Here is a 92,941-nt window from a genome sequence, read left to right as displayed (position 1 = left end):
TCGGTTTGAAGCAGGATCAGCAACGTGCCGTTTTCGATATCTTTTGCGAAAACGAAAAAGGAGAAGTCTTCATTTGCGAGATGCAGAAAAGCCGTCAGAAGTATTTTTCCGACAGGGTGTTGTATTATGCTTCGTTCGCCATTCAGCAACAGTCTATGATTGTAAAGGAAAAGTTAGAAAAAGAACCGGACGAAAATATCCGCAAGCGGTGGAACTATCAGATCAATAAAGTCTACGTTGTCTGTGTCTTGAATTATATCATGGATCCGTCCCGTCCGGAGAAATACCGCTGGGACATTGTACGCATGGACCGGGAGCTGAAAATTCCTTTCAGCGAAACACTGAATGAAATCTATCTTGAAATGCCAAAATTTGTATTACCTTTGCATGAGTGCGACACGCTTTATAAGAAGTGGTTATACGTTTTAAATAACATCGAGATCATGGAACGATTACCCCAAGAACTGAACAATCAGATATTCCGCAAGCTTAAAAGCATTGTGGAGGTAGAGCGCATGACCCCTGACCAACGTTTGGAATATGAACTGAGCCTTTCCGTCGAGCGCGACCTTTCTGCAGCACTCGACACGAGTTTTGAAGATGGGATGGAGAAAGGCAAAGCAGAAGGCAAAGCAGAAGGTTTAGCAGAAGGCAAAGCGGAAGGTAAAGCAGAAGGCAAAATCGAAGAACAACGTTTTATTGCTGCCAATTTTAAAAAACAGGGGATCAATATTGAAACGATTGCGCAATGTACCGGTTTGTCGGTAGAGGAAATTAACGGATTGTGATTTATCAATGCTAACCAATTGAATCAGCCGGGTTGTTGAACATACAATAATCCGGCTGATTTTGTTTCAGTTTTTCTTGGTTTTGGACCTTCTGCAAATTAAAAAATATACATTAACCCCCTGTTTCGACTGTTTTTCTATTTTGTCCGAAATCTTGATCGATTTTGGATTGACTCTTTTCACTGTTTTGACCTGCTCGGCTGACAACAGATAAAATGAGGTGCCGAGTCCATTGCGAAAAGCGTACAATTTGATTACCGAAAGATGGAAATGTCGACAAAGTGATAAAGCTTAACTCCCGGAGAATCGAATATTTGCGAACGAAGACGGACGGCGTTCCAAATATCACAAGGAAATTTTAGGGGTCTATTGCCGTGAGGTGCGCAGAAAATTCCCTTGAAGTAACGCTTCATCGCTCTGAAGGTTGACTTCGTGCTATATGAAGTCCGACTTCAGGGCAACAAAGTTCCGGGTCAGAGCGATAAAGTCCCTCTTCATGGCGATTAGGTTCCGGATCATAGGAAAAAGCTCCTTTTTGACAGCTGAAAAGTGGATTAGCATTTGTTTGGTTTAGGATGTTTTTTTACCCTGAAAAACGCGTTTTATACAATAAGCCCTCCGCCGCAAACTCTCTTTTGCCGTTTCGTTTCAACGAACGGTATTTCGGTTAATGCTCTATGTTTATCGGAGACATTACAAATGTAAGAGATTCCAATATCTTCGACAAACATAAAGCCATTTATTAATCAACTACTTAAATTATCACCGTATAAGGAACGCTTTCTTATAGCGTTTCACGACTCCGTCCGGATGGTAGATTTCGGCATAAAAGATATAGATGCCTGGTGGTAGTGCGCTGCCACTGTTGGCAATGCCGCTCCAAGTCAGTTCGCCGGACGTGCCTAACAGTTGATGGTTGGCTATCTCGGCAACACGTATGCCAGATGTGTTGAAGACAAATGCACGACAGTTATAACCCGGCCGATCGAGCAGGTAGGATATGCGGTAACTGCCGGATTCCTCTATCCAGACAGGCGGTTCTATCCCGGTTGAACCTTCGGAAGAAGGATTCCCATATTGGGAGTTCAGATAGCCGGGAGTGCCGAAGCCGGCCGTTTCGGAAGCAGAGGTCCAGTTGGACGGATTTTGTGTGGCGGCATCCGGATCGATGCGTTCCAGAGCAACGCCCTTCCGGTTCTTAACAGAAGAGGCATGCCATTTGGAGGAATAAGAAACTTCGTCTATCACTTCTCCATCTGCGGTACGAAACAATACTAAAGTAGAAGCCGTATTGGCAAGAATCGGCAATTTGGATAGCTGATGAAGTGCAGACGGTTCAGCGATCTCGTAAAAAGAGGAAACACTTTCCACATCTTTTGTCAGCAAGATATAACTTCCGGCTTCCAGCTTCCGGGCAATAGCGGCCAAAGGATAACGGGTACTAAGCGTTCCGTCCGATTTACGGACCGCAAGGGAAAGAGTTGACACAGACAGGGGCTTGCCGGAACGGTTATACAATTCCAGGTATTCGCTGCCTCCGGCATAAGGATCCGGCAGCAGTTCGTTAAAGACAATCTCACCGGGCAGGATGGGATCTGTGACTGCCGGAGTATCCGGATTCTCTGGTTCTTCCGGTTTATCCGGTTCCACAGGCGGTTCCTCTTCGTCCGAAGACGGGGAGGAATTGACAGAACCGGGCGTTCCGCCGCGAGGATCAGTAGACAGATGCCAACCGGAGGCAGAACGTTCCCAGGATTTACCGGCTGTGGCTTTGGCATAGGTTACTTCATCGATCACATTTCCTGAAGCATCCCATAATTGCAAGTCCTTACCAGCATTAGCCAATTGCGAAGGGAAATCATCCATCGGAACAGCTATGCCTTGATTATCGACTTTCATATCTCTTCCCGATCTGTATAAAACCATATAACCTGCCACTGGAATACTGGCATTTCCTATCGACTTTGGTTTTTCCTTACCATATATAAGTTGCCAACCTTTAAGCGACAGCTCTTTCCCTGACATATTATACAACTCTATATATTCCGTTTTTGCTAAATCTTTCAGTCCGTTCGGATCTGCCATGATTTCATTAATCAAGATTGTTCCGGGTTTACCCGGTTCCGGCTTTTCCTCTCCATAAGCAGAGATGAACGTTGTATCGCCCTTACACTCATTACCGGACTTATCAAATATTCCGGAATAATATAAAGTATAAGTTTGACCTTTCAACAAAGCTTCCTTCCATACGGCTTTCAGTATTTTACTATCCTCTGAGATATAAACTTCATCTGCATCGCCTACTTCCGATAAAGTAATTTGATATTGGACAGGATCTACAGGATCATGGAATATCAGCAGAAGTTCAGTCGCATTTTCTTGCTCCAAATCCGATAAAGAAGGAGTCTTTATATCTTCATCCGGTTGATCCGGTTCTTCCGGTCCTTCTTCCGGCTCGAGAGGAGTCGGAGTTATTTGGTCGGAAACATAAACATTATCAATGCTAAACAAATTACTTCGTGTCTTTGTATAATGGAATGTAAAAACTAAATTTCCCTGCTCCTGTGGCTCTACAATAGGATAACTACCGCTACCTTCCAATTTGTACCCGGCCATTTCATCTGTCCGGCTATATAAAGTCCATTGCTTATTATCCTCAAGCGTCACTTTCACATGCAGCAACGCAGGTACTTTCTTAAAATCATTTGTTTGGCGGTCAAACAGATCTTTTTCTCCAAACCGCATCAAACCAAACTTCTTCGAACCGGAATATCCGAGCCGGACATAATAATAGCGATCGGGACTTTCTTGATACAAATAGACGCACAGTTTATTATCCTCGCTCGGGGCATACAGCATATACACATCAAATTCCCATTGCATATCGGAAGAATAGGTGATTTCTTTCCCAATAGAAGCACTGCCCGGCGTTGTCGGTTTAATATTGAGTTGAAGCCTGCCATCCGCATTGATATGAAATAGTCCTCGATCTCTACCGATCCAGTCTACGCCGATCTCCGGCCCGTCAAACATCTCATTTACCTGTGAACTTACACAAAAAGGAAGTAATACGAAGAGAAAAAGAATAAATTGTTTCATAGTCTTACAGTTTTGTTTATAATTTGTATATCTTTGCACCCCAAAGCGTTGTAGCATTGGAAGCACTGTGCTTTCATACACGCTGTAAAGTTATACTATTTTTTCGATAAACAAATTAATTAGTGCTCAAAATGAAAGTAGCAATTGTAGGAGTAAGTGGAGCCGTAGGACAAGAATTCCTGCGTGTACTCGACGAGAGAAACTTCCCGATGGATGAGCTGGTGCTTTTTGGCTCATCTCGCAGTGCCGGACGTGTTTATACCTTCCGTGGTAAACAGATTACCGTCAAGGAGCTTAAGCATAACGACGACTTTAAGGGAATCGATGTTGCTTTTGTTTCGGCCGGTGGCGGTACTTCTGTCGAGTTCGCAGAAACCATTACAAAACATGGAACTGTGATGATCGATAATTCCAGCGCATTCCGTATGGAAAACGACGTACCTTTGGTAGTTCCCGAAGTAAACCCGGAAGATGCACTGAATCGTCCGCGCGGTATCATTGCCAATCCGAACTGTACTACCATCCAGATGGTCGTTGCATTGAAGGCAATCGAGGGCCTGTCGCACATTAAGCGTGTACACGTATCGACCTATCAGGCAGCCAGCGGTGCCGGCGCGACAGCTATGGCTGAACTGGTAAAACAATATGAGCAGCTGTTGAAAGGCGAAGAACCGACAGTGGAAAAGTTCGCTTACCAACTGGCATACAACGTGATTCCTCACGTAGACGTATTCACGGATAACGGCTACACCAAGGAAGAAATGAAGATGTACAACGAAACACGCAAGATCATGCACTCCGACATCGAAGTGAGCGCTACTTGTGTCCGCGTCCCGGTTATGCGTGCCCACAGCGAAGCAACCTGGGTAGAAACAGAACGTCCCGTAAGCGTGGAAGAAGCCCGCAAGGCTTTTGCCGAAGCCGAAGGCGTCATCCTGCAGGACGAACCGGCAAAGAAAGACTATCCGATGCCGTTGTTCATCGCCGGAAAAGACCCTGTTTACGTTGGCCGCATCCGCAAAGACATTACGAATCCGAACGGTCTGACATTCTGGACGGTAAGCGACCAGATCAAGAAAGGCGCCGCTTTGAACGCCGTACAGATCGCTGAATATCTGTTGAAGGTGAAGAATATCGGATAAGATAATCCGCTTTATAATAAAAAAGGTGTGACGGAAGAAATCCTGTCACACCTTTTTTATTGCACGCCGGTTGATGCGGACCTTATGCCTTCCGGGTCATGTTCTTCCTATATTCAGCAGGCGTAATTCCGTATCGATCACGGAAAACACGATGGAAAGTCCGGACATTACTAAAACCGGAATCATCGGAAACAGCCTGGATTGTATAATTCGCCTCATCCCGCAACAAGAGAACGGAATAATCGATCCGCTTATTATTGATATACCCGTTGAAGTTTGTACCGGCATACGTTTGTATAAATTGCGCAAACGAGTTCTTGAGAATGCCGAAACGCTTAATCAGCGCATCCCGGTTAACATCCGGATCCAAGAACATTTTCTCACTATCGATCGTCATATCCATCAACTCGAAAAGTTTCCGCTCGGATTCAGACGTGCCGGCGGGCAGCTCCTCAGAATCAGAAGTGCCGGCGGGCAACTCTTCGGATGTTAGCGTGGCTGCCGAATCCAGCATAGCCTTCTTTGCCCGGTGCAATTCTTCCTGGTAATCCAGCATTTCGTCAATTTGCTGCACCAATATCCGGTTCTTCCTTCGCGTAGCACGCAGACTATGGACAATAAAAGAGATGACGGCCAGCGACAGGAAAAGTACGACCAAGGAAGCAATCAGGAAGATGCGTTCCCGGTACAGCTTATCAGCCTGTATCCGTATCTGCTCATTCTTTTCATTTGTTTCATAGAGGGTTGACAGCTCCAGAGCCGCATTGGCTTTGTCTCTGCTGTTCAGGCTATCAGTCACGACAAGCATCTGCTTACGGGTTTCGGCCAGCGCCTTATAGTCTCCCAGTCCGGCCAGTGCCCTGTCCTCATAATCAAGGGCATAACGCAAATATTCGAAGCTGATCGTTTCATCATTGTCGACATAGCGTTGCTTCTCCTTTCCGATATACTGAAGCGCCTCCTTATACTGTCCGCTATTAAGCAAATATTCAATCCGGATAGGTTCTCCTTCGATTGAAGAAGCATAATTTGTTTCGAGATATTTCAAATAATACTTCCGGGCTGTTTCCGGTTCCCCATTCTGTGCATAAATACAGGCAAACGCGGCATACTCACTGGCATAGCGCAGATCGCAAAGCCCATCCGGCAAGTCCGGCATTTTCTTCAGCTTATCCATCAGCCGTTCATATTCCGGAAGCAGACCGATTGCGGCCTCATACTTCCCATCTTCCTGGTAAGCCGAAATCAACGTCCCGTATGAATAAAGAAGATCGTCTATATCGTGCCAGTCGCGGGTGGAAGCAACGACTTTCTTCTGTATCCCGATCGCCTGCAGATAATAGGTTTCGGCCTCCGCCTTCAATCCCATTTTCCTTTTAGCCTCTCCATGCATAAGCATCATATTGGCCTCTCCGTTTTTGTCACCGATCTCCCGTGCCGACTTTGTTCCCTCTACAACATACCGGATGCAAGCCTCATAATCACTAAGCTGCAAGCAGGCATTAGACATCATATCGAGCAGGCTATATTTCCACATAGGGTTATTCTGGATGAAATCGCTGTGGTATGCTTTATTGGCATAATCGAGCGCAATCCGGTATTGCTCCATACCGTTGTGATAGACCAGGCAACGCAGATAGTCAATCCGGTAAGGCGGCATCTTTTTCAGCTGCTCGGCCTCATCCAGCAAAGCGAGCGCCCGCTTGGGTTCATTGAGACAGATACTCTCGATATATTCATCCGTAAACAGACTATCCGGGCTGTTCGAAGCACCAAGGCTGCTCATTTGAATAAGAGAAAAGAATACAAATAAAATACATTGTTTCATCTTCATCTTAGGTTAGTGTTATGTATAGGATTTATTTAAGTTCTCCCAATCCTTCCTCCAGCGTATGCGGAGCATATGCCAGTTCGCGTATGGCTTTTTCGATACTTAATCCGCTATTGCGCGGACGCGGTGTCGCCTCGTTCATCTCTTCCGTCGTAACCGGACGGATCAGAGTGCGGTCCAATCCGAAGTAATCGGCTACCCGATAAGCCATTTCAGCAATCGAGAGCCGTTCTCCGCCACAGATATGATAGATGCCGTTATTGCCGGTATGCATCAGCCGTTCCACGCCGTCTGCGATGTCCGCCACCCAAGTCGGCGTACGGTATTGGTCGGAAACGACCCGTATCTCCTGCCCTGCCTCCAAGCGGTTCTTGACCAGTTGCAGGATATTCCCATGCTGTCCGGGCAACGCCTTTCCATAGACGACAACCACACGGACGACTGCATAATTACTGCTAATCCCGGCAACCGCCTGTTCTCCCTGATACTTGGTCAGGCCATAATAGTTGACCGGAGCAGGAATATCTTCCTCCGTATAAAGCCGGTCGCTTTTCCCGTCGAACACGAAATCGGTCGACAGGTGAATCAGGCGGCTTCCCAGATGTTCACAACAATGCGCCAGGTTCCCGACCGCCGAAACATTGGTCGCATAAGCCTCTTCGCGATGTTGCTCGCAGTAATCGGGGACGGAAAGGGCTGAACAGTTGACCACCACATCCGGACAGACATGGTCGAGCAAAGCCTCGACGGCGGGATAGTCGTTTATATCCACCCGGACAAACGTATGCTTTCCTTCGGGCCGGATATCCGGATGAAAGGAACAGCCAACCACCTCATAGGCTTCATTCCCGGAAAAGCAATCCAGGATTCTCCGCCCGGTAAAGCCGTTTGCTCCGACAACCAATATCTTTTTCATCAGAATGTATAAATCATGACACCCAAGACGCGGTGGTTCGTCACCGAATGGGTATTCTCTATTTTACCGTTCTTCGCATTCATATCGCCATACCAGGCAAGCGACGGGCTGTATTCCAGCCCTAACTTCCAGTGAGGCAGATTGTATGAGAGTTGCAGATTGGTTGTAAACACCTGGTCTACATCCAGTCCCACACCGTAAGTCGGCCCGGCGATCGTCTTCCCCGTTCCCAAGTTCTTCAGATAGCCGACAAAAAGTCCCGGCTTCCACTTCTTGCCGTACACCACATTCAGCCAGGTCATGGAATGGCGGTAAGGCGTATATTCCTGCTCGCCCGTCCGCGGGTCTATCGAAGTCACGGCATAGCCGCCTAACATACAGGCCTGTGTCAGGTTCGACGCCAGCAGGGTCTTGCCGGAAACCAGCCAGTCCTGCGTCGTATATTTGGCATGGGCTTCAAAAGACAAGGCGGTCACCCGCTCGCTTACCTTATATATATGGTCGCCTACCGTTGTCTGCTGACGCGGTTTCAGAGACAGCACTTCCATACCGACACCGGCGATCAGTCCGTCCGCTTTATAATCGGCCGAAACATAGATTTCCGGAATACAGCTGTTCTTTATATATTCCTCACTCTTCCCGTTCGGCCCGGCAGAGAGATATTGCAACTGCCATATCGCTGCCCCGGTCAGCTGTAACCCTTTACCGGACGTGTACCGGTAACGAATCATCGGGCTACGGTTAAACGGTTGGAAAGGCGCCCCGGTCGACAGGTTCAGCATCTGCGGAAAGACATCTCCGAACAGCGGATGCCAGGTCTGCCCGATCAACACAGCCGACTTCCCCCAATCCAGGTTGACGTAAGCATGCCGGATGCGCAGAACCGCCCAGTTACTACCCGAACCGCGAAAATCCGCCTCCAACTTGGCCGTAGCCACAGCCTTCCCGATATTCGGTCCTTTCAAGTCCACACCCAAACGGGAATACAGCAAATAGAAACTGCCGTTTGCCGTAGCATTCAAATCCTTCCCATCCGCATCCGGATTCTTGTCCTTCGGATACAGATGGAACAATCCGTCCACGATTTCACTGTTAGCACGCGAATTATAAAACAAATCTCCGCGCACTTGCCCGTAAAACTTATAAGAGAAATCCTTCTTCTGAGCATATCCGGCCACCGTCACGCACAAGGCCGCAAAAAGTAGTAAATATCTTTTCATTTCTTTTTGTTCGAATTGCCTACAAAGGTAAGGAAGATTCGGTCTTTTCACAAAAATAAAATCACTCTATTCGAAACTAAAGTGTCGACGGTCGAAACTAAAGTTTCAAGGCAGGAAACTAAATTTTCGTCCCGTGAAACTTTTGTTCCAAAGGCATGAAACTTTAGTTTCAAGGAGAGGAATTGTTTGAAACTAAAGTTTCAGCGCATCATGACATGTGAAACTTTTATAACAGGAAAATGAGCAAGAACAGATTTGAACAGTTTTTACGCAGATAGAGCAGGGAACGGTACAGCAGATTCTCGACTGTGCGGACAGACAAGTCCAGGCGTTCCGCTATCTCAGCCGCTTTCAGCCCTTCGAGATAAGACATCCGGAAAACTTCCCGGCTTCTTTCAGGCAACTCGGCAACCTTTTTCATCAACAAGTCCAAGAGATCCTGCCGCATGAAAAGTTCGTCGGAAGCCTCAAAGAAATCGAGTTCTTCCAGTTTGAGCTGGAGGGCGCGATGGTCGATGATATCCTGCTCCATACTCACACGGCGGAGATGATCCAGGCAGGCATTCCGGACGGAGACATAAAGCACGCGCTTCAAATCGTTCTCCGGCAGACGGAATACCTGCTTGTCCCACAGTTTCAGGAACACGTCATGAACAACATCTTCTGCAAAAAAGCCGGAAACAAACTTTTCTGCAAAACGCATCAACATCGGAGCATACTCCATATAGATGTGCTGATACTGATCCATGTTCTGAGACGCGTCACCCATACTTGCAAATATAGACAAAAATCTTTAATTATTCGTTAACAGACACTTCGTGTATGCCTGGCTGATCGAATTTTACAGATTCCACCTTTCCGGTAATCGCATTCATGCATTGAATCACATCCCCTTCTGTATTCTGCACTTTTACAGTCCAGCCGTTGCCATTTCTTTCGATAGACAAGACATCGGTCGTATTGGATGCCGGCATGACAGCCAATCCTTCAGAACAGTGGATTGTCTCAATATGATAACGGCGGACGGAAACAGGGAATTTCCTGCCATTATAGACAAAGGTAGCCGGACGCTGCTCCCGGTCGCTCGACCAATCGGCATTCAGCAAATAAATAGTACGGCGGCCGGGACTGTCCCAAGCGGTAAAACCGACGGAAGGAGATGCTTCCATCCAGCCTTTGTCCGTCTCTTCGCCGGCGGTTTTTCCTGCAATCTCTTTCATGGCTGCGACATAACCGGCTTGCAGGTTCGTTTCGGCCGGATAGACTTTCTGCGGGAAATAGACAATCTTGCCCAGGCCGTAAGCGATCTCTGTTTTAGCGGTCAACTGTTGATAGTTGTCACCCAACATGTCGCGGATAACGGCATCATCGGCCGGGAAGCGGACAGGCTGGTCCGGTTGCAGTTCGGCATTCAGATGGGCGGCCGACAGCAGAAGTGTCCCGCCATTGAAGACAAAGTCCCGGATACGCAGGAAATCGCCCGCGTCATAACTGTTCCATCCTAAGAATACCAACGCCTTATACCGGTTCATCACATCCTGCGGAGCCTCGACGGGCAACAGGTCGACCGTTCCGTAAGGCGTAGAAGTGAACCAACCTTCCGGGCCGCATCCGTCCACGATATTATCCGGATAAAAGACACGGAGCAGGTCGAAGCTTTCACAGGCCTTATCGAACTTCCATTTATCGCCTTTCTGCGACCACAAACTGCCGCGCCCGAAAGATTTCCAGGCATCATTGCGCCCCTGGATCACGGCTATGTTACTTTTCAGATCGCCGCGACGGGAATGCGTTTCCACGAAGTTCAGCATCTGATGCTGGGCGAACAGATGCTCCTTGCCGGAAACCGAATAGCGGTCGTTCATGTATTCATCCGTCCACAGCGCCTCTTCGGTATTCATATGGGAAGAGCCATGCATATAGGCAACAGCCAGCGACATGTACAAACGCAGGGAATGTTTCGGATCGGTAAACGGTCCCGAGCCCCATTGCATGGCGTGAAGCGTGCCGTAAAGCGGACGGCTGTATGCACGCGACGCTCCGCGCAACGAAGAGAGGATGACTTCTTCCGGCCCGTACATCTGCTCGGCTCCCAACCAGTTATAGCCGGCCTGATACAGATAGCGGAACAAGGTGGACGGCCCTGTATGGCGGGTGCTTTCTCCTTTCGAATAGCGGAAATTGGAAACGAGTTTGCGGGCGCCGTCGGCCATATCCGTCACGCCTTCCGGATCATAATGGATAAAGATTCCATGGTCGGTATAAATCGGGCGATGCTTGGCAAAGATCCCGCCGTAAGGGCGGTTGCGGGCTGCCATGTCGGAGAACACTCCCTGATAGAGGAAATGTTGCCAGTAATAATATCCGCCGTCATTCTCATGCGCCTGTTTGCCGCGGAACATCGGAGAGGCGAGGGTTTCCAACGACGGGTTGATCCGGCTGCCTGCGAGTGTACGACCTTCCACTTGCCAGGCATATGGTATTTTCAGTTGATCCAGCAGCTTGGTATAATGTCCGATCACAACAGGGTCCGCAATCCGGAAGCCGCTCCATTGGTAGGACGGGCGGAACTGATACCAGTTGCCGATCCGGTTGGAGATATACCATTTAAAGAAATAATCGTACGGCGTATATTGCTTGTCGATATAGATTTCATCGCCGGACGAGAGATAAATCTGCTCCGCCTCCTTATCGATCACCTGGCGCACTTCCGCCTGCTCCGTCCGGCTACCGTCGTCAAACACTAACGGGACGGCATGGCCGGCTTCACCGGCACGCAATTCGACGACATGCAAGCCGGGCTCTTCAAACATACATTCCTGTTCGGCCGGCGTAACCGCACCGGCGGCTTTCACTTTCAGGCAGACATTCGGCTTGTTGGTTTCCACCAAAATACCAAAAGAGGCATTCTTCGTCACATATTCGGGCACGGAAATCACTTCGTAGTCGCGGGCAGTCTCTTCTATAAGCTCCAACCCGCGCAATTCATACGCATAGGCGGCACGGTGAGGTTCTTTCAGGAGCGTCAGCCTGATCTCGCCATTCCCTTGCACAGAGGCGGGCAGCGGAATATAGAAGTCTGCGACATCGGAGGCGCGGTCAAAGATATTCCCTTGAAAAACAGTCTTGCCATCAAATTCAAGCTTCCACATCGGCCAGCTTCGGGTTGCCAGGTTGCAACCGATCCAGTAATTATAATTGTCCGTCTTCCGGGCGAACTTGGTAAAAGGAATCGAACAAACCGCCTTCTTGTTTTGCGTCAGACGGGGAGCTTCCACCCAGCATTCGCCGCTGAAACGGGTGCCGCCAACACGGAGGAAAGCACAGGCTACATTCTCCGGCAAGGAGAAGGTCTGCGACACCGCCTGATATTTTCCCGTACCGGCCGGAACCGGCATATAAAGCAAAGAGTCCGGCTTGTCGTAAATATCGTCGGCAGCCCGTCCCGGCTTCCGGTAGAACAACTCGATCGCGACGCCGAAATCACCGTCCGGAGAGAGGGACAGGTCTTGTTTCTTTACAACCGGAAGTGTAACTGTCAGCTCGCACGGTTGCAACAATTCGCCGGAAATACGGTAATAGGCATGACGCTCGAAAGGATCGTTTTCACCTTTGAAGTAAAGTGAATAGCGGTCTTTCTTCCGGATAATGGAATCGAGATTGTCATCGATATAGAACTCGGACCTGCGGAACATCTCTTCCCCTCTGCTTTGAAAGGGTGCAGGCATCCGAACACCGCCAATCACGCGCAGGAACTTCCGCACAGGGATTCCGGATTGACCGAAAGATACAGGCTCGGAGAGGCTTTGCCCGGGTTGAAGAAGGTATGCTTTTTCTCCTCCGGAAGGAGTGAAAATGACTGTTCTTGTCTCTTTCCAGGAAGAAACAGCATACACCTGAAGCGCGGAAAGGGCCATCAGGCATAAAAGGATACATGTTTTTTTCATACTGACTTAATGGTGATGTTTTTCGTTTAAACTACTTCCCAAAAGTACGATTTATTTCCGTATTATTATAACTCATAGTTTTTATGTACTTTTGTGCATCCTAATTAGAAGTATTAAGGCTGCAGAGATGATAGTTGTTAGAGACACGGAGATATTGAAAGGTAAAAGACTGGTAGCGACTATCGGTTTTTTTGACGGGGTTCATTTGGGACACCGTTTTCTGATTCATGAACTGAAGCAGGTGGCTGAAGCCGCCGGATTGCCTTCCGCCGTCATCACGTTCCCCGAACATCCGCGTGCAGTCTTGCATTCGGACTATCAGCCGAAGCTGCTCAATTCGTTCGAAGAGAAGCTGAAACACCTTGATTCCACGGGGATCGACTACTGCATCGTACTGGATTTCACCCCCGAGCTGTCGCGCCTGAGTGCCAAAGAGTTTATAATGTCCGTGCTGGCAAACCAATTGCAGGTCGGCACGTTGCTGATCGGCTACGACCACCGCTTCGGACATAACCGGGAAGATGGCTTCGAGCAATATGTCGCTTACGGGGAAGCTTGCGGCATCCGGGTCATAAAAGCCTCACAATACAGCGAAGGGGAAGCGGCTGTCAGTTCTTCCGAAATACGCCGGCTTCTTACGGAATGCAAGGTGGAAGAGGCTGCCCGCCTGCTGGGTTACCCGTACCAGTTGAAGGGGCGTATCGTCAGCGGTTACAAAGTAGGTCGCAAATTAGGCTTTCCGACTGCCAACATACAAGTGGACGAACCGTTCAAGATCATTCCGGGGATCGGTGTCTATGCGGTCTGGGTCTACCTGAACGGACTGCGTTACAAAGGCATGCTCTACATCGGCAACCGCCCGACATTGGACAACGGAGACAATATCACGTTAGAAGTAAACATCCTGAACTTCTCCGGCGACATCTACAATAACGAAATAACCGTCCAGTTCATCAACCACGTACGAGGCGACATCAAATTCAACTCCCTCGACGAACTGATCGCTCAGTTAAGAAGGGACCGGGAGACGGTGGATAAAATATTAATTGAATAAAGAAGATTATGTACTACGATGCAATTGACATATTGAAAGGGATGATTGCCCGGCCTTCTTTCAGCAGGGAAGAGACGGATGTTGCCGATTTCTTGCAACAGACCTGGGAAAAGGCAGGGCATAAGGTGAACCGCAAAGGGAATAACCTGTGGCTGACTGCTCCCGGATTCGATCTGGACAAACCGACTTTGCTGCTTAATTCCCATATCGATACCGTCAAACCGGCTTCCGGATGGACGAAAGACCCGTTCACGCCAGAAGAAACGGAGGACGACCGCCTGTACGGACTTGGCAGTAACGATGCCGGAGCAAGCGTCGTATCACTGTATGAAGCGTTCAGGGCATTGTCGGAAAAGGAACAGCCTTACAACCTGATCTTCTTAGCTTCCTGCGAAGAAGAGGTTTCGGGAAAGAACGGACTGGAGAGTGCGCTTGCTAACCTGCCTCCTATCTCTTTTGCCGTTGTCGGCGAACCGACAGGGATGCAACCGGCTGTGGCGGAAAAAGGGCTGATGGTGCTGGACTGTGTCAGTACCGGCAAGTCCGGACATGCCGCCCGCAACGAAGGTATCAACGCCATCACACTCGCCATGAAAGACATCGAATGGTTCAACACATACCAATTCCCGGAAAAGAGCGACTTCCTCGGCCCGGTAAAGATGAGTGTGACGATTATCCATGCCGGCACGCAGCACAACGTCGTTCCCGACCGCTGCGAATTTACCGTCGACATCCGCACGAACGAGTTCTATCCTAACGAAAAACTGTTCGAGCTAATCAAGCCGCAAGTCGGCTGTGAGATAAAAGCCCGCAGTTTCCGTCTCAACTCTACACGTACGGACTTGCAACACCCTTTTGTGCAACGCGCCATTGTGATGGGAAAAGAACCTTTCGGCTCTCCGACACTAAGCGACCAGGCGTTGATGCCTTTCCCTTCCGTCAAGATAGGGCCGGGAAACTCCGCCCGTTCACACGCCGCCGACGAATATATCGGCCTGATGGAAATCAGGGAAGCCATAGACACGTATATCAAATTACTTAATCAATTAAAAATTTAAAGTTGAAAATGAATAAGCCCCCTTGCAGCTTATTCCTCTTTCTCTTCAAACTTTCAACTTTTAATTTTCAACTTTCAACTAATATGAAGGATCTCTTTGGAACCATCGGAACCCGTTACCTGATTGCCATCCTGAATCTGGCTTTGATCTTCGTCAATGCCAAGGTACTGGGAGTGGAAGGTGTCGGACTGGTCGGACTGATCCTGGCGGCGGTAAGCATCTCGACGATGTTTTGCGGGATACTGGCAGGCAACACGATTGTCTATTTCATGAACCGCTATTCCCTGCAAGCCGTCTTCCTGCCTTCCTATTGCTGGACACCGATCGGGGCAGGAATCGCCTGTTGCGGCATGGCTGTTGCAGGACTACTGCCCGAAGGGTATGCCGCTGATATTTATATTCTTTCCATCCTTACCTCGCTGGTTGCCGCTAATTCCCGTTTTCTGCTCGGGAAGAATCATATAAAAGGATTCAATCTCACTTTCATCCTGCAGGGAGGACTTCTTTTCTTTGTCCTGCTACTCCTCTACTACGGATTAAAGATACAGAATGTTTCCGCTTATCTCTGGGGAATGTATCTCACGAACGGGATTGCCTTCCTTGTCAGCCTTCTGTTGCTGCTTCCTTTCCTCAAACAGAAAAAGGAAGATCCCAGAAAAGGGCGTTCGCTTACGGCACTGCTGAAAGAGATGTTTGCTTATGGCCTATGGGGAAGCGCTGACAATATCGCTGAAATCCTGACAACACGCCTTAACTACTTCCTGATCAAACGCTTTGCCGGACTGGGTAGCGTCGGATTGCTGGATGCCGGAACCAAGGTTTCGGAAAGCGTCTGGCACATCAACCGCAGCATCGGTTACATTGAATACAGCCGTGTCGCCCAAGCAAACGATCTTACCAAACAGAAACAGATTACATTGCGCTTCTTCAAGCTCACATTCTGTGTCGTAACATTTGCCACAGGCTGCATCCTCCTGATACCGGAATGGGTGTACACGGATTACCTTTTCAGTGCGGAATTTGCCGGAATACGGAAAGTCATAACCGGGCTTGCAGCCGGAATCATCGCCCTGGCCTGCAACAGTATCCTGAGCCAATACTTCATCGGAAGCGGGAAGATACGTTACAGCGCCGGAAGCTCGTTTGTCGGTTTACTCGGCCTGCTCGTTTCGGGCTACCTGCTTATCCCGGTTTACGGAGTAGTCGGTTCCGCCATCAGTTCGAGCATTGCCTTCTGCGCCATGTTGACATTCTCTGTCGCTATCTTCTGTCGCAAAACGGATACGCGGTTGAAGGAGTTTCTTATTAACAAGGAAGATATAAGATTTGTGCTACAGAAACTTAAGCTAAAGTAGTCCCTATGTCATTGCGGGCTTGCCCCGCAACCTCATACTAAACTAATACAACAATCAGGATGAGATGGCGGGTGCAGTCATCCCGGACTTGATCCGGGACCGCCAAGACACAGACACTATCAAGATGTATTTGAAGACTACATATCAATCCAGCCAAGGCGCCGGATTGAGTTTCGTTTTTTCCTTCCAAAGCTGGAAATGGAGGATCGTTGCGTTGCCGTCTTCGGTATCGGTAAAGATCTTGCCGATGGCCTGCCGGGTGCTGACCTTATCGCCTGCCTTTACATACACCTGGCTCAGGTTGCTATAAACAGTCAGGTAGTTACCATGCCGGATAATGACCGAATTATTGTAGCCCGGCACCACGAATACACGCGTCACTTCACCATTGAACACCGCACGGGCATCTGCGCCCGGAGAGGTCTGGATGTCGATACCGCTGTTATTCGTACGGACATATTTCAATTCCTGGTGCTGCTGTTCACCAAAGGTAGCCACAATCGTATGGCGACCGGAGACGGGATAAGGCAGGCGCCCTTTATTGCCGGCAAAGTTGTCGGACAGTTGTTTCTCGGCTTTCGTCATGGCATATCCGCCCTTCGTATCGGCAACACGCTCTTCACGCACCGGCTCTGTTTCGGGTTTTGTATCCGGAACTTTCTTACCTGAAGCGGCTGCTTTTTCACGCGCCAGCCGATCCCGTTCGGCACGGGCCGCACGTTCACGGGCAGCTTTGGCTTCAGCCTCGGCACGGGCTATTTCGGCGGCAATCTGCTTTTCGATCTGGCGGTTCAGGGCATCGGCCTGTTGTTTCTTCTTCTTCAGGTCGGCTTGCAATTGCTTTTGTTTCTTGTTGAGTTGCTGTACTTCGGCCTTCTGGCTGGATTCTTCCGTCTGCAACTTGCGGCTTTCGTCTTCACGTGCGCTCAACAAAGCATTCTTTTCGGAACGGGTCTTTTCCAGTTCCTTCTGCTTATAGGCGATCTCCTTCTGTTTGTCGATTATCTCGGAAGCCTGCCTCTTCTGCCAGTCGGCATACTCACGCAGGTAACGCATACGGCGGAGGGATTGCGCAAAATTGTCGGCCGAAAGGATAAACAGCAGCTTATCTTGCGAACTGCGCCGTTTATACATGCTTTGCACCGATTTCCCGTAATTCTGCCGTTTACCACCCAACTCCTTTTCCAACTGCGAGATCTCGCGGCGTGAGGCGGCAATCTGTTTGTCTATCTCGCCGATCTCCTGGTTCAGCAGGCTGATCACCTGTTTGCGGGAAAGGATTTGTTTGGAGAGCAAGTTCAGGCGGTTCAACGAGTTGCGCGCCGTCTGCCGCGCCTCGTCCAAAAGCTGGTTGGTCATCTCGATCTCGGCAAGCGCAGCCTTACGTTGCTTTTCAAGTTCACGAATCCTTGCGGAGTTCTGTGCACAAGCAGCGCTTACCGACAAGACGAATATGACGAACCAGAGAAATCTCATTTACATTTTAGTATTACTCAATGACTTGATAATCTGCGCCAACGTAATCCGGTTATATTTGGCCGGTATGGAGAAGTCCATCTTTACCGGGACATTTGTCTGCACACGCGAGAAATGCATGGTAATGCCGCCTTGTGAAGCGCCTTCCTTCAACACCTGCACATCCATCTTCATTGGGAACGGTTGGCCGTCCGCCATACGGAAATCGGTATAATTCCATTGCAGGGCGTAACGGTCGGAAGGATCGGAAATACCGGTGGAAAGTATTTTCTCTTCCCCGTCTGCCATAAAGGTGTACAGCAATCCCATGACATCCTTGACCTGTATCTCGGCTGCCGGACCGTCCTGCTTCAATTTGAAGCGGCTATACTGTTTCGGACTGATCGTCTGTTGTCCGGGCAGGAACAACTGGTTGGTGAAAAGAGCCTGGAGATTATAGAAGTTGAAATCGATCGGCATCTGCCCTTTCAGGTTGGCATAGTTGTCGGCTACATAACGCTTATTCATCCGGTCGATCACCTTCACACTGTCCACACTGATCTCCGCACGAAAGACTTCGATCCCTAAAAACGGCTGTACGGAGAGTTGGAAAGCACTGTCTTTCACCATCTTCAGGTCGACACGCGAACTCATGCTGTTTCCAGGCAAGTTTAAGTCCACATTCAAGCGGGCAGTCAACGTCTCATAGCGGAACGCCTGTTCCTGCACCAGCTCGAAAAATTCGTTGTGCGCTTTCGCCCCGCCGGCTTCGACGGTCCCTACTTTTTTAGTCGTCTTACAACCCGTCAGAAGCAGAGCTGTAAAAAGGACGAATGCAAGGGCAAGGTAAGTCTTATTCATTCGGAACCTCCTCTTCTATATAAGTTTCTTCCGCAATCTTGCGGTCCAGCACGTCGCTTACTTTTCCCATCTCTTTGGCTTTCTTCCACTGCTCGAGGGCTTTTTCCTTATCGCCGCTCATAAAGAGGATGTCGCCATAATGATCTATCAGTTCCGTACTTTTAGTCGTATCGTTAGCCAGCGCATTCTCGATATAGATTTTCGCCAGCGTATAATTGCCCTGTACAAAGAATATCCAGGCATAAGTATCGAGATAAGTCGAGTTGTTCGGTTCCAGTTTCACCGCCAACGCACTCATCCGTTCCGCCTTTTTCAGGTCTTTCTTTTCCAAAGAGAGGAAATAGGCGTAGTTGTTGAGGACGACTACATTCTTATCATTGTATTTCAGAGCGTCATCATAGGCTTTATAAGCTTCCGGCATATTCTTAATCTGATAGTAGATATCGCCGATCTGCCCGTAGAAATCAGACTTCAAGCCCACGTTTGTTTCCGGGATAATATCCAGTCCTGCCCTGTAAGTGTCGAGCGCATCCTGGTATTTCTCCTGTTGGAAATAAGCGATTCCGAGGTAGAAATAATATTCCGGAGCATCCGGGAAGAGTTCCTGGCAGCGGGTGCAGATACGGATCACTTCAGGAATATCCTCCGATTTCAACGCCAGATTCAAGAGCTGCTGCCAAGCTGTGGCATCCGACGGCTCCATCTCGGTAATCAGCTGGAACTGGAAACGGGCTTCGTCGTTCTTCCCCTGTGCGATAAGCAAGCTGCCGTACATCTGTTTCAGGTCAATATCTTCGGGATGCTGTTCTAACAAGGTCTGGAACAGGGCGTTTGCACTTTCCGTCCCTTTCTTGGTCTGTTGCAGTTTGAGGATATAGCGGGAAAGGATGCCGACTTTCGTTTCGACGTCTAACTTATCGTTCACCAGCGCATTGCGTATCTGTGTCTCGGCAGCGTCCTTATCGCCCACCACCTCGTAGTAGTTTGCCATCGAGACGATGTAATAGGGACTTTCCGGATCGATAGCATGTGCCTTTTTGTAATATTCCAGCGCCTTAATGGTGTCGTTCTTTTCCAGATGCAAATCCCCCAAAATGATCTGGTAACGGGATTCCATCGGGAACTTGGCGGCCAGCTTTTCCACCTCTTTGAAGGCGTTGCCGGTTTGCTCCAAAGCATTATAGAGCTTGTATTTCTGCATCGAAAGCGCTTCACTCATACCGATCGACGACTCGAGCGCATCATAGGCCTCGATCGCCTCGCCCAACTCGCCTTCCTGCGTGAGTGCATCCGCTAAGTAGTAGTTCAGTTCCGGCTTCCCGGGATAATCCTTTACCAGCTTCTTATACTCTTCGGCTGCTTCGCCGAACATGCCGAGATTACGGCTCATTGTTGCCAACGCCAAGCGGTAAGTGAAGTTATCGGAACTGTAGGCGACCGCCTTCCGCAGCATATCCAACGACTTCTCCGGACGGTTCAGCTGGGCATAAAAGGAAGATAGTTCGTATAACACGGCCGAAGCGGTCGAGTCGATTGCCAGACAATGGTTAAAAGCATCGTAGGCGGCATCGAACTTTCCTGCCGTCTTCAAGTTTAGTCCTTCATAAAAGAAGTAGTCGAATTTCCGCTGGTCAGCCGCACTGATCCGGGCTGCCTTTTGCGGTGCCTCCGTCACGGAGTCCTGCGCCATCAGCGGCCGGATGCCTACTGCCAGCAAGATAAAAAGAGATATCGTAATCAGCCGTCTTAGCATCGCATCTTTAATTTTTAATTCTCAATTCTCAATTATTTCCCCGTGTGTCCGAATCCACCCGCTCCCCGTTCGGTGTCGTCCAGCGCTTCGACCGGCTGCCAAGCCACCTGGCTATGGGTTGTGATAACCATCTGGCAGATACGTTCGCCGTCATTGATGGTGAATGGGTCGGAGGAGAGATTAATCAGGATAATACCGATTTCGCCGCGATAGTCGGCATCGATTGTGCCTGGCGTGTTCAGCAGTGTAATACCATGCTTCAATGCCAAGCCGCTGCGGGGGCGCATCTGGGCTTCATATCCTTCCGGCAGGGCGATATACAATCCGGTCGAGATCAATTTACGTTCAAGCGGTTTCAACACAACCGGTTCTGTCAGGTTTGCACGGATATCCATTCCGGCCGAGAGCGGAGTTGCATACTGTGGCAACGGATGGTGTGACTTATTTATAATTTTTACTTCCATAAACTCTTTTATTTCCGGGCAAATTTACACAAATATCCCTGATTACCATTCCTAACGGCTTTCATTATTCTTTAAATAATGCTTATCGTTCGTTACCGGGTTAGTCAAGATCGCCTGTAAAATGGTTTTGCAGTACTTCATGGGAGTATAGTGCCGTACAAGAAGGAACAACCCGGCAGATAGAATGAATCATGCGGCACGTGTGGTTCCTCAACACCTGCCCGCTATTCATGTCACAACTGTGAAACAAAAGAAATCCAGCTGTAACACAGAAGGAGGACAGTTGTAACATGAAAAGAATACGGTTGTGACATGCAATAGAAGACCGGAGAAAAGATTGAAAGATTCGGGAGGCAAATTAATTTACCCAATCCCCATTCTCCTTAATCAACTGGATCAGGCGTTCCACCGCTTCCTCTTCCGGGATATTTTTCAGGACACATTCTTTGCCTTTGTAGAGGCTGATGCGGTTCTTGCCGGCACCGACATAGCCGTAATCGGCATCCGCCATCTCGCCGGGACCGTTCACGATGCAGCCCATAATACCGATCTTCAGGCCTTTCAGATGGGAAGTGGCCTCTTTGATGCGGGCGATTGTCGTTTGCAAGTCGTACAGCGTACGGCCGCAACTCGGGCAGGAGATATACTCCGTCTTGCTGATACGGGTACGTGTTGCTTGCAGGATGCCGAACATACAGCTGTCCGTCGTCATGGCTTCGCAGCCTTCGTTGTGCAACATGATACCGTCGCCGAAACCATCCAGAAGCAGCGTTCCGAAATCGGCCGCCGACTTCAGTTGCAACGCTTCGACATCCGTCTCCCTGTAATCGCGATGAAGGATGACGGGCACGTCGCAGCCGGCTGCCAACAAACGGTGTATGGCGGCACGCTGCGCACCGACACCGTTCCGGTGGTATGTGCTCAAAACTACAATTACGGATTTATCCTGTTTCAGGACTTCGATCACCCGGTCGGTCAGATCACTATATGTCAAACGGATAAACTTCAGCGGAGTGGAATAGTTCTTCAACTCTTCGACTTCCGAAGCGATGAAGAAAGGATATGCATTCGAACGTTCTTTCCAGAAATGGGCATCCACCAGAAGGCGGAAGCTGTCGGGCAGGTTGTCCGGGTCTTCCTTACCGATATATATATAGTCAGGCAGAGACGCATAGTCAAATTCAAAATCACCGTTACTGCGATCGGAGATGACAACAGGCGGGAAGTTCCCTCCGATCCCTTCCGTCGCACGGCTGCTGCGGCGATCGGCATAGACCGGGTCATAGCCGGAAGCAGGGGAAGCTTCAATCGGCTCATGCCCCTCGCGTTCAAGGATATAATCGACTAACTTGCGGGCTACCGGAATCTCAGCTTCTGGGTCTTCACTCAGGGAAACGCGGATCGTATCGCCTATCCCGTCGGAAAGCAAGGTTCCGATACCGACAGCGCTCTTGATACGTCCGTCTTCGCCGTCACCGGCTTCCGTCACGCCGAGGTGCAAGGGATAATGCATATCTTCGGCTTCCATTGTCCGGACCAGCAGGCGGACGGTTTTCACCATGACAACCGTGTTGGAGGCTTTAATGGAAATCACCACGTCGGGAAAGCTCTCATCCCGGCAGATACGCAAGAATTCCATACAGGAGGCAACCATGCCTTCGGGAGTATCGCCGTACCGGCTCATAATGCGGTCGGACAGCGAACCATGATTCACGCCAATGCGGATGGCGGTTCCGTGTGCTTTACAGATGTTAAGGAATGGCACGAAACGGTCGCGTATCTTCTGCAACTCTGCTGCATATTCCTCATCGGTATATTCCAGCAGGTCGAATGTTTTGACCCTGTCGACATAGTTTCCGGGATTGATGCGGACTTTCTCCACTTCTTCGGCTGCGGCATCGGCTGCACGCGGATTGAAATGGATGTCGGCTACCAGTGGGGTGGTGTATCCGGCTTCATTCAGTTGCTTGCGTATCACGCCCAAGTTGCGGGCTTCGCGTTCTCCCTGGGCGGTAAAACGCACATACTCTGATCCGGCCTCGATCATGCGGATGGCTTGGCGTACGGCGGCATCGGTATCCATCGTGGAAACGTTTGCCATAGACTGGATACGAATCGGACTGTCGCCCCCGAGCGGGGTGTTACCGATATGAACGACTGAGGATTTACGACGACTGTAATTAAAAAAATGTTCCATCTTTTCAGTTGAAAGATGAAAGATGAAAGTTGAAAGTTGAAAATCAACAATGGCGGCAAGCGATATAAATGCTTTGCGCTTTTGTTAACTTTCAACTTTCAACTCTCATCTTTCAACTAATTAGTTTTATACTTAAAAGAAACCTTCGCCAGCTCTTCGTTGGCTTTTACGATTTTCTTCTTCAGGTTTTCCTTGTAAGCGGCCAGCTTACCTTCGAGCTGTTCGTCTCCTACGGCAAGCATCTGGACTGCCAGGATACCGGCATTCAGGGCACCGTTGATACCGACAGTGGCAACCGGGATTCCCGGAGGCATCTGTACGATAGCCAACAAAGCATCCATTCCGTCCAACGTCGAATTGATAGGTACACCAATTACGGGCACAGTCGTCATAGATGCAATCACTCCACACAAGTGGGCAGCCATTCCGGCAGCCGCAATAATCACTTTGATACCGCGTCCTTTGGCTCCTTTGGCAAAAGCCTCTACTTCAGCAGGTGTGCGGTGGGCAGACAAGGCGTGCATCTCGAACGGGATTTCCATCTCGTCGAGCAGCTTGGCTGCTTTTTCCATTACGGGCAGATCCGAAGTACTGCCCATGATAATGCTTACTACAGGTGTCATTTTGCGATCAGTTGTTCATATTCGGCAGCAGACATCAGCTCGTCCAGTTCGGAAGGATCAGAGATAGATATCTTGATCAGCCATCCGTTGCCATAAACATCTTCATTCACCAATTCGGGTTTGTCGTCCAGTTCGGCGTTTGCTTCGATCACTTCACCGCTAACCGGCATAAACAAATCGGATACAGTCTTCACAGCCTCGATAGTACCGAAAACTTCTTCTTTTTCAACTGTTTCTCCTTCTGTTGTAATATCGACGAAAACGATTTCGCCAAGTTCGCCCTGTGCATAATCAGTAATACCGACATAAGCTACATTGCCTTCTACACGGATCCATTCATGATCTTTTGTGTACTTTAAATCTGCAGGAAAATTCATAATCTTAGTGTTTTTATTAGATGAATAAATAGATATAACTTAAAAATGATGCAACAAAGGTACATATAAATCCAAGACAAAACCCGGCATATACCTGCATAGGCGTATGTCTTTTCAAAAAGATGCGCGAAGTGCCGACCAGTCCGGCAATCACGATCACGATAATAAAGGCCCAATAAGGGTTTATCAGGTGGATACGCGCCACTCCCATAATGCCGCCCAGTAAGCCTCCGATACCAATCGCATGGGCGCTGATCTTCCAGAAAAAGTTAATCAGCAATGCCAATATCAACGATACGCAGGCCCCTAAAAGTAAGGATATAAACCAGAACGGCAACATCATCTTATACATGTAGAAGGCGCAGACCATGATCGAAGTGATAAAGATCAGGTAGGGCACCACGCGTTCGTGGCGGTCGGACAGTTCCATATCGACTGCCGCCCCGTTTTTCACCATCAGAAAGATGAATGCTCCGGGTATGACCGCCGTCGACAGGAAAGCACCGCCGGCCAGCAACAGCTTCATTGTCGGTGGATAGATCGCCAGATAGGTGAAAGACAGTGCCAGCACGACACCATACGTCACCATCAGCAACGGATGAAACATCCCGGATATGATATTTGCAAATAACTTCATAACGCTTCAAATTTATATTTCTTTTCTGAGCCGTGCAACCGGAATGCCCAATTGTTCGCGGTATTTGGCTACCGTACGGCGGGCGATGATGTAGCCTTTTTCCTTCAGGATGGAGGCCAGTTCCTCGTCGGTAAGCGGCTTGCGCTTATCTTCGCCGTCGATATGCTCTTTCATAATCTTTTTCACCTCGCGGGTGGATATTTCTTCGCCGCTGTCGGTCTGCATCGATTCGGAAAAGAAGTATTTCAGCGGATATATACCGAAATTCGTCTGCACGTACTTACTGTTGCTCACACGCGAGATGGTCGAAATATCATATCCGGCCCGTTCCGCCACATCTTTGAGGATCATCGGACGCAAGGTCGCTTCGTCGCCGGTCAGGAAGAAGTCCCGTTGCAGGAGAATGATTGTCTCCATTGTACGCTGCAAGGTTTCCTGGCGTTGGCGGATGGCATCGATGAACCATTGGGCGGAGTCGAGTTTCTGCTTCACAAACTGGACGGCTTCCTTCATCTTGGATGTCTGGTTCGCCTTGTTGCCGGCATAGTCCTGGAACATCTCGGCATATTCACGGCTGATGCGCATATCGGGAATCCCCCGGTTATTCATGCTCAGGATCAACTCTCCATTGACGGCTTCCACCACGAAGTCGGGAATCACCTGGCTCAAAGCTGTCTCCATAGAACCGCCCCAACTGCCGCAAGGTTTAGGATCGAGGGTTGTTATTTCGTGAATGGCCCTTTTCAGGGCAGCTTCGTCTATATCCAATCCACGGATAATCTTATCGTAATGCTTGCGGGTAAACTCCTCAAAATAGTCGGTCAGCATACGGATTGCCAATTCCGTATCGGGCGTTTTCTCGCGACGGGCCAGTTGTAGCAAAAGGCATTCCTGCAAGTTGCGGGCGGCCACGCCTGCCGGATCAAAATCCTGTATAATGGTCAGGACTTCGCCGATCTCTTCTTCTGTCACGTCTTGTCCCGCCTGGAATACCAGATCATCTGCAATGGCAGACAGGTCACGGCGCAGATATCCGTCGTCGTCTATGTTTCCGATAATATATTCGCCGATCTTTACCTGTTTCTCCGGCAAATCGCGCAAGCCAAGCTGCTGGAGCAGATATTCATTGAGAGACTCGCTGACTGAAAAGGGTACGTCTTCTTTCCGTTCGACACGCTCGCTCAATTCGCGGAGTTTGTAATCGGGAATATCGTCTTCACTCATATAATCGCCTAAAGAGAGGTCGGTATCACTCTCCGTTCCTCCATCCATATCGTTAGATGCCAACTCATCACCCCCTTCGTCAGTACGGTCAAAGTCGTCAGTAATCTCCTTCCCTTCTTCCAACGCCGGATTATCCTCCAATTCATGCTTCACGCGTTCCTCCAGCTCGATAGCCGGAAGTTCCAGAAGCCGGATCAACTGGATCTGCTGAGGAGAGAGTTTTTGCTGTAACTTTTGCTGTAACTGTTGTTTCAACATAATCAAAATCAATAATGGCAGGTCGACCATCGGGCCGCCCAATGTTAGAACATGCAAATATAACTTTTTACCCGGAATGAGCCTGCTATTCTAATTATAATAGTTCTAAAAGGAAACCGTCATCCATTGTGAATCCGAAGCAATAGGAATCTATTCCCGACGTCCTCGAAAATATATTCGACGTCGCCGAAAACTTACACGACAGCGTCAAGAATATACACGCCGTCGCCGAAAACAGATTTCCTCCGCTTCAAATAAGAGCGCACACATAGGGAATATTAGATAATAATCGGCGAAAGCCTTTAAAAATCAAAACTATTTTCTACTTTTGCGATTAGCTAAAGATTCTGATATGACTCTCAAAACATCGCCATACGATCTGTTGACCCGGGAAGAATTAATACAATTACTGGAAGTTAGGGATAATGAACCGGATAGATCCAAGGTTCGCACACCCTTTGAAACGCCAACCATCAAACGTATTATTTCCGAAGTTTTGGTTATCCTCTTTAATGAAGAGAAAGATCCGATCGAAAAAGCTATGCGCGTATTGTTGGACTACTTCAATGCGGATTGGGGCTACGTTGCTATTTTCGAAGAAGACGGACAGACCGCCAACTTTATTTGCGAAGCGATGAGCGAATGGGTAAAAGTCCCCAAAGACGACCAGAGCAAGCTGACCTACGATACGATTCCCTGGATTATCGAAACCGTCAGAAGCGGGCATGACATCGTGTTGGGCGATATAGCCATGCTGCCATCCGAAGCTGCCACCGACAAGGCTTTGCTGACCGAACAACAATTAAAATCCATGTTGATCATACCGCTGACTTTTCATAATAAAGTACAGGGATTCATCGGTTTCGACTCCGTGCGCGCACATCGTTTCTGGACAATAGCAGAAGTCGAGGATATGCATCTTACGGCGAGTATATTCTCCATTATCATCGAACGCTGGCAGACCAACAATAACCTTGAAGAGTCGAGAAAACGCATTTCCGAACTAAGCACGAAGTTCCAGCAGTTTTTCAACAATCTGCCGATCGGCGTGGAATTATATGACTCGGAAGGTTATCTGATCGACGTAAACGACGCTGATTGCAAAACCTTCGGTACAAGCCGCGACCAATTGATAGGAGTGAATTTATTCAAGGATCCGTCTATCCCAGCCAAAGCTCTCGACCAGATATCAAAAAGGAAAGCGTTCAGTTTTTCGTTCACATACGATTTCAATGCCGTACGAGATTCCGGATATTATTTATCTTCTCTAACCGATCAGGTTAAATATCTGATGATAAAAGGGATCGGTTTGACCGACCATGAATTCGGCCATATCGGCTACTTGCTTATCATATCCGACGAAACGGAGAAACGACTGGAAGAGGAGCGTATGCAAAACAACTTGGCAACCCTTAAAGCGGTTCTCCTCTCCGGCCATTCGCTGGTTGCCGAATATGATATAGAGAAAAAAGAATTGTTCATCGACCCCTTACTCAATGAGGCGGGAGAGAGCAATAAACTCTTCAATTACCTGAGAAACAACAAGCACATGACTATCGAAAACGTACAACAGATTGTCCGGAAAACCGATAATGTCAACCAATTGTTTCAGGTAATAAACGGAGTGCAGGATCATTGCAGCTTTATATGCCGAACCAGTATCGAGAACGAAACGATCTGGATACGTATCAATGCACAAGCTTACAAGACAAAGGGGAGCAAGCGGTTGAACAAAATGGTTTGCCACGTCACCGACATAACCGAAGAGAAACTGTTGGAAGAGAAATTGTATCATGCAGAATATGAAACCCGGCAGTCGGAACTGGAAATACAAAAAGTACGCGAAGCTGATAAACTAAAATCAGCATTCCTTGCCAATATGAGCCATGAGATCCGGACGCCGCTCAACGCCATAATCGGCTTCTCCGGCATCTTGGCTGAGACAGAAAACAAGGAAGAAAAAGAAGAATTTGTCAAGATAATCAACAAAAACAGCGATTTGCTGCTTCGGCTGATAACCGATATTCTGGACTTCTCGAAAATAGAGTCGGGCATCCTGGATTACTCGCTTACCGATGCCAGCCTGAAGGAAATATGTCACGAACAGTATCAAGTCCATTCACTGAAAATGCCCGACGGGGTTGAACTGATCTGTGATTTCGACTCCTTGCCGGATATTATCGTTCATACAGATCCCAAACGTATCACGCAGGTCATTTCAAACCTGATTTCTAATGCAACCAAGTTTACGGAAAAAGGTCGCATTACGCTTTCTTACCGCATTATGGAACGACGCATCTTAGTCGAAGTAATCGATACGGGCATCGGAATCTCCCCCCAAAACCAGCGCACGATCTTCGAACGCTTTGTAAAAGTTGATTCATTCAAACAAGGTACCGGTTTAGGACTCACCATTTGCAAAACCATTGTCGAAACGCTCAACGGAACAATCGGAGTAGACTCCAAACTCGGAGAAGGATCGCGTTTCTGGTTCACACTGCCTTATAACGGATAGCCTCCCATGTTTGCAACAGAACGGAAAGGAGGATCAACCCCAGCCCTGCATAAAAAGCGAAGTTCAACTCTTTCGCTTCCCCGAAAAAGAGCATGGCAAGGATAATGCTGTAGACAGGCTCCAGATTATAACTCAGATTCACAGTAAACGCGGAAACCTGCTTCAACACCTGTATCTGCAACAGGTAAAGCCCTATCGTACAAACCAACGCAAGCAGCAGTAGATAAAGGAAATTAATCATCCCCGGCAAGATCGTCTCTACCGGAAAGAGATGCAGATAAAACGGCAACAGACAGGTCAGCCCTAAAAAACCGCCAATCATTTCGTAAAGTAACATCATACTGGAAGAATGGCGCACACCCACTTTCTTGTTCGTAATAGTAAAAAGAGCTGCCAATGCCGATGAAACCACACCAATAATAATCCCTGTCCGGTAACGTGTATCGAACTGGAAAATCAAAACAATGCCGCATACGGCCACCAGGCTGAACAATATCTCTTTAATCGAAAGACGCCTTCTGATAATCAGCGGTTCCAACAACGCAGTAAAGAAACCGACCAGCGAGAAGCAGACTACACCGATCGAGACATTCGCTGCCTTGATGCTCCCATAGAAAAACACCCAGTGAAGTCCCAACAGCAAGCCTGTCCCGGCTATTTTCAGGACTTCACGAAAAGGGACCCGTTTCAGTCTTCCACTACCCCAAAGAATCAGGAAAAGCATAACTGCAGCCAAAAGCATCCGGTACCAGACGAGCACTCCCTCGTTCAGCGTGACCAGTTTTCCGAACAGGCCGGTAAAGCCTGCCAAAAGAATGGAAATGTGCAGTTTTATAAATGCGTCCCTCATCAGAAATAATACATCACAAGCCCCAGAATGCGGTGGTTCGTTATCGAATGTGTATCCACCACTTTGCCGGAAGCCATATCCGTTTCGCCATACCAAGCTGTCGACGGCATATATTCAAGACCGATCTGCCAATGCGGCAAGTTGTACGAAAATGCGATATTGGTAGAAAGCAACTGATCGAGATCCAAGCCCATACCATATTTAACAGGAGAGACCAACGCATCAGACGTTCCCAGGTTCTTGGTATAACCGGCAAAGAAATGTCCTTTCCATTTGGTCCCATAGGTAAAATTCACCCAGGAAGTGGAATGGCGATAAGGCGTATATTCCTGCTCACCGTTATCCGGATTGATCGCGCTGATACCGTAACCGCCGATCAGCGCAGTGTGGTCCAGACTGGAAGCCATCAGGCTCTTCGCTGCAAAAGTATAATTCCGCCCGGTATATTTGACATGCGCTTCATAAGAAAGGGCTGTCATGCGCTCATTCACTTTATAAGTCTTTTCATTCCAGACAGCCGAAGTGCGTGGTTTCAGCGAAATCAAATGAATGCCGGCACCTGCCAGCCAACCATTGCCGGACGCATAATCCGCACCGACATAGAATTCGGGCACGCAGCTGTTCTTGATATATTCCTCACTCATCCCGTTCGGTCCGCTCGAAAGATACTGTAATTGCCAGATAGCGGAAGCCGTCAGCTTCACCTTGCCGACTTTATATTGATAACGCAATTGGGGACTGCGGTTGAAAGGCTGGAAAGGCGCGCCTGTCGAAAGATTCAACATATCAGGGAAAACACTTCCGAAAAGGGGATGCCAAGTGTGTCCGATCAGCACTTGGCTCCGATCCCAGTCCAAAGCAACATAGGCCTGGCGGACGCGTAGCATCGTATTACTGGACGAAAAACCGCCAAAGTCTACTTCAATCTTAGCGCTTGTTCGAGCCGTACCCACATTCGGACCGGTCATATCCAAACCCAACCGGGAAGTAAACGTGTAGAAACTGCCGTTAGGACTGGCGTTCAAGTCCTTGCCGTCAGGGTCCGGCTTTTTATCCAATGGAAACAAATAGAAGTTTCCGTCTATCGGAGCCATGTTAGCCCGAGAGTTATAGAAAAGGTCACCACGGACAAAACCGTAAAACTTATAGGTGAAATCTTTCTTCTGCGCTGTTGCCGGAAAGAACATACAGATGCCTGCCAGCAGTAATATCAGCTTTTTCATATTTGTCGTTTGTTATCAGTTTACAGAGTTGGCCGCAAAGATATATATTTTCCGGTATTTCATTTGAAGAATGGAATATTATTTGTTACTTTGCTTCCAAGTTGTAAGCCTTAATGGCTATTTTGGATTAATAATGTAAACGACATAACAATATTATGGAAAGTAAGAAATTTTTATTGCAGGAGAAAGATATTCCTACTGCTTGGTACAACATTGTAGCAGATATGAAGAATAAACCGCTTCCTCCGTTAAACCCTAAAACAAAGGAACCACTGAATCCGGAAGACCTCTATCCACTGTTTGCCAAAGAATTGGTTCATCAGGAAGTAAACCAGACAGACCCTTGGATTGAAATCCCGGAAGAAGTGCGCGAGATGTATAAAATCTGGCGTCCGACTCCGCTGGTTCGTGCTTACGGACTGGAAAAGGCATTGGATACGCCGGCCCATATCTATTTTAAAAACGAAAGTGTCAGCCCGGTCGGTTCACACAAGTTGAACTCAGCCATCCCGCAGGCCTACTTCTGTAAAAAGGAAGGTGTGACGAATATCACAACTGAAACAGGTGCCGGACAATGGGGAGCATCTATGGCTATGGCAGCCAAACATTTCGGCTTGGAATTAGCGGTTTATATGGTTAAGGTAAGCTACAATCAAAAACCTTACCGCCGCTCCATGATGCAGACATTCGGAGCCGAAGTGGTCGCATCACCGAGTATGAGTACACGCGCCGGACGCGACATCATTACCAAACATCCGAACTATCAGGGAAGTCTGGGTACAGCTATCTCCGAAGCAGTCGAACTGGCTATGCAGACACCAAACTGTAAATATGTATTGGGCAGCGTACTGAACCACGTAATGCTCCACCAGACGGTTATCGGTCTGGAAGCAGAGAAGCAGATGGAAATGGCAGGGGAATATCCGGATGTTGTCATCGCTTGCTTCGGTGGCGGTTCAAACTTCTCCGGTATTGCATTCCCGTTCCTGCGCCATAAACTGACACAGGGTAAAGATATCCGCATCGTTGCAGCAGAACCGGCATCTTGCCCGAAACTGACACGCGGACAATTCCAGTACGATTTCGGTGACGAAGCCGGCTATACTCCGCTCCTTCCGATGTTCACGTTGGGACACAATTTCGCTCCGGCCAATATCCATGCAGGAGGTCTGCGCTATCACGGTGCAGGTTCTATCGTCAGCCAACTGAAAAAAGACGGGTTAATGGATGCAGTCGATATCCAGCAATTGGAAACATTCCAGGCTGCCACCCTGTTTGCACAGAGCGAAGGCATTATCCCGGCTCCCGAATCATCACACGCTATTGCTGCAGCCATCCGCGAAGCCGAACAAGCCAAACTCGAAGGTAAACCGCGTACGATCCTGTTCAACCTCTCCGGTCACGGACTGATCGATATGGCCGCTTACGACCAATATCTGGCAGGTGACCTGACAAACTACGAGGTTACAGATGCAGATGTAGAAAAGAATCTTTCGGAGATAGAGAAGATCATCAAATAAGGACTATAAGTAGTGATCATTTTCGCGAGGTCGCGAAAATGATCACTTGTCTTGAAAATCAATAACGCCGACCATTTTCGTGACCTCACGAAAATGGTCGGCGTTATTAGTTAGAAATACATTATACCTTCGGTAGTTTAGGCGTATTTTTCTCCATTAACTTTTCATCCTTAGCAACTTTACGCTCCAGTTTCTTTATATCTTCCGCAACAGGCAACTCTTCCGGTTTAATACCTCTTGCCCCCAACATTTCCCGCACACTCAAATTATTTTGAACATGTTCCTTCGTTATAGATGGTTCGCCATATAAATCTTTACTTGCCACATTGTAATTCGTCATTTCCGTCGCCAAGTTTTTCGCAGCAATAGTAAGTGTCGGTAAGAAGTCTGCCAAAGGTCGGCTGGCCTTCACGCCAAGCTTCAATTTCATATCTTCCGTTGTAAATCCGCCAAACAAGGCAGTATCTCCTTTCGAACGAATCTGGGCAAATCCTTTATCATCGACTCCACGCTCATAAATATTCTGAGATAATTGCTTTTCAGCTGCCCGCAATTTATCCCTTGTCTCCAAACGAGACAACAAATTCAAGCGTTCTTCTATCAATTCAGCTTTACGAGTTTGGATCGCAAAATAACTTTGTGCAAAAGCTATTTCTTCTTTCTTTGGGTCTCCATTTTGGGCCACCAAGTAACAAGCATAACGGGTCAACATAAAATCTTGCACTTCACGTTTTGCTCCACTTCCCAATCGGACCATTTTCGTGACCTCACGAAAATGGTCATCCGCATTGATATCTTGAGCTTTACATGAATCAACAGCTCGAAGAATGGCTACCTCAAAATTTTCCCATCTTGCATATCCCAGAATAGATTGCAACTCGCGGGCAAACCAGATTTCAATCTGCTCGCTATTATCTTCATTATTTACAGAATGGGTAATGCCATTAAAAGAGGTCAACAATTGTTGTATTCTTACTTTGTCCATAGCTATGGTTATTTAAATGTTTCGAACAAAGATACAGATAATAAGTAGCAAACAAATATATTTCCGGCTAAATATGAAAATGGCGCTAATAACAGGGACTCACGTCTTTTGTTATTCGCGCCATTTACGATGTGTCTATGAAATATTCTAACTTAGGTATTATGAAAAAATATCATTATAACTTGTTGCCGGGGCAACAAGATTTTGGACATTTAAGCTAAAATCCTTTTTTTTCTGATTCCACATGCCATATGTGGTATTGATCTCCCCTGTTTCTACATTATATGTATAAATTGTCTGATAATAGGGGACCCATGTTTCCTTACTCTCGTTCCAGCGATATGCCGTTTTCTCTGACACCTTGCCGTTTTCGTTATAAGAAAACTCATATTTAAATTCCTTACTCAAAAGTCCATTATCATTTAAGAAAATGACTTTTGAAATAACTTTACCATTCTCTTCCTTCGTATCATACATGTACTCTCTGGGAGAGGCTGCGCTCATTGCAAGATTACACAAAAACATAACTGCAAGAACAAGAATGCTTTTACTTAAAATTGAAGCTTTCATATATTTATTACTTTAAGATTACTTTCAAATTGCGGTGCAAAGGTAGAGAGCAAACCGGAATCAAACAAGAATTTACTTACATATTGTCAGTAAATATAGCTTATTTAACAATATTCAACCTTTTATCCGCTTTCCAATCACAAATCAACTTACATATTGTAAGAAAAGAACGAATTTCCTTTCTTAAATCAGGATTCATCTTCCTTAAATTCGAGGATATCCGCCGGTTGGCAATCAAGCTCCTTACAGATTGCTTCAAGAGTAGAAAAGCGTATAGCTTTGGCTTTACCCGTCTTTAAAATCGAAAGATTTGCCGGAGTTATGCCGATACGATCAGCCAAATCGCCCAAAGCAATCTTCCGTTTTGCCATCATCACATCCAAATTCACTATTATAGCCATATCTTACTCCTTTGATTCTTCATTAGTTACGATACTATCTATTTCACCATCCGTCTTTTCCGAGATTTGCCAAGCCGGGGCCTTCAAGCTTCGGTTCAAGAAATAGATACAGACAGCAGACACTATTACACTTAGAGAGAGAAGCCCGGCAAAAGGCATTACGCCTGTCATTTCATACACAGAATGTTTATCCGGGTAATAAATTACAAGCAAAGCCAAGAGAGCAGTCACAATCATATTTGAAAGAACACATAACCCCAAACTACCGGACCGGTAATAAAGGTATCCCCAAAGCAATCCGAACAAGAAAAAAGAGATATTATGTCCCGGGTGAATAACACCGAATATCAAGGCTGAAATTAAAATCGCATATTTAGGCGCCAAGTCTTTTTTCTCGAGCAACGAGCTAAGTATGGCTCCCCTATGCAACAACTCTTCAGTGACCGGACTAACTAAGATAAGGACACAAAGTCCAAATGGATTCAGACTGATATCCCTCAAGATATTCAAATGCTTATCCAGGTCTTTATAGCCCAGGAAATTGCCCAAGCCATCCAGTCCGCTCGCAAAATAGAAAAACACGATATTCAGTATAACTGTCAGCAGGATTACTTTCATTGAACAGAATGACCAGGTCAAAGAGTCGAAATGAACATACTTCTTCGACAGTATATACCAGATAAAAAACAAACAGCCCAAAAGCAACCCCGATATAGCCATATAGGTTATAGCAAGAGATTCCTCCATAAAAAAGAAGAAAGGAATACCCAAGAGAATCCCAAGAAATACAAACCCGATCTGAGCAAGCAGTAGTTTTACAATTCTGTCCATATCACTTACTCCTTTGATTCTTCGTCAGTTGACTCTACAGAGGCTGTTTCCTCCGCCAATACAGGATCTTTCCAAAAGGGAAGTTCCCGCATTCGATTCAGATAATATGAACCTCCAATCAGCAAAAGCGCACCCACTAACAGGAACCATCCTTCCGGCGCAACACCTGACATCTCCCCAAGACTCTGAGCATCCGGATAACAGATTGTAAGTGCAGTGCTGATTCCATTCAACATCACATGGATAATCATACAAATCAGCAGGCTACCGGTTTTGTAATAAATACGGCCTAACGCCATCCCCAAGAGAAAAGCATAAAGTATCTGAGCCGGGTTCATATGGATAATGCCAAATATTAATGCAGAAGTCAAAACCGCATTTCGCCAGGATAGCTTTTTCAGCAAGAACCCCAATATCGCTCCACGAAATAACAATTCCTCTGCAACCGGCCCTAATACAACGATGCCTAAAACGCCCAAGGGATTAAAGCTCAAGTCCATAAACTGGTCTTCCATCACATTTGGCAAATCAACCTGCTCGTTCAACCAAGTAGCAAGGAAATAAGCACCCAGTCCATAGGCAACCATCCATGACAGCGCAGAAACCGACCGGATCGACCAAGTGTACTCGTTTATACGTATATAGTCCTTCTTAAACAGATACCAGATCATCATCAAAGAAGCCAAGATCAGCGCAAACGCCAGCATATAGGTTTTATCCAGGAAAAACATCACCGGTAAAGCCAGCAATCCTCCAAGAAATTGAAATCCTACATAAATCAGCACTAACTTAATAATCGTTTTCATATTTCTTCCTCCTAAACCGTTAATTCCTGTTCTTCTTTCAATTTAACTCCCAAAGCAAATATTTCGGCAAAAAGGCCGAACAAAAGTGCAATAAAGAATGTCCGGAATTTGAATGCGAAATCAGCTATCGAATAACCCGGAAAAGCAATTCCACTCTGCTTCAGCAAGAAATAATGATCGACTCCGGAAAACAAATTCTCCAAAACACCCACCAGAACCAGTGCCAGACAAATAACACGAAGCCTCCGGATGTTCGGACGTATAAATATTTGCTGCAACTGTACATCACGGATAAAATAAGCAAAAGACAACAAAGCCCAAACTCCTAAACCCAAGATAACCGGAGTCCCGATAAAACCCATAAGTGCAGAAACAAGCTGATAGGTGTCAGATGTCTTATGCGCCACGGTAACAGCACTCAACTGATAAGGATACTTATCACCGGACGATAGTTGTAATGTATCCGGAAAGATATTACCAGCCAACGGCTTCAGGTCCAGATTCACTCGATGTATCTCCTCACCATCTTTCTGCTCAATCACATCATGTGAAGCCTCCGACCATCCTTCCGCAAATTCCAGAAAACCATTGCCGATAGACAAAATATAGCAGACACCTAACAGGATGCAAAACAACCGAATACTATTTTTCATTTCACATCTCCTTTAAATTGTCAACTCCTGTTCCTCCTTCATCTTCAGGCCGATTGCGAAAATACGGCCTACCAACAAAGCGATCAATCCCATAATCAGCGTCATTGACTGGAAGTCACACCAGAAATTATGCTCATAGCCTTCCAGTTCGAAAAGGCGGGCGGCAGCCCAATAGTTCATCAACATATAAGCCTGTGTCAGCACAAAGGAGATCAGCAGGTTGCGGCCGATGCAGTTCAAGCGGCGTACATTCACCCAGTCGAATATCACTTCATGGTTAATCGCATTGATCAGTTTATAGAACTGGGTGATTGCTTTCACGATAAAGAACAGGCCGATCAAGACAAGGAAACTACCGAACTGTGTAAACCCAGTATCTTTGGTTTTTGCCCAAACCAACGTTTTGATATGCGAAGCCGGATACCACTCCTGATCCTTCTGATTAAAGACCTTATCAGAAGTGGCAGCCAAAGACTTCGGCCATAAATTAAGAGCCAGCGGACTCATTATTTCCGTCGTGATATTTGTTGCTCCTTGCTTGTGAGCCTCTTCCACTTGCGACATTCCAACCTTGAAACCATCCACAAAAGCGTTGCCCATCGAGTAGATGGTCGGCACTAAAGACAGCCCGACAAAGAAAAATATCAATACACAGATCAGATTTAATTGCTTTTTCATAACCTATAGCCTTTTTATTAGAAAAGGGTGTGCCAAAAGTCCCTCGTTCCCGCGCTTGACGCGGGATCACATCAGAACGAACCGTACGATGAAGCCTGTTCCTTTGCGGCCCCGCGTCAAGCGCGGGGACAAGGAGGACGCATCCCCTATGTTTTATTATAAACCTTTTATATCAAACGGCATACGGGCAATAACACCGGATTCCGTTTTTGCTCTCTGGATAGTGGAGTAGAGATTGAATTGTTCTTCGCCCATAACAGACTTAACCATCGAAACCTTTACTTCGTCCATCTTCTTCTCCATAAACTTAGTGAAGAAATCTTTCGGGCCGTCGGCAACCGTTACGGAATAATCAGTCAGTTCAGCTAAAGAAGCAGCTTCTTTAATAGCATCATCCATACCGCCTAACTTATCGACCAGACCTCTTTCCAAAGCCTGTTCGCCTGTCCAGACACGGCCTTGTCCGATTGAATCGATCTCTGCCTTTGTCATACCGCGGCCATCGGCGCAACGAGTCAGGAACAGATCATATGTTTGTTCAACACCACGCTGGATCAATGCTTTTTCATCTTCACGCATCGGACGGGTGAAATCGCCCAGGTCGGCATATGTATTGGTTTTCACGATATCGGTTGTAACACCCAGCTTGTCAAATGTTCCGGTAAAGTTGCGGACTACGCCGAACACGCCTATTGAACCGGTCAGTGTCGTACGTTCGGCAATGATCTTGTTTGCAGCACAAGAAATATAATATCCGCCGGAAGCAGCATAATTGCTCATCGAAACAACGATCGGCTTCTTTGCTTTCAGCTCAACAACCTCTTTCCATATCTGTTCGGAGATATACGCGCTACCGCCCGGAGAATTTACGCGAAATACAACAGCTTTCACATCATCGTCATCTTTCAGCTTACGCAATTTCTTTGCCATTTCTTCGGAAATAACCTGTTCGTTTGCACCGAAAGGAGAAGAAGAATCTTCGTCCCTGATTTCACCTTCGGCATAGAGGATTGCAATCTTATTCTTACTGTCTTTTTCTTTGACTTTGATTGAAGCGACTTTATCAACACCGGCTGTCTTCAGCTTGCCTTTCACGTCCTGTCCGGCCATTTCCTTTACTGCATTTTCCACTTCATAGCGGTAGCAAAGTTTGTCGGCCAACTTATAATCTACGGCATTCGTTGCCTGTCCCGTTGCTAAACCTTCATTCAGGTAACGGTTCAATTCGTCGGAAGAGATATTGCGGCTCTTTTCAATTGCAGATGTCATATTTCCCCAAACACTGCCCAGAAGAGAAGTAAGCTGTTCGCGGTTAGCGTCGCTGAACTTCTTTAGAAAATAAGGTTCCACTGCACTTTTATAAGTTCCAACCTTAAAGATATAATGCTCAACTCCGATCTTTTCGGCAAGGCCAGTATAGAAAATACCTTGTGAAGCAAGCCCGACAAGCGAAACACTTCCCTGCGGATTCAAGAATATAGAGTCTGCTACGCTACACAGATAGTAGGAGCCTTGTGTATAAAAGTCGCCATAAGAAACGATAAACTTACCGCTACTCTTGAAGTCTTCCAGTTCGCGGCGGATTGCCTCAACTCCGGCAAAACCGGAAGAAAGGGAACCGGCTTCCAGATAGATACCTTTGATATTATCATTCGCTTTTGCACGACGGATCGCTTTGATCACATCCGGCACAGCCAACTGGCCACTGCTCTCGCCCATCAGTTCGGAAAAAGGATTCTTAACCGACTGCTCTACCAAAATACCGTTCAAAGAAAGTTTGAACACCGTGTTCTTACTCGGTTTGTATTCAGTAGAACCACCAGAGCTGGCTGCTACTCCGATGAAAAAGAAAATGGAACCCATCGTTACGATTCCCAGCGCAATCAGCACGCCCAGCGTGGATGCAAATACTGTTTTGAAGAACTGTTTCATAATGTTTTATCTGTTTGTAGTTTGTTTCTCAAATAATATTTATCGTTATTCGATATGCAAAAGAATATATTATTTCCGAGACTACCAAACTTTTTTATCGTTTTTCGATAAAAATATTACGAAACACATAAAATATATATTGAAAAACTCACGTCAGACCCTTCCAGCGTACTCATCCACCGTATAATTGAGGAACTGGTTGAACGGGTGCAACAATTTGAAATCGGCAACCGCTTTATCCATCCAGTCGGAGGCGAAGAAGAATTCGTCCGGTTTGTAAGAGACGACACTAAAATCTTTATGCCGAAGGATTTCATCGTATTTGAAATCGGAAGGATAGCCGGCAGGCATACGCTTCAGGACTTCGCCTTCCATCACCGGATATACTTTCTTGAAAGCCGGCTTCTCCATGATCGCCACAAAATCCTCTATATTCTCATAAATATCCTTGCGAAGCGCCTTCAACAAAGCCGGCGGCGGACACCAGACACCGCCCGAAAGCAGGCAGCCACCCGGTTCGAGATGGATATAATAGCCCGCCCGTTCACTACCGCGGCCACCGCAAGAGGCAATATAGGCCGCAAAATGCGTTTTGTAAGGAGTCTTATTCGGAGAGAAGCGGATATCCCGGTAAATACGGAACAGGCAATCTTTCGCCTCCAACCCGGCAACCTCCGGATCGAACAGGGCAATCCGGTTGATCAATTGTTGGACTTCGTCGATAAAGCCTTTGCGAAGAGCATCATAACGATCCTTATTTGCCTGGAACCATTCACGGTTATTGTTCTGACGCAGTTCCGTCAGGAATTGTATTATTTCTGCATTCATACCTTTATATATTATATCGTTAAAACATAAATCCTAAATTCATATAAAACTGCAAGCTCGAGTTGCGGTTAGACATCCCGAACGTCGCACTCAGCGGTCCGGCTATGCTGTTATAGGCATATCCCAAGCTGCCTCCCCAAAGGCTTTTTCCTTGCAGTAAATGGAAAAAGTCACCGTTATGGATGCCATAGTCACCGGTCAAAGTGATATAATTATTCCCGGCAATACGTTGCCGCAACTGTAAACGAGCGACGACAACCGAATTGTCCAATATCTCCATATGGCTAATGCCTGCAAAAGGCAACTGCTGCGGCAAATAGCGTCCAAACGTCTCACCGCCTACCGCATTCAAAAACGGATAAGCCGTGTTTCCGCCGATCAGGACACGGCCGTAAAGCGCCGGCAAAAGACTCAGACGCGAACTGATGGGGCAAACCGTCATAAACTTCAACCCGATAGCCGAGAAAGGAGAACTGCCGTTATACCCCACAAAGTTATCCGTATAGAGTGAATAATCCGCCTCTAAGGACACGCCCTTGTTCGGGAAATAACGCCGGTCGAACGTCTCGAGGTGTGCCGTAGCAAAATAACTCAGGAAGCTCTCCGGGCGCACATCATACTGCTCGCTGTTTCCCGTATAAAGGAATGAGTTATAATTGAAATACTCATACCGGAGCCCGGCTTGAATCTTGAAGCTCAACCAGTTCATATCCGAATAGGCGAACTCGGCCAGATGGTGCGTATAGGTCGTGTTGAACCGCTTATCCCCCTTTTCATAAATATCCAGATTGTTATAGCTGAATTTGTAGGACAGGTTGAAGTTGCGGAGCGGGGAACGCTCAATCGAATAGTCCAGCCTGGCCGAAGAAATCTTGCTCCCCACACGCCCGGTAAAGGCAAACCGCGAATGATTCCGCTTGCCTTGATGATAAGTAGCGTTGAGCAGTACCCCGATAATCTCTTCCGTGTCGAAGCGTACTCCCAAGTTGACCGAGCTTTCCGATTTCGGCTGCAATGTCAGGACAAGATCCTGTTGGTCCTCGCCTGTCAGCTTATAATTCACATACGCATAAGCATTTGTACCGACCAATACGGACATAGCCTTCCGAAGCTCTTTCAACGTGATACGGCTGTTCTCTTTCAAAGCACAGATGCGGTGCAACCAACCGATATCCCGCGGATCAGCGCCATCAAAACGGATATGACGGATATTGAACGTATCGGCAGGGAGGACCGGGCGGTGTTTCTGCCGGGAGGCCAAAATGGGAGGCGTATAATCATCCGGAAGGCCGATCTTCTGTTTCAAGGCGATGATCTCGTCCCAACGGCGGCGGGCATCCATCTCTCCCCGCCGCATCATCGTGTCGAGGGCGGCTGTTGTAAAGCTGGCCGAGCGATACGGCTCCATATCCGGCCGGAAAAGCAAGTCCGTCCGGTCACGATTACGGGCATATTTGTCATAGCCATGCAAAGCGATGATCTGTGTCACGATATCGCCGGGCGAATGCAAACGGTCGAAGGTACGCAGATCGCTGGTTGCCAGGTCTACGCCAATAATGATATCGGCCCCCATCGCAAGCGCGACATCCACCGGATAGTTGTTATTCAATCCTCCGTCGACAAGCACCATACTATCCAGCCGTACCGGGGTAAAGACCGCCGGAATCGCCATACTGGCACGCATGGCAAGCGGAAGGCTGCCTCCGTGAAACACATAGTCTTTGCCGCTGACCATATCTACGGCCACACAGGCAAAAGGTATCTGGAAGGTATTGAAATCAACCGAGTCATGGTAACCCATCGTCAGGTCGGAAAACAGGTTTTGCAAGTTTTGTCCCTTTACCACACCATCGATCACACGGTCTTTCTTTTCACGTCCGAAAGGCAGGGAAAGGATATATCGTTCAGCTTTCTCCTTTTCGGGAAAAAACAGGTGGCTGCGCTTCACCTTATCGCTAAGCAGCATCGGCCAGTCCTGCGACTCCACCATCTCTTTAATCTCATCCGGGCTATATCCGATCGCGTATAGTCCGCCGACAATCGCTCCCATACTGGTCCCAGTCACAATATCAACCGGTATGCCCGCTTCCTCCAGAACTTTCAACACCCCGATATGCGCCACACCTTTTGCCCCGCCACCGCCCAACACGACAGCAACCTTCTTGCGCTCCCCCGCCATCGCAGGCCACACAAGCAGAAACATAAGCAAAAGAGACAGGAATTTCTTCATCATTGCAAATCTTGAAGCAATCTTATTTACTTTTTTCTATTTCTTTCAATATAACATCATATCCTACCGGCTTATGAGTTTCAGGAAACCGTCCTCGCCCTTGCAACTGTGCAATCGCCTGATTTATAAGTTCCAATTGCACTCTTGTGTCATCATTTATATCATTATAATCAGTAAATACATCTTCTATATATTCCTTCAATTCTTTCATCTCATTCTGTAGCCTTTTAATATCATTATCCGGGGACATAACCATCGTGCGACGGATGGCAACAAAAGCACGCATAATGGAGATATTCACCTCTATAGCTACATCACTGTTCAAGACACCCGATAGCATAGCTAAACCTTGTTCTGTAAACGCAAATGGGAGTTTACGGGTTCCACCTCTATTTGATGTCGCAAATTGCGACATCAAACTTTCAAACTCTCCTTTAGTCAGTTGAAACATAAAATCAGAGGGGAAACGTTTGATATTTCTTTTGACAGCTTCATTCAATCGCCTTGTTTCCACCTGATAAAGCTCTGCCAGATCTCTATCAATCATGACTTTCTGCCCCCTAATATCATATATTCTATTCTGTATAATAGCTAATTCCATAGTCATATTTATATTTTACAAACATACTCATCATTTCGTTAGTACACAAGTAGCAGGAGTACTAAAAGATGAATTTGCATAAACTATCTCTTCCCAAAGGAGAAACTAACCCAAAGCTCCCCATCCACTAATTCATGGACAGGCTTTGTAGGGGCAGTTCGCGAACTGCCCAATAGTGACGAAGGATATAGAAATGTATTAAATGCCGAGTCTGTGCCGGGTTAATAAAATTACTTATTTCAAATAGACCAACATCAATACCGGATTATCATCCTCTGTCAATTTCTTCAATTGGGGATGATCCAATACAGCGGGATTCTTTTCTGCCTCTTTCATGATCTCTTCAACCTCCCAAACCGAGAGCAGAAGGTTCTTATCCAGAGATGTCGCCGGGCGCAAAGGCAAGGCACCGGGAAAGTCATTCTTTATATAACCGCCCGGGATGGAAAAACATTCCTTCGCTTTTTTGTCATAAAGCACCATGTGACGGGTTCTCTCTCCCGCCCAATAATTATAAGGCATGAAAAGCAGAGAATCCGTTTCAATCACCTGGTTGCGGATATAAGGGGCTGCGACTGTGGCATACGTTTTCCAATCTCCATCACATACTTCCATCCGGCAGTCGAGAGGAATGGAATATTTACCCAGATCAATGATATAACGCGGTTGGAGTTCATCCTTAGTAACAACAAACAGGGTATCACAATAAAACTCTTTATAACAAACCTTGCCATCATAATGGAATATATATCGGTCAATTCCACTCATCATTAACCTCCGGATTCCGCTTTTCATCTCAAACAAATCGGAACGGTAAAAGGTATTCAATATCTCACATTTCGGGTTCGAGATATGAATACGCTCTTTCTGTTGCCCACTGCTGTTAAGCATAAAGGTCGCGACCAGGCTATCATTCAACATGGCAAACTGAGCCGGATCTCTGTCGGGCGTCTTTATATCATAAAGAAACTTCCCCGTCTCCATATTATACACATTTATCTTCCCGGAAGTCGTCAGCATAAAGACCAACCCGGAGTCTTCATTTACGTCGACTTGCTGGAAATAATTGAATTGTCCGGGGCCTCCGCCTCGTGAACCGATCGTCCGGATAAATTTCCCGTCTAACGTATATTGGTATAACACTGTATTACTCGATACAAACCAATATTTACCGGTTTTAACCACAGTACCCGAATTAATAAAATCAATCAGGCAATTATCTTTCGTCTCCAACGGAATATACCGTACCGAGTCGGCAATATCGCTCAGTTTCATTTCCCGTTCCACACCGACTCCCGCTTCAAACGGAACAGCTATGGGATACTCCGGTTCTACCGGTTTCACTTCGGCCACCGGCTGTTGTTCGGTCTGCTTTCCACCACAGGCAAAAAGAGAGAACGCCAGGCTAATTAGAAATAAATGCTTACACATAGCTATTCTTATTTTAATGTTACCAACATCACCACAGGATTATCGTCATCCTTTAGTTTCTTCAATTGTTCATTTTGCCGGATAGCGGGAATGCTTTCCGCCAAATCCAAAAGTTCGGAGGCTTCCCAATAATAGAGCAGGACATCATCTGCCACACAGACAGCCGGATAGAAAGAAACTCCGCCTTGCATGTCATTCCTGATCTGCCCGTCTTTCACCTTATAGCATTCTCCAGTTTTCTTATTATACATCGCCAATTGAGGACGCTCGTCTTTATTGGTCACATCCCAAGTTGTATAAGGGAGAAACACCCATTGAGAAGTTTCCAAGAAATCCGGACGCAGATAAGCGCGCGCCGGTTCGGAATAAGCCTGCCAGTTTCCTTCCAACAGTTCGAAACGTCTTTCCTTCGGAATCTTATGCTTTCCTAATTCCAGAATATAACGCGGTTGGAGTTCTTCCGGGGTAATTGTAAAGACTGTGTCATTATAATATTCCTTACAACAAGCCTCGTCTTTATAGGAATAAACATAACGGTCATAACGCCCCCACAAATAATAGTTCAGCCCGCTCTCGATCGTAAACTGATCGTATTGAGGGAAAGACTTCAAGGTATTACCTTTCTGGTCGACCAAGATCAGGCGATCTTTCTTCTGACCTGTATTATTATAAATATAACCTGCATAAATGCTGTCTCCCAACAAAGTGAACTGCCAGCAAAAAGGGATCTGGCTCTCCTTCAGAAATGTACCATCCAACGAATAGGAATGAACCTTTCCGTGATCCATCAGATAGACCTGTTTCAACCGGTCACTCACTGCGATATGGCGAATCATATTGTATTCTCCCGGCCCTTGCCCCCGTTTTGCAACCGAACGGACAAACTTCCCGTCATCCGTAAACTGCAACAAGCCTTCGCTGCACGGAATAAACAAATTATGGTCCACCATCTGAATCATTCCCCTGTTCACTTTGGCAACCAGACACTCCGGTCTTGTTTCCAGAGGCACGATCTTTACCTCTTTGGCGATCTCACTTAACAGCACTTCGCGCTCCGTCTCGATCCCTTTATCAAAAGAGATCGTGACCGGATATTCTAAAACCCGGGCTTCCGCTTCTTCCGGTTGCTCCGCCTGTTTGTTACCTCCACATGAAAAAAGGGGGAAAGCCAAACCTATTAGAAATAAGGGCTTGTATGTCATAAATATGTATTATTAAATTATCATTTAGTGTTTAATGTAATGACTTGCAACACTTGATTATCATCTTCCATCAAATCTTCTATCACCTGCTTTAAAGAACCTTTTGCCTGACCGGGCTTTACCTTATCCAGCAAGACGGAGGCAGGAACAACACCTATCAGCTTACCATCCCGCAGGAAATAAGGCATCACCGGGCAGCCCCCTTCCAGATCATCCGTAAAGCCATCCTTATCGGCATGAGGAGAACGGACACGGCAGACTTTCCCGGTTTGCTTGTCATACCAGGCAAAACGACGTTCATCTTCCTGCGCATAATAAATCCCCATCTGCTTACCGGTTTCCATAAGGGTATAGAAATAAAACTTCTTTTCATTCGAAAGGGCGGTGCCTGCTTTGTTTTTGGTATCTAATAAAAGTTTCTCTTCTTCTGCGGATAGTTTCTCATACTGTGACAAATCCAACTTGTAGACCGGCACCTTTTTCTTTCCATCCAAGCGGAAGATTGTCGATTCCAACGGATTCTTATAAAAGAGATTACCATCATACGGATAGAGTATAGCCGGAACAAACACGATTCCGGGATAACTTTTCCCCTTTTCAAAATGGAACGGCAAGCCATACAATCGTTTTCCATCCTGATTATAAACAAATAAGTCATCTCCCTTCCGGTCTTTGGAATGAAGATATTCGCTTGACATTGTAAATAAGTTTCCGGCCGCATCCACATAAGGACTTGTCGCCCCCACTTCCGTCTTTATATCTTTTATAAACGTCCCGTCAAAAGAATAGACCAGCACTTTCCCCTGCCGCATATCGCTCAAGAATATCTGTTTCTTTGCGGCATCATAGGCTACAGCCAAAACGCTTTGGTTATATTCACCCGGTCCTTGCCCCACTCTTCCTATCTGGCGGACAAATTTACCTTCCGGTGTAAACTGAAACACCTTGCCATAATCGCAGACAAACAGATAACCTCCGACAAAAGTAACATCCAAAATATCTTGTCCCAACAAAGACTCTGCAGTTGTCTCCAATGGAATATATTTGATACCAGAAGCAACCTCACTTAACCTAATCTCCTTTTTCGTCTCAATTCCTTTGGCAAAAGGGATTATCGTTTGCGCCTGCGATGAAAGACAATTCACCAACAGAAATAATATTAGGCTGATATGTAGAAGGAAACAGTGTCTCATGCAATGTGTTTATTTGTTGTTTAATTGTTTCTTAATCACTTGGCCATAATGAATACCGGGTTATCATCCATTTGCAGCCCGGAGGATAAATCTGTAGATGGCACCTTCTCTATAAAGTCTTCTGCTGACACATACATCACCTTTGTACCATCCTCTTTTATAAACTGGGGAAAGAAAGGGATACCACCATCCACATCGTTCTTCAAACCGTCACTACCGACATTCTTTATCCCACCGTTGCGTTTATTGAAAAGAATATACTGCACTTTCTCCGTGACACCCCATCGGAGAGTCAGGTACAGATACTCGTCGTCTTCACAAATATTCTCCATCAACACTTTGGATGCCAGCTCATCCATCTGTTGCGGATTAAAGCCGTGCGTATCGACCACGCGTTTCATCGTTCCTAAATGGCAAATGGCATAAGGGCTTCTGTCCCCGCCTTTGGAAAGTGTAAACAACGTATCGTTTCCGTAATCCATATATCGGACAACATCTTTATGCTTGTACAAAGGGATAGGGGCATAAATCATCCCATGATAGGTTGATTCAATAGGGGAAGGATTCGGTATTTTCCGGATCACATGGCCGGATGTGTCAATTTCGGCAAACGAATAAACGGTGGAGGTATCACCAACCAGCCTGAATGAACTGCTTAAATACATCAGATAGTTTCCCCAAGGAGTTACCAGCCCACTATAATAACGCTCCACCAAACGCCACGACCTCAAATAGGTCATATCCCTGTCATAGACATTTACCTTCCCGCTTGTAAAGACATTCGATATCCCCCGCCTGTCATCATTGAGAACCGAATTGACAAACACATAATCTTTTGGCCCGGTTCCTTTCTGCCCTATCTTCTTTATGAATTTACCTTGATCATCATATTGAAACAAGTTAGCGAAGTCACTCACCAGAAATGTGTTGCCGGAAAAAGTAAATTCATGAACCCGCTTCAACAGGCAATTCGCAGAAGTTTCCAAAGGAACATACTTGATACCGCCTGCAATCTCCGACAGATTTACAGGCTCGACCTCCGACAGAGTCTTTTCCAAGTAAATCGAATAAGGAGGCGAAAGAGCAGCCCGTTCGTTGCTTTCACCGGCTGCTTCAGGCTTATCGCTTTTAACTCCGTAGCAACTACTTAATAGTGCAATTGCAGCAAACAGGATATAGGGCAGTTTCTTCATAATTCATTCAGTATTACCCTCTTGTTCTGCTTTCTGTACAGCTTTTCTGCCTGCGTTGAAAAGGGCGGTGTCCGTCTGGCCGTTCTTTTTCATTTCACGGGATTTCTTGATTGCGGCATCCATTTCGTCCATAAACTTTTTCTCATTGGCGGGGATTTCCGGCAGGCGGTCGATTAATGTCTTTAAGTCTTCAACGGCCAGTTTGCTCCTTTTTCCATTAGGGGCAATCATTACCAGTTCTTTTTTATTCTGGAAGAAGGCCTCTTCATACATATATTGCAGGAATCTCCGGTAGGCATGGATACCTTCTGTCTTACGACGGGTACGGAAACACTCGTTCAGGAAAAGGTTCTTGATAAACAAAGCGCGTGACTTCCGCTCGTCAGTTCCGTAATCTACCACTCCCCAATTACCATACTGCCGGTCAATACGGAACAGCAAATCGAGGCGATCCTTATTTTCCAGCCAGGCTTTATAGAACATGGCATCCGCCTTATATCCCTGCCCGTCGGCCCATAAAGTCTCACCACGGGAAAACAGCAACATATTGGCCAACGCTTCATTCGGACGCATCAACTGCTCCGCCCGGTCAAACAGTTCGAGGGCACGCTTCCGGTCATATGTCTTTCCTAAGGCCGCCCCTAAAAGCAAGGTCGTTTCCACATCCGCCGTATCTTTCAAGTAAGCTTTCTCGAGCAACGGGATTGCGTCGAAAGCGCGTTCGGACAGATAACGGGCCGCACCGCCATACTTCAACGTAAAGAAGGAAGAGTCTTTCTCCGCCAGCAAGACTTCATAAATGGAGTCTGCCTCCTCATAGTTTTTATTCATATAATAGGCCATCGCCTTGTTTCCCATCAGAGCATGGTTTCCGGGATTATAATACAGAGCTGTGTCGCATACCTCAATGGCATCCAACACATTTGGCCCTCCCTGCCGGAGCAGGCAGTTGACCAAAGCACTGGCAAGACCGGCATTCTCCCGGTTGGCATCATGCGCCTGGAAATAGCAGATCGTAGCCGAATCGATCGCATTAATCTTCATATAGCAGTCTGCAAGATTCCGGTAGATGACAGGATTCACAACCGCAGTATCCTGATTCCGCAAAACATCGAAGCGGCGGATCGCATTCTCATAATCACCCAACTGGACATACAGGCGGCCTAACTGGTAATTGGCAAAGAAGTCCGTACTGTCGTTCTGCAACACTTTCTGAAAACAATCCTGCGCGACAGAAGCCTTCCCTAAATTCATAGCCATACGTGCAACGGAACTCAGGGCATCATAACTCGTCGTATCCATCCGATAACAATATTGATAACAGGCATACGCATCCCTATATTGAAGCAGGCCCTCATAGGCTTGTCCGATAGCAGACATCGTAGCATAGTCGGCCGAGTCAGCCGGCGTAAGGCTTCCGGCACGCGCCACGGCAGCAGCAAACTGTTTACGGTTCACCAATTCCTGGAGTGTCGGGATCTGTTCCTGTCCGAAAACAGACAGCGAGCAAAGGGCCAGGCACATCCAAACCACTACCCGCTTCCGTATCGTTTGAATCTGCTTTTCCATATTGTCTATCGATTTAATGTTTAGATATTCCGTTTATTCCAGCCCTGCCTCTTTCAACAATTTCCGCGCCTTTTCTTTTTCTTCTTTGGTGAGAGCGATCGTATCGAGTTTCGCTCCGCTTTTGTGTAGCGTTTTTTCCTTTTCCATGGCTTTCTTCATCTGGGCCTGCATCTTCTCACGCCTCTCTCTTTCTTCTGCCGGCATTTCAGGCAATTGGCTGATCAGTGCACGCAGGTCGGCAACCGCCAGCTTTGATTTCTTTCCGTCGGGGGCCAGCATCGTCACTTCATCGTCGTTCTTGAAAAAGGCATCTTCGCAAACGGCTTCGAGGAAAGGACGGTAATTATACAGGTACTGTTGCGACTTATCCGTCTTCATATAGGCAGTCAGGTACGTATATTTACTGAAAATAGTTTTTTGCAGTTCTTTCTCGTTCTGAAACAAGGCAGGGTTCAAATCCCAGTAGTGCCGGTTTATTTCATACAGGAAATTCAACTGTGTCGGGTCTTTCTTCCAGGCTGCATAATACAGTTTTTCCGCTTCATTCCAACGTCCGTCACGTTGCAACGCATCTCCGCGGAAGGTTGTCAGCAGGTTGACAAAGAATTTCTTCGGTTGCATATTCAGTTCCGCCTGGTCGAACAGCTCGTAAGCCCGTTTCCGGTCATAGGTCTTCCCGAGCGAAGCGCCGTACAGCATGGCTGTTTCCACATCTGTCGAATCTATTTCATAAGCCTTCTCCAAGAGTTCGACTCCGTCCAATGCATGCCCCGACATATAGCGGGCAGCCCCTCCGTATTTCAGATTCAGGAACGAGGAATCACCATCTGCCAGCAAACCGGTGTAAACCGTATCTGCCTGCAGATAATCTTTTGTCATATACAAGGCCATCCCTTTGCTTTGCCTTATCTGGCTGTTATCCGGATTATAGAACAAGGCGGTGTCGCAGACCTGCAAAGCGCCTTTTCCATCTCCCATCCGGAGCAGTGTGTTAATCAAGGAAGAGGCTACACGTATATTCTCCGGATTCAAACTTAAAGCACGCCCATATAGTTCTAAAGCAATCATTATATTCGGAGCCGTGCCCCTTTTGATATGGCAATCCGCCAGGCCGGTGAGGATAGAAGGATTCTCGCCTTCAATGGAGGCAAGCACATGATAGTGTTCCGTCGCCCTGCCGTAATCTCCTAATTGGTAATAGAGACGCGCCAACTGGTAGTTTGCATAAAAGTTCAGGCTGTCGGCATCCAGCACCTTGTGGTAACAACGTTTCGCTTCCGCTATCCGGCCGAAGTTAATCGCATTCCGCGCAACGGCATTCAAGGCATCCACATTGTTCGTATCCATCTGCAGGCAATAGGAAAAACATTGGTATGCATCCTTATAGCGCAACAGACCTTCGTAGGCCTGCCCAATGGCAGACATGGTGTCGTAATCAGCCGAATCAGCCGGAGTCAGGCTGTCGGCACGTGCTACAACTGCCTGGAACTGTTTCCTGTTGACCAGCTCCTGGAGTGTAAAACTCTGCGCCTGCCCCCAAAGGGACAGTGCGCAAAGAAACAGTAATAGAGAAAACTTACATTTCATATAGTATCGTATTTCGTATAACTCCAAAGCAAATTACTGCAAGCGGAATGTCACAGGAACGGTATATTTCACAGCAACCGCCATATTATTCTGGACACCCGGTTTCCATTTAGGCATCGATTTGATAACCCGGACGGCTTCCGCATCCAGCGAAGGATCCACGCCCCGGATTACTTTTACATCGCTCAATGCTCCATCCGCCCCTATGACAAAGGAGCAAGAGACGCGGCCTTGTATTCCGTTTTCCTGTGCTATGACCGGATATTTAATCTTTTGTGACAGATATTTCAACAACGAATACTGCCCGCCCGGAAATTCGGGCATCCGCTCTACAACTGTAAAAATGCGGCCGGAAGTATCGATTCCTTTTACCGGCGTCCCGGATACAGAGGCCTTGTGCTTATTGGCCAGGCGGAACGACACCGGCACCGTATATTTCACATTAACCGCTTTCCCTCTCTGCTCGCCGGGCGACCATTCCGGCATAGCGTTTATAATACGCAACGCCTCCGCATTCAATGCCGGATCTACACCCCGGATCACTTCCGCATCCGTTATGGAGCCATTCTTCCGGACGATAAAGGAACAACTTACGCGTCCTTCGACTCCGTTCCGCATCGCAGATTCCGGATATTTGACGCTGGAAGCCAAGTATTTCAACAAAGCTTTTTGTCCACCGGGATACTCCGGCATTTTCTCGACCACCGTAAAGACTTGCTCCTCGGCCCGCTTAATAGCAGCCAATTCTTCTTTCGAAAGAACATATCCTCTGTGCATTTCAGCCGGTTCCTCCTTGTTCACGGCAGGGAACAATTGTATCGGCAACTGTATGGCCTCCGGCATAAGAGCTTCGGCAAAAGAACTTTCCACCAGCTCATCCGTGATACGTGCCACGGCGTCTATATTGCTAAAGATCAGCAGTCCTCCTACGATCGGTATAAAGATCAGGTATTTAGCCCTGCCGATACCGTGCGAACGTTTCTTGTTCATCATGCTGATCCGGTTCTTCAGGTGCAGCATATTAAAACTATTGGATAAAGAGGTTGCCGATTTATTCGTATGGGACAGCCCCAACAGATGGTATTGATAGCTTCTGCTGTCGTAGCCAGACTCGAGCACGGTATCGTCCGCCAGATATTCGAGATTATGGCGCACTTCCCTCTTCAACAGCCACACAAAGGGATTCACCCAGCAAACGATACAGATCAGCTCACAAATGATCACGTCGATCGAATGCCATTGGCTGACATGCGTACCTTCATGTGTCAGGATTTCGTCGATCTCCTTGTCCGAATGACTGCCGGGATGCAGGAATATCAGCCGGAAGAAAGAAAAAGGTCCGGCCGGACGGTCTAAAACATGCACACGCGTATCATAAATCTGCATGACCTTCGATTTGCGCGCCAATAATAATATACTGCTCAACTGCACCAGGAAACGGAGCAACAAGGCGAGAACGCCTCCCCAATACAAATAGGATACACCGGAAAGAAGCAAGCCATGCCAATCTGTTTCAGGGACATTATCGGGAGTAATCGTGGTTTCGGGTAAAATGGCCGAATACATCTGAATGACTTCTACCATCGGTTCCTGTTCCCGTATCCAATCCTGAATATTCATCAACGGATAAAGCAACGCCACCCCAAAGAACGCCAACAGGGTCGTACGGCGCAACTTGAAGAATGTGTCCCTGTAAAAGAACAGTCTATAGAAGGCATAAAGGAGTACAAAAGCTACATTTACCTTCAAAAAGTAGGCAAATTCCGGTGTCATGGCAATACGGATTTAACGGTTTATTCTCGTCCTTTCTCTATCATATCGATGATCTCTTTCAGCTCATCAGCCGAAATCTTCTGCTCTTTGGCAAAGAAGGAGACCATTTCCTTGTATGAGTTCTCGAAGTAGTTGTTCACCACACTTCCCATAAACGTCCGTTTATATTCTTCCTGTGGGATCAGCGGCCTGTACTCGTAAGTATTACCGTAACGCTTCGCTTTCACGTACTTCTTGCGTTCCAGATTTTTCACAATAGAGGCGAGTGTCGTATAAGGAGGTTTAGGCTCTTCATACTGCGCCAAAATGTCTTTGATAAAGCAAGGAGCGATCTGCCAGATCCAGCGCATCACATCCTCTTCTTGTCTTGTTAATCTTTCCATGTTTGTATATTAATTTTACGATCGTATCGCAAAGCTACGAATCCATCGTAAATATGCAAGAGATAATGCGTTAATTTGTATTAATGTCTCGTCTTTTTATAAAGCTCCGGGATTTTCCGCCAAATCTTCTATAAGGTGTCGATACGCCAATTATAAGAGTATTCGAACCTTCTGCAAGCCATCGAAATATACAAGAACCCCCTTTCCGGCCGTTTTTCTATTTCGTCCAAAATTCTGATCCATTTTGGATTGACTCTTTTCACGGTTTAAGCTTTCCTTGCTGACAATAAGAAAAATGAGGTGCGCAGCCCATTTCGATAAACGGGCAATTTGATTGCCGAAAGCCGGAAACGCCGGCAAAGTGATAAAGCTTAACTCCCGGAGAATCGAATATTTAAAAACAAAACGGACGGCGTTCCAAATATCCCAAGGAATTTTTAGGGGCCTTGTCGCCGTGACGACCGTCTTCATCGCCTTCGCGACCGTCTTCATTGGAATGGCGACCGTCTTCATAGGGTATGACGACCGTTCTCATGGCGATAAAGTACCGGGAAAACGAAATAAAGTCCGACTTCACGGCAATAAACTCCCGAAAAAGAGAAAAGAGCACCTTTTTGACGGCTGAAAAGATGGTTGACATTTGCTTGGTCTCGGATGCTTTTCAAGGATGGAAAATACGTTTTTTACAATAACCCCCCTCCTATTTTTCATATTCTCCCTCAAAAAATTGTCCCTTCAAATTATTTTCCATACCTTGCGTTGCTCATTTGTAAAGTAAAGAGAGTTCAATACATTATAGAGATGGATATCAGCCTTGAATCAAAATATCTGAAAGAGCTTGGGAATGGAAATCATAAAGCCTTCGACACGCTTTACATCCAATACAGCCCCAAGGTGAAGCATTTCTTAACCGGCTTCATCAAAAATCCGGACGAAGCCAGCGATATGGCACAGGATATCTTTTATAAAATCTGGACAAACCGCGAAACGATCTCAAAAGTCGATTCATTTAAAGCGTATCTCTTCCGCATGGCCCGCAATATGATCTACGATTATTACGAGCACAGCCTGATCGAAGAGAATTACCAACAGAAGGAACAATACAAATCCGACTACAGCGACTTGATAGAAGAAGAGCTGTACGCCAAAGAGTTATCTCTGCTTATAGACATCGCCGTAGAAAAAATGCCTCCCCAACGGCGCAACATATTCATCATGAGCCGCAAAGACGGATTAAGCAACGAAGAAATCTCCCTGCGCCTGAATATCAGCAAACGAACCGTCGAAAACCATCTGACACAAGCGCTTGCCGAACTGCGCAAGATTGCATATTCTATTATTTTGCTTTTTTTCTGATTGATTGTTCCGATATGCAATCTATTGTAGTGCCACTAACTTGATTGTCCAATCTGCCAGATATAGCGGAATATTAATCAAATTATCGTCCTTTTTCAAGTTGTTTAATGAATACCGGATTTTATAGGCTGGATGGTAAATTGAATCATATACCGATAAACTTTTCCCACCTATGCGGGTATCCGATTTTACTTCGACTGGAATGATATTCATATCCAGTTGGACCACAAAATCAACTTCAGCTTTTCCAATGGACGTCCAGTATCTGGGCAAAACTTCAAGCTGGCATACCAATGATTGTAATATATAATTCTCAGCCAATGCTCCTTTAAATTCGGTATATATTGCACTTCCGGCTAAAACAGCTTCAGGTGGTAACCCGGCTAATTCCCGTAACAACCCGATATCTGAAATATAAATTTTAAAAGCAGAAAGGTCATCATAGCTTTTTAATGGCAGGTAAGGTTTAGTACAGCAAAAGATTCTATAGATTAATCCTGCATTTTCAAGCCAAAGCAACGCATCTTCATAATCGCGTGCCCTGGCTCCCGGCTTTACCATTTTATATACGAATTTACGATTTTCCTTTGCCAACTGGCTTGGAATAGAGTTCCATATACTTGTAATACGAGGTATATCCTTGCTCTCTGCATGCTTGGAAAAATCCAAGGCATAGGCATCTAAAATAAATTTCTGTTCCCGCTTTACAGCTTCCATACCTTTATTTTCCATAAATGCTTTAACAGCGGCAGGCATTCCGCCTATAACAAGATATTGGCGATAAAATTCAGTCAACTTGTCTGTTACGATCTGTGGAAGAGGGACTATATCGGACAGCTCTTCAATATATTGATATATTTTCTCATCGTTGACTTTCAGGAACTCTTTAAAAGTTAACGGGTATAGTTCCATAAATTCCACTTTTCCTACAGGAAACGAATCCCCCTTAGACAAAGCAACTCCTAATAACGAACCTGCAGCAACAACCGCATACTCCGGAGCATCTTCACAAAAATACTTTAGCGCATTCAATGCTTTATTGCATTCCTGTATCTCGTCAAAGATTATAAGCGTTTTATGCGGCAAGATAGGGCTGTCTGTATGTAGTTTCAACTGTGCGATAATTCGTTCCGGAACTTTTGTATTCTCAAAGATTTCGTATAGAGATTCATCTTTGTCAAAATTAAAACTTGCGACATGTTCAAACTCAGTACGTCCGAAATGCTCCAATATCCAGGTCTTACCTGTCTGCCTGGCACCCTTTAAAACCAGAGGTTTTCTATCTGGCCGGCTTTTCCAGCCCTTCAATTCTTCAATGATACTACGATATAGCTCCATGACAAAGTCGGTTTTATGTTCCTAAAAATGGCAAAATCGCACAAAACATGTTCCTGTTTTGTGCAAATATAAAGAAAATAATCCAATGCGAAATCTGCAGGAGGCATAAAAAATCACATTCCGGCTGTGTGTACTCGTCCACTTGTCCGTCTGCTATAATATAAAGACGAAAAAATGGACAAAAGCTATATACATATACTAATTGCTAAATTTTTCGGTAACGACCTGTCCCCGGAAATACAAAAGAAGTTTCACATCTGGCTTCTTGACGAGAATTTTCAGAAGGAAAAAGAAAAAGCATTGGCTGCTTTATGGGAGGAAGATCCGGCTGTGGCAGACGATTCAACGTTCCAAGAACTCGAACAACTGCATAAACGGATGAAAACAACCGACCGGCAGCTTTATAAATCCATTGGTTTGTATATCCGAAGAATCGCCGCGATCCTGCTTTTGCCTTTACTCGGAGCTTTTGGAACGTACTTTTATTTAACGGAGATAAACCCGGTTGTTGAAAAAACAGAGTTGGTGGAGTGTTCGACTTCCTATGGAGAGAAAAAACAAATCACCCTGTCGGACGGAACAGTTGTCTGGTTAAATGCAGGTTCGCTTCTTGTCTATGAAAAGGATTTCAAAGGTGCCACTCGTACTTTGTTTTTAAGCGGAGAAGCCAATTTCAAAGTAGCCAAGAATCCCCGGAAACCATTCATCGTAAATACAAAATACATGGACGTCGAGGCATTAGGGACCATTTTTAACGTACAATCCTACCCGGATTCCCCTAATACAATCGCGACATTAGAAGAAGGAAAAATCAAAGTCGACACGAAATATCCCGTCCGGAAGTCATTTATTATCAAACCCAATGAACAAGTTGTGTACAATCATATAAATAAGAAAGTATCCTTCAGCAAGGTTGACGCAAACAAATGCTCCTACTGGAAACAAGGCTACCTGATATTCCAGGGAACTACATTCGGGGAAATCGTACAAACGATCGAACGTAGCTTCGGGGTTACCGTCAACTATGAAGCCGGCCGATACAAAGAGCGGACATTTACAATCAAGTTCACTCCGGATGAAGGATTGGAGCACGTGATGGATATTCTCCAAAAAATAATCGGCTTCAAATACAAGGTAGAGAACAATAACGTATTCATTTATTAAAAATAGGAGGCACATACCATGAAAAAAAGAAACCGGGGAGCCGACGCCAATCATTCTCCCCGGAATTGAAATCGTAGAACACCACGCCTGATATCTTTTTACAGATAAGGGCATTTTATTCTAAATATTCAACTAAAAAATCTAATTTACAAAGATATGGAAATAAATAAAGAATCACAACACGGCAGACTAAATAGTCTGTTCATCTTTACTTTTATTTGTTTACTTCTTACACTCCCGCAACAAATCTTTGCGGAAAACCAGAAAGTAACATTGACTACAAAAAGTATAACCTTAAAGACTGCATTTGAAGAAATCGAAAAGCAAACAGGATACTCTGTCGATTATGAAGATACAAACATCAGTTTGAATAAAATCGTAAATGTTTCTATCAACAATCTGAATTTGTCGGATGCTATAAAAACCGTGTTGAAAAATACCGGATATACCTACTCTATCGAAGGGAAACACATCGTTATTTCAACACAGAAAGTCAATCAGGCACAGAAACGTAAAATCACCGGAAAGGTGAATGACGCCAATGGCGAACCGATTATCGGAGCCAATATCGTTGAAAAAGGGACGACTAACGGTACGATAACAGACATGAACGGAGATTTCACATTGGAAGTCCCGGAAAAAAGCATATTGCTGATCAGTTACATCGGATATGCTCCACGTGAAATCGCGGTCGGAACTCAACAGAATATCAGCATAAAACTGAATGAAGACACGGAAATGCTGGAAGAAGTGGTCGTTGTCGGTTACGGTACACAGAAAAAGTCGGATGTAACAACGGCAGTCGCTTCTGTTTCCTCCGAAAACTTGAAAAACCGGGCAGCCGTAAGTTTTGGCGAAGCAATGGCCGGACAGGTTCCGGGTGTACTTATCCAACAAACGAATGGTGCTCCCGGCGGTGAAGGATTGACGATAAAAGTTCGTGGAACAGGATCTATCACACAATCCAATGACCCGCTCTATGTTGTAGACGGTTATCCGATGGAGGGGGGAGCCTTCCGCCTGTTGAACTCTTCCGATATAGAAAGTATCCAGGTACTGAAGGATGCATCTTCCACTGCAATTTACGGTTCAAGAGGTGCAAACGGCGTTGTGATTATCACGACGAAGAAAGGACAGATAGGGAAACCGAGCGTACAATTGAATGCATACGTCGGATTCCAGCAACGTGAGAAAAAGGTCGAGATGATGAATCGTGACCAATATGTACAGTGGTTTATCGACGGCCGCAACCAGGCATGGTTGGACGCAAAGGTCATTTCATCCGATCCGGACCAGTCCCCGCATACAATCAACGATCCGAATTCCCGCCGTGCCCTCTACTCGGGAGCAAGTAGCCAGTATATGATACCGGACGGGACAGGCAGCTACAAATATAACTTCCTCGATCCGGCTTCCGTTGCACAAATGCCGGACAACGATTGGCAAGACCTGCTATACCGGAATGCAATGATGCAACAATATGAGCTGTCGGTTTCAGGAGGTGCGGAAAATACGCGCTATACATTCTCCGGCAGTTATACCAGCCAGGATGGTATCGTTTTGAATACGGACTATGAACGTTATAATTTCCGTACCAACATTTCTTCCAAGATCGCAAATTGCCTGAATGTCGGCATGAGCCTGATGGCTTATTATGCAAATGGAACAGAGCAGGCCAACGGAAAAGACTCTCCTGTCATGTACGCATTGAACCTGCCGCCTATCTATCCTCTTTATAATGAAGATGGCACATATGGATCGATGGTCCGCAATCCGGAAATTCTGGCAGGCGACGTAGCCAACCCGATCGGGATAGCCGAACAGGTCATGAACAAACGGAAACGTCACGGATGGTTGGGTACGATTTTCGCAGAGTGGGAAATCATTAAAAACCTGAAATACCGTATTAGCATAAATGGTAGTATTCAGGACAATATCAACAAGAAGTTCGAACCGTCGTATGTCGATTTCGATAGTTCCAAAGCGCCGCGTCCGGCAAAAGGGATCAATGAACGTTGGACAGATCGGGACTGGGTAATCGAAAATACATTAAACTATTCATTTACACTGGCAGACAAGCATAGTTTCAACGCCTTGTTAGGATATACCACACAATCGCATTCTTACGAACATATGTACGGAGAAGCCAGAGGGTATGCGAACGACAACATCACGACGTTGAACGCAGGAACCATGTATTCCTTGACAAGTGACGAATCCGAATATTCGATGATCTCTTATCTGGGACGTATCAATTATGTATATGATAACCGGTATATGTTGACAACGACTCTCCGTGGCGACGGTTCCTCCCGCTTCGGACGGAATAAGAAATGGGGTACCTTCCCGTCCGTCTCCTTAGGATGGCGTATTTCACAGGAAAAGTTCATGCAGGATGTGAAACAGATCAGTGACCTGAAGATCCGTGCCAGCTTCGGTATTTCCGGTAATAACCGTATCGGTAATTACTCTGCCATCGGCTTGTTATCCACCGGATTCTATCCGACAGGAGATGCAGTCCAGAACACGGTTAATCCGAACACGATGACAAACGACGATTTGGGTTGGGAACGTACACGCCAATATAATCTGGGTTTTGAATTAGGTATGTTCAACAATAGAATCCGTTTGGAAGGCGACTTCTACGACAGCCGGTCTATCGACTTGCTTTTGAACGTCCCTGTCCCGACCATTACAGGTTATTCCACTCAGATGCAAAATATAGGAAAAGTCCAGAATAGAGGTATGGAGTTTTCTTTGAATACCAAGAACCTGACAGGAGCATTTACCTGGTCCAGCAACTTTAACATCTCATTCAATAAGAATAAAGTGTTAGAGGTTGGCGTTGACGGCCGCCCGATCTACGGAAGCGCACCGAATGCCAATAATGCGTTCATCACCCAACCGGGATATCCGATTGCCAGTTTCTATGGATATAAATATCTCGGAGTTTTCCAGAGTGAGGAAGAATTAGCCAAATATCCTCATCTGAGTGGAGATAAAGTGGGTGACGGCCGGTATGAAGATGTAAACAAGGATGGGAAACTCGATCAGAATGATAAAACGATATTGGGAGACAATAACCCGTTATTCACAGCTGGTTTCAGTAACTCTTTCAGCTATAAGAATTTCACGCTGGACATCCAGTTTACGGGTTCATACGGCGCAGAAGTATTCAGCTTCTATAAACGCATGTGCGGCATCTATCACGGTGATCGTAACGGCATGATCGAACAAATGGGACGCTGGCGTTCGGAAAACGAACCGGGTGACGGTATTCACTTCCGCCCGACCCGTACACCTTCCGGCTGGCAGCGCGATCCTTCTTCAGCCTGGGTACAGGATGCTTCCTACCTGCGATTGAGAAACCTGACTTTCGGCTATAACTTCGACCAGAAAGTGTTGGATAAAGTAAAGATGAAAGGGTTGCGCCTGTATGTAACAGGACAGAACCTCTTCACTATTACGAATTATGTAGGCTACGACCCGGAGACCAGCAGCCAAAGCGGCCTTTCACAAGGGGGTGACTATCTGGGATATCCGACTGCCCGTTCATTTATAATCGGTGCCAATATTACGTTCTAAATGCTTAATACTATTCATTATGAAAAAGATATATTTATTATTCGTACTATCGCTTTTATGTATCTCTTGCAGTGATGATTTCATCACCAAGAATCCCCCTTCCGATCTAAACTCCGAAGGGTTCTACAAGACTGAGTCAGATATGAACCAGGCTGTACTGTCGGCTTATGCTAATTTACGATCTCTTTATAATCAGACTTATGTCAGGTTAGGGGAAATCCGTTCGGACAACACGACTTATTCCTGGTTAAGCGGAAACCCGGCAAACGAGAAGGGAGTGGATGAATTTGCTTCTCCGCTGTTACCTGAAAACAATTTTTTAGCCAGTTGCTGGGATGACAGTTATAAAACTATTTTGCGTTGTAACATTGTTATCGGGCGAATCGGAAATATCGAGTTCAAAGACGAAAAGCTAAAGACTCAGTATATTGCGGAAGCCCGCTTCTTACGTGCATTAATCTATTTTTACCTGAATCGTACGTTTGGCGGTTACGGGTTAAACGGCGAATTGTTGGGAGCGATCAAAGTGGATAAAGAAATCACCCAGGTCGAAGCGTATGAATTGGGCAGAGCTCCTTTGCAGGAAATGTACGATCTGATAATCGAAGACCTGAAATATGCGGAAGGCAATTTACCTGAAGCATACGGTTCTACCGATATCGGCCGTGTGACAAAAGGAGGAGCAACCGCTCTATTGGGGAAAGTATATATGACAATGGCCGGTTATCCGCTGAACAAAGGGGACGAATATTACAAATTGGCGATTGAACAGTTCAAATCGACAATCAATAATCCCCGCTATTCTCTGGTCGCAACCTATAAAGACTTGTTTGAAGTCTCCAACAAAAATACGTCAGAGTCTCTGTTCGAAGTCCAATACAAAAAAGGCACTCAGGGCGGAGCTACCGGAAGTCCTTGGAATAATAATTTCGCACCTCGATTCTCCGACAAAGAAGTGGTCCTGGTCGGAGATAAAGGAGGGGAAAACTCGCCTACACAAGATATGTCTAATGCATATGAAGTCGGAGATCCCCGTAAATATGTATCCATGCGTGACGGTTGGACAAATGCGAAAACCGGAAGTTGGGAAAATGAAAAATATGTCTGCAAATATTACGACGTTTCATCCAGTGGTTCGGATAATGACAACAATTGGATCGAGTTGAGACTGGGAGACATTTTCCTCTTATATGCAGAAGCTCTTGTCCGTACAAACGGAGATAAGCAAACAGCGATTAATTACGTGAATAAAATCAGGGAACGTGCACGCAATACACCGGGAGATCCGGATATTACACCGGCAGCTGATTTACTACGTGACTATGCACCCGGCGATTTCCCAACGGCGAATGATTTATTACTCGCCATTGAAAAAGAGCGCCGCGTGGAACTGGCTTTTGAGAACCACCGCTGGTTTGATCTGGTCCGTACCGGAAGGGCTAAAGACGTAATGACTGCCGAACAAAAGTTCGACGGATATCCCGAATTTACTTGGAGTGATGATGCATTGGCTTATCCGATTCCGATGACCGTTATGCAGTCTAATCCGGGAAAAATCATTCAGAATAAAGGATATACGCAATTATAGACTATCTTTACGAGGGGCAAAACGCCCCTCGTAATAAACTTATAATCCTATATTGTTATGAATAGATTAAGAATTACATTCGGTCTCTTATTATGCAGCCTTTCTTGTGTCTGCTTTGCTCAGAAAGAAGAACAAAAGTGTACAATCTCAGATTGCATAACCACTTTTTCGGAGGAACATGTGAATAAGAACAGTACAGGCTGGGCTTTCTGGTTCATCCCTGCGGACGGAATTGCGGATACGCTTTCGGTTAAAATGTCCTATGTAGACAAAGGGATAAAAACCCATGAGCCGCATTCCCATTTTGAAGACGAGCTATTCTATATGGTCGAGGGAACATCCATTGTCCGCCTGAATGAAGAAGAACATGTTCTCAAGCCGGGGGATGCTTTTTATGCGCCGGGAAATTCCTCTCACAACATCCGCAGAACAGACGATCATCAAGCCATTAAGTATGTCATGTTCAAACGTGAAATTCGTGGGAAGCTGTCGGAACCGTTTTTGCCGGGAATAAAAAATTACTCGATGAAGGACTACCTGATTCCTTTCAAAGAATCAGCTCTGACTAAAAACGGCAATGACAAGACCATGTGGTATCTGACAAAAGAAATGTCTGCCGGAGGACTGAATGCCCGACTTCATATTCTTTCCGGTTCTGCCTTGCATGAAGCGGATGGCTATTCAGGACAAGAGGTTTATTTCATACTGGATGGAAAAGCAAATGTTTCGGTTAACGGTGAAAGCCGGACCATCGAACCGCTTTCATCCTGCTATTGCCCTGCCGGCTCCAAACATAGTATCCGGAATGTCGGCAAAAACGTTTTGAAATTTATTGTAGTAAGGACAAAATAATTAAAATAGATATGACTAAAATAATCACATTTCTAACAATGTTCCTGTTCTTATGGACAGGGAACATTTATTCTCAGGATAACCAGCTTACAGCTAAAGAAAAAAAGGAAGGCTGGGTATTACTCTTTAACGGGAAGAATCTGGATGGATGGACTTCCGTCGGGAAAGACACACCGCCTGCATTCGGCTGGGTTGTTGAAGACGGTATCCTGAACGTGCGTAAACAGGGTGACAAAAGGGGAGGTGACATCATCACCCGGGATCAATATTCGGACTTCGACCTGAAAGTGGATTTCCGTATCACCAAAGGAGCTAACAGCGGTATCAAATACTTCTTTACCAAATACGAAAAAGGGGGATGGCTCGGGCTGGAATATCAGATTCTGGATGATGAAAACCATCCGGATGCCAAACTGGGACGCGATGGGAACCGGTTGGAAGGCGGACTATACGACATGTTGCCGACCTCACCCAAGCAAGTCAATCCGATAGGAGAATGGAACCAGGCACGTATCGTGGCAAAAGGGACAAAAGTCACTCATTATTTGAACGGGAAAAAGATCCTTTCTTTTGACCGCAGCAGCGAACAATACAAAAAAGCATGGCAATTAAGCAAATACAAAAATTCCAAGCCGATGTTCGGTGATGTCAAGGAAGGACATATCCTTTTACAGGACCATGGAGACGAGGTTTCTTTCCGCAATGTGAAAATAAAAGTATTAAAATAATCTTATAACAAATTGAGACATGAAAAATACAACAAGAAGAGGTTTTATCAAACAGGTAGCCGCCACGGGTGTGGGGCTGACAATCGGTGGTATGTCTTTCAAGGCATCAAGTGCAAAAAGTTATGCAAATATCGTAGGGGCGAATGAACGGGTGAACATGGCCGTTATGGGAACAAACGGACGTGGCGCAGGTATGGCACGCAACTTCCAGAATCATAAAGATGTAGAGATGCGATATGTCTGCGATGTCGAAGAAAAGGCATTGGCAAAAGGTGTTGCGGCCGTGAAAAAAGCGGGCGGTAATCCGAAGACGGAAAAAGATATCCGGAAAATATTGGAAGATAAAAACATCGATGCGATCCTGGTAACAGCTCCGGACCATTGGCATGCACCTGCCACTATCATGGCTTGCCAGGCCGGAAAACATGTCTACTGCGAGAAACCGTGCAGCCACAACCCGCACGAAGGGGAACTAAGCATTGCCGCCGCCCGCAAATATAACCGTGTCGTACAGGTCGGTGCACAACGCCGTTCCTGGCCCGGACTAACAGAGGGCATCGAAGCGTTGCACAATGGCGTTATCGGACATATCCATTTTGCAAAAGGCTGGTACACGAATAACCGTGCATCCATCGGTTTCGGGAAGGAAGTTCCTGCTCCTTCAACGATCGACTTCGATCTGTGGCAGGGGCCTGCACCCCGCCGCTCCTACCGCGATAACCTGATCCATTACAACTGGCACTGGTTCTGGCATTGGGGTACAGGCGAAGCATTGAACAACGGCACACATGAGATAGATGTCATCCGCTGGGGATTGGGATTGGATTTCCCGACAAGTGTCAGTTCCGAAGGCGGCCGTTTCCGCTTCAAGGATGACTGGGAAACACCCGATACACAGACAATCGATATTCGCTTTGGCGATAATTGCCTTGTTTCCTGGGAAGGACGCAGCTGTAATTCCCGCAATACGGAAGGACGGGACCGTGGAGTCATATTCTATGGAGAAGGCGGCGCGCTGGAAACGGGTGAGAACGGATATCGTATTTTCGATATGAAAAACAAGTTGATCAAAGAAGTCGCTTCCAAAGATGTGATCGATGGACGCGACCCTTCCAGCCCGAGTGCAAACCTGGATATGGGACATATCGCTAACTTTATTGAATCCATAAAGACAAACAGTCGTCCGAATGGAGACATAGAAGAGCTGCATAAAAGCACACTGCTGGTTCAATTAGGCAACATCGCCTGGCGAACAGGACACCGCCTGATGATCGATCCGACAAACGGACACATCATCAACGACCCTGAAGCACAACGCCTGTGGAGCCGTACTTATGAACCGGGTTGGGAACCCATTGTTTAAAGCGTCATATCATGGTAAAATAGACGATGAAAAGCCGGACATTTGTTTGTGAAAGCAAATTCCGGCTTTGTTTTTTTACCAAAATAGGTACTTGCAGACATTAAGAATCAGGGATATTTATGTATGTTTGCAACCAAAACACTTTTTTGTATAATCTAAAATCACCATGAATATGCGCATTATTCCTTATTTCGTTTTCTTTTTATGTTTCGCTGCGTGTACGGGAACACCACAAAAAGAGCCTCTCACCCTTTGGTATCATGAGCCGGCACACAATTGGGATGAAGCCCTGCCGGTAGGAAACGGGCGGGCCGGAGCGATGGTCTTCGGAGGAGTTGAGAAAGAACAACTGCAATTGAATGAAAACACCTTGTACAGCGGGGAACCGTCGGTCGTCTTCAAAGATGTGAAGATCACGCCGGAGATGTTCGACCGGGTTACCGGACTGATGAAAGCCGGGAAATATACGGCAGCATCCGACCTGGTCTGCAAGAACTGGCTGGGACGCCTGCACCAGTATTACCAGCCGTTCGGAGATCTGCACATCCAAAACAATAAACACGGAGATGCCGGACAGTACAAACGGACACTCAACATTTCAGATGCTATCGCAACAACAGCATACGAACAAAACGGCATACGCTATGAACGGGAAGTCTTCGCCTCCCATCCGGACGATGTCATCGTCATTCATCTGAAAAGCGAGACCTCAAAAGGCATCGATATTTCACTCGACTTCACCTCTCCCCATCCGACAGCCGTACAGAAAGGAGAAAGCGACCGCTTGATCCTGCACGGACAGGCTCCCGGCTATGTGGAACGACGCACATTCGAACAACTCGAGCAATGGGGCGACCAATATAAACATCCCGAACTCTACGATGCAAAGGGAAACCGCAAATTCAACAAACGCATACTCTACGGAGATGAAATCGACGGAAAAGGGATGTTCTTCGAAGCCCAATTGAAACCGGTCCTTCCGAAGGACGGAAAATGCGAAATCACGGATTCCGGCATACACGTCTATAATACAGGAGAAGTCTATTTCCTGCTTAGCATGGCAACCAGCTTCAACGGTTTCGACAAAAGTCCGAGCCGGGAAGGTATCGATCCAGCTGCCAAAGCAGCCGATATCCTCGACAAAGCGCTTGCCTATGATTACCCGACATTGAAACAACGCCATACGGAAGACTACCGTTCTCTCTTCGACCGTGTCAATTTAGAACTGGTATCTTCTCCCGGACAAAAGGCAATGCCGACCGACACACGCCTCGAGCAGTTTGCACAAACTGCCGATCCGGATCTGGCCGCACTTCTCTTCCAGTTCGGACGCTACCTGATGATCAGCGGTTCACGTCCCGGAGGGCAACCTTTGAACCTGCAAGGAATGTGGAATAAAGACACGATCCCCGCCTGGAACTGCGGTTATACAATCAACATCAATACGGAAATGAACTACTGGCCGGCCGAACTGACCAACTTGTCAGAGTGCCAGGAACCGCTGTTCCGGATGATCCGCGAGTTAGCCGTCTCAGGAGCAGAAACCGCACAAAACATGTATGGCCGCCGTGGCTGGGTAGCACATCACAACACTTCCATCTGGCGGGAATCCCTGCCGAACGACAATGTGCCGACAGCCTCTTTCTGGCCAATGGTACAAGGTTGGCTTTGCAGCCATCTCTGGGAACACTACCAGTTTACACAAGATACGGACTTCCTGAAAAACGAGGCATACCCGCTGATGAAAGGAGCAGCCGAGTTCTTCGCCGATTGGCTGATTGACGACGGCAACGGACATTTGGTTACCCCGGTAGGCGTCTCTCCCGAAAATACCTTTATCACGGAAGACGGGCAGCAGGCGGCCATGAGCATGGGACCGACAATGGATATGGCGATCATACGGGAAACTTTCACCCGCACACTCGCTACTGCCGAGATGTTCGACCTCGACGAACCGCTCCGCGCCGAACTGAAAGACAAACTGGAACGCCTGCTCCCCTACCAGGTCGGGAAACGGGGACAACTACAGGAGTGGATGTACGATTTCAAAGAACGTGAACCCCAACACCGCCATTTCTCTCACTTATACGGCTTCCACCCGAGTGACCAGATCACACCGGATAAGACGCCGGAACTTTTCAATGCCGTCCGCAAAACCCTCGAATTGCGCGGCGACCTTGCTTCCGGCTGGTCGATGGGATGGAAGATCAACTGCTGGGCGCGTTTGTTGGACGGTAACCACGCCTATAAAATCATCGCCAACCTGTTCAACCCGGTCGGATTCGGCAACAGCGAACACAAAGGTGGCGGTCTGTTCCGAAATATGCTTTGTGCACATCCGCCTTTCCAGATCGATGGGAACTTCGGCTATACGGCCGGCGTCACGGAAATACTGTTGCAAAGCCATGCCGGCTACATCCACCTGCTGCCTGCCCTGCCCGACGTATGGGCGGAAGGTGCGGTTTCCGGCTTGAAAGCAAGAGGAAACTTTGAAGTCGCAATGAACTGGAAAGAGGGCAAGCTGACGGATGCAAATATCCATTCCCTGGCAGGGAAAAGCTGTACGCTGCGTGCCGGACAACCTTTTACAATCAAACAAAACGGCAAAGTCGTTGCCACTTCTACTCCTATCCGATCAAACGGCAAGGAATACCACCAAGCAACATTCCAATCAGATACGCATTTGTCGAATAGTTACAAATTAACGCTTTTATTCGATTAACTATTTACCAATCAATAATAATAACAATCATGAAATATTATAAACAAATTCACATTGCCGCCTTTCTTTTTTTACTTATTGGCTGCAATCAGCATCCTCAAAAAGTAGAACGAATCAACATGATTCCAAAAGTTATCACCAATGAACTATATATTTCAAAGAATTGCAAACTAATCAAGACAAATGATTTTTTCTATATATCCGATATAAAAGAAACCGATGGATTTATTAAAATCTATAATCCGGATGGCTCTTTTAATACAAGTATCGGGAAAATTGGAAACGGACCGGAAGAATTTACAACTCCCTATATCACTCCCTATAAAGATGAGGGCATCTTGGTATGGAATCAATGGGGAAGATATAATTCTGCAATTTCTCAAAACACAAAAGAAGGCATGCTTTTAAATCCTATTACGACTTGTTTTATCAATGAAAACGTAGCCTCTTTACAAACAGATTTTGAAGGGAATTTCATTATTTACAATCCAACTAAAAAAGAGGGTATTATCACACTCTATTCTAAAGATGGAAAAGAAATCGCTTCTGCCGGGAAGTTGCCATATCCACAAGATATATCTAATAGACAAGAATGTTTTTCGGGCAATATCATGTACAACCCTTATAACAAAAAACTTGTGCTTGCTTTAAACACGCTTCCATATACAGCTGTTTATCAAATTAAGGATAACAACATTACCCTTTTAAATGAACAAGAAATAGGGGACGCCGAGTATCATATTTCAGACAACAATATGAACATTCCTAATCCGGGAAAAGATTGTCTTGTCGGATTTTGTCTGACCAAAGATTACATTGTGTCTATTTTAAATGACCCGGATTATAAAGGAACTGACCGCAGCCAGACTTCCCCTAAACGACACACAGTAGGAGTTTATGATTACAACCTCAATTTAATTAAAATCGCCAATCTCAATATGCCAAGAATCAATTTGGCATCTCAAGGGAATGACAATAGTTTTTATTCTATCGTGTTAAACCCGGAATATAGTATTGTTAAAGCAGAGCTATAAGATGCTGTTTAAAATTTATTCAGCTGTCTTTTGAGAGTTCTTTTGATATCTTTCTTCTGTTTTCAGAAAAGCTACTACTCTTCATGGCAGGCGACAGCGGATGAGTATATGGGACAAAACGGAGGCGTATTGGCGCTGGCGGTGTTTGCGGGGGCGTCCTATCGGGGTCGTCAGTATGCCGAGCCAGGCCATGCTGATGACCGGAAAAGCAGAAGAGGACAAAATGATACGTCTGTTTTCTGGAATAATTTCAGTTATTAATCATGTTTTCGCGCACACACCATGTTTGTTTAAAAATAAACTCCTACTTTTGTAGTCTGAACACATTATAAACCATTGATATGGATAAGAAAGTAATAACCTTTGGAGAAATCATGCTTAGACTGGCCACTCCAGACTATCTCCGTTTTTGTCAGAGTGATAAATTGAATGCTACCTTCGGTGGCGGTGAAGCAAACGTAGCTGTATCACTGGCTAACTATGGTATTGCAACAGAGTTTGTAACCCGTTTGCCGAAAAACGACATTGCACGTGCCTGTGTGATGGATCTGCGTAAATATGGTGTCGGAACTTCCCACATTGTTTACGGTGGAGACCGCTTAGGTATCTATTTCCTGGAAACAGGTGCCGTAGCCCGTGCCAGCAAGGTGGTTTACGATCGCGCCCATTCGGCTATCTCTGAAATCAAACCGGGAATGGTCAATTGGGAAGAAGTATTCAAAGATGCATCCTGGTTCCACTGGACAGGTATTACTCCCGCTATTTCGCAAGGCGCCGCAGACGCTTGCCTGGAAGCAATCCAGACAGCAAACCGAATGGGTGTACCCGTATCCTGCGACATCAACTACCGCAAGAACCTGTGGAAATATGGAAAGACGGCTTCTGAAGTGATGCCTGCATTGGTTGCCGGTTGCGACGTGATCCTGGGTAACGAAGAAGATGCAGAAAAGGTATTCGGCATCAAACCGGAAGGTTTCGATGTGACAGCCACGAACGGTGAAGTAAACGCTGCCGAATTCGAATCGGTATGCACACAGTTGATGGCTAAGTTCCCGCGTGCCAAGAAAGTGATCATCACACTCCGCGGCGCTATCAATGCCAACCACAATACCTGGGGTGGTGTTCTCTATGCCGACGGCAAACTGTATCAGTCCCGTCGTTATGACATCACGCATATCGTTGACCGCGTCGGCGGTGGCGACTCTTTCATGGGCGGCTTGATCTATGGTCTTTTGACTTATACAACAGACGACCAGAAAGCACTCGATTTCGCTGTTGCAGCTTCCTGCCTGAAACACACGATCTATGGTGACTTTAACCAGGTGACTGTTGATGAAGTTGAAAAACTGATGGGTGGCGACGCTTCAGGACGAGTATCGAGATAAGAAGAATAATGCGACAATTAGACAATGTGCCAATATGCCAATGGAAGAGACAGATTCGGGACATAAGCTAATTGGCACATTGGCATATTAACACATTAATAAATTATTCATTATGGCAAGATTCAATAAAATGCAGGTACTCGACGCGATCGTCAGCACTGGAATGGTACCTGTTTACTACAATAAAGATGTAGAAACGGCAAAACAAGTCGTAAAGGCATGTTACGAAGGTGGCGTACGCGCTTTCGAATTTACAAACCGTGGTGACTTCGCTCACGAAGTATTTGCCGAACTGATCAAGTTCACAGCTAAAGAATGTCCGGAAATGATTTTGGGTGTCGGTTCTATCGTGGACGCCGGAACAGCTTCCCTGTACCTGCAATTGGGTGCAAACTTCATTGTCGGCCCGTTGTTCAACCCGGAAATTGCGAAGGTTTGTAACCGTCGCTTAGTTCCTTATACACCAGGTTGCGGTTCCGTATCGGAAATCGGTTTCGCCCAGGAAGTAGGTTGCGACCTGTGCAAGATCTTCCCGGCCGGAAACGTGGGCGGTCCGTCATTCGTGAAGAACATCAAAGCTCCGATGCCCTGGTCCATGATTATGGCGACAGGCGCAGTCGAACCGACGGAAGAAAACCTGTCGGCTTGGTTCAAAGCAGGTGTGACCTGTGTCGGTATGGGTTCCAAACTGTTCCCGAAAGAGATGATCTCAGCCGGAAACTGGGAAGCAATCTCCACTCTCTGCCGCGACGCGCTGGCTACTATCAAAAAATATCGTTAACAACATAAACCACTAATAGTATGAAGACATTTCTCGATTCCAATTTCCTGCTCCAGTCGGATACCGCCCAGAAACTGTATCACGAACACGCAGCGAAAATGCCGATCATCGATTATCACTGCCACCTGATCCCACAGCAGATAGCCGACAACTACCAGTTTGCCGACCTGACGGAGATATGGCTTGGTGGAGACCACTACAAATGGCGCGCCATGCGTGCCAACGGCGTACCTGAAGAATATATCACGGGAGACAAACCAGCTTACGAGAAGTTTGAAAAATGGGCGGACACCATGCAACATGCCATGCGTAATCCGCTCTATCATTGGACTCACCTCGAGTTGAGCCGTATCTTCGGTGTAGACAAGGTGTTGAACCCGTCCACCGCCCGCGAGATCTATGACGAATGTACAGCCAAGCTGCAAACACCCGAATTCCGCGCCCAGGCGATCATGGAACGGATGAATGTGGAAGTCGTTTGTACGACGGACGATCCGATCGATGATTTGCAATATCATGCAGCTATCCGCAAAAGTAGCCTGAAAACAAAAGTTCTTCCTGCCTGGAGACCGGATAAGGCAATGGCGATCGAGAATGTCGCAACATACAATGAATATCTGACGAAGCTGGAAGCCGCCGCCAATATGTCGATTCTGAACTTCAAGGATCTGATCGGCGCCCTGCAGAAACGTCACGATTTCTTCGAATCGCAGGGTTGCAACCTGTCCGATCACGGTCTGACCACTTTCTATGCCGAGCCCTACACAGATGCCGAAATCGAAGCCATCTTCCTGAAAGCTCGCATGAAGAAAGAGCTGACAGCCGAAGAGATCGACAAATTCCGTTCCGCCATGCTCTACGAGTTGGCTGTGATGGATGCCCGCAGTAATTGGGTACAGCAGTTCCACATCGGAGCTACGCGTAATAACAACGCCCGTATGTTCAAGAAGTTAGGTCCGGACACCGGTTACGACGCTATCGCCGATGCCGAAGTCGCCACTCCGCTATCCCGTTTCCTGAGCCGCCTGGACGAAGAAGGCGTACTGGCAAAGTCGATCTTCTACAACCTGAACCCGCGTGACAATGAACTGATGGTCACCACGATCTACAGCTTCAACGATGGTACGGTGCCCGGAAAGATGCAATACGGTTCCGGCTGGTGGTTCCTGGATCAGATCCACGGTATGGAAAAGCAACTGAACGCTCTGTCAGACTTAGGATTACTAAGCCGCTTCGTCGGTATGCTGACAGACTCACGCAGCTTCCTGTCTTATCCGCGTCACGAATACTTCCGCCGTATCTTGTGTAACATCCTCGGCCGCGAAGTAGAAAATGGCGAATTGCCCGCATCCGAACTGCCTTTCATCGGCAAGATGGTTGAAGACATCAGCTACAATAATGCAAAACAGTATTTCGGATTCTAAGAGTCCTTTCTTCAAAAAGGGGGTGAAGTTCATCTGAACTTCACCCCCTTTTTCATTATATATTATCTTCTTTTCGCCTTTGCCGCCGCCTCTTTCGCCTTTTGGGCTTCGCGGCGGGCTTTTTCTTTGGCTTTCAGCTTTTCCTGATATTCGCGTTCTTTCTGCTTGCGTTCTTTTTCCTTCTGCTTAAGGCGCTCTTTGTATTCGCGTTCCTTCTGCTTGCGGAGTTCTTCGCGGGCTTTCAGCTTCGCTTTACGTTCGGCTTCAGTTTGTTTCAACTTGGCTTTACGATCACGTTCGAGTTGTTTTTCCCGGTCGGCTTTCGCTTTCAACAAGGCTTCTTCTTCGGCTTTCTGCTTCTTCAGAAGCTCTTCATTCTCTTTCGCTTTCTTTTCCTGCAACTCTTTTTCGGCCTTTTGTTGGGCTTCAAAGGCTTTACGGGCTTCTTCCTTGCGGGCGGCTTCTTCGGCGGCTTCACGCTTGCGGAGTTCTTCGATCTCTTTCAGGGTGAGTTCCTTCGGTTGCTCAACAGGAGCGACAACGGCAGGAACGGTATCGGCCTGTACCGGAAGCACTGTGTCCTTAGCAATCACCTCTTCTTTGCGAACAACCGTTGTATCGATCGGTGGCAGCTCAACCGGAACCGTGTCTTTTACGACTTGTTGTTCTACCGGCGGCTCGACAGCTTGCTGTTGTTGCTGTTCCTTCGGACGGACGGTTTTCTTAACCGGCTGTTCTTCCTTAGGCTGTACGGCAGGCGTTTCTTCCGGGATGTTTTCCTCTGCCTCTTCAACCTCTCCGGCTTCTGCTTCAGCTTTTTCAGCCTCGGCTTTTGCATCTTCTTCCTTGATTTGCTCGGCAGTCATGCGTGCTTTCCAACGGGCGGCCAATTCAGGTGCAGCCTCGCCGAAGTTTTCCTGGAAGAAGTCGACGTATTCCTCAAGCGTCTTACCACGCATCAGCGTTTCGTAATTATCATCGGAAATCGGGAGGATGGCAACATTCTTATCCAAAGCCGTCGCATACCCGTCTTTTCCGTAGATCATCTTATAGTAATGGAGAATCTCATCGAGGTTGAAGAAACCATGAATGGTCAACATTGTCATCGGACCTGCCTCCTCGAAACTCAAGTCGAACTCTTTCACCATAAAGTTGGCGAAGTTATAAGCGGCAACGGCAAAGAGCAACTGGTTACGGTCGAGCGTTCCGGTCGGATACATCAACAGCATCCGGTAAGAGGTGTTCGGTTCAGCCGTAAAAGTACGAGCCGAGTCGGCAGCCGAAAGCGTGCCATCGTCACCGACACCAAAACGCAGGTTCCAGGTCATTCCCCTGACACCACCTTGAACCATCATACGCCCGCGAAGGACACCTTTCAGCATCTCACCAGCCAATTCCGTCACATCGGCGGACGGATATTTCTCTACCAATGCTTTCAGGGCATTCTTAAACCCTTCGGCATCTCCCGCCTGCACATAGGTCAAAGCATCGAGGAACATGAACTTGGGTAGCAGATCCGCCAACGGATACTTGGCGCTGACTTCGCGAAAGTTATGGCGCACAGTCACAGTATCTTCAGCCAAGTAGCTGCTATAAGTAGCCTGGTAAATAGAATCCTGCATCACATCCATCATGCGGATATTGTATTCGTAATTGGGATCGGCAATCGCAATCGCATAATCCGATTCGGGGAACGTATTGATCAACTTGTTCTTATACTCGGTAGCCAAAGTCGTATTACCCGAACGGAGTGCCATCAGATAGACCTGATAATAGCTCTCCAAAAGATGGTTGTGTTTCGGGAAACGGCGTTCCAGTTCCTCAAAGGCTTCGGTAGCCAACGGGATATCTTCGAGCTTATCCTTATAGATCATTGCCATATTATAGAGACCGTCTTCTATAATGATATTGGAGGCTTCTATATCTTCAGGTGTCATCGGAAGTTGCTGGATATAGTATTCGCGCGTCTTCGGATCATCGGCGGCAACCGGTTCCAAGCCGGCTTCCAACGAATCGGCAGCTATCGGCAAGCCGTCAGGACCTAAAGCGACAGAGTCTATTGCCGCTTCTTCGCCGTTTGCCATCTCTTCATTGAAGGTGGACATTTCCTTTTTACGCCGGCGCCAGTTATCTTCCAGCGTTCGCCGTCCCCATTTACGCTGGAAAGCGGTTTTTCCCTGCGCGACAGCCTGCGGGTTGTAGAAATAAAAGCCGGAACCTCCGGATGCGGTCGGCAAGGTGATGCCACCTGTTTCCGTTCCCGGACGGTCGATACCTGTTCCTTTTGCCTCTTGTTCAGCGAGGTAAGCTTCCTTCTCGGCAAGAGCTTTCGCCTCTTCTTCCTCTTTCTTTACCTGTTCGATGATCTTGTCGATCACGGCAAGGCGTTCCGCTTCGGGCATCTTGGCAAGCGTCTGCAAACTGTCCTGCAAATGGACGGCTTCCACATGGACGACCAGTTCGTCCAGGATAGCGGAGAGTTTGGACACACGTTCATAGTCCTTATATTCTTTCTGGATGCCGGACAGAGCGCCGCTGAAGTTCGGCTGCGCCTTGACATAGTCGCGTTTCTGGAAATAGAGGTCTCCCAGTTTGATCTGGCAGATCGCTTTGTCCAAGCTGTTCTGGGTACTTTTCTCCACACCTAACTCGTAGTTTTTGATAGCGTTGACCGTATCTTCCCGGCTCAGATAGACATTTCCCAAAGCATAATAAACCTGGTCGAGCAGGTCTTTATTCTTGTCGCTCTTTGCCATCCGCTGCAACATCTTGACTACTTTCTGGAAGTTGCCTCCGGTAAACACTTCGGTCTGGCGGATGCGGGCGGCAAATTCGAGTTCATACGGAGGATTGGCTTTTATCACCTGCCCGAACATCTGGTAAGCGAGTCCGTTTTGCTCCTGGTCGGCATATATCTGTCCTAACAGGTACTTCATGCGAGTCCGTTGGCGGCGGTTCTTCTCCGCCTTGATAGCCGTCTTGAAGTAAGGGACAGCTTCTTCGTATTGTTTGTTCTTCACTAAGTAGTCGGCATAGACCGTCGCATATTGGTTCAGATTCTTCCGGGGAATACCGTTCGTATTGAGTTTGCCTAAGATATCTTCGGCCTCGTAGAACCAATCCATCTCCGAATAGCAGCGTGCCTGCCAGAGACGGGCTTCGGCCACGACTTCCTCGTCATGCGCATAATGGCGGGCGATATAAGAGAACGTTGCGGATGCTTGCAGAAAGTCGGCATTGTAGAACTGGGCCTGCCCCATCATCAGCCAGCACTTTTTCAGGAAAGGGTTATATTCCTCCTGTTCCTGCCAGGCGCGTTGTTTGGGGTCGTTACGCCATCCCGGTTTCTTGGGCGGCTTTGTCTTGATGGAGTGGAGCTTGATGGCTTTATTGCTTTTCTCGATTGCGCGGTCGAAAGGACCTCCGGCGGTTTGCTTGTCTTTGGGCTGTGCACTGATCGGATACATCAGGATCATGTCGGAATAGCTCTCTTTGTAACCATTCTGCATGGAAAGCAAGGCTTCGTCGAAAGAGGTCTTACCATTGAAATAGATATTGTAGCGGGAGTTAAAGGCATGGTAAAAGCGGTTCGCCTTGGTATTCTTTTTCGTACTGCAAGACCAAAACAAAGAGACAACTATTAATGCCAATATATAGTAGAAACCTTTCTTCATTGTATTCGTTTCTTCTAACGCTTTAAAACCGCTTTTATTGCTTTCACTATCAAAAAGAAAAGGACGAGGACGAGAATGATAAACGCACCGGAAGGAACATTCAGGAAATAGGACAAGACCAACCCTGCCACACAGCCTAAAAAGCCGATGGCAATACTGCCGAACATGATCTTTTTGAAGTCTGACGTAAAGAGGTTTACCGTGATCTGCGGCAACGTCAGCAGGCTCATCAACAACATGATACCGACCAGTCGGATCGAAAGGACAATCGTCACGGCAATGAAGAACATCATCACATACTCGATCCACTTGACAGGCAGCCCTTGCGTAACGGCAAAATCCCTGTCGAACGCCACATAAACGATCTCACGCAGGAAAAGGCTGAAAAGAACGACCAGCAACAGCGCCAGACCTGCAATCCAAACGATATCGCCCGTCGAAATCGTCAATATATTCCCAAAGAGGTAAGCAGACAGATTCGGCGCATAGCCGGGAGTCAGGAAGATAAAGATCACTCCCAACGCCATGCCCAACGACCAGACGCCGGCAATGGCGGAATCTTCCCTCACATTCTGCGTCTTGCTGACCCACTCCACACCGAACGCGGAAAGCACCGAAAACAGCATCGCCATCAAGATCGGATTCGTCCCTAAATAGAAACCTAATCCCAATCCCCCGAAAGAGGCATGCGTAATACCACCGCTGATAAAGACCAAACGGCGGGACACAATATACGTTCCCACAATGCCGCAGGCGATCGCAGTAAGCAGGCTGCCCAAGAGGGCATGTTGAAAAAAGCTATATTGCAGTAAATCCATTCTTTTTCTTATTACATCCTTTTTTTATTCCATGGGCATGGAACTAAAATTCCACAGGCATGGAACTTAATGCACACGCCGTTCGCCGACAATCAGGAACGCTTCGTCTTTCAGGGCATCCGGCAAACTGATCGCACGAAGTTGCAGGCTGCGCAGCCAACCGGCCACCTCCACATCTTGCAAGGTATAAAGCACGTCGCGAAACTCGTTCACGGCATCTTCGTCATACGCATCGGAGTCGACACCCTGGAAACGGTCCAGTTCTTCATCATCGTAATATTCGATTTTCTTGCTGACGGCAGCCAGCAGACTGTCGCGTTCGCAGGTTTCATGCTGCCCGCAACACTCGTCCGTGACAAGCTCCTGCGCTTCGGGAATTTCCGAAATCTCGCCGCGTTCCAACATCTTCTGCAACTTCCGGTTCCGGAAATAGCCGGCGATGGCGGCAATGACACCCAATACGATAATACCTATGACAATATACCACATAATTTTAACAATTGTCCATTATTAAAAAGCCCGCAGCTTCCATATCTTCCCAGAAATGAGGATAACTCTTGCTCACCACCTCCGGATCGGCAATCTCGATCCCTTCCGGACACACCAGGGCAGCAGGCGCGAATGCCATTGCCATGCGATGATCCTCGTAAGTCGCAATGACCGGATGAGCTTCCGGCTCACAGCGTTCGCCGTTCCATTCCAGGATACTGTTGTTGCTGTCCGTCAGCAGATAGCCCAACTTGCGAAGCTCTGTTTTCAGCGCCTCGATGCGGTCTGTCTCCTTTATCTTCAGACTTTGCAAACCTGTAAAACGGAAAGGCGTATTCAATAACACACAGGTGACAACAAAGGTTTGAGCCAGGTCCGGCTCGTTCACGAAGTTATAGTTCAGCTTCTTCACACTGTTGCCGTTGTGTTTCAGGACTACGCCGCGATCAGTAAAAGTGGTACCGACACCGAGTTGCGCAAACAGCTTCGCCCCGGCAGCATCCCCCTGCAGGCTATTCTTAAACAATCCTAACAATTCGATCTCCGCATTCCGCGATAATGCCATCATGGAATACCAATAGGAAGCGGCGCTCCAATCGGATTCGACCGTGAAAGGAACCGGGTTATATTCCTGCGGGCGTACTTTGATCGTCTGCCCGTCCCATTCCGCCTTCACCCCGTATTGCGCCATCAGTTGCAAAGTCAGGTTAATATAAGGCTTCGAAATAATATTCCCCTCCAGATGTAACGTCAAACCGTTTTCCATCAAAGGAGCGATCATCAGCAACGCCGAAATATACTGTGAACTGACTCCGCCGGCAAGCGAAATCTCACCTCCGTGCAACGCACTTCCGAAAATACGGAGCGGAGGATAGCCTTCTTTCTCCATATATTCTACCCGCGCCCCGAGTGCGTTAAGCGCATCTACCAATATCTTGATCGGCCGGTTCTTCATCCGCTCCGTCCCCGTAATCGTCCACTCGCCCACCACCTTAGACAAAAAAGCCGTCAGGAACCGCATTGCAGTCCCCGCGGCTTTTATATCAAAGTCACGATCATTCGAATCGAGCGCCTTCACCATTACCTCCGTATCATCGCAATCCGACAGATTCTGAATCTCATACGGACTATAACTCAACGCATTAAGTATCAACGCACGGTTACAGATACTTTTAGAGGCGGGAAGCTTGACGGAAGCTTTCAATGAAACAGGAGACTTTATTGTATAATTCATACTTTTGCATTAAATATGGAATACAAAAGTACGGAAATTATAAATATCTTTCCATTTTTCACTCCGTTTGTTACCGTAGAGGCAATACCTTCTCCATCACATCAATAAAAACAGAAGCCATCCGCTGTTGAATATATTTATCTTTTCCACGTTGTGGATGCCACCCGTATGTCACCCCATTCGTTACCTGCGAATCTTGTGCATAAATTAAACTATGTTGCTTTTTGGTCACTGGATGTAAAACATCTTTCGAGAAGCCGATTTGTTTGTCAAATTCCACCAACGGGAATCCCCACTTAACAGCCAATTTACGAATAGAACTATTCAATAATGCACGTCCGTCATGCCAATGTGTACATAAAACGATATTCACCGGTTTCCCCATTTTATTCCCGAAATATTTAGAATGCTCGTTGAATTGCAAATTATAGCATTCTGTTATATAACGTTTTATGACATAATCGTATGCAGCCGCATAATTGGAACGGTCGAACGGAAGCGCATAATCCGTATATTCCTCTTTAAGGCTCGATTCATCAAAAACATCTTTGTCATGAACTTGCATAATAACAAGCACATCAATATCTTCGAATTCCTCCAAAGAATACAACGTCCCCTCGGCCATCCGATTCGCTGTATTGGCAATCGCTTCCCCTCCAACTGCCCGATTCAGACAAACCGCATCTAATTTCTCACACCCCAACTCAAACCAACCATTCTCCGGAGATGCAAACGAAGCTCCCGTTAACAAAAGCGTATACTTCCTACCTGCAACACTCTCCTGTCCTTGAACCGGAAAACTCATAAAGAGAATCCACAACAATAAAACTATACATTTCATACTAATCATGCTAAAAGAACTATACATTTTTTATTTTAACCCATTCCGCTTATACAAATAAAGTGATGAGCCTGCACAAATATACATTTTATTATAATCTTGTCCGGCAAAAGTGATAGAATATGGTCTTTCCGGCATTTTAATTACCTCAACTTGCTGTCCGGAATAATCATATACATAAATATGATCCCCCGCAATATAAATATTTCCATCCGGTCCAGATATCGCATCATAGCCCCCCACTTCTGCCAAAAGAATTGGGGATACCAATTCTTCATTCTCACCAGTTTGGCAAATATATGTCCTACGATTTAAGTCATTCGTTATAACAAAAGGCCGGCCTGCTATATATTCTTTTAATGTATTGGTTTGCGACAAGTCTTCAGAGATGGGAATAATCGTTTTTCCATCCGGTGAGACATAAGCATCAACCACGTTACGAGACAGTATGCTCTCCGAACCATCTCCCATCCTATAACGACTGGATTGATAAAATATCTTTTTCCCATCCTCATAACCACTAAAAGGAGACTTGGATAAACACTGCATTGTCCCTACCGGATCTGCCGGTTCGAAAATAACACAACCAATATTTCCACGACTGAAAACCGATAGCGGATACACCGAACGAGTAAGGGCAATCAAACGATCTTGACTATCACATGCCAAAGATATAGGATTCAGCGGTAGTGAAGAAACTATCACTAATTTGTCATCTATTCCCCACTTGTAAATTATCCGGGTTTGAGTATCGATAAAAAATACATTTCCTTTGCTATCAGATGTGATCGCATCTATATGTCCAAACCCGCCTGCAAGTTTAATAACCTTATATGGAGCAATTGATGTATCGATTTTGGAAGATACATTTAAGAAGGCGAATTCACGAGATCGAACAGATACTTTTGACGTCAAATCATGCAGCGTATTTTCAAATGCATATTCCGTACCGGCCCAATTATGAAATCCTTTAAACAGAATATCTGTGCAGTTTTCAGTCCTCGCAGCATAAGGATATGGAGTAACCATCCGACTTACCCGATAGGCATAAGTATTGGCAAACAGAATGTTTTTAGAATTTTTTATTTCCAGCGGAAGACATTCAATACCATGAGGATATTGTTCTTCAAGTTGCAAAGCATAAAATTTCCAATTCGATACATTGTCCATAACAACCTCATTGCGAACATGATGTTCAATCGACAGCATATATGTTCTTCCTTCCGTACACGTATTCGACACATACATACCTGCACACGCGTAGGTATGGGGGATCCATATATTCTTAAATACTCCACCTCCTCCTTCGGTGACCCAAAGACTCCAATATTGTGAATTCCAACCTTGGAAAGGTTTGTCGAACCGATTGCTGTAAGCAGCTTGCCAGTTCCCCGAATCCAAAGCCTGCTCTTTATGAAAACAAGGCAAAGCCCCTTTTTTATAATAAGTCCTGATTTCTTCAAAAAAACGCACATCATTCACCATAGAACAAGCGCCCGCTTTCCATTTGACAGCTGTGACTCTCGGATTTTCACCAAGGGTGGCAATACCTATTCCGCTTAGAATATTACACCCCCCCGATGTTGTTTCTATCATAGGTACAGGTGAGCCAGCACCTTGATAAGCGGGTGTTTTATCTGTAATGACAATTTGAGTGGAAGAAGGATTCAATCCTACTAAATTTGTCGAATCTTTCAAGAACAAAGGACGAGTTATACGATAGTGCCCCGTAGGAAAATAAATCGTACGATAGACAGAAATAGCTTGTTCCAAGACCTCCGTATCATCTGCAATGCCATCTCCAATGGCTCCCAGTTCTTTGATATTCACCCAGGTTTTAACCGGAGGAACAATCGGGATGTCTGATGGGATGATCGGAGGCATCGTTTTTAATGGAACAATGCCCTCCATACTTTTTATTGCCGCTTGATCACTCAAAGATTCATAGATTAATCCATGTGTGTAGTTTTTCACATGATATATCTTATGCGGTATTCTTCTTATCTCTCCACTATTACGAAAAGCTACCAGCCGAGGAACATTCTTACAAACCAAATTCTCTATATTGACTTTGGTTTGAGGATTTTTTTCATTACTGATAATCAACGCCGGGGATGTGATTCTTTCAAATCTTGAATCCGATATCCAAAGTTTTTCAAAACAATGCTCCACGACTTCAACCACCGTCGGGACCTGTTTAAAATGACATCTGATCGCTGTTATCCCGACCTCTCTTGTTCGTATAGCCGCTTTTTTCTGCTTTTCGAAATACGAATCAAGGATAAGCGATTGCCATCCTCCTGCCGAAGAGTTCGCGCGTAAAGCATATCTTCCTCCATAAAAACCGCAGGATTCTATTTCCGTCCCCATGTCCTCTACTGCAACGGCATTGTCATTCAAACGAAAATTCATGTGGGAGAGTAACGAATGTTGAGCCACATTAAATTTAACAGCGACGATATCCGTTTTTGAATCTTCAATTCGGATATCTATATTTTGCATACCACTATAATAAGTATCCGCATCTGCATTCCTTATTGCACCATTGCCCTTGGGCCGGTCAGAACAAAAATGAAAAAGATACTTATGTCCTGAAAAAGGAACTTTCGAAGACAATACAAACTCCGGACGTTTCTCTCCATACCCTATTAATCTTATACCTTTCCATATATGAATTGTTTTACTGATATGGTACACGCCTTCCGGTATGAATAAAACCCCATGGCCACTTGTCTCCTGAACCAAATTAATCGCTCTCTGCAATTCGTCCGAGACATCATTTTTTCCCTGTGGATCGACCTCGAATTGTGGATTTGAGAAATACACAGATAGAGAATCCTTTGGACAATCCATATACACGGAATGGCTATTTTCAACAGCCAATCCATCAAAATGGAGAATCAACAACAATATTTCCGCTAAAAATAAAAGTACGTTTTTCATGCTTCTTTCCCCTTGTTTCTAAATCGACAATCCAAATCATTTTCCTCTAAAAAAAATGTCACAGAATCTTATGTACTGAGACCAATCATAAGGCGTGATACCATGTCTTCCCGGACGAATATGATAACCTATATACCCTTTATGTAAAGGCCTGTTCACCTCCGGCATCTCTGATACGGTTAATCCTTTCAACCCATATAACGCATACACAGGTTCGGCATGCATGGCTGACAAAAATTCCCCTTTCGGATCAGCCCATAAATCTTCTTTTGCGCTGGCCACATATACGGGACGCGGTGCTATAAGACTGATCAGTTCGTGCTGATCTACCGGTAACGCATCTTCATTATGGTCATACGCATGAAAGTTAGAGCAAAACCAATGTGGGAAGCTATCATTTATCTTCCAAACCGTTTCTCCAAACCTTCTACGGGAAAGAGCAGCACCGCCACATCCGGAGTTGTTGGATATGACTATTGCAAAACGCGGGTCTGTCGCTCCTGCCCACAAAGCAGCCTTTCCTAAACGAGAGTGTCCGACAACTGCGATTTTGTCCTTGTCGATTTTCGAGTCTGTAACCAGATAATCCATTCCTCGACTCAATCCCCATGCCCAAGCAGCAATTGTTCCCCAAGCATCTCCCAAGCGTTTCCCTTTTCGAGCACCATCCGTAATAACATGAACTCCGTTTTTAAATCCATCATCAAAATCCGGATCTATATCTCCTCGATAAATCGTAGCTATGCCATATCCATTTTCAAGTAACAATTCTATCGGCCACCTATTAGCCAATTTTCCCCTACTTAATTCACCTGATGCTATTTTTTCAGCAACTTCACGATCCACACCGGGAGAGATTGTAATCAAGGAATCCTGAGAAATAGCTTGATTCCCTTGAAAATTCAACCCCAAAAAGACAGGTGCACTATGATTTACTTGATTTGGTAAATAAATCAACAAAAGCATAGACAAATCCGGAAAATCAGGAAAGCCAATCAGCACCTCCTTGCGAGTTGCCCTTCCTTGGAAAGCCGTGGAGTCTTCTTGTACGATCGTAAAAGTCATCTTCTCCGGTTTTTCCGGTGATTTCCCATATACGTTTTTCTCAAAAAGCGACACAATTTCCGGGCGTCGTTTATTCTCCCATTCATTTACCGATACGACGTTTTTCCCCGAATCATCTTTCAATGGATCTGGTAAGATATAAGACGGAACAAGAGATTCGTCCGTATGGGTTTCCTGTCCTCTAACTCCTAAAACAGAACCCAAAGCTATCAATACGGATAATAGCAATTGAATATAGATGTTATTTTTCATGATCTTCATCCAATTTACAATAATTAAACACTTTAAAATTTGTCACCTTACTTTTAAATAAACCAGCCTTTTCTAACGGGAATACCAAAGTCCGTACATAATTCATAGAATCTTTACCTGCATTGAAATAACGTCTTTGCATAGACAACTCTTCTTCTAATTCTCCATCTACATAAAGACGAGTCGACCTCTCATCTCCGCTAATCATTACGTGCACTTTCTCTTCCGGATAAAATTGATAATTAAATGTGTTCAAATAACCATCACGAGAAAAACCGATTTTCCCTGAAATTGGGTCTGATAGATAAAACTCCGTATCGGGTGAGCGAAATAAAAGCGTACCTTTTTCTTCCTCTATTGACTGGAAATCAAAAGAAACAGTATACCTATACCCGATCTCCTTCATGCCGGTTTTCATCCCCGGAAGCAACTGATCTTGTTTATAAACCTCTCTGTAATCTCCCTTTATACGGCCAGCCACATTCACACCCGGTGCCTCACTCACCGAGATGCGCAATGTATCAAAATCCTTATAAGGCAACATTCGTTTTTTTCCGGTCCACATCTTGACGGCCAAAGTCTGTAAAGCGGGGAATGCCCTGTAATGAATATCTTTCGTACTGATGCCATTACCTGCATGATCGTTCCAAACAGCAAACATACCACCTAAAATCTGTTCCCGTTTCTCCGGAAATACATCTCCTCCAATAATTGCAGGAGTCCAGTCCCGATACAAATTTTCAGTATCCAGATAATCATGATAATAGAACGTTGCCGGAACAATATAAAGACGGGTATCCGGAATACTGATCAATTCATATCCCAATTTGAACATCTCCTTGGGCTGCGCAAATCCGTTATACCAAGCATTTATAATGACATTGTCAGCTTTCACGGGTGTTTCACCTTTGGCATGCGTCAAAGATCCCCACATACAAGCCTGCTTTCCAAAGCTTTCCACAAATCGGATATAATGATCGGTAAAAGCGCGGAATTTTTCTACCACGTCCCGTTTTTTATTCGAATATTCGTCCGTTCCGATATGTACTCGCTTACCGCAGAAAACAGGATTGTCACCTTCCAGATATTCCCGAAACAAAGCGTCCACAAACTCGTATGTTTCCGGCTTAAACAAATCCAAATGATCCATTCCATATTCCTTGCTGCCTATTTCCGGCTTATACTGCGTAAATGCCAAAGAATGTGCAGGGACATCTATCTCCGGTATGATTTCCACTCCCAAGCTATCGGCAAACCTTTGTAAATCAACAAACTCCTTTTTCGTATAAAATCCGTCACGGGCAGTCAAGCCTGGAAAAGTGGCACATTCCAATCGAAATGCAGAATATGTCTTATTCCAATCGTGCTCATAATACTGTTTGAAAGCATTATCATTCAAATGAATCTGGAATGTATTCATTTTATAATAAGCCATTATCTTTACATAGTCACGCAAAAATGACATAGGAATAAATTTACGTCCGCAATCAAGCATGAAACCACGGACCGGATAGTCCGGATAATCCCGTGCCCACCCTTTGGGTAAATGCTGTTCCGTATGCTGTTCCGCCATTTGTAATACGGATCGAGTAGCCCAATACAGACCTTTTACGCAATATGCAGAAAGAGTCACACGATCTGTAATATTTAAAATATATCCTTCTTCCCCAAGATGCTTGTCTGAAACTAACGAAAAGACAAAATCTCCAGAAACCGGATTTCCTTCAACGATCGGCAGACGATGCCCAAACATTGTTTCATAATCCAAAGCGAATTGCCGAGCTACTCTCTTCGTTTCTACGTCTTTCCCCATACACACAATACGAGAACCGGTCGTTGGGACAAACAAGCCATCTTTCCCTTTCCATTCTTGTAATTCCGGAATGACAAACGGTTTTTTATTGGATGCGGCATCCGATTTTCCTGAAAAGAAAAAAATAGCGGTAATAATACCATACAATAACAACTTCATTGATTTTTTATTTAATTATATACAACATTCATGGATATTCAATATACAGCCACTTCATCGACCAAAGTCCAAGCATCGGTCTTTGCATCCTGATGCCACGAAGGACAAACGGGAACCACATCGACCCTTATCTTAACATAACGAGAATTTTGAGGTGCAAACGTCGCTTCAAGAACTTTAGTTTTATATATCTTGGAACGATCCATCTCATTGGCTATCTTTTTAACAGGCACAAACCGCTTATTATCATTCGACACCAAAACATCGATTCCATTCGGAATGAACATACGATCATATATCGATTGCAAAAAGCGAGTATTCACCCGTGAAAACATCTCCTGCCTGCCTAAGTCAATCACTATTTCAAAATTTTCATGCTTAAAGCCAAGCCAATTCCGATTAAAATTACGTGCCCCTAAAATACCATCCGTAACCGACATGACTCCATCAGCTTTATAAATACTCAAAGGACGATTAACCGAAACGTTTTTCCCTAAGGCTTTGTTTTCTTTACCCATCATCTTTCTGTATTGTTCTGGCATATCCAGCATTTCATCTCTATATTCATCGATCGTCGTTCTCCACTCGCAAATACGATTAGTCCCGTTTCGTTTACAATAAGTATAAAAATAATCCAAACTGCCCAAATAAGAAGGACTGATTTGTAAACTGTCATTATTGCCTGCGCCCAATAGCCCCCGATCGCCAACCGGAGTAAGAGCAGCTTGTTCCAATTCCGCAAAAACCAATGGTAAACGAGCTATTTTAACCCTATCCAATAACTCCTTATTACTCTTTACAGCCTCTTCAGCCCGATCAAAACAAGCTTTATAACTATCCAAGCGACTTGGAGAAAGATAACCATCAATCGCATCAAGCGCAGTTCCGAAGATATTCAATCCTTCTCCCGTCAATTCCAGATTGTCATGCAAAAGATCTATATAGTTCCGGATATGGATACCGGCAGCACCATAATAGCCCGTCAAAAAATCGTCAATAACAGCCTCCACATCACAATAAGGATTCCAAAGCAACTTTGCTGCCACATAAGCACGAAGATGACATAACTCTCCTGCAGGCTGGGGATTCCCTTGCGCAAACACGGAACAGACATTATTATCCACAAAATATTGCATATTAGGCTGCAATGTCCGAAAATTCGGAAAAGGCGTATACAAATTACTGAATTGCACCATATAATCCCACAATAATATATTGTCCGTCAATTTTGCCCATCCGCTCATATCTTCACGGAAAGCTTTGCTTGCCGGGTCTTCTGCTATCGGTTTGCTTCGGTTACACTCGATATTACAAAACATAATGTTCACATTACTCAACGGCTTAGCACATTTCGGTGGTTTCCGGGTAAACTGATAAGCCAACGTTGATATGATTTTGTGAGGGTATCGTTTTGCCACTTGGTTCACAAATCGGATCATCAAACCGGAAGGGCTTCCCTCTTCCTCGTATATTTTACTACATTCCGGACATTTGCAATAATTATAACTGTCGTTTTGGCTCACAGACCAATAGACAGCATCCGGCTTTTTCTCCATCCACTTGTCAAGTTCTTTACACAACACATCCAGCACCTCCGGATTACTCAAACATAATTGGGAAGGAACCCGTTCTCCATTCTCGTTCATTGTATAATACTCAGGATGTTCTTTAAAATAACGTTTGGCCGGAAGCAGAGTACCAAATGAATGTACCCAAAATCCCCATTTCCCACGGTCATTACTATTTATAGTTGTTTGAGTCAGCCTCAACCAATCCAAAAAAGATTCGTCGTCCGCACAACGATAAAGCATATTACGGGAAGACAAAACCGGTATTTGTTTATCATCTATATCTACAGGTAAAACAATACTTTGTCTTTCGGGAACAATTTCCACAGTAGAAGTATACCGCCGATAATCCCAATATTTTTCCAGAAGTTCATTCACGCCATAAAGCGAACCATACCCCGTTCCCCCTTTAATATACAACTTTTCCCCTCTGGTAAATACATGAAAACCATCATCTTGTAGATCTTCATTCCCCTCAGTGATGTGATGTAAACGATTTGTACTCCCTATTGAGATTTCCTTTTCAGCCCAAGCCGTCGTATCGTGTACAACGGGTAATCTCACCTTTGCACTTTTTTCGAGAAAAGATTGCAAAGCATAAGCTCCCTTTAATTCTGCATCGGAATAAGAATGCGGAATTACTATTACATATTCACTTTTGCCACGATCAACTATTTTCAGTACTTTCTGACATGATAAACAGCCAAACAATAGCAAAATCAATAGATACCTCATATTCATCATAACTCAATAATAAATTTTAAATAATCACATATATAAATGGGGATACCATATTTCAAACATAGTACTGTTTTAATGAATAGTATCTCCATTAAAATATCATTGTATAACAGATTTACAATGGAACCTTTAAAGGCTCTTTATTATTTTCAGCACCTGGATAGCCTATGTTTTGATTAATAACGCCTTGTGTATTTGCATTTATTGCAGATGCAGGAACAGGCCATAATATATGGTGTACACTAATCTTATATTCTCCCCAACGGTGTTTAACCCCTTTATTGTAGTTAACTATTAGTGCTTCCAGCACTAATTTTATAATCAAACTCATAACGGGAAATGTTACCACATTTCCCGTTTTTGTGTACTCACGATATTCTACTTCATAGGCAATTCTATTTAGTATACTTATATGTTTTTGCTTGTGTAATAATGAAAATCTTCATCTCCCTATTTTTTTACTACCGTTTCAGATTAGGATTCAATGTGACATCTTGATATGGATAAGGTATATACATCTTACTATCACTCCAAGAACCAGTTACAGGAACCGCTTCTTTCCGGAATATACCTGGTGCAACTTCTACTTCTGGATTCATTTTCCTATATTCAAAATGATTTTTCACTCTATTCATACGGAACATATCACGATATCTAGGAGCAAGCGCATAATAATATCCGGCTATTTCCCAGCCATGTTCATTATATGCAGCCTCAGCCAATTGTTCTGGAGTCATACTGATGGAATAGATGTTAGATTCTTTTCCATCGGCTCTATTTCTTACTTTATTTAAGACCTCTACTGCTTTTAAATTTACAGCTCCAGAGCGTCCCAAAGCTTCTGCATACCAGCAATATACTTCAGAAAGACGAACTATCTGATGCATTTTATCCCCTATGTAATAAGGAGCATTAGGATCTGTATAATCAAATTCAGTACCTCTTGTTGCCCCTTCAGCAGTTTTAGCAAAGCAAGGTGCAACAACAACTCTAGATGCAGGAGTCGTATCCCACCACCAATCATACAAATTACCATCAGAAAGCATAATTTTAGGCAAATAAGTAGCTTCTTTGCGAGGACCTTCCGGAAAATCTTTCCAAAATCTAATTTCTCCGTTTGTATCTCCCCAGCCCGCCTGCTTCATATCTTGCAAAAGATCATTTAAAACAGACATGGTAGGAGTTCTGTCTCTATTATAATAGATACCTAATAATACTTCTTGATTCTTGTCATTATACTCCATAGAGTATACATATTTATACTCATCCAACAATCTATAATAGTAAGTACCATTATCAACACCATCTATTACCTCTTCTGCCTTCGACGCTGCTAATTTATAATATTCTACTCCTTTGTTTAGTGGCCAACCTGCCATAGCCATATAAACATAAGATAACATCGCTTTAGCAGCGCCTTGGCTGACTGCGATATTGATACCATTACGTCCATACGGTTCTGCCGTATATAAAACCGGTGTACCCTTTTCTGCTATTTTTAGATCGTTCACTATTAAATTATATATTTCCTCTTCTGTATTTAATTGTGCTTCATAATCTATTTTTTCTTCTAACATGATAGGAACAGGACCCCATGATTGAACAAGATAAAAATAGGCAAAAGCTCTCCAAAAATGAGCTTGAGCTATTGCTACCGTTATTTCTTCTTCGGAGACATCTGGTGTACGAGAAGCATTATTAATAATGAAATTTGCAGCTTTAACAATTTTCCAACGATTCACCCACATATCAGGCATCCAAGAATTATTATCACTGACATCATATTGATCATATTCTCTCAATGGTTGTTTATTGCTACCTGGGTGAGTACTGATATCATCCCCTGCCAAAAAGTTCGTACCAGTTGTATTATTTGTATATTCTGCACCAGCGACAACAGAATAAAGAGCCGTAAGAGAATGTGCCAAATCTTCTTTGCTAGTAAAAAACGTTTTACTGGCTAGTCTTCCTTTTGGATCTTCATCTAAAAAATCACTACAGGAGGTGAATCCTCCTACCAAAAATAAAAAGACAATAATTTTATATGTTGTTTTCATTACGCTTTGATTTAAAATAAAAATTTATTTATTTGAATGAGAACTTTGATTACAATAAAGGCTATCAAAACCTGAATTTTGCCCCAATCGTGAATGTACGAGGCACAGGATAAGCACCACTATCAATACCAGAACCAATATTTCCATTATAAACTTCTGGATCCATACCTGAATACTTGGTTATTGTCAACAAATTTTGTACACTAAAAGACAATTGTACATCTGCAAATTTTGTTACTTGTTTAGGGAACATATAAGCAATACTTACATTTTTCACTTTTAAAAAAGAAGCATTCTCTAACCAAAAATCAGAATTTGCATAGTATTTTGTATTCGAATTACTATAACTTGGATATAATGCATCTGCTTTATTTTCAACCTTATCCCAACCTTTAAAATAAGCATCGCGCAAAGTAATAAATTTATATGTTCCAGTCATAGATGCTGTGGCATAACGCGACATATTCAATCTATTAAATCCAGTAGCTGCATTAATAAAAATACTTGCAGTCCAATTTTTCCAGGTAAACATATTATTCCAGCCAAATGTCCACTTAGGATCAGATTGTCCCGAAATAAACTGATCATTAGCTGTAGGATTCGTTGTCAAAGTTCCATCCTTTTTTTCATACAAGTTAGCCCCTGCATCATCAAAACCTCTCCATTTGTATAAATAAAACGAGCCCAATGGGTATCCAGGTTTCTTAATTAACATAGCACCTCCGTAATTACTAAAGTTTGCATCAAGAAGAAATTCCGAACCTGCCAAATCTACAACTTTATTTTTTACATGAGAAGCATTAAAAGTTGTCTCCCATATAAAACCATTATTATCAACAGGAATAGCACTCACCATTAGCTCCACTCCTGAATTTTTAACTTCGCCTTCATTTACCCAATAGCTTCCTCCTCCATTATACTGAGGGACAGATTTTTTAAATAGTAAATCTTTAGATCTTTTGTGAAACCAATCTACACTCAAATTCAAACGACTATCCAATACGCTAATATCAGCACCTATATCATATTGATTTGTTGTTTCCCATGACACATTAGGAGTTGCAAAAGAATTTCCCCAATAACCGACATACTCATTAGAAGTTCCCCAACCATAAGAAAGTGAAGAAAGCATTCCCAACGTGCTATAAGCATCAATATCTTGATTTCCTGTCACTCCATAGCTTGTTCTAAGTTTTAAACGTTGAAAAATATTTTCATCCATAAAACTCTCCTTCGCGATATCCCAAGCTAAAGCTACAGAAGGGAAATACCCCCATTTATTTCCTTTCTGAAATTTAGAAGCTCCATCCGCTCTTATTGTTCCAGTCAACATATATTTTCCTTTATAACTATAATTTAGCCTAGCGATTCCCGAAAGAATTGCCACTGAAGTATAATTATTACTTGCACTTCGAGTTTTCGCATTGTTTACATTCCAATATCCAACAATTTCATTACTTAAATTCGAACCCGATATTGACAAATTAGTATATTGAGAATTACTAGCTTCCCAAACAGCAGTCGCTGTAAAATTATGATCACCCAACTCCTTTTGATAAGTCAAATTATTCGTGTTTTGCCAATAAATTCTTGTATTACTCGTATTTCCCATCTTGTTTGTTACACCTGGAGAAGATAAAGAAGAAATAAAAGAATAAGACGGTGCATGTTCATAATTCAAACCACCTTGTACAGAAAAAGTTAAACCTTTTGCTATCTTAAACAAAAAGTTTACATTACCATTCAAGTAATATCTATAATTGTCATTGTAATTTTCCAAACGACTTCCATAAGGATTCTTATCTACTGCATTATATGGATCACTGTTATATACACCAGTTTCTTCATTTTTCATTTCCATTGCAGGAGAATAATTAATAGAGGTCATCAAATCAACACTATTATTATGAGAATGCATTCTTGCCGCATTGATACGAGTTGATATGTTTAACCAAGGAGTGACATCTGAGTCCAAATTAATTCTGAATTGATATCTTTTATATTTACTGGTGATTGTAACAGCAGTCATATCCAAAATATTACCGGAGATCAGATAACGATTTTTTTCATTCCCCCCAGAAATACTTAATTTGTAATCTTGAGCAATACCTATTTGAGTCATAATACTCTGCCAATCAACACCTTTTATCCCATTTTTATAAGCTTCCAAATCAGCTTGCTGAATAGTAGAAGACCCCCACATATCATTTAATGCCAAAGCATATTCATATGCGTTCAACAAATCATATTTTTTAGCCATGTTTGAAATACCGACTGACGCATCAAATACAATCGAAACACGTCCTTCTTGTCCTTTACGAGTTGTTACCAGAACGACACCATTAGCACCCCTTGAGCCGTAAATAGCAGTAGCAGAAGCATCTTTCAAGACTTCTATTGATTGTATGTCTAATGGATTAAGCCCATCTAAGCCTGTTGAACTTACAATTCCATCTATAACATATAATGGATTGCTACTTTTATTAATTGAGGTCGTTCCACGTATACGAACTTTTATACTTTCACCCGGCATACCAGTAAGAGCTGTAACTTCAACTCCAGGTGTACGTCCTTGCAAAATATCCTCAACACGTTTTATCGGCTGATCCTTAAATTGTCTATCTGATACAGAAGCAACAGACCCTGTCAAGTCACTTTTTTTTACAGTTCCGTACCCAACCACCACTACCTCGTCAAGCAATTCGGAATCTTCTTTCAGCTTGATTGACACAGTAGATTGATTTCGTATTTCTA

Annotated in this window: 70 protein-coding genes; 20 read left to right on the top strand and 50 right to left on the bottom strand. The window is 45.6% G+C overall.

Translation table 11 applies throughout. The annotated features are described in order from the left end of the window. Positions 1–788, top strand: a 788-nt coding sequence (locus DWW90_RS11325; protein WP_233547716.1) for an Rpn family recombination-promoting nuclease/putative transposase, incomplete at its 5' end; no start/stop codon positions are given. Positions 789–1,550: 762 nt separating this feature from the next. Here the strand turns inward: DWW90_RS11325 and DWW90_RS11315 are convergent. Continuing rightward, the gene (locus DWW90_RS11315) at positions 1,551–3,887 is read right to left on the bottom strand and encodes a lamin tail domain-containing protein (protein WP_122345044.1); all 2,337 of its coding nucleotides are present in this window, start codon (positions 3,885–3,887) and stop codon (positions 1,551–1,553) included. Between the two features lie 131 nt (positions 3,888–4,018). Here DWW90_RS11315 and DWW90_RS11310 point away from each other — a divergent pair, with 131 nt between their 5' ends. After that, positions 4,019–5,029, top strand: a complete 1,011-nt coding sequence (locus DWW90_RS11310) for an aspartate-semialdehyde dehydrogenase (protein ID WP_122345043.1) — start codon at positions 4,019–4,021, stop codon at positions 5,027–5,029. A gap of 82 nt (positions 5,030–5,111) precedes the next feature. Here DWW90_RS11310 and DWW90_RS11305 read toward each other — a convergent pair whose 3' ends face one another. The 5 genes from DWW90_RS11305 to DWW90_RS11285 all read right to left on the bottom strand — a co-directional run bounded on the left by DWW90_RS11305 (position 5,112) and on the right by DWW90_RS11285 (position 12,943). After that, positions 5,112–6,863, bottom strand: a complete 1,752-nt coding sequence (locus tag DWW90_RS11305; RefSeq protein ID WP_122345042.1) for a helix-turn-helix domain-containing protein — start codon at positions 6,861–6,863, stop codon at positions 5,112–5,114. Positions 6,864–6,888: 25 nt separating this feature from the next. Next, on the bottom strand, positions 6,889–7,776 hold the full coding sequence (gene rfbD, locus DWW90_RS11300; protein WP_122332122.1) for a dTDP-4-dehydrorhamnose reductase: 888 nt from the start codon (positions 7,774–7,776) through the stop codon (positions 6,889–6,891). Continuing rightward, complete coding sequence (locus DWW90_RS11295) at positions 7,776–8,996, bottom strand: DcaP family trimeric outer membrane transporter (protein ID WP_115498914.1); 1,221 nt, start codon at positions 8,994–8,996, stop codon at positions 7,776–7,778. Before DWW90_RS11295 ends, rfbD begins: the two co-directional genes overlap by 1 nt. Before the next feature lie 226 nt (positions 8,997–9,222). Next, entirely contained in the window at positions 9,223–9,765 is a 543-nt protein-coding gene (locus tag DWW90_RS11290; protein ID WP_115498913.1) for an RNA polymerase sigma-70 factor, read from the bottom strand. Positions 9,766–9,793: 28 nt separating this feature from the next. Continuing rightward, complete coding sequence (locus DWW90_RS11285) at positions 9,794–12,943, bottom strand: hypothetical protein (protein WP_122345041.1); 3,150 nt, start codon at positions 12,941–12,943, stop codon at positions 9,794–9,796. A gap of 127 nt (positions 12,944–13,070) precedes the next feature. Between DWW90_RS11285 and ribF the strand changes: the two genes are divergently transcribed. From ribF to DWW90_RS11270, 3 genes are all read left to right on the top strand, one after another. Continuing rightward, a complete protein-coding gene (gene ribF, locus DWW90_RS11280; protein ID WP_122345040.1) occupies positions 13,071–13,997 on the top strand; it encodes a riboflavin biosynthesis protein RibF in 927 nt (308 codons plus the stop codon). 8 nt (positions 13,998–14,005) lie between these two features. Beyond that, the gene (locus DWW90_RS11275; protein ID WP_122345039.1) at positions 14,006–15,055 is read left to right on the top strand and encodes a M20 family metallo-hydrolase; all 1,050 of its coding nucleotides are present in this window, start codon (positions 14,006–14,008) and stop codon (positions 15,053–15,055) included. An 83-nt stretch (positions 15,056–15,138) separates the two neighbouring features. Further along, the gene (locus tag DWW90_RS11270) at positions 15,139–16,410 is read left to right on the top strand and encodes a lipopolysaccharide biosynthesis protein (RefSeq protein WP_122345038.1); all 1,272 of its coding nucleotides are present in this window, start codon (positions 15,139–15,141) and stop codon (positions 16,408–16,410) included. Between the two features lie 144 nt (positions 16,411–16,554). Here the strand turns inward: DWW90_RS11270 and DWW90_RS11265 are convergent, their stop codons facing one another. The 9 genes from DWW90_RS11265 to rpoN form a co-directional block, all read right to left on the bottom strand. Continuing rightward, positions 16,555–17,886, bottom strand: coding sequence for a murein hydrolase activator EnvC (locus DWW90_RS11265; RefSeq protein ID WP_122345037.1), 1,332 nt, complete (start codon positions 17,884–17,886; stop codon positions 16,555–16,557). Then, positions 17,887–18,726 carry a DUF4292 domain-containing protein gene (locus DWW90_RS11260; protein ID WP_122345036.1) on the bottom strand — a complete coding sequence of 280 codons (840 nt, stop codon included), beginning with the start codon at positions 18,724–18,726 and terminating at the stop codon, positions 17,887–17,889. Continuing rightward, the gene (locus DWW90_RS11255; RefSeq protein WP_122345035.1) at positions 18,719–20,479 is read right to left on the bottom strand and encodes a lipopolysaccharide assembly protein LapB; all 1,761 of its coding nucleotides are present in this window, start codon (positions 20,477–20,479) and stop codon (positions 18,719–18,721) included. Before DWW90_RS11255 ends, DWW90_RS11260 begins: the two co-directional genes overlap by 8 nt. 32 nt (positions 20,480–20,511) lie before the next feature. Beyond that, entirely contained in the window at positions 20,512–20,943 is a 432-nt protein-coding gene (dut, locus tag DWW90_RS11250; RefSeq protein WP_122345034.1) for a dUTP diphosphatase, read from the bottom strand. 358 nt (positions 20,944–21,301) lie between these two features. Then, complete coding sequence (locus DWW90_RS11240; RefSeq protein ID WP_122345033.1) at positions 21,302–23,140, bottom strand: 4-hydroxy-3-methylbut-2-en-1-yl diphosphate synthase; 1,839 nt, start codon at positions 23,138–23,140, stop codon at positions 21,302–21,304. A gap of 116 nt (positions 23,141–23,256) precedes the next feature. After that, a complete protein-coding gene (gene purE, locus DWW90_RS11235; protein ID WP_115498902.1) occupies positions 23,257–23,763 on the bottom strand; it encodes a 5-(carboxyamino)imidazole ribonucleotide mutase in 507 nt (168 codons plus the stop codon). Beyond that, on the bottom strand, positions 23,760–24,140 hold the full coding sequence (gene gcvH / locus DWW90_RS11230; protein WP_122332134.1) for a glycine cleavage system protein GcvH: 381 nt from the start codon (positions 24,138–24,140) through the stop codon (positions 23,760–23,762). The genes purE and gcvH overlap by 4 nt, the downstream gene beginning before the upstream one ends. 16 nt (positions 24,141–24,156) lie before the next feature. Continuing rightward, positions 24,157–24,777: a hypothetical protein gene (locus DWW90_RS11225; protein WP_122345032.1), complete on the bottom strand. Its 621-nt coding sequence runs from the start codon at positions 24,775–24,777 to the stop codon at positions 24,157–24,159. A 12-nt stretch (positions 24,778–24,789) separates the two neighbouring features. Then, positions 24,790–26,259 carry an RNA polymerase factor sigma-54 gene (gene rpoN / locus DWW90_RS11220; RefSeq protein WP_122332160.1) on the bottom strand — a complete coding sequence of 490 codons (1,470 nt, stop codon included), beginning with the start codon at positions 26,257–26,259 and terminating at the stop codon, positions 24,790–24,792. Positions 26,260–26,611: 352 nt separating this feature from the next. On the opposite strand from rpoN, the gene DWW90_RS11215 reads away from it, so the two are divergent. Continuing rightward, positions 26,612–28,774, top strand: a complete 2,163-nt coding sequence (locus tag DWW90_RS11215; protein WP_122332135.1) for an ATP-binding protein — start codon at positions 26,612–26,614, stop codon at positions 28,772–28,774. On the opposite strand, the gene DWW90_RS11210 is transcribed toward DWW90_RS11215, so the two are convergent. Together DWW90_RS11210 and DWW90_RS11205 are read right to left on the bottom strand one after the other, a co-directional pair. Further along, positions 28,752–29,624, bottom strand: coding sequence for a DMT family transporter (locus tag DWW90_RS11210; RefSeq protein WP_122345031.1), 873 nt, complete (start codon positions 29,622–29,624; stop codon positions 28,752–28,754). The genes DWW90_RS11215 and DWW90_RS11210 overlap by 23 nt on opposite strands. Then, on the bottom strand, positions 29,624–30,847 hold the full coding sequence (locus tag DWW90_RS11205) for a DcaP family trimeric outer membrane transporter (RefSeq protein WP_122345030.1): 1,224 nt from the start codon (positions 30,845–30,847) through the stop codon (positions 29,624–29,626). The genes DWW90_RS11210 and DWW90_RS11205 overlap by 1 nt, the downstream gene beginning before the upstream one ends. Before the next feature lie 155 nt (positions 30,848–31,002). On the opposite strand from DWW90_RS11205, the gene DWW90_RS11200 reads away from it, so the two are divergent. Further along, entirely contained in the window at positions 31,003–32,367 is a 1,365-nt protein-coding gene (locus DWW90_RS11200) for a TrpB-like pyridoxal phosphate-dependent enzyme (RefSeq protein WP_122332138.1), read from the top strand. 121 nt (positions 32,368–32,488) lie between these two features. On the opposite strand, the gene dinD is transcribed toward DWW90_RS11200, so the two are convergent. The 20 genes from dinD to DWW90_RS11100 form a co-directional block, all read right to left on the bottom strand. Then, the gene (dinD, locus tag DWW90_RS11195) at positions 32,489–33,352 is read right to left on the bottom strand and encodes a DNA damage-inducible protein D (protein WP_122345029.1); all 864 of its coding nucleotides are present in this window, start codon (positions 33,350–33,352) and stop codon (positions 32,489–32,491) included. A gap of 159 nt (positions 33,353–33,511) precedes the next feature. Continuing rightward, positions 33,512–33,922 (bottom strand): DUF3836 domain-containing protein, encoded by a 411-nt coding sequence (locus DWW90_RS11190; protein WP_115498894.1) that lies wholly within the window; start codon positions 33,920–33,922, stop codon positions 33,512–33,514. Between the two features lie 188 nt (positions 33,923–34,110). Further along, on the bottom strand, positions 34,111–34,323 hold the full coding sequence (locus DWW90_RS11185; RefSeq protein WP_115498893.1) for a helix-turn-helix transcriptional regulator: 213 nt from the start codon (positions 34,321–34,323) through the stop codon (positions 34,111–34,113). A 3-nt stretch (positions 34,324–34,326) separates the two neighbouring features. Beyond that, a complete protein-coding gene (locus tag DWW90_RS11180; RefSeq protein WP_122345028.1) occupies positions 34,327–35,154 on the bottom strand; it encodes a CPBP family intramembrane glutamic endopeptidase in 828 nt (275 codons plus the stop codon). Positions 35,155–35,159: 5 nt separating this feature from the next. After that, positions 35,160–35,960: a CPBP family intramembrane glutamic endopeptidase gene (locus DWW90_RS11175; protein WP_122345027.1), complete on the bottom strand. Its 801-nt coding sequence runs from the start codon at positions 35,958–35,960 to the stop codon at positions 35,160–35,162. A gap of 11 nt (positions 35,961–35,971) precedes the next feature. Next, a complete protein-coding gene (locus tag DWW90_RS11170; RefSeq protein ID WP_122345026.1) occupies positions 35,972–36,613 on the bottom strand; it encodes a DUF2975 domain-containing protein in 642 nt (213 codons plus the stop codon). Between the two features lie 12 nt (positions 36,614–36,625). Continuing rightward, positions 36,626–37,291, bottom strand: a complete 666-nt coding sequence (locus DWW90_RS11165) for a DUF2975 domain-containing protein (protein WP_115498889.1) — start codon at positions 37,289–37,291, stop codon at positions 36,626–36,628. A 156-nt stretch (positions 37,292–37,447) separates the two neighbouring features. Further along, entirely contained in the window at positions 37,448–39,223 is a 1,776-nt protein-coding gene (sppA, locus tag DWW90_RS11160; RefSeq protein WP_122345025.1) for a signal peptide peptidase SppA, read from the bottom strand. A 153-nt stretch (positions 39,224–39,376) separates the two neighbouring features. Continuing rightward, on the bottom strand, positions 39,377–40,051 hold the full coding sequence (locus tag DWW90_RS11155; protein WP_115498887.1) for a DUF2461 domain-containing protein: 675 nt from the start codon (positions 40,049–40,051) through the stop codon (positions 39,377–39,379). Positions 40,052–40,070: 19 nt separating this feature from the next. Beyond that, positions 40,071–42,281, bottom strand: coding sequence for a patatin-like phospholipase family protein (locus DWW90_RS11150; protein WP_199662192.1), 2,211 nt, complete (start codon positions 42,279–42,281; stop codon positions 40,071–40,073). 22 nt (positions 42,282–42,303) lie between these two features. Further along, positions 42,304–42,882 (bottom strand): ORF6N domain-containing protein, encoded by a 579-nt coding sequence (locus DWW90_RS11145; protein WP_122345069.1) that lies wholly within the window; start codon positions 42,880–42,882, stop codon positions 42,304–42,306. A gap of 234 nt (positions 42,883–43,116) precedes the next feature. Next, positions 43,117–44,313 (bottom strand): 6-bladed beta-propeller, encoded by a 1,197-nt coding sequence (locus tag DWW90_RS11140; protein ID WP_122345023.1) that lies wholly within the window; start codon positions 44,311–44,313, stop codon positions 43,117–43,119. Positions 44,314–44,321: 8 nt separating this feature from the next. After that, the gene (locus DWW90_RS11135; protein ID WP_122345022.1) at positions 44,322–45,515 is read right to left on the bottom strand and encodes a 6-bladed beta-propeller; all 1,194 of its coding nucleotides are present in this window, start codon (positions 45,513–45,515) and stop codon (positions 44,322–44,324) included. 20 nt (positions 45,516–45,535) lie between these two features. Further along, on the bottom strand, positions 45,536–46,708 hold the full coding sequence (locus tag DWW90_RS11130) for a 6-bladed beta-propeller (RefSeq protein ID WP_122345021.1): 1,173 nt from the start codon (positions 46,706–46,708) through the stop codon (positions 45,536–45,538). A 35-nt stretch (positions 46,709–46,743) separates the two neighbouring features. Next, entirely contained in the window at positions 46,744–47,901 is a 1,158-nt protein-coding gene (locus DWW90_RS11125) for a 6-bladed beta-propeller (protein ID WP_122345020.1), read from the bottom strand. A gap of 3 nt (positions 47,902–47,904) precedes the next feature. Further along, positions 47,905–49,470, bottom strand: a complete 1,566-nt coding sequence (locus DWW90_RS11120) for a lipopolysaccharide assembly protein LapB (RefSeq protein ID WP_233547712.1) — start codon at positions 49,468–49,470, stop codon at positions 47,905–47,907. A gap of 33 nt (positions 49,471–49,503) precedes the next feature. Further along, the gene (locus DWW90_RS11115) at positions 49,504–51,057 is read right to left on the bottom strand and encodes a lipopolysaccharide assembly protein LapB (protein ID WP_122345019.1); all 1,554 of its coding nucleotides are present in this window, start codon (positions 51,055–51,057) and stop codon (positions 49,504–49,506) included. Between the two features lie 33 nt (positions 51,058–51,090). Then, positions 51,091–52,830, bottom strand: coding sequence for a M56 family metallopeptidase (locus tag DWW90_RS11110; RefSeq protein ID WP_122345018.1), 1,740 nt, complete (start codon positions 52,828–52,830; stop codon positions 51,091–51,093). A gap of 20 nt (positions 52,831–52,850) precedes the next feature. Beyond that, positions 52,851–53,213 carry a BlaI/MecI/CopY family transcriptional regulator gene (locus DWW90_RS11105; protein WP_115498879.1) on the bottom strand — a complete coding sequence of 121 codons (363 nt, stop codon included), beginning with the start codon at positions 53,211–53,213 and terminating at the stop codon, positions 52,851–52,853. A gap of 150 nt (positions 53,214–53,363) precedes the next feature. Beyond that, the gene (locus DWW90_RS11100; RefSeq protein WP_122345017.1) at positions 53,364–53,726 is read right to left on the bottom strand and encodes a hypothetical protein; all 363 of its coding nucleotides are present in this window, start codon (positions 53,724–53,726) and stop codon (positions 53,364–53,366) included. A gap of 288 nt (positions 53,727–54,014) precedes the next feature. On the opposite strand from DWW90_RS11100, the gene DWW90_RS11095 reads away from it, so the two are divergent. Continuing rightward, positions 54,015–54,569 carry an RNA polymerase sigma-70 factor gene (locus tag DWW90_RS11095; RefSeq protein ID WP_115498877.1) on the top strand — a complete coding sequence of 185 codons (555 nt, stop codon included), beginning with the start codon at positions 54,015–54,017 and terminating at the stop codon, positions 54,567–54,569. 21 nt (positions 54,570–54,590) lie between these two features. Here DWW90_RS11095 and DWW90_RS11090 read toward each other — a convergent pair whose 3' ends face one another. After that, positions 54,591–55,907: an ATP-binding protein gene (locus DWW90_RS11090; RefSeq protein WP_122345016.1), complete on the bottom strand. Its 1,317-nt coding sequence runs from the start codon at positions 55,905–55,907 to the stop codon at positions 54,591–54,593. Positions 55,908–56,081: 174 nt separating this feature from the next. Between DWW90_RS11090 and DWW90_RS11085 the strand changes: the two genes are divergently transcribed. The 12 genes from DWW90_RS11085 (at position 56,082) to uxaC (ending at position 72,533) form a co-directional block, all read left to right on the top strand. Then, entirely contained in the window at positions 56,082–57,071 is a 990-nt protein-coding gene (locus tag DWW90_RS11085; RefSeq protein WP_122345015.1) for a FecR family protein, read from the top strand. Positions 57,072–57,227: 156 nt separating this feature from the next. Then, positions 57,228–60,656 carry a TonB-dependent receptor gene (locus DWW90_RS11080; protein ID WP_122345014.1) on the top strand — a complete coding sequence of 1,143 codons (3,429 nt, stop codon included), beginning with the start codon at positions 57,228–57,230 and terminating at the stop codon, positions 60,654–60,656. A gap of 19 nt (positions 60,657–60,675) precedes the next feature. Then, positions 60,676–62,244 carry a RagB/SusD family nutrient uptake outer membrane protein gene (locus DWW90_RS11075; RefSeq protein WP_122345013.1) on the top strand — a complete coding sequence of 523 codons (1,569 nt, stop codon included), beginning with the start codon at positions 60,676–60,678 and terminating at the stop codon, positions 62,242–62,244. A 57-nt stretch (positions 62,245–62,301) separates the two neighbouring features. Then, positions 62,302–63,096, top strand: coding sequence for a cupin domain-containing protein (locus tag DWW90_RS11070; RefSeq protein WP_122345012.1), 795 nt, complete (start codon positions 62,302–62,304; stop codon positions 63,094–63,096). Between the two features lie 11 nt (positions 63,097–63,107). Next, positions 63,108–63,824 carry a DUF1080 domain-containing protein gene (locus DWW90_RS11065; RefSeq protein ID WP_233547710.1) on the top strand — a complete coding sequence of 239 codons (717 nt, stop codon included), beginning with the start codon at positions 63,108–63,110 and terminating at the stop codon, positions 63,822–63,824. A gap of 19 nt (positions 63,825–63,843) precedes the next feature. Beyond that, positions 63,844–65,187, top strand: a complete 1,344-nt coding sequence (locus DWW90_RS11060; protein ID WP_115498871.1) for a Gfo/Idh/MocA family protein — start codon at positions 63,844–63,846, stop codon at positions 65,185–65,187. A 166-nt stretch (positions 65,188–65,353) separates the two neighbouring features. Next, positions 65,354–67,909: a glycoside hydrolase N-terminal domain-containing protein gene (locus DWW90_RS11055; protein WP_122345010.1), complete on the top strand. Its 2,556-nt coding sequence runs from the start codon at positions 65,354–65,356 to the stop codon at positions 67,907–67,909. 29 nt (positions 67,910–67,938) lie between these two features. Further along, on the top strand, positions 67,939–68,943 hold the full coding sequence (locus DWW90_RS11050; protein ID WP_122345009.1) for a BF3164 family lipoprotein: 1,005 nt from the start codon (positions 67,939–67,941) through the stop codon (positions 68,941–68,943). Between the two features lie 30 nt (positions 68,944–68,973). Continuing rightward, positions 68,974–69,204 carry a hypothetical protein gene (locus tag DWW90_RS20395; protein WP_147382422.1) on the top strand — a complete coding sequence of 77 codons (231 nt, stop codon included), beginning with the start codon at positions 68,974–68,976 and terminating at the stop codon, positions 69,202–69,204. A gap of 80 nt (positions 69,205–69,284) precedes the next feature. Beyond that, positions 69,285–70,328 carry a sugar kinase gene (locus DWW90_RS11045; RefSeq protein ID WP_115498867.1) on the top strand — a complete coding sequence of 348 codons (1,044 nt, stop codon included), beginning with the start codon at positions 69,285–69,287 and terminating at the stop codon, positions 70,326–70,328. 112 nt (positions 70,329–70,440) lie between these two features. Continuing rightward, positions 70,441–71,109 (top strand): bifunctional 4-hydroxy-2-oxoglutarate aldolase/2-dehydro-3-deoxy-phosphogluconate aldolase, encoded by a 669-nt coding sequence (locus tag DWW90_RS11040; RefSeq protein ID WP_115498866.1) that lies wholly within the window; start codon positions 70,441–70,443, stop codon positions 71,107–71,109. Between the two features lie 20 nt (positions 71,110–71,129). Continuing rightward, complete coding sequence (gene uxaC / locus DWW90_RS11035) at positions 71,130–72,533, top strand: glucuronate isomerase (protein ID WP_122345008.1); 1,404 nt, start codon at positions 71,130–71,132, stop codon at positions 72,531–72,533. Positions 72,534–72,595: 62 nt separating this feature from the next. Here uxaC and DWW90_RS11030 read toward each other — a convergent pair whose 3' ends face one another. The 12 genes from DWW90_RS11030 to DWW90_RS10975 form a co-directional block, all read right to left on the bottom strand. Beyond that, entirely contained in the window at positions 72,596–76,207 is a 3,612-nt protein-coding gene (locus DWW90_RS11030; RefSeq protein ID WP_122345007.1) for a cell envelope integrity protein TolA, read from the bottom strand. 14 nt (positions 76,208–76,221) lie between these two features. Beyond that, positions 76,222–77,025 (bottom strand): metal ABC transporter permease, encoded by an 804-nt coding sequence (locus DWW90_RS11025; protein WP_122345006.1) that lies wholly within the window; start codon positions 77,023–77,025, stop codon positions 76,222–76,224. A 66-nt stretch (positions 77,026–77,091) separates the two neighbouring features. Then, entirely contained in the window at positions 77,092–77,514 is a 423-nt protein-coding gene (locus DWW90_RS11020) for a phospholipase (RefSeq protein WP_122331388.1), read from the bottom strand. 4 nt (positions 77,515–77,518) lie between these two features. Next, positions 77,519–78,748, bottom strand: coding sequence for a 3-phosphoshikimate 1-carboxyvinyltransferase (locus DWW90_RS11015; protein ID WP_122345005.1), 1,230 nt, complete (start codon positions 78,746–78,748; stop codon positions 77,519–77,521). A gap of 70 nt (positions 78,749–78,818) precedes the next feature. Next, positions 78,819–79,553 (bottom strand): DUF5040 domain-containing protein, encoded by a 735-nt coding sequence (locus tag DWW90_RS11010; RefSeq protein ID WP_233547722.1) that lies wholly within the window; start codon positions 79,551–79,553, stop codon positions 78,819–78,821. 66 nt (positions 79,554–79,619) lie between these two features. Further along, complete coding sequence (locus DWW90_RS11005; protein WP_122345004.1) at positions 79,620–82,532, bottom strand: glycosyl hydrolase family 28-related protein; 2,913 nt, start codon at positions 82,530–82,532, stop codon at positions 79,620–79,622. 36 nt (positions 82,533–82,568) lie between these two features. Further along, positions 82,569–83,849 (bottom strand): S9 family peptidase, encoded by a 1,281-nt coding sequence (locus DWW90_RS11000; RefSeq protein ID WP_122345066.1) that lies wholly within the window; start codon positions 83,847–83,849, stop codon positions 82,569–82,571. Further along, on the bottom strand, positions 83,839–85,821 hold the full coding sequence (locus DWW90_RS10995; protein ID WP_122345003.1) for a family 20 glycosylhydrolase: 1,983 nt from the start codon (positions 85,819–85,821) through the stop codon (positions 83,839–83,841). Before DWW90_RS10995 ends, DWW90_RS11000 begins: the two co-directional genes overlap by 11 nt. Before the next feature lie 38 nt (positions 85,822–85,859). Then, complete coding sequence (locus DWW90_RS10990) at positions 85,860–88,133, bottom strand: DUF4838 domain-containing protein (RefSeq protein WP_122345002.1); 2,274 nt, start codon at positions 88,131–88,133, stop codon at positions 85,860–85,862. 112 nt (positions 88,134–88,245) lie between these two features. Then, positions 88,246–88,461 (bottom strand): hypothetical protein, encoded by a 216-nt coding sequence (locus DWW90_RS10985; RefSeq protein WP_122345001.1) that lies wholly within the window; start codon positions 88,459–88,461, stop codon positions 88,246–88,248. 130 nt (positions 88,462–88,591) lie between these two features. Continuing rightward, a complete protein-coding gene (locus DWW90_RS10980) occupies positions 88,592–90,187 on the bottom strand; it encodes a RagB/SusD family nutrient uptake outer membrane protein (protein ID WP_122345000.1) in 1,596 nt (531 codons plus the stop codon). 64 nt (positions 90,188–90,251) lie between these two features. Further along, the coding region (locus tag DWW90_RS10975; protein ID WP_147382421.1) for a TonB-dependent receptor at positions 90,252–92,941 on the bottom strand (2,690 nt) is incomplete at its 5' end.

It is taken from the genome of Parabacteroides sp. AF17-28 (genome assembly GCF_003479205.1).
GTDB lineage: Bacteria > Bacteroidota > Bacteroidia > Bacteroidales > Tannerellaceae > Parabacteroides > Parabacteroides acidifaciens.
The sequence above is the reverse complement of the archived record's forward strand: the minus strand, read 5'-3'. Positions and strand labels throughout refer to the sequence as shown.

What these genes read in the sequence shown, in the direction of transcription:
- DWW90_RS11315 (WP_122345044.1), bottom strand. Translation starts at nt 3,887, where the DNA reads ATGAAACAATTTATTCTTTTTCTCTTCGTATTACTTCCTTTTTGTGTA.
- DWW90_RS11310 (WP_122345043.1), top strand. Translation starts at nt 4,019, where the DNA reads ATGAAAGTAGCAATTGTAGGAGTAAGTGGAGCCGTAGGACAAGAATTC.
- DWW90_RS11305 (WP_122345042.1), bottom strand. Translation starts at nt 6,863, where the DNA reads ATGAAGATGAAACAATGTATTTTATTTGTATTCTTTTCTCTTATTCAA.
- rfbD (WP_122332122.1), bottom strand. Translation starts at nt 7,776, where the DNA reads ATGAAAAAGATATTGGTTGTCGGAGCAAACGGCTTTACCGGGCGGAGA.
- DWW90_RS11295 (WP_115498914.1), bottom strand. Translation starts at nt 8,996, where the DNA reads ATGAAAAGATATTTACTACTTTTTGCGGCCTTGTGCGTGACGGTGGCC.
- DWW90_RS11290 (WP_115498913.1), bottom strand. Translation starts at nt 9,765, where the DNA reads ATGGGTGACGCGTCTCAGAACATGGATCAGTATCAGCACATCTATATG.
- DWW90_RS11285 (WP_122345041.1), bottom strand. Translation starts at nt 12,943, where the DNA reads ATGAAAAAAACATGTATCCTTTTATGCCTGATGGCCCTTTCCGCGCTT.
- ribF (WP_122345040.1), top strand. Translation starts at nt 13,071, where the DNA reads ATGATAGTTGTTAGAGACACGGAGATATTGAAAGGTAAAAGACTGGTA.
- DWW90_RS11275 (WP_122345039.1), top strand. Translation starts at nt 14,006, where the DNA reads ATGTACTACGATGCAATTGACATATTGAAAGGGATGATTGCCCGGCCT.
- DWW90_RS11270 (WP_122345038.1), top strand. Translation starts at nt 15,139, where the DNA reads ATGAAGGATCTCTTTGGAACCATCGGAACCCGTTACCTGATTGCCATC.
- DWW90_RS11265 (WP_122345037.1), bottom strand. Translation starts at nt 17,886, where the DNA reads ATGAGATTTCTCTGGTTCGTCATATTCGTCTTGTCGGTAAGCGCTGCT.
- DWW90_RS11260 (WP_122345036.1), bottom strand. Translation starts at nt 18,726, where the DNA reads ATGAATAAGACTTACCTTGCCCTTGCATTCGTCCTTTTTACAGCTCTG.
- DWW90_RS11255 (WP_122345035.1), bottom strand. Translation starts at nt 20,479, where the DNA reads ATGCTAAGACGGCTGATTACGATATCTCTTTTTATCTTGCTGGCAGTA.
- dut (WP_122345034.1), bottom strand. Translation starts at nt 20,943, where the DNA reads ATGGAAGTAAAAATTATAAATAAGTCACACCATCCGTTGCCACAGTAT.
- DWW90_RS11240 (WP_122345033.1), bottom strand. Translation starts at nt 23,140, where the DNA reads ATGGAACATTTTTTTAATTACAGTCGTCGTAAATCCTCAGTCGTTCAT.
- purE (WP_115498902.1), bottom strand. Translation starts at nt 23,763, where the DNA reads ATGACACCTGTAGTAAGCATTATCATGGGCAGTACTTCGGATCTGCCC.
- gcvH (WP_122332134.1), bottom strand. Translation starts at nt 24,140, where the DNA reads ATGAATTTTCCTGCAGATTTAAAGTACACAAAAGATCATGAATGGATC.
- DWW90_RS11225 (WP_122345032.1), bottom strand. Translation starts at nt 24,777, where the DNA reads ATGAAGTTATTTGCAAATATCATATCCGGGATGTTTCATCCGTTGCTG.
- rpoN (WP_122332160.1), bottom strand. Translation starts at nt 26,259, where the DNA reads ATGTTGAAACAACAGTTACAGCAAAAGTTACAGCAAAAACTCTCTCCT.
- DWW90_RS11215 (WP_122332135.1), top strand. Translation starts at nt 26,612, where the DNA reads ATGACTCTCAAAACATCGCCATACGATCTGTTGACCCGGGAAGAATTA.
- DWW90_RS11210 (WP_122345031.1), bottom strand. Translation starts at nt 29,624, where the DNA reads ATGAGGGACGCATTTATAAAACTGCACATTTCCATTCTTTTGGCAGGC.
- DWW90_RS11205 (WP_122345030.1), bottom strand. Translation starts at nt 30,847, where the DNA reads ATGAAAAAGCTGATATTACTGCTGGCAGGCATCTGTATGTTCTTTCCG.
- DWW90_RS11200 (WP_122332138.1), top strand. Translation starts at nt 31,003, where the DNA reads ATGGAAAGTAAGAAATTTTTATTGCAGGAGAAAGATATTCCTACTGCT.
- dinD (WP_122345029.1), bottom strand. Translation starts at nt 33,352, where the DNA reads ATGGACAAAGTAAGAATACAACAATTGTTGACCTCTTTTAATGGCATT.
- DWW90_RS11190 (WP_115498894.1), bottom strand. Translation starts at nt 33,922, where the DNA reads ATGAAAGCTTCAATTTTAAGTAAAAGCATTCTTGTTCTTGCAGTTATG.
- DWW90_RS11185 (WP_115498893.1), bottom strand. Translation starts at nt 34,323, where the DNA reads ATGGCTATAATAGTGAATTTGGATGTGATGATGGCAAAACGGAAGATT.
- DWW90_RS11180 (WP_122345028.1), bottom strand. Translation starts at nt 35,154, where the DNA reads ATGGACAGAATTGTAAAACTACTGCTTGCTCAGATCGGGTTTGTATTT.
- DWW90_RS11175 (WP_122345027.1), bottom strand. Translation starts at nt 35,960, where the DNA reads ATGAAAACGATTATTAAGTTAGTGCTGATTTATGTAGGATTTCAATTT.
- DWW90_RS11170 (WP_122345026.1), bottom strand. Translation starts at nt 36,613, where the DNA reads ATGAAAAATAGTATTCGGTTGTTTTGCATCCTGTTAGGTGTCTGCTAT.
- DWW90_RS11165 (WP_115498889.1), bottom strand. Translation starts at nt 37,291, where the DNA reads ATGAAAAAGCAATTAAATCTGATCTGTGTATTGATATTTTTCTTTGTC.
- sppA (WP_122345025.1), bottom strand. Translation starts at nt 39,223, where the DNA reads ATGAAACAGTTCTTCAAAACAGTATTTGCATCCACGCTGGGCGTGCTG.
- DWW90_RS11155 (WP_115498887.1), bottom strand. Translation starts at nt 40,051, where the DNA reads ATGAATGCAGAAATAATACAATTCCTGACGGAACTGCGTCAGAACAAT.
- DWW90_RS11150 (WP_199662192.1), bottom strand. Translation starts at nt 42,281, where the DNA reads ATGAAGAAATTCCTGTCTCTTTTGCTTATGTTTCTGCTTGTGTGGCCT.
- DWW90_RS11145 (WP_122345069.1), bottom strand. Translation starts at nt 42,882, where the DNA reads ATGGAATTAGCTATTATACAGAATAGAATATATGATATTAGGGGGCAG.
- DWW90_RS11140 (WP_122345023.1), bottom strand. Translation starts at nt 44,313, where the DNA reads ATGTGTAAGCATTTATTTCTAATTAGCCTGGCGTTCTCTCTTTTTGCC.
- DWW90_RS11135 (WP_122345022.1), bottom strand. Translation starts at nt 45,515, where the DNA reads ATGACATACAAGCCCTTATTTCTAATAGGTTTGGCTTTCCCCCTTTTT.
- DWW90_RS11130 (WP_122345021.1), bottom strand. Translation starts at nt 46,708, where the DNA reads ATGAGACACTGTTTCCTTCTACATATCAGCCTAATATTATTTCTGTTG.
- DWW90_RS11125 (WP_122345020.1), bottom strand. Translation starts at nt 47,901, where the DNA reads ATGAAGAAACTGCCCTATATCCTGTTTGCTGCAATTGCACTATTAAGT.
- DWW90_RS11120 (WP_233547712.1), bottom strand. Translation starts at nt 49,470, where the DNA reads ATGGAAAAGCAGATTCAAACGATACGGAAGCGGGTAGTGGTTTGGATG.
- DWW90_RS11115 (WP_122345019.1), bottom strand. Translation starts at nt 51,057, where the DNA reads ATGAAATGTAAGTTTTCTCTATTACTGTTTCTTTGCGCACTGTCCCTT.
- DWW90_RS11110 (WP_122345018.1), bottom strand. Translation starts at nt 52,830, where the DNA reads ATGACACCGGAATTTGCCTACTTTTTGAAGGTAAATGTAGCTTTTGTA.
- DWW90_RS11105 (WP_115498879.1), bottom strand. Translation starts at nt 53,213, where the DNA reads ATGGAAAGATTAACAAGACAAGAAGAGGATGTGATGCGCTGGATCTGG.
- DWW90_RS11100 (WP_122345017.1), bottom strand. Translation starts at nt 53,726, where the DNA reads ATGAAGACGGTCGCCATTCCAATGAAGACGGTCGCGAAGGCGATGAAG.
- DWW90_RS11095 (WP_115498877.1), top strand. Translation starts at nt 54,015, where the DNA reads ATGGATATCAGCCTTGAATCAAAATATCTGAAAGAGCTTGGGAATGGA.
- DWW90_RS11090 (WP_122345016.1), bottom strand. Translation starts at nt 55,907, where the DNA reads ATGGAGCTATATCGTAGTATCATTGAAGAATTGAAGGGCTGGAAAAGC.
- DWW90_RS11085 (WP_122345015.1), top strand. Translation starts at nt 56,082, where the DNA reads ATGGACAAAAGCTATATACATATACTAATTGCTAAATTTTTCGGTAAC.
- DWW90_RS11080 (WP_122345014.1), top strand. Translation starts at nt 57,228, where the DNA reads ATGGAAATAAATAAAGAATCACAACACGGCAGACTAAATAGTCTGTTC.
- DWW90_RS11075 (WP_122345013.1), top strand. Translation starts at nt 60,676, where the DNA reads ATGAAAAAGATATATTTATTATTCGTACTATCGCTTTTATGTATCTCT.
- DWW90_RS11070 (WP_122345012.1), top strand. Translation starts at nt 62,302, where the DNA reads ATGAATAGATTAAGAATTACATTCGGTCTCTTATTATGCAGCCTTTCT.
- DWW90_RS11065 (WP_233547710.1), top strand. Translation starts at nt 63,108, where the DNA reads ATGACTAAAATAATCACATTTCTAACAATGTTCCTGTTCTTATGGACA.
- DWW90_RS11060 (WP_115498871.1), top strand. Translation starts at nt 63,844, where the DNA reads ATGAAAAATACAACAAGAAGAGGTTTTATCAAACAGGTAGCCGCCACG.
- DWW90_RS11055 (WP_122345010.1), top strand. Translation starts at nt 65,354, where the DNA reads ATGAATATGCGCATTATTCCTTATTTCGTTTTCTTTTTATGTTTCGCT.
- DWW90_RS11050 (WP_122345009.1), top strand. Translation starts at nt 67,939, where the DNA reads ATGAAATATTATAAACAAATTCACATTGCCGCCTTTCTTTTTTTACTT.
- DWW90_RS11045 (WP_115498867.1), top strand. Translation starts at nt 69,285, where the DNA reads ATGGATAAGAAAGTAATAACCTTTGGAGAAATCATGCTTAGACTGGCC.
- DWW90_RS11040 (WP_115498866.1), top strand. Translation starts at nt 70,441, where the DNA reads ATGGCAAGATTCAATAAAATGCAGGTACTCGACGCGATCGTCAGCACT.
- uxaC (WP_122345008.1), top strand. Translation starts at nt 71,130, where the DNA reads ATGAAGACATTTCTCGATTCCAATTTCCTGCTCCAGTCGGATACCGCC.
- DWW90_RS11030 (WP_122345007.1), bottom strand. Translation starts at nt 76,207, where the DNA reads ATGAAGAAAGGTTTCTACTATATATTGGCATTAATAGTTGTCTCTTTG.
- DWW90_RS11025 (WP_122345006.1), bottom strand. Translation starts at nt 77,025, where the DNA reads ATGGATTTACTGCAATATAGCTTTTTTCAACATGCCCTCTTGGGCAGC.
- DWW90_RS11020 (WP_122331388.1), bottom strand. Translation starts at nt 77,514, where the DNA reads ATGTGGTATATTGTCATAGGTATTATCGTATTGGGTGTCATTGCCGCC.
- DWW90_RS11015 (WP_122345005.1), bottom strand. Translation starts at nt 78,748, where the DNA reads ATGAATTATACAATAAAGTCTCCTGTTTCATTGAAAGCTTCCGTCAAG.
- DWW90_RS11010 (WP_233547722.1), bottom strand. Translation starts at nt 79,553, where the DNA reads ATGAGTTTTCCGGTTCAAGGACAGGAGAGTGTTGCAGGTAGGAAGTAT.
- DWW90_RS11005 (WP_122345004.1), bottom strand. Translation starts at nt 82,532, where the DNA reads ATGAAAAACGTACTTTTATTTTTAGCGGAAATATTGTTGTTGATTCTC.
- DWW90_RS11000 (WP_122345066.1), bottom strand. Translation starts at nt 83,849, where the DNA reads ATGAAAAATAACATCTATATTCAATTGCTATTATCCGTATTGATAGCT.
- DWW90_RS10995 (WP_122345003.1), bottom strand. Translation starts at nt 85,821, where the DNA reads ATGAAGTTGTTATTGTATGGTATTATTACCGCTATTTTTTTCTTTTCA.
- DWW90_RS10990 (WP_122345002.1), bottom strand. Translation starts at nt 88,133, where the DNA reads ATGATGAATATGAGGTATCTATTGATTTTGCTATTGTTTGGCTGTTTA.
- DWW90_RS10985 (WP_122345001.1), bottom strand. Translation starts at nt 88,461, where the DNA reads ATGAGTTTGATTATAAAATTAGTGCTGGAAGCACTAATAGTTAACTAC.
- DWW90_RS10980 (WP_122345000.1), bottom strand. Translation starts at nt 90,187, where the DNA reads ATGAAAACAACATATAAAATTATTGTCTTTTTATTTTTGGTAGGAGGA.